Origin of the sequence: Methyloversatilis sp. NSM2 (assembly GCF_038066675.1) — a bacterium.
GTDB lineage: Bacteria > Pseudomonadota > Gammaproteobacteria > Burkholderiales > Rhodocyclaceae > Methyloversatilis > Methyloversatilis discipulorum_A.
The window spans coordinates 1032951-1145373 of sequence record NZ_JBBUKV010000001.1; the positions used below are offsets into that span (position 1 = coordinate 1032951).

Annotated in this window: 115 protein-coding genes (2 of these 115 only partly in view); 64 read left to right on the top strand and 51 right to left on the bottom strand. The window is 65.7% G+C overall.

The genetic code is table 11. From position 1 onward, the window contains the following. Nucleotides 1–746, top strand: the 3' portion of a protein-coding gene (locus WJU27_RS04615) for an NAD-dependent epimerase (RefSeq protein ID WP_341421279.1). It extends 262 nt beyond the left edge of the window; only the last 746 of its 1008 coding nucleotides appear in the window; the start codon falls outside the window, past its left edge; it ends in the stop codon at nt 744–746. A gap of 42 nt (nt 747–788) precedes the next feature. Here the strand turns inward: WJU27_RS04615 and WJU27_RS04620 are convergent, their stop codons facing one another. From WJU27_RS04620 to WJU27_RS21005, 6 genes are all read right to left on the bottom strand, one after another. Next, the gene (locus WJU27_RS04620; protein WP_020164789.1) at nt 789–1565 is read right to left on the bottom strand and encodes an energy transducer TonB; all 777 of its coding nucleotides are present in this window, start codon (nt 1563–1565) and stop codon (nt 789–791) included. 130 nt (nt 1566–1695) lie between these two features. Then, nucleotides 1696–3075: an MATE family efflux transporter gene (locus tag WJU27_RS04625; RefSeq protein ID WP_341421280.1), complete on the bottom strand. Its 1380-nt coding sequence runs from the start codon at nt 3073–3075 to the stop codon at nt 1696–1698. Further along, complete coding sequence (locus WJU27_RS04630; protein ID WP_341421281.1) at nt 3072–4088, bottom strand: quinone-dependent dihydroorotate dehydrogenase; 1017 nt, start codon at nt 4086–4088, stop codon at nt 3072–3074. The genes WJU27_RS04625 and WJU27_RS04630 overlap by 4 nt, the downstream gene beginning before the upstream one ends. 671 nt (nt 4089–4759) lie before the next feature. Next, nucleotides 4760–5512, bottom strand: coding sequence for an arginyltransferase (locus WJU27_RS04635; RefSeq protein WP_341421282.1), 753 nt, complete (start codon nt 5510–5512; stop codon nt 4760–4762). Between the two features lie 25 nt (nt 5513–5537). Next, complete coding sequence (gene aat / locus WJU27_RS04640) at nt 5538–6242, bottom strand: leucyl/phenylalanyl-tRNA--protein transferase (RefSeq protein ID WP_341421283.1); 705 nt, start codon at nt 6240–6242, stop codon at nt 5538–5540. Beyond that, nucleotides 6239–7336 carry an ABC transporter ATP-binding protein gene (locus tag WJU27_RS21005; RefSeq protein ID WP_425761950.1) on the bottom strand — a complete coding sequence of 366 codons (1098 nt, stop codon included), beginning with the start codon at nt 7334–7336 and terminating at the stop codon, nt 6239–6241. Before WJU27_RS21005 ends, aat begins: the two co-directional genes overlap by 4 nt. Before the next feature lie 132 nt (nt 7337–7468). Between WJU27_RS21005 and WJU27_RS04655 the strand changes: the two genes are divergently transcribed. Next, nucleotides 7469–9115 carry an ABC transporter permease gene (locus WJU27_RS04655; RefSeq protein ID WP_341421284.1) on the top strand — a complete coding sequence of 549 codons (1647 nt, stop codon included), beginning with the start codon at nt 7469–7471 and terminating at the stop codon, nt 9113–9115. 256 nt (nt 9116–9371) lie between these two features. On the opposite strand, the gene WJU27_RS04660 is transcribed toward WJU27_RS04655, so the two are convergent. Genes WJU27_RS04660 through dapC form a run of 7 tightly spaced genes read right to left on the bottom strand, consistent with a single transcriptional unit; the run spans nt 9372 to nt 18181 of the window. Further along, on the bottom strand, nt 9372–9821 hold the full coding sequence (locus tag WJU27_RS04660; protein ID WP_019918178.1) for a response regulator: 450 nt from the start codon (nt 9819–9821) through the stop codon (nt 9372–9374). A 27-nt stretch (nt 9822–9848) separates the two neighbouring features. Continuing rightward, entirely contained in the window at nt 9849–12773 is a 2925-nt protein-coding gene (locus tag WJU27_RS04665; RefSeq protein WP_341421285.1) for a PAS domain-containing sensor histidine kinase, read from the bottom strand. Next, nucleotides 12770–13699 (bottom strand): 50S ribosomal protein L3 N(5)-glutamine methyltransferase, encoded by a 930-nt coding sequence (gene prmB / locus WJU27_RS04670; RefSeq protein ID WP_341421286.1) that lies wholly within the window; start codon nt 13697–13699, stop codon nt 12770–12772. Before prmB ends, WJU27_RS04665 begins: the two co-directional genes overlap by 4 nt. Further along, nucleotides 13696–14841: a succinyl-diaminopimelate desuccinylase gene (dapE, locus tag WJU27_RS04675; protein WP_341421287.1), complete on the bottom strand. Its 1146-nt coding sequence runs from the start codon at nt 14839–14841 to the stop codon at nt 13696–13698. The genes prmB and dapE overlap by 4 nt, the downstream gene beginning before the upstream one ends. Before the next feature lie 32 nt (nt 14842–14873). Then, nucleotides 14874–16055 carry a PilT/PilU family type 4a pilus ATPase gene (locus tag WJU27_RS04680; protein ID WP_020164779.1) on the bottom strand — a complete coding sequence of 394 codons (1182 nt, stop codon included), beginning with the start codon at nt 16053–16055 and terminating at the stop codon, nt 14874–14876. Between the two features lie 43 nt (nt 16056–16098). Beyond that, on the bottom strand, nt 16099–16917 hold the full coding sequence (gene dapD / locus WJU27_RS04685; RefSeq protein ID WP_019918184.1) for a 2,3,4,5-tetrahydropyridine-2,6-dicarboxylate N-succinyltransferase: 819 nt from the start codon (nt 16915–16917) through the stop codon (nt 16099–16101). Between the two features lie 49 nt (nt 16918–16966). After that, nucleotides 16967–18181 carry a succinyldiaminopimelate transaminase gene (dapC, locus tag WJU27_RS04690; RefSeq protein WP_341421288.1) on the bottom strand — a complete coding sequence of 405 codons (1215 nt, stop codon included), beginning with the start codon at nt 18179–18181 and terminating at the stop codon, nt 16967–16969. 75 nt (nt 18182–18256) lie between these two features. Between dapC and WJU27_RS04695 the strand changes: the two genes are divergently transcribed. Beyond that, on the top strand, nt 18257–19186 hold the full coding sequence (locus tag WJU27_RS04695; protein WP_341421289.1) for a DMT family transporter: 930 nt from the start codon (nt 18257–18259) through the stop codon (nt 19184–19186). Nucleotides 19187–19349: 163 nt separating this feature from the next. Here the strand turns inward: WJU27_RS04695 and WJU27_RS04700 are convergent, their stop codons facing one another. Further along, nucleotides 19350–20261 (bottom strand): bifunctional GNAT family N-acetyltransferase/nucleoside diphosphate kinase regulator, encoded by a 912-nt coding sequence (locus tag WJU27_RS04700; RefSeq protein ID WP_341421290.1) that lies wholly within the window; start codon nt 20259–20261, stop codon nt 19350–19352. Between the two features lie 309 nt (nt 20262–20570). Here WJU27_RS04700 and WJU27_RS04705 point away from each other — a divergent pair, with 309 nt between their 5' ends. The 7 genes from WJU27_RS04705 (at nt 20571) to WJU27_RS04735 (ending at nt 30508) form a co-directional block, all read left to right on the top strand. Continuing rightward, nucleotides 20571–21485 carry a hypothetical protein gene (locus tag WJU27_RS04705; protein WP_341421291.1) on the top strand — a complete coding sequence of 305 codons (915 nt, stop codon included), beginning with the start codon at nt 20571–20573 and terminating at the stop codon, nt 21483–21485. A 284-nt stretch (nt 21486–21769) separates the two neighbouring features. Further along, entirely contained in the window at nt 21770–25276 is a 3507-nt protein-coding gene (gene smc, locus WJU27_RS04710; protein ID WP_020164774.1) for a chromosome segregation protein SMC, read from the top strand. A gap of 22 nt (nt 25277–25298) precedes the next feature. Continuing rightward, nucleotides 25299–26462: a cell division protein ZipA C-terminal FtsZ-binding domain-containing protein gene (locus tag WJU27_RS04715; protein ID WP_341421292.1), complete on the top strand. Its 1164-nt coding sequence runs from the start codon at nt 25299–25301 to the stop codon at nt 26460–26462. Then, nucleotides 26462–28531, top strand: coding sequence for an NAD-dependent DNA ligase LigA (gene ligA / locus WJU27_RS04720; RefSeq protein ID WP_341421293.1), 2070 nt, complete (start codon nt 26462–26464; stop codon nt 28529–28531). Before WJU27_RS04715 ends, ligA begins: the two co-directional genes overlap by 1 nt. 4 nt (nt 28532–28535) lie before the next feature. Beyond that, nucleotides 28536–29438: a UTP--glucose-1-phosphate uridylyltransferase GalU gene (galU, locus tag WJU27_RS04725; RefSeq protein WP_020164771.1), complete on the top strand. Its 903-nt coding sequence runs from the start codon at nt 28536–28538 to the stop codon at nt 29436–29438. Then, a complete protein-coding gene (locus WJU27_RS04730) occupies nt 29435–29980 on the top strand; it encodes a hypoxanthine-guanine phosphoribosyltransferase (protein WP_020164770.1) in 546 nt (181 codons plus the stop codon). The genes galU and WJU27_RS04730 overlap by 4 nt, the downstream gene beginning before the upstream one ends. Before the next feature lie 3 nt (nt 29981–29983). Next, complete coding sequence (locus WJU27_RS04735; RefSeq protein ID WP_020164769.1) at nt 29984–30508, top strand: 3'-5' exonuclease; 525 nt, start codon at nt 29984–29986, stop codon at nt 30506–30508. A gap of 78 nt (nt 30509–30586) precedes the next feature. Here WJU27_RS04735 and typA read toward each other — a convergent pair whose 3' ends face one another. Next, nucleotides 30587–32401, bottom strand: a complete 1815-nt coding sequence (gene typA / locus WJU27_RS04740; RefSeq protein ID WP_020164768.1) for a translational GTPase TypA — start codon at nt 32399–32401, stop codon at nt 30587–30589. Between the two features lie 129 nt (nt 32402–32530). On the opposite strand from typA, the gene WJU27_RS04745 reads away from it, so the two are divergent. After that, the gene (locus tag WJU27_RS04745; protein ID WP_020164767.1) at nt 32531–33280 is read left to right on the top strand and encodes an S-methyl-5'-thioinosine phosphorylase; all 750 of its coding nucleotides are present in this window, start codon (nt 32531–32533) and stop codon (nt 33278–33280) included. Further along, on the top strand, nt 33277–33807 hold the full coding sequence (gene def / locus WJU27_RS04750; RefSeq protein ID WP_445928426.1) for a peptide deformylase: 531 nt from the start codon (nt 33277–33279) through the stop codon (nt 33805–33807). The genes WJU27_RS04745 and def overlap by 4 nt, the downstream gene beginning before the upstream one ends. A gap of 380 nt (nt 33808–34187) precedes the next feature. On the opposite strand, the gene WJU27_RS04755 is transcribed toward def, so the two are convergent. From WJU27_RS04755 to map, 3 genes are all read right to left on the bottom strand, one after another. Further along, nucleotides 34188–36794 carry a bifunctional diguanylate cyclase/phosphodiesterase gene (locus tag WJU27_RS04755; protein ID WP_341421295.1) on the bottom strand — a complete coding sequence of 869 codons (2607 nt, stop codon included), beginning with the start codon at nt 36792–36794 and terminating at the stop codon, nt 34188–34190. A 107-nt stretch (nt 36795–36901) separates the two neighbouring features. Next, on the bottom strand, nt 36902–39484 hold the full coding sequence (locus WJU27_RS04760) for a [protein-PII] uridylyltransferase (RefSeq protein WP_341421296.1): 2583 nt from the start codon (nt 39482–39484) through the stop codon (nt 36902–36904). A 3-nt stretch (nt 39485–39487) separates the two neighbouring features. After that, entirely contained in the window at nt 39488–40306 is an 819-nt protein-coding gene (map, locus tag WJU27_RS04765; RefSeq protein WP_019918202.1) for a type I methionyl aminopeptidase, read from the bottom strand. 279 nt (nt 40307–40585) lie between these two features. Here map and rpsB point away from each other — a divergent pair, with 279 nt between their 5' ends. The 17 genes from rpsB (at nt 40586) to WJU27_RS04850 (ending at nt 56017) form a co-directional block, all read left to right on the top strand. Beyond that, nucleotides 40586–41344 carry a 30S ribosomal protein S2 gene (gene rpsB, locus WJU27_RS04770; RefSeq protein WP_020164763.1) on the top strand — a complete coding sequence of 253 codons (759 nt, stop codon included), beginning with the start codon at nt 40586–40588 and terminating at the stop codon, nt 41342–41344. A gap of 68 nt (nt 41345–41412) precedes the next feature. Continuing rightward, nucleotides 41413–42315, top strand: a complete 903-nt coding sequence (tsf, locus tag WJU27_RS04775; protein ID WP_020164762.1) for a translation elongation factor Ts — start codon at nt 41413–41415, stop codon at nt 42313–42315. A gap of 14 nt (nt 42316–42329) precedes the next feature. After that, nucleotides 42330–43043 carry a UMP kinase gene (gene pyrH / locus WJU27_RS04780; protein WP_020164761.1) on the top strand — a complete coding sequence of 238 codons (714 nt, stop codon included), beginning with the start codon at nt 42330–42332 and terminating at the stop codon, nt 43041–43043. A gap of 76 nt (nt 43044–43119) precedes the next feature. After that, entirely contained in the window at nt 43120–43677 is a 558-nt protein-coding gene (gene frr, locus WJU27_RS04785) for a ribosome recycling factor (protein ID WP_019918207.1), read from the top strand. Nucleotides 43678–43693: 16 nt separating this feature from the next. Continuing rightward, on the top strand, nt 43694–44446 hold the full coding sequence (gene uppS / locus WJU27_RS04790) for a polyprenyl diphosphate synthase (protein WP_020164759.1): 753 nt from the start codon (nt 43694–43696) through the stop codon (nt 44444–44446). After that, nucleotides 44439–45275: a phosphatidate cytidylyltransferase gene (locus WJU27_RS04795; RefSeq protein WP_341421297.1), complete on the top strand. Its 837-nt coding sequence runs from the start codon at nt 44439–44441 to the stop codon at nt 45273–45275. The genes uppS and WJU27_RS04795 overlap by 8 nt, the downstream gene beginning before the upstream one ends. Further along, on the top strand, nt 45275–46435 hold the full coding sequence (ispC, locus tag WJU27_RS04800; protein WP_341421298.1) for a 1-deoxy-D-xylulose-5-phosphate reductoisomerase: 1161 nt from the start codon (nt 45275–45277) through the stop codon (nt 46433–46435). Before WJU27_RS04795 ends, ispC begins: the two co-directional genes overlap by 1 nt. Continuing rightward, nucleotides 46432–47790, top strand: a complete 1359-nt coding sequence (gene rseP, locus WJU27_RS04805; protein ID WP_020164756.1) for an RIP metalloprotease RseP — start codon at nt 46432–46434, stop codon at nt 47788–47790. The genes ispC and rseP overlap by 4 nt, the downstream gene beginning before the upstream one ends. Before the next feature lie 28 nt (nt 47791–47818). Next, nucleotides 47819–50113: an outer membrane protein assembly factor BamA gene (gene bamA, locus WJU27_RS04810; protein WP_020164755.1), complete on the top strand. Its 2295-nt coding sequence runs from the start codon at nt 47819–47821 to the stop codon at nt 50111–50113. A 31-nt stretch (nt 50114–50144) separates the two neighbouring features. Beyond that, nucleotides 50145–50666, top strand: a complete 522-nt coding sequence (locus WJU27_RS04815; RefSeq protein WP_020164754.1) for an OmpH family outer membrane protein — start codon at nt 50145–50147, stop codon at nt 50664–50666. A 4-nt stretch (nt 50667–50670) separates the two neighbouring features. Further along, complete coding sequence (gene lpxD / locus WJU27_RS04820) at nt 50671–51711, top strand: UDP-3-O-(3-hydroxymyristoyl)glucosamine N-acyltransferase (RefSeq protein WP_341421299.1); 1041 nt, start codon at nt 50671–50673, stop codon at nt 51709–51711. A 10-nt stretch (nt 51712–51721) separates the two neighbouring features. Then, a complete protein-coding gene (fabZ, locus tag WJU27_RS04825; RefSeq protein WP_020164752.1) occupies nt 51722–52156 on the top strand; it encodes a 3-hydroxyacyl-ACP dehydratase FabZ in 435 nt (144 codons plus the stop codon). Then, nucleotides 52156–52935, top strand: a complete 780-nt coding sequence (gene lpxA / locus WJU27_RS04830; RefSeq protein WP_019918216.1) for an acyl-ACP--UDP-N-acetylglucosamine O-acyltransferase — start codon at nt 52156–52158, stop codon at nt 52933–52935. The genes fabZ and lpxA overlap by 1 nt, the downstream gene beginning before the upstream one ends. Further along, nucleotides 52935–54086 carry a lipid-A-disaccharide synthase gene (gene lpxB, locus WJU27_RS04835; RefSeq protein ID WP_341421300.1) on the top strand — a complete coding sequence of 384 codons (1152 nt, stop codon included), beginning with the start codon at nt 52935–52937 and terminating at the stop codon, nt 54084–54086. Before lpxA ends, lpxB begins: the two co-directional genes overlap by 1 nt. Continuing rightward, on the top strand, nt 54083–54664 hold the full coding sequence (gene rnhB / locus WJU27_RS04840; protein ID WP_341421301.1) for a ribonuclease HII: 582 nt from the start codon (nt 54083–54085) through the stop codon (nt 54662–54664). The genes lpxB and rnhB overlap by 4 nt, the downstream gene beginning before the upstream one ends. Before the next feature lie 87 nt (nt 54665–54751). Then, the gene (locus tag WJU27_RS04845; protein ID WP_341421302.1) at nt 54752–55756 is read left to right on the top strand and encodes a permease; all 1005 of its coding nucleotides are present in this window, start codon (nt 54752–54754) and stop codon (nt 55754–55756) included. Between the two features lie 21 nt (nt 55757–55777). Further along, nucleotides 55778–56017, top strand: a complete 240-nt coding sequence (locus WJU27_RS04850) for a thioredoxin family protein (protein ID WP_341421304.1) — start codon at nt 55778–55780, stop codon at nt 56015–56017. Between the two features lie 5 nt (nt 56018–56022). Here WJU27_RS04850 and WJU27_RS04855 read toward each other — a convergent pair whose 3' ends face one another. Together WJU27_RS04855 and WJU27_RS04860 are read right to left on the bottom strand one after the other, a co-directional pair. Next, the gene (locus WJU27_RS04855) at nt 56023–56355 is read right to left on the bottom strand and encodes a cupin (protein ID WP_341421305.1); all 333 of its coding nucleotides are present in this window, start codon (nt 56353–56355) and stop codon (nt 56023–56025) included. Continuing rightward, on the bottom strand, nt 56352–56723 hold the full coding sequence (locus WJU27_RS04860) for a cupin domain-containing protein (protein WP_296811510.1): 372 nt from the start codon (nt 56721–56723) through the stop codon (nt 56352–56354). Before WJU27_RS04860 ends, WJU27_RS04855 begins: the two co-directional genes overlap by 4 nt. 94 nt (nt 56724–56817) lie before the next feature. Here WJU27_RS04860 and WJU27_RS04865 point away from each other — a divergent pair, with 94 nt between their 5' ends. The 8 genes from WJU27_RS04865 to WJU27_RS04900 all read left to right on the top strand — a co-directional run bounded on the left by WJU27_RS04865 (nt 56818) and on the right by WJU27_RS04900 (nt 62851). Continuing rightward, on the top strand, nt 56818–57141 hold the full coding sequence (locus WJU27_RS04865; RefSeq protein ID WP_020164744.1) for an ArsR/SmtB family transcription factor: 324 nt from the start codon (nt 56818–56820) through the stop codon (nt 57139–57141). A gap of 13 nt (nt 57142–57154) precedes the next feature. Next, the gene (locus WJU27_RS04870) at nt 57155–57631 is read left to right on the top strand and encodes an ArsI/CadI family heavy metal resistance metalloenzyme (RefSeq protein ID WP_341421306.1); all 477 of its coding nucleotides are present in this window, start codon (nt 57155–57157) and stop codon (nt 57629–57631) included. 1 nt (nt 57632) lies between these two features. Further along, nucleotides 57633–58124: an arsenate reductase ArsC gene (locus tag WJU27_RS04875; protein ID WP_020164742.1), complete on the top strand. Its 492-nt coding sequence runs from the start codon at nt 57633–57635 to the stop codon at nt 58122–58124. Nucleotides 58125–58133: 9 nt separating this feature from the next. Continuing rightward, complete coding sequence (arsB, locus tag WJU27_RS04880) at nt 58134–59159, top strand: ACR3 family arsenite efflux transporter (RefSeq protein ID WP_341421307.1); 1026 nt, start codon at nt 58134–58136, stop codon at nt 59157–59159. Nucleotides 59160–59233: 74 nt separating this feature from the next. Beyond that, on the top strand, nt 59234–59797 hold the full coding sequence (gene ahpC / locus WJU27_RS04885; RefSeq protein WP_019918226.1) for an alkyl hydroperoxide reductase subunit C: 564 nt from the start codon (nt 59234–59236) through the stop codon (nt 59795–59797). A 135-nt stretch (nt 59798–59932) separates the two neighbouring features. Beyond that, nucleotides 59933–61507, top strand: coding sequence for an alkyl hydroperoxide reductase subunit F (gene ahpF / locus WJU27_RS04890; protein ID WP_341421308.1), 1575 nt, complete (start codon nt 59933–59935; stop codon nt 61505–61507). Between the two features lie 103 nt (nt 61508–61610). After that, nucleotides 61611–62078, top strand: a complete 468-nt coding sequence (locus tag WJU27_RS04895) for a CopD family protein (protein ID WP_341421309.1) — start codon at nt 61611–61613, stop codon at nt 62076–62078. Next, nucleotides 62075–62851, top strand: a complete 777-nt coding sequence (locus WJU27_RS04900) for a TrmH family RNA methyltransferase (protein ID WP_341421310.1) — start codon at nt 62075–62077, stop codon at nt 62849–62851. The genes WJU27_RS04895 and WJU27_RS04900 overlap by 4 nt, the downstream gene beginning before the upstream one ends. On the opposite strand, the gene WJU27_RS04905 is transcribed toward WJU27_RS04900, so the two are convergent. After that, nucleotides 62852–63538 carry a response regulator gene (locus tag WJU27_RS04905; protein WP_304001058.1) on the bottom strand — a complete coding sequence of 229 codons (687 nt, stop codon included), beginning with the start codon at nt 63536–63538 and terminating at the stop codon, nt 62852–62854. Between the two features lies 1 nt (nt 63539). Next, complete coding sequence (locus WJU27_RS04910) at nt 63540–64892, bottom strand: sensor histidine kinase (protein ID WP_341421311.1); 1353 nt, start codon at nt 64890–64892, stop codon at nt 63540–63542. A gap of 203 nt (nt 64893–65095) precedes the next feature. Between WJU27_RS04910 and WJU27_RS04915 the strand changes: the two genes are divergently transcribed. The 6 genes from WJU27_RS04915 (at nt 65096) to WJU27_RS04940 (ending at nt 69849) form a co-directional block, all read left to right on the top strand. After that, nucleotides 65096–65290 (top strand): hypothetical protein, encoded by a 195-nt coding sequence (locus WJU27_RS04915; protein WP_019918237.1) that lies wholly within the window; start codon nt 65096–65098, stop codon nt 65288–65290. Nucleotides 65291–65476: 186 nt separating this feature from the next. Next, entirely contained in the window at nt 65477–65665 is a 189-nt protein-coding gene (locus WJU27_RS04920) for a hypothetical protein (RefSeq protein ID WP_020164732.1), read from the top strand. A 118-nt stretch (nt 65666–65783) separates the two neighbouring features. Then, on the top strand, nt 65784–66710 hold the full coding sequence (locus WJU27_RS04925) for a histone deacetylase family protein (RefSeq protein ID WP_020164731.1): 927 nt from the start codon (nt 65784–65786) through the stop codon (nt 66708–66710). A gap of 31 nt (nt 66711–66741) precedes the next feature. Then, complete coding sequence (locus WJU27_RS04930; RefSeq protein WP_341421312.1) at nt 66742–67200, top strand: NfeD family protein; 459 nt, start codon at nt 66742–66744, stop codon at nt 67198–67200. A 13-nt stretch (nt 67201–67213) separates the two neighbouring features. Continuing rightward, on the top strand, nt 67214–68077 hold the full coding sequence (locus WJU27_RS04935) for an SPFH domain-containing protein (RefSeq protein ID WP_020164729.1): 864 nt from the start codon (nt 67214–67216) through the stop codon (nt 68075–68077). A gap of 128 nt (nt 68078–68205) precedes the next feature. Continuing rightward, a complete protein-coding gene (locus WJU27_RS04940; RefSeq protein WP_341421313.1) occupies nt 68206–69849 on the top strand; it encodes an electron transfer flavoprotein-ubiquinone oxidoreductase in 1644 nt (547 codons plus the stop codon). Between the two features lie 400 nt (nt 69850–70249). On the opposite strand, the gene WJU27_RS04945 is transcribed toward WJU27_RS04940, so the two are convergent. The 7 genes from WJU27_RS04945 to WJU27_RS04975 form a co-directional block, all read right to left on the bottom strand. Further along, a complete protein-coding gene (locus WJU27_RS04945; RefSeq protein WP_029143694.1) occupies nt 70250–70462 on the bottom strand; it encodes a hypothetical protein in 213 nt (70 codons plus the stop codon). Nucleotides 70463–70525: 63 nt separating this feature from the next. Further along, nucleotides 70526–71011: a VOC family protein gene (locus tag WJU27_RS04950; RefSeq protein WP_341421314.1), complete on the bottom strand. Its 486-nt coding sequence runs from the start codon at nt 71009–71011 to the stop codon at nt 70526–70528. Between the two features lie 39 nt (nt 71012–71050). After that, nucleotides 71051–71518, bottom strand: a complete 468-nt coding sequence (locus WJU27_RS04955) for a YciI family protein (RefSeq protein ID WP_341421315.1) — start codon at nt 71516–71518, stop codon at nt 71051–71053. Between the two features lie 209 nt (nt 71519–71727). Further along, nucleotides 71728–72228 carry a hypothetical protein gene (locus WJU27_RS04960; RefSeq protein ID WP_341421316.1) on the bottom strand — a complete coding sequence of 167 codons (501 nt, stop codon included), beginning with the start codon at nt 72226–72228 and terminating at the stop codon, nt 71728–71730. Nucleotides 72229–72280: 52 nt separating this feature from the next. Beyond that, nucleotides 72281–72709 carry a VOC family protein gene (locus WJU27_RS04965; RefSeq protein ID WP_341421317.1) on the bottom strand — a complete coding sequence of 143 codons (429 nt, stop codon included), beginning with the start codon at nt 72707–72709 and terminating at the stop codon, nt 72281–72283. A gap of 175 nt (nt 72710–72884) precedes the next feature. Further along, nucleotides 72885–73583, bottom strand: a complete 699-nt coding sequence (locus tag WJU27_RS04970; protein ID WP_341421318.1) for a PEP-CTERM sorting domain-containing protein — start codon at nt 73581–73583, stop codon at nt 72885–72887. Between the two features lie 285 nt (nt 73584–73868). After that, nucleotides 73869–75020 carry a formylglycine-generating enzyme family protein gene (locus tag WJU27_RS04975; RefSeq protein ID WP_341421319.1) on the bottom strand — a complete coding sequence of 384 codons (1152 nt, stop codon included), beginning with the start codon at nt 75018–75020 and terminating at the stop codon, nt 73869–73871. 1100 nt (nt 75021–76120) lie between these two features. On the opposite strand from WJU27_RS04975, the gene WJU27_RS04980 reads away from it, so the two are divergent. Next, a complete protein-coding gene (locus WJU27_RS04980; RefSeq protein ID WP_341421320.1) occupies nt 76121–77086 on the top strand; it encodes an NAD(P)H-dependent flavin oxidoreductase in 966 nt (321 codons plus the stop codon). 1 nt (nt 77087) lies between these two features. On the opposite strand, the gene WJU27_RS04985 is transcribed toward WJU27_RS04980, so the two are convergent. The 4 genes from WJU27_RS04985 to WJU27_RS05000 all read right to left on the bottom strand — a co-directional run bounded on the left by WJU27_RS04985 (nt 77088) and on the right by WJU27_RS05000 (nt 80405). Then, the gene (locus WJU27_RS04985) at nt 77088–77849 is read right to left on the bottom strand and encodes a DNA-binding domain-containing protein (RefSeq protein WP_341421321.1); all 762 of its coding nucleotides are present in this window, start codon (nt 77847–77849) and stop codon (nt 77088–77090) included. After that, nucleotides 77846–78700 carry an MNIO family bufferin maturase gene (gene bufB / locus WJU27_RS04990; RefSeq protein WP_341421322.1) on the bottom strand — a complete coding sequence of 285 codons (855 nt, stop codon included), beginning with the start codon at nt 78698–78700 and terminating at the stop codon, nt 77846–77848. The genes WJU27_RS04985 and bufB overlap by 4 nt, the downstream gene beginning before the upstream one ends. A gap of 62 nt (nt 78701–78762) precedes the next feature. Further along, nucleotides 78763–79053, bottom strand: a complete 291-nt coding sequence (gene bufA2 / locus WJU27_RS04995) for a BufA2 family periplasmic bufferin-type metallophore (RefSeq protein ID WP_020164652.1) — start codon at nt 79051–79053, stop codon at nt 78763–78765. Between the two features lie 128 nt (nt 79054–79181). Then, nucleotides 79182–80405, bottom strand: coding sequence for a tyrosine-type recombinase/integrase (locus tag WJU27_RS05000; protein ID WP_020164651.1), 1224 nt, complete (start codon nt 80403–80405; stop codon nt 79182–79184). A 174-nt stretch (nt 80406–80579) separates the two neighbouring features. Between WJU27_RS05000 and WJU27_RS05005 the strand changes: the two genes are divergently transcribed. The 6 genes from WJU27_RS05005 to WJU27_RS05030 are packed head-to-tail and all read left to right on the top strand — an operon-like array spanning nt 80580 to nt 86476. Continuing rightward, nucleotides 80580–83396, top strand: a complete 2817-nt coding sequence (locus WJU27_RS05005; RefSeq protein WP_029143692.1) for a monovalent cation/H+ antiporter subunit A — start codon at nt 80580–80582, stop codon at nt 83394–83396. After that, nucleotides 83393–83746 (top strand): Na+/H+ antiporter subunit C, encoded by a 354-nt coding sequence (locus tag WJU27_RS05010; protein WP_019918257.1) that lies wholly within the window; start codon nt 83393–83395, stop codon nt 83744–83746. Before WJU27_RS05005 ends, WJU27_RS05010 begins: the two co-directional genes overlap by 4 nt. Continuing rightward, on the top strand, nt 83743–85359 hold the full coding sequence (locus tag WJU27_RS05015; RefSeq protein WP_341421323.1) for a monovalent cation/H+ antiporter subunit D: 1617 nt from the start codon (nt 83743–83745) through the stop codon (nt 85357–85359). Before WJU27_RS05010 ends, WJU27_RS05015 begins: the two co-directional genes overlap by 4 nt. Continuing rightward, nucleotides 85359–85868 (top strand): Na+/H+ antiporter subunit E, encoded by a 510-nt coding sequence (locus WJU27_RS05020; RefSeq protein ID WP_341421324.1) that lies wholly within the window; start codon nt 85359–85361, stop codon nt 85866–85868. Before WJU27_RS05015 ends, WJU27_RS05020 begins: the two co-directional genes overlap by 1 nt. Then, on the top strand, nt 85865–86134 hold the full coding sequence (locus WJU27_RS05025) for a K+/H+ antiporter subunit F (RefSeq protein WP_029143691.1): 270 nt from the start codon (nt 85865–85867) through the stop codon (nt 86132–86134). Before WJU27_RS05020 ends, WJU27_RS05025 begins: the two co-directional genes overlap by 4 nt. Before the next feature lie 9 nt (nt 86135–86143). Continuing rightward, nucleotides 86144–86476 (top strand): Na+/H+ antiporter subunit G, encoded by a 333-nt coding sequence (locus WJU27_RS05030; protein WP_020164646.1) that lies wholly within the window; start codon nt 86144–86146, stop codon nt 86474–86476. Nucleotides 86477–86637: 161 nt separating this feature from the next. On the opposite strand, the gene WJU27_RS05035 is transcribed toward WJU27_RS05030, so the two are convergent. From WJU27_RS05035 to WJU27_RS05060, 6 genes are all read right to left on the bottom strand, one after another. Further along, complete coding sequence (locus tag WJU27_RS05035) at nt 86638–87516, bottom strand: IS110 family transposase (RefSeq protein WP_051091679.1); 879 nt, start codon at nt 87514–87516, stop codon at nt 86638–86640. Between the two features lie 33 nt (nt 87517–87549). Continuing rightward, nucleotides 87550–87885: a YnfA family protein gene (locus tag WJU27_RS05040; protein ID WP_349255540.1), complete on the bottom strand. Its 336-nt coding sequence runs from the start codon at nt 87883–87885 to the stop codon at nt 87550–87552. A 24-nt stretch (nt 87886–87909) separates the two neighbouring features. Next, nucleotides 87910–90897 carry a Tn3 family transposase gene (locus WJU27_RS05045; RefSeq protein WP_008063270.1) on the bottom strand — a complete coding sequence of 996 codons (2988 nt, stop codon included), beginning with the start codon at nt 90895–90897 and terminating at the stop codon, nt 87910–87912. Between the two features lie 2 nt (nt 90898–90899). After that, nucleotides 90900–91460 carry a recombinase family protein gene (locus tag WJU27_RS05050; protein ID WP_341421325.1) on the bottom strand — a complete coding sequence of 187 codons (561 nt, stop codon included), beginning with the start codon at nt 91458–91460 and terminating at the stop codon, nt 90900–90902. Nucleotides 91461–91590: 130 nt separating this feature from the next. After that, on the bottom strand, nt 91591–92670 hold the full coding sequence (lspA, locus tag WJU27_RS05055; RefSeq protein ID WP_008063278.1) for a signal peptidase II: 1080 nt from the start codon (nt 92668–92670) through the stop codon (nt 91591–91593). After that, on the bottom strand, nt 92667–94976 hold the full coding sequence (locus tag WJU27_RS05060; protein ID WP_020164644.1) for a heavy metal translocating P-type ATPase: 2310 nt from the start codon (nt 94974–94976) through the stop codon (nt 92667–92669). The genes lspA and WJU27_RS05060 overlap by 4 nt, the downstream gene beginning before the upstream one ends. A 179-nt stretch (nt 94977–95155) precedes the next feature. On the opposite strand from WJU27_RS05060, the gene cadR reads away from it, so the two are divergent. Continuing rightward, nucleotides 95156–95596 (top strand): Cd(II)/Pb(II)-responsive transcriptional regulator, encoded by a 441-nt coding sequence (gene cadR / locus WJU27_RS05065; protein ID WP_008063281.1) that lies wholly within the window; start codon nt 95156–95158, stop codon nt 95594–95596. A gap of 18 nt (nt 95597–95614) precedes the next feature. Here cadR and WJU27_RS05070 read toward each other — a convergent pair whose 3' ends face one another. From WJU27_RS05070 to merT, 7 genes are read right to left on the bottom strand one after another with little or no spacing between them, the layout of a single operon-like run. Beyond that, nucleotides 95615–95944, bottom strand: a complete 330-nt coding sequence (locus WJU27_RS05070; RefSeq protein WP_008063282.1) for an EAL domain-containing protein — start codon at nt 95942–95944, stop codon at nt 95615–95617. Further along, nucleotides 95941–96177: a broad-spectrum mercury transporter MerE gene (merE, locus tag WJU27_RS05075; protein WP_008063283.1), complete on the bottom strand. Its 237-nt coding sequence runs from the start codon at nt 96175–96177 to the stop codon at nt 95941–95943. Before merE ends, WJU27_RS05070 begins: the two co-directional genes overlap by 4 nt. Next, entirely contained in the window at nt 96174–96530 is a 357-nt protein-coding gene (gene merD, locus WJU27_RS05080; protein ID WP_008063284.1) for a mercury resistance co-regulator MerD, read from the bottom strand. The genes merE and merD overlap by 4 nt, the downstream gene beginning before the upstream one ends. A gap of 17 nt (nt 96531–96547) precedes the next feature. After that, complete coding sequence (gene merA / locus WJU27_RS05085; protein ID WP_008063285.1) at nt 96548–98239, bottom strand: mercury(II) reductase; 1692 nt, start codon at nt 98237–98239, stop codon at nt 96548–96550. A gap of 1 nt (nt 98240) precedes the next feature. Next, nucleotides 98241–98477, bottom strand: coding sequence for a mercury resistance system transport protein MerF (gene merF, locus WJU27_RS05090; protein ID WP_008063286.1), 237 nt, complete (start codon nt 98475–98477; stop codon nt 98241–98243). Nucleotides 98478–98495: 18 nt separating this feature from the next. Further along, on the bottom strand, nt 98496–98771 hold the full coding sequence (gene merP / locus WJU27_RS05095) for a mercury resistance system periplasmic binding protein MerP (RefSeq protein WP_008063288.1): 276 nt from the start codon (nt 98769–98771) through the stop codon (nt 98496–98498). A gap of 13 nt (nt 98772–98784) precedes the next feature. Next, on the bottom strand, nt 98785–99135 hold the full coding sequence (merT, locus tag WJU27_RS05100; protein ID WP_008063289.1) for a mercuric ion transporter MerT: 351 nt from the start codon (nt 99133–99135) through the stop codon (nt 98785–98787). Nucleotides 99136–99207: 72 nt separating this feature from the next. Between merT and merR the strand changes: the two genes are divergently transcribed. Then, complete coding sequence (merR, locus tag WJU27_RS05105) at nt 99208–99663, top strand: Hg(II)-responsive transcriptional regulator (protein WP_008063290.1); 456 nt, start codon at nt 99208–99210, stop codon at nt 99661–99663. Between the two features lie 533 nt (nt 99664–100196). Here merR and WJU27_RS05110 read toward each other — a convergent pair. The 3 genes from WJU27_RS05110 to WJU27_RS05120 all read right to left on the bottom strand — a co-directional run bounded on the left by WJU27_RS05110 (nt 100197) and on the right by WJU27_RS05120 (nt 104160). After that, nucleotides 100197–101798: a peptide chain release factor 3 gene (locus WJU27_RS05110; protein WP_341421326.1), complete on the bottom strand. Its 1602-nt coding sequence runs from the start codon at nt 101796–101798 to the stop codon at nt 100197–100199. A 62-nt stretch (nt 101799–101860) separates the two neighbouring features. Then, a complete protein-coding gene (locus tag WJU27_RS05115; RefSeq protein WP_020164640.1) occupies nt 101861–103033 on the bottom strand; it encodes a DUF2863 family protein in 1173 nt (390 codons plus the stop codon). A gap of 59 nt (nt 103034–103092) precedes the next feature. Further along, nucleotides 103093–104160: a substrate-binding domain-containing protein gene (locus WJU27_RS05120; RefSeq protein ID WP_341421327.1), complete on the bottom strand. Its 1068-nt coding sequence runs from the start codon at nt 104158–104160 to the stop codon at nt 103093–103095. Between the two features lie 193 nt (nt 104161–104353). Between WJU27_RS05120 and WJU27_RS05125 the strand changes: the two genes are divergently transcribed. The 5 genes from WJU27_RS05125 to WJU27_RS05145 are packed head-to-tail and all read left to right on the top strand — an operon-like array spanning nt 104354 to nt 107900. Then, nucleotides 104354–104890, top strand: coding sequence for a hypothetical protein (locus tag WJU27_RS05125; protein WP_043364154.1), 537 nt, complete (start codon nt 104354–104356; stop codon nt 104888–104890). Further along, nucleotides 104887–105591 carry an ABC transporter permease gene (locus WJU27_RS05130; RefSeq protein ID WP_020164637.1) on the top strand — a complete coding sequence of 235 codons (705 nt, stop codon included), beginning with the start codon at nt 104887–104889 and terminating at the stop codon, nt 105589–105591. Before WJU27_RS05125 ends, WJU27_RS05130 begins: the two co-directional genes overlap by 4 nt. Next, nucleotides 105584–106291 carry an energy-coupling factor ABC transporter ATP-binding protein gene (locus WJU27_RS05135; RefSeq protein ID WP_020164636.1) on the top strand — a complete coding sequence of 236 codons (708 nt, stop codon included), beginning with the start codon at nt 105584–105586 and terminating at the stop codon, nt 106289–106291. Before WJU27_RS05130 ends, WJU27_RS05135 begins: the two co-directional genes overlap by 8 nt. Next, nucleotides 106282–107112, top strand: a complete 831-nt coding sequence (locus WJU27_RS05140; RefSeq protein WP_020164635.1) for an extracellular solute-binding protein — start codon at nt 106282–106284, stop codon at nt 107110–107112. The genes WJU27_RS05135 and WJU27_RS05140 overlap by 10 nt, the downstream gene beginning before the upstream one ends. A gap of 2 nt (nt 107113–107114) precedes the next feature. Continuing rightward, nucleotides 107115–107900, top strand: coding sequence for a molybdate ABC transporter substrate-binding protein (locus WJU27_RS05145; protein ID WP_341421328.1), 786 nt, complete (start codon nt 107115–107117; stop codon nt 107898–107900). A 3-nt stretch (nt 107901–107903) separates the two neighbouring features. Here WJU27_RS05145 and hyi read toward each other — a convergent pair whose 3' ends face one another. Further along, nucleotides 107904–108674 carry a hydroxypyruvate isomerase gene (gene hyi / locus WJU27_RS05150; protein WP_341421329.1) on the bottom strand — a complete coding sequence of 257 codons (771 nt, stop codon included), beginning with the start codon at nt 108672–108674 and terminating at the stop codon, nt 107904–107906. 109 nt (nt 108675–108783) lie between these two features. Between hyi and WJU27_RS05155 the strand changes: the two genes are divergently transcribed. Continuing rightward, complete coding sequence (locus tag WJU27_RS05155; RefSeq protein ID WP_341421330.1) at nt 108784–109542, top strand: 2OG-Fe dioxygenase family protein; 759 nt, start codon at nt 108784–108786, stop codon at nt 109540–109542. A gap of 2 nt (nt 109543–109544) precedes the next feature. Then, nucleotides 109545–109916, top strand: a complete 372-nt coding sequence (locus tag WJU27_RS05160; protein ID WP_341421331.1) for a YidH family protein — start codon at nt 109545–109547, stop codon at nt 109914–109916. A gap of 47 nt (nt 109917–109963) precedes the next feature. Here WJU27_RS05160 and WJU27_RS05165 read toward each other — a convergent pair whose 3' ends face one another. Then, complete coding sequence (locus WJU27_RS05165) at nt 109964–110353, bottom strand: DUF3693 domain-containing protein (RefSeq protein ID WP_341421332.1); 390 nt, start codon at nt 110351–110353, stop codon at nt 109964–109966. A gap of 158 nt (nt 110354–110511) precedes the next feature. Between WJU27_RS05165 and WJU27_RS05170 the strand changes: the two genes are divergently transcribed. The 5 genes from WJU27_RS05170 to WJU27_RS05190 all read left to right on the top strand — a co-directional run. Continuing rightward, nucleotides 110512–110703 (top strand): hypothetical protein, encoded by a 192-nt coding sequence (locus tag WJU27_RS05170; RefSeq protein ID WP_341421333.1) that lies wholly within the window; start codon nt 110512–110514, stop codon nt 110701–110703. Beyond that, complete coding sequence (locus WJU27_RS05175; protein ID WP_341421334.1) at nt 110700–111644, top strand: replication initiation factor domain-containing protein; 945 nt, start codon at nt 110700–110702, stop codon at nt 111642–111644. The genes WJU27_RS05170 and WJU27_RS05175 overlap by 4 nt, the downstream gene beginning before the upstream one ends. A gap of 7 nt (nt 111645–111651) precedes the next feature. Then, nucleotides 111652–111927 carry a hypothetical protein gene (locus WJU27_RS05180; RefSeq protein WP_341421335.1) on the top strand — a complete coding sequence of 92 codons (276 nt, stop codon included), beginning with the start codon at nt 111652–111654 and terminating at the stop codon, nt 111925–111927. Nucleotides 111928–112036: 109 nt separating this feature from the next. Further along, on the top strand, nt 112037–112324 hold the full coding sequence (locus WJU27_RS05185; RefSeq protein WP_341421336.1) for a major capsid protein: 288 nt from the start codon (nt 112037–112039) through the stop codon (nt 112322–112324). Nucleotides 112325–112388: 64 nt separating this feature from the next. Next, nucleotides 112389–112423, top strand: partial view of a hypothetical protein gene (locus WJU27_RS05190; protein WP_341421337.1) — the start only. 145 nt of this gene lie beyond the right edge of the window; the window shows 35 of its 180 coding nt (coding positions 1–35); its start codon is at nt 112389–112391; its stop codon lies beyond the right edge, outside the window.

The window sequence follows — 112423 nt, forward strand, 5'->3', positions numbered from 1 at the left end:
GCGTACGCTATTCGCTGCAGAATCCGAACGCCTACATCGACGCCAATATCGTCGGCTTCATGAACGTGCTCGAAGGCTGCCGGCATTCGGCGGTGAAGCATCTGGTGTACGCCAGCAGCTCCAGCGTCTATGGCGGCAACACGAAGATGCCGTTCAGCGAGGCCGACAGCGTCGATCACCCGGTCAGCCTGTACGCCGCGACCAAGAAGGCCAACGAGCTGATGGCGCATACCTACAGCCATCTGTACGACCTGCCGACCACCGGTCTGCGCTTCTTCACGGTCTATGGCCCGTGGGGCCGCCCGGACATGGCGCTCTTCCTGTTCACCAAGGCGATGATCGAAGGGCGGCCGATCGACGTGTTCAACCACGGCGACATGCAGCGCGACTTCACCTATATCGACGACATCGTCGAAGGCGTCATCCGCACGCTGGACCGGGTGGCTGAGCCGGATGCAGCCTTCGACGGCGACCATCCGCACCCCGGGCATTCGAAGGCGCCATTCAGGGTGTTCAACATCGGCAACCAGGGGCCGGTGCAACTGATGGAGTTCATCCAGGCGATCGAGAAGGCGCTGGGCATCACCGCACAGAAGAACCTGCTGCCGATGCAGCCGGGCGACGTGCCGGCGACCTATGCCGACGTGTCGGAACTGACGGCCTGGACCGGCTTCTCGCCAAGCACCGCGATCGACGACGGCGTTGCGCGCTTCGTCGCCTGGTATCGCGACTACTACCGGGTCTGAACGACCCGCGTCACTTAGACAAGGGCGCCGCTGGCGCCCTTGTCACTTCTTCAGCTTGTAGTCGATCGGCAGCAGGAATTCGAGCCGCTGGCCGGCCAGTGCCGCTGGCACCGGCGGCAGCTTCGTCTTCTTCACCAGCGCCAGCGCTGCTTCGTCCAGCACCGACTGGCCGGATTCGTCGACCAGGGTGGCTGATACGAGTTGGCCGTTCTCGATGACGATGAGCACCTTGGGCGTACCTTCCAGCCCGCGCATCGCGGCCAGTCGCGGATAGGTCTGCCCCTTCTTGATCTCTGCCGACAGCGCCTGACCGTAACCTGCCTTCAGCGACTGGAAATCGACGCTGGGCGCGGCAGGCGCCGGCGCGGGCGCAGGGACCGGCGCCGGTGCGGGCGGCGGAGGCGGCGCATCGATCGGTGGCAGCGGAGCCGGCGGCGGCTGCACCGGCACCACGCGTTCCTCGGGTGCAGGCGACGGCGCTGCCGGCGCGGCCAGCACTGGCAGCGGTGCCTGTTGCGGCACCGGCTTCGGCGGCTTGGGCACCGGTTTGGGCGGCGGTGGAGGCGGGGGCGGCTCGACCGGCTTCGGCGGTGGGGGAGGCGGTGGCGGGGGCGGCGGAGGTTCTTCCTTGATCATCCGCACGTCGACGCGAATCTCGGTCGGCGGCACGCGCGGCACGTATACCGACGCACGCCAGACGACGAAGCTGTGCACCAGAATGGACGCGACGAAGGCGGCAGCCCAGAGCCAGGAGCGGAATCGCGTGAAGTCGCTGAAGTAGGCGACGTAAGGCGGACGGAGGACGGAAGTCGGATTCATCGGCGAGGCGGTGGCAAGCCCGGATGAATGGTTTGTTCTGTTCCGGGCGGGGCAGCCGCGGACTTTACTTCAATTGCCGCGTCCGGTGCACCGTCGGGAAAACGTCCCGATTGCTGTTGCCGCGCAGCAATCATGCGATGGCGCGCGGATGTCGCCGTATTACCCGCAGCAGGATGACGCCGATCATCACGCCCGCCAGCACGGTCGACAGCAGCGTCGCCAGCCAGAAACCGGCCGCACCCATGGGCTGCGCGATCAGCGCGATGCCAGCCCCAGGCAGGCCGTGAAAGGCGAGTACGTAGCCGCTGCCCAGCCCGACACCCCAGAAGCAGACGGTGTGCACGATCATCGGTGCCACCGTCACCTTGTAGCCGCGCAGCGCGAACGAAGCCAGCGTGTGCGCGGCATCGATCAGCACGAACAGCGCGACATAGGGCAGCAGACTGCGGGCGACGCCCAGCACCGCCGGGTCCTTGCTGTAGAAGGCCAGCACCGACTCGCGCGACAGCCACAGCAGCAGGCCGACGAATACCGCGAGCACGCTGGCCATCGCCAGGCCGGTCAGTGCGGTGTGGCGGGCGCGCAGCCAGTCGTGTGCGCCGGCTGCCTGACCGACCAGCACCAGCGTGCCGCTGCCCAGCGCCAGCGGCAGCATGAAGCAGACGCCGTTGATGTTGGCGATCACGCGGTGTCCGGCGACCACGTCGGCGCCGAGCCGGGCGACGAACAGCGCGATCAGCGTGAAGCTGGTGATCTCGACGAAATTCGATACGCCCATCGGTCCGCCCAGCCGCAGCATTTCGCGCTGCGCCCAGGCCCTGGGCGCCTGCCAGTCGTGAAAGGGGCGCAGCGCGCGCAGCTGCGGCGAGTGCTTGAGCCACAGCAGTGCGCAGACCACCGACAGCCAGTTCACCACCAGCGTGGACAGCCCGCAGCCGAGGGCACCCAGCGGCGGGCCGAACGCGCCGGTGGTGAGTGCCCACGCCAGCGGCACATGCACCGCGAGGCAGGCCAGCATGATCAGCATCACCGGCCGCGGCTGGCCGATACCGTTCATCAGCGCCTGGAAGGCGCGGAACAGCAGTGCGCCAGGCACGGCAAAGGCGAGGGCGAGCAGGTAGTCGCGCGTTTTTGCCTCGACCACCGGATCGAGCTGCGACAGCGCGAGCAGCGGGTCGGGCAGGGCGAGCAGCAAGGCACCGGGAACGGACAGGAACAGCGCCATCCACACCGCCTGCTGGAAGGCAGGTGCGATGTCCTCGCGCCGGCCGGCGCCGACGTGGTGCGCGATGATGGGCGCTGCGGCATACAGGATGCCGATCAGCGCGATCACCACCGAAATGAACAGGCCGCCACCGACCGCGACGGCGGCCAGATCGGCGGTCGCGTGATGGCCGGCGATCAGCGTGTCGGCGACATTGGTGCCTATGCTCGCCAGCTGCGACACCAGCATCGGTGCGGCCAGCGCGAAGATGCCCGCAGCGGTGCCGCGGCGGGCGTCGGCGGTCACGATTCCGCCAGAGCGCGCGCAGCGTCGGCGACCAGCGCCGGGCCACGGTAGATCAGGCCGCTGTACAGCTGCACCAGCTGCGCGCCGGCGTCGATCTTGTCCTTCGCGTGACGACCTTCGGTGATGCCGCCAACGCCGATCAGCGCGACCTTGCCGTCGAGCTTCTGCGCCAGTGAGCGCAGCACGGCGGTCGATTTCTCGCGCACCGGCGCGCCCGACAGACCGCCGGCTTCGCCGCCGTGCGGCAGGTTCTCGACACCGGTGCGCGACAGCGTCGTATTGGTCGCGATCAGCGCATCGATGTGGTGGCGCACCGTCGCCTCGGCGATCGCGTCGATCTGCTCGGCGTCCAGGTCGGGCGCGATCTTCAGTGCGATCGGCACGGTGCGGCCGGCGGCGGCGTCCAGCTTCTGCCGCTCGGCGTCGAGTGCGCCCAGCAGCTGGTTCAGTTCATCCGCACCTTGCAGCTGGCGCAGGTTCTTCGTGTTCGGGCTGGAAATGTTGACCGTGATGTAGCGCGCGTAGGGGTGGGCGCCACGCAGTCCGATCAGGTAGTCGTCGGTCGCGCGTTCGATCGGCGTGTCGGCGTTCTTGCCGATATTGATGCCGAGAATGCCGCCCTCGCGCACCCAGCGCGAGCGCTTCACGTTGTCGATCAGCGCATCCAGGCCCAGGTTGTTGAAACCCATGCGGTTGATGATGCCCTGCGCTGCCGGCAGCCGGAACATGCGCGGCTTCGGATTGCCCGGCTGCGGGCGCGGCGTGATGGTGCCGATTTCGATGAAACCGAAACCGAGTCGCGCCAGCCCGTCGATCGCGGCGCCGTTCTTGTCGAGACCGGCGGCAAGGCCGACCCGGTTCGGAAAGTCCAGACCCATGCAGCGCACCGGATCGGCTGCGATGCGTTGCAATGGCACCAGCCCCGGATGTTTTGCCAGCGTGCCCAGCGTCAGGTCATGGGCACGTTCGGCGTCGAGCGAAAACAGCAGCGGGCGCAGCAGCGGGTAGAGCATGGGTGGAATCCGGGTTGCAGGTCGCAGCGGTGCGACGCAAAGGCGCGGATTATCGGCCCGGCGGCGGGGGCAGGCAACCAGCGGGGGCGGTGGCAAGAGCCAGGGTTGCGTGGAAAGGGCTTCTGACATCGACGGCGGTCTGCTGAAGCCGCATCGCGACCAGAGGTCGCTCCCACGAAAGCACTCCCTGACGTCGGCCGGAGCCGGGGTCTTGTGGGAGCGAGCTTGCTCGCGATTGTGACCTCGATCGAAGCCGGCGGCCTGCTGAAGCCGCATCGCGACCAGAGGTCGCTCCCACGAAAGCACTCCCTGACGTCGGCCGGAGCTGGGGTCTTGTGGGAGCGAGCTTGCTCGAGATTGTGGCCTCAATCGAAGCTGACGGTCTGCTGAAGCCGCATCGCGACCAGAGGTCGCTCCCACAAAAGCACTCCCTGACGTCGGCCGGAGCCGGGGTCTTGTTGGAGCGAGCTTGCTCGCGATTGCGGCCTCAATCGAAGCTGACGGTCTGCCGAAGCCGCATCGCGACCAGAGGTCGCTCCCACGAAAGCACTCCCTGACGTTGGCCGGAGCCGGGGGCTTGTGGGAGCGAGCTTGCTCGCGATTGCGGCCTCAATCGAAGCTGACGGTCTGCCGAAGCCGCATCGCGACCGCAGGTCGCCACAAGGGAGGCGCTAAAGCCCCAGGTCGCCGTCGTTCAGTTCGCGCCAGACGCTGTCGATGCGGCCTTCGAGTGGGCGGAAGCGGGCCTTGTAGGCCATCTTGGCGCTGTCGCGTATCCAGTAGCCCAGGTAGACGTATGGCAGGCCGAGCAGGCGCGCCAGGCTGACCTGCCACAGGATGTTGTAGGTGCCATAGCTGGCGCCTTCGACGTCGGGGTCGTAATAGGTGTAGACCGACGACAGGCCGTCGTCGAGGATGTCGATGATGCTGACGATGCGCAGCGGAGCGTCCGGCTCGCTGCCTTCGCGGAATTCGATCAGCCGCGTATCGACATGGCTCTGCAGCAGGAAGTGCGAATACTGTTCGCGCGAGTCCTGGTCCATGCCACCGCCGCTGTGACGGCTCGACTGGTAGCGCTGGTACAGCGCGTAATGCTCCTCGCGGAAGGACAGCGGCGCCTCGCGGGCGACCAGGTTCTCGTGTCTTTTTTCAGAGCGACGCTGCGTGCGCGAGGCGGTGAAACGGTTGACCGGCAGGCGGACCGGCGTGCAGGCGCGGCAGGCGTCGCAATAGGGGCGGTAGGTGAACACGCCGCTGCGACGAAAACCGGCGCGCACCAGATCGCTGTAGAGCCGGGCGTCGATCAGGTTGGACGGCGTGGCGACCTGCGAGCGCGCAGTGCGGCCCTGCAGGTAGGAGCAGGCATAGGGTGCCGTTGCATAGAACTGCAGCGTGGTGAAAGGCAGGTCCTTGAGCAGCGCCATCGCGTCAGCGGAATCGGTGTCCGTTTCAGGGTCTGAAATAAGCCGGTATTTCGTCGGGCCGCCAGCGCCGCGGATGGGCCGACTGCACCGACTGTGACAGCACGCGGCAGAATTCGCTGCGTGCAATTTCACGTCCGCCCATGGACGCCAGGTGCGCGGTGTTCATCTGGCAGTCGATCAGCGCATAGCCCTGCGATTCAAGATAGCGTGCGAGATGCACCAGCGCAATCTTCGAGGTGTCGCGGGCGCGCGAGAACATCGATTCGCCGTAGAACATCTTCCCCAGCGCCAGACCGTAGAGGCCGCCCGCAAGTTCGCCATCGACCCAGGTTTCCACGCTGTGCGCCCAGCCCTGCATGTGCAGGGCGCCGTAGGCGGCGATCATGTGGTCGCTGATCCAGGTGCCGGCCTGGCCCTCGCGCGGTTCGGCACAGGCGCGCATGACCGCTTCGAAGGCGGTGTCGCAGCGGACTTCGTAAGGCCGGTTGCGCAGTACCTTGCGCATCGACGGCGTGACGCGGATCTCGGACGGTACCAGCACCATGCGCGGGTCCGGGCTCCACCACAGCACCGGCTGACCCTCGGAGAACCACGGGAAGATGCCTTGCCGGTAGGCGTCGAGGATGCGCTGCGGCGTCAGTTCGAGACCGGCCGCCAGCAACCCGTCCGGGTCACGCAGCGCCATATCGACCGGCGGAAACGGGTCGCCGGGTTCCAGCCAGGGAATCACGCCGCGCTGGACAGCGGTTCGGCTGCGGTCTCGGGGTGGCGGAAGGCCACCACGTGGTCGGCATCGAGACGGATGCCGATGAATTCGCCGATCGCGTGGTTGTGGTGCGACGGCACCAGCGACAGCACGCGGCGGCCAGAGCCGAGCCGCAGCGTGTACAGGAACTCGGCGCCGCGGAAGGACTTGCACAGCACTTCGGCGCGCAGCGGCGCGGCGTCGTCGTGCACCACGTCGTCCGGACGCAGCAGCACGTCGACCCGGTTGTCGGCGGCGCAGTGCGGACAGCCGTCGTCGCAGCGGAAGGGAAACTCGCTGCGCAGCACGCCCAGTTCCATTTCCACCTCGTGGTCGCCACGCAGCGTGCCGGGCAGAAACACGCCCTGACCGACGAAATCGGCGACGAAGCGGCTTTCCGGTTTGTGATAGAGGTTGTACGCGCTGTCCCACTGCAGCAGCCGGCCGCCCTGCATGACGCCGATCTCGTCGGCGATGGCGAAGGCTTCCTGCTGGTCGTGCGTGACCAGGATGGCGGTGATGCCGCGCGCCTTCAGGATGTCGCGCAGTTCGGTGGCCAGCCGGGTGCGCAGTTCGACGTCGAGGCTGGAGAAGGGCTCGTCGAGCAGCAGCAGTTCAGGGTCCGGTGCCAGCGCGCGGGCCAGCGCCACGCGCTGCTGCTGGCCGCCCGACAGCTGGTGCGGGTATTTGTCGGCGTGATCGGTCAGCCCGACCACTGCCAGCATTTCGTTGGCGCGCCCCCGCTTTTCGTCACGCGAACCGCTGCGCAGGCCGAAGGCGACGTTGTCGGCGACGCTCAGATGCGGGAACAGTGCGAAGTCCTGGAATACCATGCCGACGCGCCGCTGTTCCGGCGCCAGGTGCTGGCGGCTGGACGACACCGTGACACCGTTGATGTCGATGTGTCCCTCGCGCAGCCGCTCGAAGCCGGCGATGGCACGCAGCACCGTCGTCTTGCCGCAGCCCGAAGGGCCGAGCAGGCAGCCGATCTGGCCGCGTTCGAGACGCAGCGACAGGTCGCGGACCACTTCGGTGGTGCCGTACGCGATGCGCACGGATTCAAGCAGCAACTGTGACATGGACCGAAGTGTGGCGGAGGAGGCGGTACAAAAAGGTGATCCGGATCAAGATCGATAATCGCTCTCAATTATAATGCGCTTGCCGCTGCGTGAGCGTAACGGCCACCGATAACTCAAGCCGGGACAGCCGGCATGCCCCACTTGTCTGCCCGCCGTCTTCATCCCCTGTCGCTGATCGCTCTGCTGCTGGCGCTGCTGGTGGCTGCGCCGGTGCTGTCGGTGCTGTTCAACCTGTTCAGTGGCGGCACCGCAGACACCTGGGCGCACCTGGCGTCGACCGTGCTGCCGGACTACGTCGCCAGCACGCTGTGGCTGTGCCTTTGGGTCGGGCTGGGCACCGCAGTGATCGGCGTATCGACGGCCTGGGCCACCGTGATGTGGGAGTTCCCCGGCCGCCGCGTGCTGGAATGGGCCATGGTGTTGCCGCTGGCGACGCCGGCCTACGTGATGGCCTATACCTACACCGACCTGCTGCAGTTCGTCGGCCCGGTGCAGACGGCCTTGCGCGACACCTTCGGCTGGGAGCGCGGCGACTACTGGTTTCCGGACGTGCGCACCGTCGGCGGCGCCGCCTGCATGTTCATCGCCGTGCTCTATCCCTATGTGTATCTGCTGACGCGGCAGTCGCTGATCGAACGCGCCGCCGGGCTGAACGAGGCGGCGCGCATGCTGGGGCAGGGCGCATGGGAAGCCTTCTTCCGCGTCACGCTGCCGCTGGCGCGGCCGGCGATTGCCGCCGGCGTGTCGCTGGCGCTGATGGAAACGCTGGCCGATTACGGTGCGGTGAGCTATTTCGGCGTGCAGACCTTCACCACCGGCATCTACCGCGCCTGGTTCTCGCTCGGCGACCGCGTTGCCGCCGCCCAGCTGGCCGCACTGCTGCTCGGTTTCGTCGCCATGTTGCTGCTGGCCGAACGGCTGAGCCGTGGCGGCGCACGCTTTCATGACAGCGGTCGGGCCGGCGGCAGTGCGCGCCGTCATACGCTGCCACCCGCCGCCGGCTGGGGCGTTACCGTCGCCTGCGTACTGCCGCTGGCCGCGGGTTTCATCGTGCCGGGCGCCGTGTTGCTGAAATGGGCGTTTTCCGAGGGCGATGCGCAGTTCGGCGAGCGTTTCGTCGGGCTGGCGATCAACAGCTTCACGCTGGCCGCCGTCGCCAGCGTCTGTGCGGTGGCGCTTGCGTTGTTGCTCGCCTACGCGGTGCGTTCCAGCCGCTCGCGCCTGGTGGCGCTGGCACGCTCGGCCGTCGGTCTGGGCTACGCGGTACCGGGCGCGGTGATCGCGGTCGGCATCCTGATTCCGGTCACCCGCCTCGATCACCTGCTGTCCGGGCTGTGGCAGCAATGGACCGGCAGCAACCCCGGGCTGGTGCTGACCGGCGGCATCGCCGCGCTGGTGTATGCGTATCTGGCGCGCTTCCTGACGGTGTCGCTGCAGTCGGTCGAGTCGGGCCTGGCGCGCATTACGCCCAGCATGGACGAAGCGGCGCGCAGTCTCGGCCTCGGCGTCGGTGCAACCCTGCGCCGCGTGCACTGGCCGATGCTGCGTGGCAGCCTGCTGACCGCATCGCTGCTGGTATTCGTCGACGTGATGAAGGAGTTGCCGGCGACGCTGGTGATGCGGCCCTTCAACTTCGACACGCTGGCCACTCAGGCCTACACGCTGGCCAGCGACGAAAGATTGCAGGAAGCATCGACCGCCGCGCTCGCCATCGTCGCGGTTGGCCTGCTGCCGCTGATCGCGCTGTCTAGACAGATCGCACGATCGCGGCGGAATTGAGCAGGCGTAACACCCCTGTGGGAGCGCTCTTCTGACCGCGACGCGACCGCTGCTGCCCGCAGGCTTCGATACAGGTTGCTGTCGGGGTCAGAACACCCCTCCCACAGAACCCCGGCTCAGGTACAAGTCGTGGATCTAGCGCATCGTTCCTGTGGGAGCGGCCTTGGCCGCGACACGGCCTGTGCATGTCGCACGCTTTGATCACTCACGGCCGCTGTCGGGGTCAGAAGACCCCTCCCACAGAATCCTGGCGCGCTCAGTTCGTGGGCGGATCGACCGGTTCGTTCAGCACCAGCCAGTACAGACCGAGCTGACCAACCGCGTAGATGAACTTCTCGAAATCCACCGGCTTGCGGATATAGCTGTTGGCGCCGAGCTGGTAGGCCTCGTAGATGTCCTGCTGTTCACGCGAGGTCGTCAGGATGACGACCGGCAGCAGATTGGTACGCGCGTCGGCACGGACGCGGCGCAGCACTTCCAGGCCGTCTACGCGCGGCAGCTTCAGGTCGAGCAGGATGACCGCCGGCGCGACGGAAAGATCGCGGCCAGCGTGGTGGCCGGTGCCGAAGAGATAGTCGAGCGCTTCAACGCCGTCGCGGGCCACGACGACTTCGTTGGCGATGCGGTTCTTGTGAAAGGCTCGAAGCGTCAGCGCCTCGTCGTCGGGATTGTCTTCAACCAGCAGTATCGGGCGTTCGCTTGCCATAAAACCAGCCTGTCCAGGTCACCCGCATCACTGCGATGCGGGTTCCAGCGTGAAGAAGAAACTTGCTCCGCGTTCCACCTCGGCCTCGGCCCAGATCCGCCCGCCGTGCCTCTGCACGATGCGGTGAACGATGGCCAGACCGATGCCGCTGCCTGAAAACTCACCGACCGAGTGGAGTCGCTGGAAGGGGCCGAAGAGCTTTGTTGCGTATCGCATGTCAAAGCCCGCGCCGTCGTCCTTCACAAAATACACGAGCTCTCGACCATGCTGCAAGCAGCCGATTTCGATGCGGGCGGCGTCGTGGCGGCTGGTGAACTTCCATGCATTGCGCAACAGATTGTCGATCGCGATGCGCAAGAGGTTGGCGTCAGCATACACGCGCATCGACGGCTGGATGAGGAATTCTGCCCTGCGCTCGGGCTCGGTCCGGGCCAGGTCGGCGACCAGTTCCGAGGCCATCGCGCTGAGATCCACAACCTGCCGGTTCATTTCGTTGCGCGTGATGCGGGCGAGGCCGAGCAGGTCGTCGATCAGCCGGTGCATGCGCTGCGTGCCGGCGCGGATGCGCTGCAGGTAGTCGCGGCCGCGTTCGTCGAGTCGGTCGGCGTAATCCTCCTCGATCATTCGCGAGAAACCGTCGATGCCGCGCAGCGGTGCCGCCAGATCGTGCGATACCGAGTAACTGAAGCTTTCCAGTTCGCGCATCGCGGTGACCAGTTCGGCCGTGCGCTCGCGCACGCGCGTTTCCAGCTGCTGGTTCAGCGCCAGGACGCTGCGTTCGGCGTCCTTCTGCGCACGGATGTCCAGACCGGTGCCGAGCAGGTGCGGCAGACCATCCAGGTCGATGCGATACAGGCTGAAGGCGTGCGCCAGATGTTCGCCGCTCGCCGACAGCAGGTCGGCTTCGAAGGTGGCTTCGCGGTGTGTCAGGGCGCGCCGGGCCTGACGCCGCAGCAGCGGGTGGAATTCGGGCGGGAAGAGGTCGAGCGCCGGCTTGCCGATCAGATCAAGGGCGCGGTGACCGGTGACCGCCTGCAGGTTCTCGTTCCAGCGACGCAGCGCGCCGCGTGCGTCGAGCAGGAAGAAGGCGCCGGGCATGCTGCGCACCAGCGCTGCCGAGAAGTTCTCCTCGCGGCGTGCGGTGTCGAGCGCACGGCGACGGGCGGTGTCGTCGGAGAAGATCCAGATCGTTTCGCCCGCTTCGCCGGCGTCGCTGGCCAGCTGACGCACCGAAACGTAGGCGTGCAGCGGACTGCCGTCGCGCCGCTGCAGTGTCGTCTCCTGGGCGTAAGGCTGCGGCTTCACGCGCGCAGCGCCTTCGAGCAGGCGCGACAGCTCCATCTCGTCGCGGAAGAAGGGTTCCATCGTCTGCCCGATCAGCGCCCGGCGGTCGTGGCCGAAGATTTCCTGACAGCGCCGGTTGCAGTCGGCGATGCGGTCGTCGCGCACATAGACGATGGCTACCGGCACGTCGTCGAGCAGCGCCTGCTTTTCGGTTACCAGCGTGCGCACCGCCTGTTCGGCCAGCTTGCGCTCGGTGATGTCGGTGATCGAACCGGAGAAACGCAGCACCTTGCCCACCGTGTTGCGCGTCGCCAGACCGCGGTCGCGCACCCAAAGGTAGTGACCGTCCTCGTGCCGCATGCGGTACTCGATGTCGAACGATTCTCGCCGCAGGAAGTGCTCGTCGATCGCGTGCTGAAGCCGCGACAGGTCGTCCGGGTGCACGCGTTCGAGCAACTGCTCGTGCGTCTGCGGTTGCATGGACTGCGGCAGGCCGAGGATTTCGCTCAGTCGCGGCGACAGGAAGTAGCGGCCGGCGCCGATGTCCCAGTCCCAGGCGCCGTCGAAGGAACCGCGCACCGCGTGGAACAGCCGCGCCTCGCTTTCGCGCAGCGCGTCCAGCGTCATCCGCTCGCGTGTCACGTCCTCTATCGTGCCGGACACGTAGAGCGGCTTGCCGACGGCATCGTGATGGGCGCTCGCGCGCAGCCGGAACCAGCGGTAGGTGCCGTCGCGCACGCGCAGCCGGATCTGGTCGTCGCTGTGCGTCATTTCGCGCCCGAACAGCCGTTCGCGCGCGCGCCGGACGGTGCCGGCATCGTCCGGGTGGGTGGCAGCGCCCCAGTTGAACTGCTGCGCGAACGAGGCGTCGCCGCCGTAGCCGAGCAGGTCGGGGAAGCGATCGCTGTACCAGATCTGACCGGTCTGCAGATTCCATTCCCACTGCGCTTCGTCGTGCGCGCTGGCCACCCGCGCCAGACGTTCGGCTTCGGCGACGGCGTCGCGACGGCGCTGTTCGAGCGCCGAGCAGGCCGCCTCCAGCGCCTGCGCGAGCTTGCTGAGCGGATGCCCGGCTGGCAGTGCGACACGCCCCACCGGTTCGCCGCGCACCAGCGCCGTCGCCGCCGTCTCGACCGGACCGATGGCAGCGGCGACGCGTCGCCGCTCGGCGGTCCGGGCGCCCCACGCGACCAGCACGCAGAAGACGGCCAGCGCGCAGGCCGGCAGCAGTGTGGTCAGCAGCACCGGCAGCCCGGTGTCGCGCGCGGCGGCGATCGTCAGCGTACCGACGAGCACGTCGTCGACGCGCAGACTGCCCTCGGCGCGCAGCATGAGCGCGCTGTCGTCGGTGACTGAGGGCGGCAGATCGACCAGCAGTTCGCCCTTCGCGTCGCGCAGGCTGGCTTCCGTCAGCAGGCCGCGGTCGTGCGCCTCCGAAAGGATGCGGCGCAGTTCGGGCGTCTGCCGCGCCTGCAGTGGCGCCATCAGCGTGTGCGTAAGTTCCGCGTGAACGGCCCGCAGATCGCCGCGTGCCGACAGGCTGGCCAGGCCGAGCGAAATCATCAGCACGAAAAAGCCAAGCGCGATCGCCTGCCAGCTCGTAGCGGACAGGCGGTGCGAACGGCGATGCGGTGTGGCGTCGGCCGGAGGCGCTTCGATGCCGCTCATTGCTCCAGATCTTCTGCCCGCAGCAGGAATACGGGAGCAGTGGCCGAGTCGGTGTCGAGCCAGACCAGCGGCAGGTCGGGCAGCGCGGCTTCGGTTTCGGCCTGGTTGCGACCGACCTCGACCAGCAGCAGACCGCCCGGGTTCAGGTGGCGGCCCGCTTCGGCGACGATGCGGCGCACGATGTCCATGCCGTCGGCACCGGCGCCGAGCGCCATCTCCGGTTCGCGACGGAATTCGTCCGGCAGCGCGGCCATGGCCGCTTCGGTTACGTAGGGCGGATTGGAAATGATGAGGTCGTAGCGACGGTCGGCCACCGGTTCGAACAGGTCGCCGTGCAGCACTTCGACGCGGTCGCGCAGCGCGTGGTCGTGGATGTTGAGCTGGGCCACCTTGAGCGCGTCGGCCGACAGATCGACGGCATCGACCCGCGCGTCCTGGAAGAAGTGCGCGGCAGCGATCGCCAGGCAGCCGGAACCGGTGCACAGGTCGAGAATGCGCTCCGGTTCGCCCATATCGTCCAGCCACGGCGCGAAGCCGTCCTGCATCAGTTCGAAGATGTGCGAGCGCGGAATGATGACGCGCGGATCGACGCGGAAGCGGAAGGGGCCGAGCCAGGCCTCGCCGGTGATGTAGGCGGCCGGCTCGCGTTCTTCGCAGCGGCGTTCGGTCACGCGCATCAGGCGCTCGCATTCGTCCACCGTCAGCGCGGCGTCGAGGAAGGGCTCCAGACGGTCCAGCGGCAGGTGCAGCGTGTGCAGCACCAGATAGACGGCTTCGTCCCAGGCATCGACGAAACCCTGGCCGAAGGCGACTTCGGCAGCGCCCATGCGGCTCACCATGTAGCGCACCCAGTCGCGCACCGACATCAGTTCTTCCGGCGGCACCGTTTTCTTCGCGGGTGCCTTGTCGCTGGTCTTGAGCTTCATGCTGTGTTTCCTTGACCGAGCAGCCGGTCGAGCAGGTTTTCGTAGATGCGCGACAGCGGCTCGATATCGGCTACCGCCACGCATTCATTCAGTTTGTGGATGGTGGCGTTGCTCGGGCCGATCTCGACCACCTGGGCGCAGATGTCGGCGATGAAGCGACCGTCGGAAGTGCCACCGGTGGTCGACAGTTCGGTGGTCAGCCCGGTGACGTCGCGGATGGCAGCTTCTGCCGCATCGACCAGCGTGCCGCGCGGCGTGAGGTAGGGCTTGCCGCCCAGTGTCCAGACGATGTCGTGCTCGACGCCGTGCCGGTCGAGTACGTCAATCAGCCGCGCTTTCAGCGATTCCGGCGTGCTGGCGGTCGAGAAGCGGAAGTTGAACAGCACTTCCAGCGTGCCCGGAATGACGTTGGTCGCGCCGGTGCCGCCCTTGATGTTGGAAATCTGCCAGCTGGTCGGCGGGAAGTATTCGTTGCCCTCGTCCCAGCAGATGGCAGCGAGTTCAGCCAGCGCCGGGCCGAACATGTGGATCGGGTTCTTCGCCAGATGCGGATAGGCGATATGTCCCTGCACGCCCTTGACCGTGAGCTTGCCCGACAGCGAACCGCGGCGGCCGTTCTTGATCATGTCGCCGAGTTTCGTCACCGAAGTGGGTTCGCCGACCACGCAGTAATCGAGCTTCTCGCCGCGCGCGGCAAGCCGCTCGACCACACGGACGGTACCGTCGATGGCGTCGCCTTCTTCATCGGAGGTGAGCAGGAAGGCGATCGAGCCAGCGTGATCGGGCACGCGGGCGACGAAGCGTTCGGTGGACGTGACGAAGGCCGCCAGCGAGGCCTTCATGTCGGCTGCACCGCGTCCGTACAGCATGCCGTCGCGCACGACTGGTTCGAACGGGTCGCTGTTCCACTGATCGAGCGGACCGGTCGGCACCACGTCGGTGTGACCGGCGAAGCAGAACAGCGGGCCGGCGGTGCCGCGGCGGGCCCAAAGATTCGATACGCCGCCGGCGTCGATGCGTTCAAGCGTGAATCCGGCTGCGGCAAGCCGGGTACCTATTGTTTCGAGACAGCCGCCGTCGACCGGCGTGACCGAACGGGTGGAAATGAGCTGCCGGGTGAGCTCAAGGGTTGCTTCTGACATCGGGGAAAATCCGGGTAGATCGGACAGGGCGGTCAGCGGCCGCCCTCGTCGAGGTTGAGCGAGAACTCGGCGAATGAAGCGCCGCTCGGCTCTGTCGATTCGAGGTCGCGCAGTTCCGGGTCGGGCGCATCGACCTTGGGTGCTTCGGTCACGCCGAACTGCGAATTGTTGATCAGCCAGGACAGATTGGTCGGCGAGTCGGAATTCGACAGCGCTTCGTCGAGCGTGATTTCGCCCTCGCGATAAAGGCGGAACAGGTCCTGCTCGAAGGTTTGCGAACCGGGCGCCATGCTGCGCTCCATCGCTTCCTTGACGCTGTTGACCTCGCCGCGCTCGACCAGCTCGGAAATGTAGCGGGTGTTCAGCAGCACTTCGACCGCCGGCATGCGCCGACCGTCCGGCTTGCGCACCAGGCGCTGCGAAATGATGCCCTTCAGCGTGACCGACAGGTCGAGGAAGAGCAGCGGGCGGCTGTCCAGCGGGAAGAAATTGACGATGCGGTTCAGCGCGTGGTGCGCGTTATTGGCGTGCAGCGTGGCCAGGCAGAGGTGGCCGGTCTGCGCGTAGGCGAGGGCGGCCTGCATCGTTTCGACGTCGCGGATTTCGCCGATCAGGATGCAGTCCGGCGCCTGGCGCATCGCGTTCTTCAGCGCCGGCGCCCAGCCCTCGGTGTCCATGCCGATCTCGCGCTGGTTCACGATCGATTTCTTGTGCTTGAACAGGTACTCGATCGGATCCTCGACCGTCAGGATGTGGCCCGACTTGTTGGCATTGCGATGGTCGATCATCGCCGCCATCGTCGTCGACTTGCCGGAACCGGTGGCGCCGACGACCAGGATGAGCCCGCGCTTCTCCATGATCAGCTCGGTCAGCACCGGCGGCAGGCCCAGCGTGTCGAGCGGCGGAATGTCGCCGAGGATGTAGCGCACCACCATGGCGATGCTGCCGCGCTGCCAGAACATGTTGACCCGGAAATTGCCGAGGTCGCGCCGGCCAAAGGACAGATTCAGTTCGCGCGTCTTCTCGAACTTCTGCTGCTGCTCGTCGCTGAGCATTTCGTAGGCCATGCGCTGGATCGTTTCCGGATCCATCACGCGCTGGTTGATCGGCACCGTGGTGCCCTGGATCTTGATCGCGATCGGCGCGCCGGCCGAAATGAAGATGTCGGAGGCGTTCTTGTCCGCCATGACCTGGAACAGCTTGTCGAGAATCACGGCGGGCCTCCGACGGCAGCGACTTCAGTGGATCAGTAAGGGCTCAGGCGCGCAGCAGTTCGTTGATGCTGGTCTTGGCGCGCGTCTGCGCGTCGACCCGCTTCACGATGACCGCGCAGTACAGGCTGTACTTGCCGTCGGCCGACGGCAGGTTGCCGGACACGACGACCGAACCTTCGGGCACCCGGCCGTACATCACCTCACCGGTGGCGCGGTCATAGATCTTGGTGCTCTGGCCGATGTACACGCCCATCGAGATGACGCAGTTGTCCTCGACGATGACGCCTTCGACCACTTCGGAACGGGCGCCGATGAAGCAGTTGTCGCCGATGATGGTCGGGTTGGCCTGCACCGGCTCCAGCACGCCGCCGATGCCGACGCCGCCCGACAGGTGCACGTTCTTGCCGATCTGCGCGCAGGAACCGACGGTGGCCCAGGTGTCGACCATGGTGCCCTCACCGACGTAGGCGCCGATGTTCACGTAGGACGGCATCAGCACCGCGTTCTTCGCGATGAAGGCGCCGCGGCGCACGGTGGCCGGCGGCACGACGCGGAAGCCGCCGGCACGGAAGGCCGCTTCGTCGTAGCCGGCGAACTTCATCGGCACCTTGTCGTAATAGCGCGTTTCGGCGCCGTCCATGACGACATTGTCCTGCATGCGGAAGGACAGCAGCACCGCCTTCTTGATCCACTGGTGGGTGACCCACTCGCCGTCGATGCGCTCGGCGACGCGCAGTGCGCCGCTGTCCAGCTGCGAGAGGACGAAGTCGATAGCTTCGCGCACCTCGGCCGGCGCATTGGTCGGCGAGTACTGGGTGCGGTTTTCGAAGGCGGTTTCGATGATCTGCTGTGCGGCCTGCATGGAGGGTGTCCCGTAAGTTTTATGGTGTGGAGGGTAGTGGCGCCGCGGCTCAGAGCGCGCGGCAGAACTGCACGATGCGTTCGGCGGCCTCGATGCACTCGCCGGCGGGTGCCACCAGCGCGATGCGGACGAAGCCAGCCCCCGGGTTGATGCCGTGGGCGTTGCGGGCAAGGTAGCTGCCCGGCAAAACCGCAACATTATATTCGGCGAGCAGCCGGCGGGCGAATTCGGCGTCGTCGATCGGCGTGCGCACCCACAGGTAGAAGCTGGCGTCCGGCAGCGGCGAATCCATGACCGAGGCGATCAGCGGCTGCACCGCGTCGAACTTGGCGCGGTACTGGTCGCGGTTGTCGCGCACGTGCGCTTCGTCCTGCCAGGCCGCGATGCTGGCGCGCTGCACCGCCAGCCCCATCGCGCTGCCGTGGTAGGTGCGGTAGAGCAGGAAGCGCTTGAGCAGGCGGGCGTCGCCGGCGACGAAGCCGGAGCGCAGGCCCGGCACGTTGGAGCGCTTTGACAGGCTGGAAAACACCACCAGCCGCTCGAATGCGCTGCGGCCCAGCTCCTGTGCGGCCTGCAGGCCGCCGAGCGGCGGGGCTGCCTCGTCGAAATAGATTTCCGAATAGCACTCGTCGGAGGCGATGACGAAGCCGTGGCGGTCGGCCAGTTCGAACAGCGTGCGCCACTCGTCCAGCGTCATCACCTTGCCGCAGGGATTGGCCGGCGAGCACACGTAGACGAGTTGTACGCCAGCCCAGTCCGCCTCCGGGATGCGGTCGAAATTGCAGGCGAAGCGGTCGTCCGGCAGCTGGTTGTAGAAGGCGATCCGGGCGCCGGCCAGCAGGGCCGCGCCTTCGTAGATCTGATAGAAGGGATTGGGCGCCAGCACCTTGGCGTCCGGCCGGCTGGCGTCGATCACGCACTGCGCGAACGAGAACAGCGCCTCACGCGAACCATTCACCGGCAGCACCTGGGTCGCCGCATTCACGGCAGGCAGACCGTAGCGGCGCTGCAGCCAGGCCGCGATACACTCGCGCAGCGCGTCGATGCCGGCCGTGGTCGGATAGACCGCGAGGCCGTCCAGCGCACCGGTCAGCGCGTCCTTGATCAGCTGAGGCGTGGCATGCTGCGGCTCGCCGATCGACAGGCGCACCAGCGGCAGATCGGCCGGACCGGTCACGCCGGCGGTCAGTTCCTTCAGTCTTTCAAAGGGATAGGGTTGGAGCAGAGACAGATGGGGCGTGACGGGCAGGGTGTCGTTCAGCATGAAAGTCAGCAGTTTCGGTCCTTGAAGCCGGTGACGCCGACCGCGGCGCCCGGAAACGCATAAGTATACGTCCCGATGCTCACTTCCCGCCGGCCGTCTTCACGGCTGCTGCCCTCGGTCGCGCTGCTCGCCGGCGCCGTCATCTGGGGCCTCATCTGGTACCCCTACCGCGTCATAGAAGCCGCCGGCATGGGCGGCGTCACCGCCACCTTCATCACCTACGGTCTCGCCTTCCTGTTCGGCCTGATCCCGTTGTGGCCGGTACTGCGCCGCACCCGGCCCAGCTTCTGGCTGGTCGCGCTGGCGCTGGCGGCGGCCGGCACCAATCTGGGCTATGTGCTGGGCACCCTGGACGGCGTGGTGATGCGCGTGCTGCTGCTGTTCTACCTGTCGCCGCTGTGGACCGTGCTGCTGTCGCGCCTGCTGCTGGGCGAACGGCTGAGCCGGGCAGGCGCCGGTGTGATCGCGCTGTCGCTGGCCGGCGCCTTCGTCATGCTGTGGCGGCCGGAACTGGGCCTGCCCTGGCCGCAGGGCTCGGCCGAGTGGATGGGCCTGGGCGCCGGCGTCTGCTTCGCGCTCGCCAACGTGCTCATCCGCCGCACCGTCCACATCGAGATCGAGCAAAAAGTGATGGCCGTCTTCCTCGGCGTCATCGCCGTCGCGCCCGTCGCCGCCTGGCTGCGCGGCGAAGCCCCGCTGCAGCAGTTCGCCGCCATCGGCGCCGACACCTGGCTGCTGCTGGCGCTGATCGGCGGCGTGCTGCTGCTGGTCAACCTGGTGGTGCAGTACGGCATCACCTTCCTCAGCGCCAACGCCGCGATCGCGCTCTTCCTGTTCGAACTGGTGGTCGCCGCGATTTCGTCCTGGTGGCTGGCCGGTGAGGTGATGGGGCTGAAGGAGTGGATAGGCGGCGCGATGATCATCGCGGCCAGCCTGTTTTCGGGGCATCTGGAGGCGCCGGGTGAGCAGACGGCTCCGGGCGGCGAACCGGTCAGCCTGCGCTGATTACCGGCAGCGGGTGCGAGTCAGCCGGGCCAGTTATCGCTGGCAAGCGCATCCTGAGGGTGTCGGGCGCCTGATGGGCCCGGTCCGGCACGCGCGCTAAGTCGCCGATCGCGTGGCGGCCCCGGCGGCGGCTCGATCCGCCGCTGCCAGGCAGCCCGCGCTCCTAGAGGTGAAAATCGCCCGCCGCCTCCGGCTGGTAAAGCACGCGCTCTATCTGGATGCGCCGGGTGCGGTGCGGCGTTCGCCAGTCGATGGCATCGCCCTCGCGATAACCCAGGATGGCGGTGCCGATGCTTGAGCACACCGACAGCTTGCCGTCGCTGCCGTCCGCGTCCTCCGGATAGACCAGGGCCACTTCCATTTCCTCGTCGTCCAGATTCAGCACGGCACGGGAGTTCATCGTGACCACGTCCCGTTTCACCTGTTGCGGCTCGACCACGATGGCGCGTTCGATCTCGTGTTCCAGATCGACCACGTCTGCCTCGTCTTCCAGCGCGATCAGGGTGCGCAGCCGGCTCTGGTCGATCTCGGTGATGTAGATGCCGGACGGATCGTTGGCCGTGTCCTCGCGCAGGCGCTGCAGATAGCGCTCCCAGCTCATGGCGAATGACTTCAGCATCGGTGTCTCGCTTTCGAGCACGAAGCCGCAGCGCAGGAAGGCCTTCAGCGAGCGCGTGTTGTCCGCGTGAATCCTTGCGATCAGCTTCTCGGCGCGCATGTCGAAGAAGGCGAGCTTCATGCCTTCGCGCAGCGCACTGGCGCCCAGCCTGCGGCCCCAGTTTTCGCGGTCTCCGATGACCAGCACGATTTCGCAGTCCGCGCCGTTCTTGACGAGGCGGACGAAGCCCACCGGCCGGTCGTCCCGGTCGCAGGCCATGAAGAAGCGGCCGCCCTGGTTGAACAGATGGGTCAGGACGGGCAGTTGCACCCGGCTGACGACCTGTTCGATGTGGCGGGAGACATGACGCGAATCGCTCAGGTAGCGGATGACGTTTTCGTCCTCCAGCCAGTCCATCAGATTCAGCGCATTTGCCCGGGTGATCTCCGGGCACAGAGAAATGAAAGGCTTGCTCATTTTCACCCCATTCGATTTCAAGGATGAAAGCCTTCCATGGTCAGTGCCATGACGGTTCTTTCGACTGAGGCGTCATCTTAAGGCAGTGGGCACGAACGGGCCAGTTCGCGCGCCGCGGCGGGCACAGCTTGCCTCAGGCAGAAGGACCGATGTCCGTGCTGTCGCGTCATGCGCGGCGAGGGAGCCGTAAGGTCGCTTTTCACGCGTTCGCAAGAATGCGTGAATTGGTACGGATGTAACAGGTGTTGCACTGCACAAGATACGACTTTTGGCCTAGCATGAAATCGTTACCTTCGTGTGGATCGAGCGATGCAACGCGATACCGAAGAAATCTACCCACTCGGCTGCAAGCGCAAGGTGGCGGGCGAGTACCGGGTGCATTACTACGGCTACTGGATCAAGATCTATGAGCCGCCCGCTGACTCGCTGTCGGCGAAGAAGAAGCTGATCGAGGCCTTGACCCGGCGCCTGTTCAACCATGTCGAGCACGGCATCAACATTCCGGGCTCCCGGCTGACCGAAGCACGCGCCGCCTACGATGCCGAACAGGATCCGGCGCTCAAGCGGGTCAAGGGCGGCATGCTCGCCGGGGCGCTGTTCAACCGTGCGACGGACATTTTCACGAGGCTGGTCGAACTGCAGGCGGCGGGCGTCGAGATCGACAGCGACAACGGCCTGATGCGCGAGTGCGGCCGCTGTCTTCAGGAAGCGCTGGAGCTCGGGCGCTCGGTGCGGCATCGCAGCGGCGAAGAAGGCATCGACGAAATGTGGGGCGAGCCGTTCAAGGCATTTTCGGTGCCGGTCGAGTCGTTCTACGAAAGCCGCTACATCAAGATCGCACTCACCATGCGCGATATCGACCTGATCGCTGGCGAGCTGTGCGACACCTTCGGCAATCGCCCGCGCTTCAAGGGGATTTTCGACCTTGTCGTGAGCTTCGCCGATGCAGCCAAGATCAAGACGGAAACCTTGCGCACGGACAAGTCCATCTTCGATGTCTGGGCCAGCTTCGCGGTGTCGGCTGAACAACTGCTCGCCTTCGTGCCGGACGATGCGGACTGTACGGATGCCGAACGGCGCGATCTTGATCTGGGTGTGCGCCTGATCCGTCAGGGCACGGAACTGCTGAGCGACATCACGCGGGCACGGGTGCCGATGCCCAAGAGCACGCGCGACTTCGTCGCGCGTTGTGCCGACTACCGCTTGCGCGCGCCGTCCTGTTGATGTGATCGCCAAGGCAGGCGCGGACGTGATCGCCGGAGCACCGCCGCGAAACCGCCGTCGTGCCCGGTGTGGTGCCCGATCATGCAATGAGCCACAACGGACGCGCTGAAACCGGCCGGCTGCTGCAGGACTGACCGACCGTATCGATGTGCGCGGCATGGCGTTTGCCGCCCGGCCGTGCCCACCCGGTCAAAGCCGGAGAGCGGGGGGCGATGCTATCATTCGCGCCAATCCGGCCATTCCCGGCCTCATCTGCCCGACTCTGCCCCGCCCGCCGCCGACCCGTGCGACTGTCCAAGCTCAAACTCGCCGGTTTCAAGACCTTCGTCGATCCGACCACCATACAGATGCCCGGCCAGCTGGTCGGCGTGGTGGGGCCGAACGGCTGTGGCAAATCCAACATCATCGACGCGGTGCGCTGGGTGCTCGGCGAGTCGCGCGCGTCCGCCTTGCGCGGCGACGCGATGACCGACGTCATTTTCAACGGCTCGGGTACGCGCAAGCCGGTGGGCCGGGCCAGCGTCGAACTGGTGTTCGATAACGCGCAGGGCAGGGCGGCCGGGCAGTGGTCGCAGTACGCCGAGATCGCGGTCAAGCGGGTGCTGGAACGCGACGGCCAGTCGGATTACTTCATCAACAACACCCGCGTGCGCCGGCGCGACGTGATCGACGTGTTCCTCGGTACCGGCCTGGGCCCGCGCGCCTACGCCATCATCGAGCAGGGCATGATCACCCGCATCATCGAGGCGCGGCCGGAAGAGCTGCGCGCCTTCCTCGAAGAGGCGGCGGGCATTACCAAGTACCGCGAGCGGCGCAAGGAAACCCAGGGCCGGCTCGACGACGCGCGCGACAACCTGGTGCGGCTGGACGATATCGTCGGCGAACTGGGCACGCGTATCGAACGACTGCAGAAGCAGGCCGAGATCGCCGCCCGCTATACCGACATGAACCGCCGCCTGTCCGAGCGGCAGGCGCTGCTGTGGGCGATGAAGCAGCGTTCGGCAGCGGCCGAGGCCGACGCGCTGACGCTGGAAGCCGGCCGCATCGAGAACGACATCGAGCGTGAGACCGCGGCCCTGCGCCACCACGAGGCGGCGCTGGAGCGCATCCGCACCGAACATTTCGCCAGTTCCGAGGCGGTGCACGCGGCCCAGGCCGAACTGCTGACCGCCAATGCCGAAGCCAGTCGACTCGAAGACGACCTGAAGCGCGCCGCCGAGAACCGGCACAAGCTTGAAGCGCGCATCGCCCAGCTCGAAGCCGAGGTCGCGAACTGGCGCGCGCGCATCGAGGCGATCGAAACCGACACCGGCCGCTGGACCGAACTGGCTGAGCACGCGGCGCACCGCATCGAACAGGCGGAAGCGCGTCACGAAACGACCAGCGCGCTGCTGCCCGAAGCGGAAGCCGCCTTCCAGGAAGCCGAGCAGCAGGCCAATCTTGCGCGGCGCGAACTGGCCGCGGTCGAGCAGCAGCTCAAGGTCGAGGAAACCCACCGTGCCAACGCCGGCCGCACGCTCAATTCGCTGGCTGGCCGGCGCGAGCGCATCGCGCACGACGAGGCGCAGCTGATCGAGCCAGACCGCGAGGCGCTGGCGCAGGCACAGGACAAGCTCGAATCGCTGCAGATGGCGCAGGAGGCGGCGCAGCAGCGTCTGCAGGCGGCGCAGAACGCGGTGCCGCAACTACAGGCGCAGGTGCGTAACGCGCAGGACGCCGAACGTGCAGCCACGCGGACGCTGACCGAAACGCGCGCCCGTCGCGACGCGCTGGTCGAGCTGCAGCGCAAGACGCAGACCGACGGCAAGCTCGCCCCCTGGCTGACCGCCCTCGGCCTGCAGGACGCGAAGCCGCTTTGGCAGTCGCTGCAGGTCGATGCCGGCTGGGAACTGGCGGTCGAAGCGGTGCTGCGCGAGCGGCTGGGCGCGCTCGAGGCGGCGTCGGCGGATACGCTGGCCTCTGCCTGCGCGGCCGGTGCGGCACCGCAGAACCTGACGCTCGCCCTCCCCGGCAGCGATGCCCGTGCGGACGTCGGCGCCGACAGCCTGCGCCATCGCGTGCGCGCCCACGACGCGCGCTGGGACGCACTGCTCGATCTGTGGCTGGGCCCGGTCGCCGCCGTCGAGTCGCTCGATTTCAGTGTTGGCGGCCTGCGCGTGGACCGGGAAGGCCGTGTCGCGCAGGGCGCCTCGCTGACGCTGTACGCGCCGGACGCACGTACGCACGGCGTGCTCGAACGCGCGCGCGACATCGACCGTCTCGCCGAGGAGATCGAACTCGCCGACGCCCAGCTCGCCGAATCGCGCGAGGCGCTGCGCGAAGCCGAGGCGGCGCTGGCCGGCGCACACGAGGAACAGGCCGCGGCGCGGCGCGAACAGCAGTCGCTGACGCAGGCCGCGCACAGCGCCCAGGTCGAGCAGATCAAGCTGGCGCAGGCGGTGTCGCGCTTCGACGAACAGAAAGCGGCGCTGGCGCGCGATCGCGCCGAAGTCGATCAGGCCGAGCAGACCGAGCGCGCGCACCTGGAACGTGCCGACGCCGAGATCGAGCGCGCGCGCGAACTGATCGAGGTGCAGCGCATGCGGCTCGACGCCGCGACCGAGGCGCAGAAGAACGCCGACAGCCAGTTGCGCGAGGCGCGTTTCGCCGATCAGGCGGCGGCGCGCGAACTGCAGGAGGCGAATTTCTCGCAGCGCGAATGCACGAGCCGCCTGACCGATCTGGCGAACAACCTCGCGGTGGCCCGGACCCAGCTCGAAAATGCCGAACTGGAGCGCGCGCTGCGCAGCGACGAATTCGCGCAGATCGACGAAGGCAGCATAGACAGCCGGCTGCAGCAGGTGCTGGACAACCGCCGGGCGCGCGAACAGGTGCTGGCCACCTGCCGCGACGCGCAGGAAGTGCTGGCCGCCCAGCTGCGCGAGCTCGAATCGCAGCGCGCCAACACCGAACACCTGCTGGCGCCGGCGCGCGAGCGGCTGGCCGAACTGAAGCTGAAGCAGCAGGCGGCCGCGCTGAATGCCGAACAGTACGCGCAGCGCCTGGGCGAGATCGAATTGCCGGAAGGCCGGCTCGATGCGCTGCTGGCCGAGGGCGAGGCAGAGAAGGTGCGCGAGGGCGCACTGACGGCCGAAATCAGCCGCCTGACGCGGGAAATCGCAGCACTCGGCGCGGTGAACCTCGCCGCGCTGGAAGAGCTGGCGCAGGCGAATGAGCGCAAGGGTTATCTCGATGCGCAGTCGACCGATCTGCGCGATGCCATCGCCACGCTGGAAGACGCCATCCGCCGCATGGACCGCGACACGCGCGCCCTGCTCAAGGAGACGTATGATCGCGTCAATACCGAGTTCGGCCGCATCTTCCCGGAACTGTTCGGTGGCGGTGAGGCCCGACTGGTCATGACCGGCGACGAGATTCTGGATGCTGGCCTGCAGGTGTTCGCGCAGCCGCCGGGCAAGCGCAATGCGTCGATCCAGCTGCTGTCCGGTGGCGAGAAGGCGCTGACCGCGACGGCGCTGGTGTTTGCCTTCTTCCAGCTCAATCCGGCGCCGTTCTGCATGCTGGACGAGGTCGATGCACCGCTGGACGACACGAATACCGAACGCTTCTGCGAAATGGTGAAGCGCATGTCCGCTTCGACGCAGTTCGTGTTCATCAGTCACAACAAGATCACGATGGAAATGGCGCAACAGCTGGTCGGCGTCACCATGCAGGAGCGCGGCTGTTCGCGCGTGGTCGAGGTCGATATGGAAGCGGCGCTGAAGCTGCGCGACGAAGCGCTCAGCGTCTGAACGGATAAAGGGATACGGATTCATGCAACTGACTGAACTGCAGATGGGGCTGATCGCGCTCGGCGTGGTCGGTGTCGGCGCCGTGATCGGCTACAACCTGTGGCAGGAAAGACGCCACCGCCGCACCGCCGAGCGCGCACTCGGCGACGCCCAGCCCGACGTGCTGATCGATCCGCTGCACCAGCCGTCGCGCCGCGTCGAACCGACGCTGGATTTCGACCTGGGCAGCGACCTCGCAAGCGACACGCCGGTCGAGCCGGCGATCGATCTGCCGACCGACGAGCCGCTGAGCGCCGCGGCTGACGACACCGTGCAGCTTGCCCCGCAGCGCGAGCCGGTGCTCAAGGCGGCGCCGGCAGACGACGCGCCGGCGTGGGCCGATGCCAAGGTCGAAGAAGTCATCGTCGTCGAACTGGAAGCGCCGATTGCGGCGACCGAATTCCAGCGCGCCTGGAGCGAGCTGACGCGTCAGGTCGACACCGGCCTGCGCCTGCGCGGCCGCGACGACCAGGCGGGCCGCTGGCTTGAATTGACGCCGGACACCGCCGGCAATCTGTCGCGCATCGAAATGGCGGTGCAGCTCGCCGATCGCCGCGGCCCGCTCGGCGAGGCGTCGCTGTCGGCGTTGGCGCACGCGCTGCAGGCCGTCGCCGACCGCTTCCTCGCCGTCGTGCATTTCCCCGACGCGCGCGATCTGCTGGCCCGTGCGCGTGAGCTCGACAGTTTCGCCGCGTCCGTCGACGTGCAGATCGGCCTCAACCTGGTGGCCGGTGAGCACCCGATTTCCGGCACCAAGCTGCGCGGTCTGGCCGAAGCGCAGGGCTTCGCGCTCGATAACGGCCTGTTCCGCGCGCGCGACGATGCCGGCGCGACGATCTACACGCTGGGCAACCTCGATGCCGCCGAGTTCATTGCCGAAACGATGAAGAACCTGCAGACGCCGGGCGTGACGCTGCTGCTCGACGTGCCCACGGTTGCCGACGGCGCACGCAACTTCGACCGCATGGTCACCCTGGCCGAACAGTTCGCGCACGCGCTCGGCGCCCGCGTGGTCGATGACAACCGGCAGCCGCTGTCGCCGGCTTCGCTCGGCGTGATCCGCGGCAAGATCGCCGAATTCCAGACCCGCATGACGCAGTTCGGCGTTGCGCCGGGCAGCGCGTCGGCGCGCCGCCTGTTCAGCTGATGGACGCGGTTGTCCTTGCGCGCGCAGCCGAGCTGCGCGCGCAGATCACCCGTCACGACCGCCTCTACTACGAACTCGACGCTCCGGAAATTCCGGACGCGGAATACGACCGCCTGTTTCGTGAACTGCAGGCGCTGGAAGCCGAGTACCCGGCGCTGCGCACCGCGGATTCGCCGACGCAGCGCGTCGGCGGCAAGCCGCTCGACAGCTTCGCGCCGGTGCGACACGTCGTGCCCATGCTGTCCATACGCACCGAAACCGATACCGAGGCGAGCGGCGCGCTGAACTTCGATGCCCGCGTAAGGCGCGAACTTGGACTGACCGAGGAGGCGCCGCTGGTCGACTATGCCGCCGAACTGAAGTTCGACGGCCTGGCCATCAATCTGCGCTATGAGAATGGCGTACTGGTGCTCGCAGCCACCCGGGGTGACGGCGAGACCGGCGAGGACGTGACGCAGAACGTGCGCACCATCCGCGATGTGCCCCTGGCGCTGACACCGCTTCCGACCACAGGCCAGCCCTCGCTGTTCGACTCACCCGGCCTGCCCGAGGTGCTGGAAGTGCGCGGCGAGGTCTATATGCGGCGCGACGACTTCGACGCCTTCAATGCACGCGCCATCGAGGCGGGCGAAAAGACGCTGGTGAATCCGCGCAACGGCGCGGCCGGCAGCATCCGCCAGCTCGACCCGGCGATTGCCGCGAAGAGGCCTTTGTCCTTCTACGCCTACGGCCTCGGCGAAGTGCGTGGCTGGGCGCTGCCCGACACCCACGCGGGTGTGCTCGACGCGCTGGCCGCCTTCGGCCTGCCGGTCAGCGAACACCGCGCGGTGTGCAGCGGCGGCGAGGCGCTGGCCGTGTTCCACGCGCGCATTGCGGAGGCGCGGCCGACGTTGCCTTTCGACATCGACGGCGTGGTCTACAAGGTGAACAGCCTGGCCTTGCAGCAGCGCATGGGTTTCGTCACCCGCGAGCCGCGCTGGGCGGTGGCGCACAAGTACCCGGCACAGGAAGCGCTGACCACGGTGCAGGACATCGAGGTGCAGGTCGGCCGCACCGGCAAGCTCACGCCGGTGGCGCGGCTGGCGCCGGTGTTCGTCGGTGGCGTCACGGTGACCAATGCGACGCTGCACAACGAATCGGAAATCCGGCGCAAGGACGTGCACGTGGGCGACACCGTCATCGTGCGCCGTGCCGGCGACGTGATTCCGGAAGTCGTGTCGGTGCTGTCGGACAGACGGCCGGCGGATGCGCGGGCATTCTCAATGCCCAGCCACTGTCCGGTCTGCGGTTCGGACGTGGTGCGTGAAGAAGGCGAGGTCGATCATCGCTGCACCGGGGGCTTGTACTGTTCGGCGCAGCGCAAGCAGGCGCTGCTGCATTTCGCGCAGCGTCGCGCGATGGACATCGAAGGGCTGGGTGACAAGCTGGTCGAGCAACTGGTGGATGGCGGACTGATCCGCAGCCTGCCTGACCTCTACCGGCTGGGCGTGCTCAAGCTGGCCGAACTGGACCGCATGGCGGTCAAGTCGGCGGAAAACCTGGTGACCGCACTGGAACAGTCCAAGCGCACCACGCTGGGGCGCTTCCTGTTCGGTCTGGGCATCCGCCACGTCGGCGAGGCGACCGCCAAGGATCTGGCGCGCCACCTCGGCAGCATGGATCGCATCATGGACGCTTCCGTCGAGGAACTGGCACAGGTGCCTGACGTCGGTCCGGTGGTCGCGGCCAGCATCCACACCTTCTTCGCGCAGCCGCACAACCGCGAGGTGGTCGAGCAGCTGCGCGCCTGCGGCATCGTCTGGGAAGAGGGCGAAGCACAGGTGGCGAGCGGTCCGCTGGTCGGCAAGACCGTGGTGCTCACCGGCACGCTGCCCACGCTTTCGCGCGATCAGGCCAAGGACTTGCTTGAGGCTGCTGGCGCGAAAGTGGCCGGCAGCGTGTCGAAAAAGACCGATTTCGTGGTGGCTGGCACGGACGCCGGTTCCAAGCTCACAAAAGCGCAAGAACTGGGCATTAATATTCTCGATGAATCCGGGCTCATGTCGATGCTCGAGAAAAGGGAGCCTTAGAACGATGAAATCCGTACGCAAAGCTGTATTTCCCGTCGCCGGCCTGGGCAGCCGATTCCTGCCCGCCACCAAGGCCAACCCGAAGGAAATGCTGCCGGTGGTCGACAAGCCGCTGATCCAGTACGCCGTCGAAGAAGCCGTGGCCGCCGGCTGCACCGACCTCATCTTCATCACCGGTCGCACCAAGCGCTCGATCGCCGACCATTTCGACAAGGCCTACGAGCTCGAACACGAACTCGAGATGAAGAAGAAGCATGACCTGCTGGCGCTGTGCAACACGGTGCCCAAGCATGTGAACTGCATCTACATCCGCCAGTCGGAACCGCTTGGCCTGGGCCACGCCGTGCTGTGCGCGGCGCCGGTCGTCGGTGACGAGCCGTTCGCCGTGCTGCTGGCCGACGACCTGATCGACGGCGAGCCGCCCATCCTGAAGCAGATGACGGACATCTTCGACCGTTTCGGCCGCTCCATCCTCGGCGTGCAGCAGGTGCCGCGCAGCCAGACCGGCAGCTACGGCATCGTTAGTACCGACGCCGACGTCGGCGGACTGTACGGCGTGACCGGCATCGTCGAGAAGCCGAAGCCCGAAGTGGCGCCGTCCACGCTGGCGGTGGTCGGCCGCTACGTGCTGACGCCGCGCATTTTCGATCACCTGCGCGCGATCACGCCGGGCGCCGGCGGCGAACTGCAGCTGACTGACGCCATCGCCGCGCTGCTGAAGGAAGAGGCGGTGCTGGCCTATCCGTTCAAGGGCACCCGCTACGACTGCGGCTCCAAGCTGGGCTATCTGCAGGCCACCGTCGCACTGGCGCGCAAGCATCCGGAAGTCGGCGCAGCATTCACCGCCTGGATGGACGCGCAGGAAGTGTCGCGCGAAGAGATTTCGCGCGAAGCCGACGCAGCGTGAGTCGCCTGGCCGACACGCAGGCACTGCTTGAAGGTGCCGACCTGATCTGTTCTGCTGCCGAAGTCGAGGCGGCGGTCGATCGGGTCGCGCAGGAGATCACGGCGGCGGTCGGCGACAGCTATCCGCTGCTGCTGTCGGTGATGGGCGGCGCGGTGGTATTTACCGGCAACCTGCTGCCCAAGCTCGCCTTTCCGCTCGACTTCGACTATCTGCATGTCACCCGCTACGGCGACGAGACCTCGGGCGGCGAACTGCGCTGGATCAACGAGCCGCGCACGCCGCTGGTCGGCCGCACCGTGCTCGTGCTCGACGACATCCTCGACGAGGGCATCACGCTGGCGGCGATCCGCCAGCACATCCTGTCCAAGGGCGCGACGCGTTGCCTGACCGCCGTGTTCTCGGACAAGCAGATCGGTCGCGCCAAGCCGATCACCGCCGACTTCACCGGGCTGCAGCTGCCCAACCGCTACGTGTTCGGCTACGGCATGGACGTGCGCGGTGCGTGGCGCAATCTGCCGGCCATCTACGCACTGAAGGACTAGGGCGTGACGGACGCCGGAACCGATGCGCTGCCGGTCTTCCTCGACATCGAGGCGTCCGGCTTCGGTGCCGGCAGCTATCCAATAGAAGTGGGCTGCGTGCTGCCGGACGGGCGCACGCTGTGCTGCCTGGTGCGTCCGCCGGAGCAGTGGCGGCACTGGGATGCCAGCGCGGAATCCATCCATCACATCACGCGTGACGTGCTGATGCAGCACGGTCTGCCGGTCGAGGAAGTCGTATGCCGGCTGGACGAGGCGCTGCGCGGACGCGAGGTCTACAGCGACGCCTGGGGCAACGACTACGCCTGGCTGTCGCGCCTCTACGACGAGGCGGATCGCGTGCCGCGCTTTCATCTTCGCAGCCTGCGCGAACTGCTGAACGAAGACCAGGCGGCGCGCTGGCATGGGGTCAAGCAGGCGGTGGCGGAAGAGCTGCACACCACGCGCCATCGCGCCAGCAACGACGCGCGCGTGCTGCAGACCACCTACGCCAGGCTGCGCGCGCAGGCGGCGATCGAGCGCCGCACCTGAAGCCGCTCGCTGATCGATGCACAAATGAAAAGAGCGCCCATGGGCGCTCTTTTCATTTCATTCGACGCTGCCCCGAGATCAGGCTTCGTCGCGCGAGGCACGCTTGCGCTCGTGTTCCTTCAGGTGACGCTTGCGCAGGCGGATGTTCTTCGGCGTGATTTCGACCAGCTCATCGTCGGCGATGAATTCGATCGCCGATTCCAGCGTCAGCGCGATCGGCGGAATCAGGCGCACGGCTTCGTCGGTGCCCGAGGCGCGCACGTTCGTGAGCTGCTTGCCCTTGATCGGGTTCACCACCAGATCGTTGTCGCGCGAGTGGATGCCGATGATCATGCCTTCGTACAGCACATCGCCCGGATTGACGAACATGCGGCCGCGGTCCTGAAGGTTCCACAGCGCGTAGGCGACTGCTTCGCCGTCGTTCTGCGAAATCAGCACGCCGTTGCGACGTTCCGACATCGCGCCGGCCATCGGGCCGTAGTCGTCGAACACGTGGCTGGCCAGACCGGTGCCGCGGGTCAGCGTCAGGAATTCGCCCTGGAAGCCGATCAGGCCGCGCGCCGGAATGCGGTACTCGATACGCACGCGGCCCTTGCCATCCGGCTGCATGTCCTGCATTTCACCGCGGCGACGGCCCAGTTCTTCCATCACGCCGCCCTGGTGGGTTTCCTCGACGTCGACGGTGAGCATTTCGTACGGCTCGCACTTCACGCCGTCGATTTCCTTGAACACGACGCGCGGACGGCCGACCGCCAGCTCGTAGCCTTCGCGGCGCATATTTTCCAGCAGGATGGTCAGGTGCAGTTCGCCGCGGCCCGATACCAGGAACACGTCGGAGTCGTCGGTGTACTCGACGCGCAGAGCCACGTTCTTCAGCAGTTCCTTCTCCAGGCGCTCGCGGATCTGGCGGCTGGTGACGAACTTGCCCTCACGACCGGCCAGCGGCGAGGCGTTCACCATGAAGTTCATCGTCAGCGTCGGCTCGTCGACCGCGATCGGCTTCATCGGCTCGGGCGATTCCGGGTCACAGATGGTGACGCCGATGCCGACCTGTTCGATGCCGGACACCAGCACGATGTCGCCGGCGCTGGCCGATTCGGCCTGCGTACGGTCGAGACCCTTGAAGGTGAGCACCTGGCCGACCTTGGCCTTGCCGCGGCTTTCGTCGCCGTAATAGACGACCACTTCCTGGTTCGGCTTGATGCGGCCACGCTTGATTCGGCCGATGCCGAGCTGACCGATGTAGGTCGAGTAGTCGAGCGAACAGATCTGCAGCTGCAGCGGCGCGTCTTCATCGACTTCCGGCTGCGGCACGTGCTTCAGGATGGTTTCGAACAGCGGGCGCATGTCGGTGCCCGGCTTGTCGGCGTCCAGCATGGCGAAGCCGTTCAGCGCCGAGGCGAACACGACCGGGAAGTCGAGCTGTTCGTCGGTGGCACCCAGCTTGTCGAACAGATCGAAGGTGTGGTTGATCACCCAGTCCGGACGGGCGCCCGGGCGGTCGATCTTGTTCACCACGACGATGGGTTTCAGGCCGAGAGCCAGCGCCTTGCGGGTGACGAAGCGGGTCTGCGGCATCGGGCCTTCGACGGCGTCGACCAGCAGCAGCACGGAATCGACCATCGACAGCACGCGCTCGACCTCGCCGCCGAAGTCGGCGTGGCCCGGGGTGTCGACGATGTTGATGTGTGTGCCTTCGTACTCGATCGCGCAGTTCTTCGCGAGAATCGTGATGCCGCGTTCTTTTTCGATATCGCCGGAATCCATGACCCGCTCGGACACCTGCTGGTGCGATGCGAAGGTGCCGGATTGGCGCAGCAGCTGGTCAACCAGCGTGGTCTTGCCATGATCGACGTGCGCGATGATGGCGATGTTGCGTATGGAGCGGGACATGGGAATGGTGCGGCGCAAAAGATAAACACGCGAGTTTAGCACGCCAAGGTCGCAAGACGTCAGGTGCCCGGGACGGAGGGCGTCCCGGCTGCTAGACTCGCCGGTCATCCAATCAGGAGTTCCGGAACGATGCTGGCCATCATTGGCGGAAGCGGGCTGACCCAGCTTGCCAACCTCGACGTCACGCGGCGCGAGGTCGTGCGTACACCTTACGGCGAACCGTCCGGTCCGCTCACCTTCGGCCGCCTTGGTGGCCACGAGCTGGTGTTCATCGCGCGCCACGGCTACGGCCATACGATTCCGCCGCACCGCGTCAATTACCGCGCGAACATCTCCGCACTGAAGAGCGTCGGCGTGGACAAGGTCGTATCGGTGGCCTCGGTGGGCGGCATCCGCGCCGACCTTGCACCGGGCAGCCTGGTCGTGCCGGATCAGATCATCGACTACACCTGGGGGCGCCACTCCACCTTCTTTGACGGCCACGACGGACAGGTGAAGCATGTCGACTTCACCGAACCGTACGACAGTGCCTTGCGTGCCCGTCTGCTCGCTGCCGCGGCGCTGGCCGGCGAGGCGGTGATCGACGGCGCCGTCTATGCGGCCACCCAGGGACCGCGTCTGGAAACCGCGGCCGAGATCAACCGCTTCGAGCGCGACGGCGCCGACGTCGTCGGCATGACCGGCATGCCGGAAGCGGTGCTGGCGCGCGAAGCCGGTCTGGCCTATGCGGCGCTCAATGTGGTGGTGAATCACGCGGCCGGTCGTGGCGATTCCGCGCACGGCATCCAGATGTCGGCCATCGAAGCCATGCTGCAGGAGGCGATGATGCGCGTGCGTCACCTGCTCGAACGTTTGTGCCAGGAAGGGGTGTGCCCGTGATCCGCGACATCCTGCGCATGGGCGACCCGCGCCTGCTGCGCGTTTCGCGGCCGGTCGAGCGTTTCGACACGGCCGAGCTCGACGCGCTGGTGACCGACCTGATGGACACCATGCAGGCCGCCAACGGCGCCGGTCTCGCGGCGCCGCAGATCGGCGTTGACCTGCGCGTCGTCATCTTCGGCGGCTCGCCGTCCGTGCGCTATCCGGACGCGCCGGTCGTGCCCTTCACCGTGCTGGTCAATCCGGTGCTGACGCCGCTCGGCCACGACATGGAGGAGGGCTGGGAGGGCTGTCTGTCGGTGCCCGGTCTGCGCGGCATCGTGCCGCGCTACAGCCGGCTGCACTACAGCGGCTTCGATCCGGAGGGCAAGCCCATCTCCCGCGAGGCGGAAGGCTTTCACGCACGCGTCGTGCAGCACGAATGCGACCACCTGGACGGCATCCTCTACCCGATGCGGGTGCGTGACTTCAGCCGCTTCGGCTACACCGACGTGCTGTTCCCGGGCGTCGAGGATGGTGACGACTGACGGGGACTGAGCGCGCGCCGCGGTTGAGAACCGAGAAGGCTTCTAGCCCCGGCATGAGCCGATATCTAGGTCTGCAGACGGCCGCCGCTGCGTCGCGGCCAAGGCCGCTCCCACAGGGGATGCGCCCGACCCACGGTCCGAGCCCGGGCCGGGGTTCTGCGGGAGGGGTCTTGACCTCGACGGCAGCCTGCATCGAGCCAGCGGACGGCGGCGGCGGCCGCGTCGCGGTCAAGGCCGCTCCGACAGGAAGTGCGCTCGATTCGCCGTCGGAGCCAGGATCCGGCTTTCTGTGGGAGGGGTCTTCTGACCCCGACCGGGCCGTCGATGAGCAACCATCGCTCATTCGACGGCGGAGAGGAGAGCGGTCGGGCGGCCTTTGCCTAAATGCTGCTCGAGGCTGAGACCCCGGCTGCGCGCGCTGCGACCCAGGCTTCCAGTTCGGCCGCCGGCAGCGGTTTGCTGAACAGGAAGCCCTGCACGCATTCACAGCCCAGGTTGCCGAGGAAGGCGTACTGCGCGTCGGTTTCCACGCCTTCGGCGATCACCGTCAGGCCGAGGTTGTGCGCCAGGCTGATGGTGGCTGCACAGATGGCGGCGTCGTCCGGATCGTTCTCGATGTCCTTGACGAAGGAGCGGTCGATCTTCAGCCGCTGCAAGGGCATGAGCTTCAGGTGGCTCAGCGAGGAATAGCCAGTGCCGAAGTCGTCGATCGCCAGTTCGAGGCCCAGTTCGCGCAGCTGCGCCAGCATGCGCAGCGTGTTGTCGGCATCCTCCATGGCGACGCTTTCGGTGATTTCCAGTTCGAGGTCGCCCGGCTTCAGGTCGTACTTCAGCACGACGTCCTTCACCTGCCGCAGCAGATTCTTCGAGCGCAGCTGCCGCGCCGACAGGTTGACGGCGATCCGCATCTGCAGGCCCATCGCGCGCCAGACGCTGAGCTGGCGACAGGCTTCCTGCAGTATCCATTCGCCGAGGCGGATGATGAGGTCGCTCTCCTCGGCAATCGGAATGAACTTGTTCGGCGGCACCAGACCGCGCTCCGGGTGCTCCCAGCGCACCAGCACTTCGACTCCCATCAGCCGACCGCTGCCGGTTTCGATCTGCGGCTGGTAGTGCAGCACGAACTGCCGCTTGGCGATCGCCTGGTGCAGGCTGCTCTGCAACGTCAGCCGCTCGCTGGCGTTGGCCGACATGCTGTCGTTGAAGAACTGGTAATTGTTCCGGCCGGCGGCCTTGGCGTGATACATCGCGCTGTCGACGTTGCGCAGCAGGTCATCCACCGTTTCGCCGTCGTTCGGAAACACGCCGATGCCGACGCTGGGCGTCGAATGCAGCTGGTAAGCCTCGACTGCGTAGGGCGCAGACAGGGCGGCGACGATCTTCTCGGCCACGGCGGCCGCGGTCAGCGTGGTCACCATATCGGTCACCAGGACGACGAATTCGTCCCCACCGAGGCGCGCGACGACGTCGCTCTGCCGCACGCAGCGCAGCAGACGCTTGCCCACCTCGACCAGCAGCGCATCGCCGACGTGATGGCCCAGCGTGTCGTTGATGTCCTTGAAGTGGTCCATGTCTATCATCAGCACCGCAAACAGCGTGCTGTGCCGGCGCGCATGCGCCATCACCTGTTCCATGCGCAGCTGCAGCGACAGACGGTTGGGCAGGCCGGTCAGCATGTCGTGGTGCGCGAGGTGGTGGATCTTTCTTTCCGCCTCCCTGCGCTCGCTGATGTCGGAAAAGGAATGCACGTAGTGAGCGATGCGTCCCCCGGGTTCGCGGACCGGATAGATGCTGAGCGACTTCGGATAGCTTTCGCCGCTGGCGCGCCGGTCGTCGAGTTCGCCCCGCCAGTAGCCGTCGCGTTCGAGTTGATCGGCGAATTCGTTGCGCGATTCCTCGCTGTACGGACAGCTCACCACCGCCGACGCCGGACGTCCGCTGGCCGCGTGTTCGTCGATGCCGGTCAGCGCGCTGAATGCCGGATTCACGGTGACGACGCGTCCGCGCGCATCGGTGACCATGATGGCTTCGTTCAGACTGTCGATCACGCTGGCTGCGAGCGACAGTTCGGCGTCGCGCATCTGCAAGCGCCGCAATTGCAGCTGTCGCAGATAGAGCAGGGCGGCAATGGCCAGCGACACGGCGGCGCCGGCCCCCCAGATGCCGAGCACGCGCGCGCTGCCGTAGCGGTTCTGCCAGCCGCCTGCCGGGACGGCGGCCAGTTGCCAGCGCGCGTTGTCCGGCAGTACGACGTCGACCAGCACCGGCGTCTGGTCGAACAGGGCGGCGTCGCCATGAAAGACCTCGCCTGCCGCACCCAGCCCGTCGCGACCGCGCAGCGCGTAATGCAGGTCGCCGCGCTCAGGTACGAGACCGCTGGCTTCGAGCAGTGAGTCGAAGCGCAGCACGACGGCAACCAGGCCCCAGTAACGTTCCGGCTGTCCGTTACGTGCCGGAAGGTAGACCGGGAAGCGGTTGATCAGCCCGATGCCGCCCTGCACCAGTTCGAGCGGACCGGCGAGTACGAAGCGACGGGAGTTCATCATCTGCACGACCGCGTCACGTTGCGACGGCGTATCGAGATAGCTCAGACCGATTGCGCGCTCGTTACCGGCGAGCGGATAGACGTCGCGCACCACGTTGTCCGGCGCCACCGAAATGTTCCGCAGATGGCGGCCGTAGGCCAGCATGCGCTCGGCGACGCGATCGAAGGACGCGCGGTCGAAGTCCGGATTGGCGGCGATGAAACTGACCAGGCCGAGCGACAGGTAGGCGGCGCTGTTGACCTCGCTCTCCAGCCGCGCCCGCACCTGTCCGGCCTGCGCCGTCACGGCGCTGCGCTCGCGCTGATGCAGTTCCGCCGCCTCGTTACCTGCGATGTAGGCGGTGAGTGCCAGACCTGCCAGCAGCGCCACCAGCGCAACGATCAGTGGTCGCGCGCGGTCGGTCATCGTGATGTGTGCGGGTTCGTCGCGGGTCAGGCTCAAGGCAGGGTTCCGTCCTCGTCGGGGATGCCCGGGTGCGTCGGCATCGACAGTATGTCCGGAAACCTGCGCGGCGCAGCGAGCACTGCGTCGCGTCCGTCATACCGTACTCAGGAAACGGCCAGTTCCCCCAGCAGTTCCTGCTCCAGCCGGATCAGGGTCGTGCTGTTGTCCAGCTCCTCGCCCGAGATCAGGAACACGTCCTCGGCGCGCTCACCGAGCGTCGTGATCTTGGCGGTGTGCAGGCGGATCGCGTGCGCTGCCAGCACGCGCGCCACCGAGTAGAGCAGGCCGGGACGGTCGGCTGCGGTGACGTGCATGATGTGGTGCTGCTTGCGTTCGTCCGGCTTGATGACGATTTCCGGCGTGATCGGGAAATGCTTCACCTCGCGTGACAGGCGTCCGGCGATCGGCTGCTCGGCCGGAAGCTGCGCCTGCAGGCGCTCGACCAGTCCGGTCTCGATCAGCGCAATCATGTCGCGCGAATTGAGGTGGCCGTTCGGGTCGAGCAGCACGAAGCTGTCGAGCGCATGGCCGTCGGTCGTGGTGTGGATCTTGGCGTCGGCGATGCTGTAGCCCAGGCGGCCGAAGAAGCCGCACAGCCGCACGAACAGGTCGAGCTGGTCGGGCGCGTACACCATCACCTGCAGGCCGTCGCCGACCTGGTTCGGCCGCGCCTTGACGACCGGCACCGTCGCCTCGACCTGGAAATACAGCATGCGCGTGTGCCAGGCGATTTCGTCCGGGTCGTGGCGCATGAAGTAGACGGTGTCGAGGCGCGACCAGAAAGCCTGTTCGACGCCCTCGCGCAGTCCGAAGTAGCGCAGCAGACTGCGCGCTTCCTCCTGCCGGTCACCGCTGCCGGGTACGTGGGCACCGTCACCCTGCAGCACGCGCAGGGTCGAGAAATAGAGGTCTTCCAGCAGCTTGCCGCGCCAGGCGTTCCACACCTTGGGACTGGTGCCGCGGAGGTCGGCGTGGGTCAGGATGTAGAGCGCGGTCAGGCGACGCTCGCTCTTCACCACGCGCGCGAAGTCGCGGATCACGTCCGGATCCGACAGGTCCTGCTTCTGCGCCACCGAGGACATCGACAGGTGGTGCTCGACGAGGAAGACGACCAGATCGGTGTCGACGGGACTCAGATCGTGCTGGCGGCAGAACAGGCGAGCGTCGCGCATGCCGAGCTGCGAGTGATCGCCGCCGCGGCCCTTGGCGATGTCGTGGAACAGTGCCGAAAGGTAGAGCAGCCAGCGCCGCTCGAAGCCGGTGATCAGGCGCGACAGCAGCGGGTATTCGTGCGCGTGCTCGGACATGGTGAAGCGGCGTACGTTGCGCATCACCTGCAGGATGTGCTGATCGACCGTATAGACATGAAACAGGTCGTGCTGCATCTGGCCGACGATGCGGCCGAAGGCGGGCAGGTAGCGGCCGAGAATGCCGTACTGGTTCATCCGGCGGATTTCGTGCACCAGGCCGCGCGTCTGCTGGAACAGAGACAGGAAGAGGGCGCGGTTCTTCGGGTCGCGGCGGAACTTCGCGTCGATCATCCGGCGCGCGCGCCAAAGCCCGCGCAGCGTGCGGGCGGTCATGCCCTTCAGTTCGCTGTGCCGCTGCAGCAGCGTGAAGCATTCGAGCAGCGCGCTTGGCTCGCGCTCGAACACCTGTTCATCGACCACGTCCAGCAGTTCGCGGCTGGACTGGAAGCGCGCATTGATCGGCAGCACTGCCGCATCGTCGGCCGGGAACAGCGCAGCCGAAATGTTCTGCAGCAGGATGGTGTTCAGCTGGGTGATGGTCTTCGCGCTGCGGTAATAGCGCTGCATGAACACTTCGGAGGCGCGCCGCGTCGGCGTGGCGGCAAGGCCGAAGGCGGCGGCCATCGCCTCCTGGTGATCGAAGATCAGTCGGTCTTCGCGCCGGCGCGCGATCAGGTGCAGCCGTACCCGGGTGTCACGCATGAAGCGCTCGACGCGTGCGAGCTGACGTGCTTCCTCGGCAGTGATCAGGCCGCGCGCGGCCAGTTCGGCCCAGCTGCCGCCCAGCTTGCTCGCGCGTGCGATCCACTGGATCACCTGCAGGTCGCGCAGGCCGCCCGGGCTTTCCTTGCAGTTGGGTTCGAGGCTGTAGGGCGTTTCCTGGTAGCGCTGATGGCGTTCGTCCTGCTCCAGTCGCTTGGCCTTGAAGAAGGCGCCGGGGTCGCGCTGCGCCTCCAGCGTGCTGCTTAGTTCGCGGAACAGCTTGCGCGAGCCGGCGAGCAGGCGCGCTTCGAGCAGCGTGGTTTCGACCGTGATATCGCGCGCCGCCTCATCGACGCACTGTCCGACCGAGCGCACGCTGTGACCGATGTCCAGACCGATGTCCCACAGCAGTCCGACCAGATGCTCGAGCTTGGCCTCGATGTCAGCCGACACCTCGCTCGGCGTCAGGAAGAGCACATCGACGTCGGACGCCGGGTACAGCTCGCCGCGCCCGTATCCGCCGACCGCGATCAGCGCCGCGCTGCGCGGCAGTCCGACCGCTGTCCACAGCCGCCGCAGCGCGTTGTCGACGGCGCGGGCGCGCGCCGCGAGCATGCGGCTGCTGTTGCCGTCGTGTTCGAAACGGGTGCGGAACTCGAGCTGGCTGGCTGCCAGTTCGCTGCGCAGCGCGCTGGCGAGCTGGCGCAGCGCGTCGGAATCGGACGGGCCGTTCACCGCTCAGGCGGCCCGCGCGGTGTCGCCGCTCAGCGCCGGCGGCGGGCTGCCGGCCGACACGGTCAGCACCTCGTAACCGTCGGCGGTAACCAGCACCGTGTGCTCCCATTGCGCAGACAGGCTGCGGTCGCGGGTGACGATGGTCCAGCCGTCCGGCAGTTCCGACACGGCGGCGCGGCCGGCGTTGATCATCGGCTCGATGGTGAAGATCATGCCTTCCTTCAGCTCCATGCCGGTGCCGGGCTTGCCGTAGTGCAGCACCTGCGGCTCCTCGTGGAACTTGCGGCCGATGCCGTGACCGCAGAACTCGCGCACTACGGAAAAACCGTTGTTTTCCGCGTGGCGCTGGATGGCGTGGCCGATGTCGCCCAGTCGGGCGCCCGGCTTCACCTTGGAAATGCCGAGCCACAGGCATTCGTAGGTGATCAGGCACAGACGTGCCGCCTGCTTGGTGGTTTCGCCGCCGACGATGAACATGCGGCTGGTGTCGCCGTGGAAACCGTCCTTGATGACGGTGATGTCCAGATTGACGATGTCGCCCTTCTTCAGGGCCCGGTCCGCCGGCACACCGTGGCACACGACGTGGTTGACCGAGGTGCAGATCGACTTCGGGTAGGGGCTGTAGCCGGGCGGCGCGTAATTGAGCGGCGCCGGGATGGTCTGCTGCACGTTCACCATGTATTCATGGCACAGGCGGTCGAGCTCGGCCGTCGTGACGCCCGGCTGCACGTGGGGCTCGATGTAGTCGAGCACTTCCGACGCCAGTCTGCACGCGACGCGCATGCTCTCGATTTCTTCCGCTGTCTTGATGGTGACGCTCATGAAAAGGCTCTGTAAGGGTGTTCCGAGGGACAGCAGGTTAGCGGAAGCGGTTCCGGGCGGCAAACTGCTGTCATCCGGCCGACTTGAGTTTGTTGCATTGCGGCTGCTAGAATCGCAGGCTGTCTGATTTCAGTGCCCGATGGCGGGTGCGTCAGACAAATCCACACGCCCGGTGTCGCCGCATATGTATACGGTGACTGAACCGATAGGGTGCGCAGCCGGAACACCGGCTGTGAACACGGCCGGGCGGAGGTCAAACCCTGTTCGGAGTAATCTCGAATGTCCGTATCCATGCGCGAAATGCTGGAAGCGGGTGTCCATTTCGGACACCAGACCCGCTTCTGGAACCCCAAGATGGCCCCCTTTATTTTCGGCCATCGCAACAAGATCCACATCATCAACCTGGAAAAGACCGTCGCCAAGTACAACGACGCGATGGCCTTCATCCGCCGCATGTCTGCCAACAAGGGCACCATCCTGATGGTCGGCACCAAGCGCCAGGCCCGCGAAATCGTGGCCGAAGAGGCGCAGCGCGCCGGCGTGCCCTATGTCGATGAGCGCTGGCTCGGCGGCATGCTGACCAACTTCAAGACGCTGAAGCTGTCGGTCAAGCGCCTGAAGGACCTGGAAGCCATGGTCGAAGACGGCTCGATGGAACGCATGCCGAAGAAGGAAGCCCTGGTGCTGCAGCGCGAGCTGGTCAAGCTGCAGAAGAGCATCGGCGGCATCAAGGACATGGGCGGCCTGCCGGACGCGCTGTTCGTGATCGACGTCGGCTACCACAAGATCGCCATCACCGAAGCCAACAAGCTGGGTATTCCGGTCGTGGCCGTGGTCGATACCAACCATTCGCCGCTGGGCGTCGATTACGTCATTCCGGGCAATGACGACTCGAGCCGCGCCATCCGTCTGTACGCCTCCGGCGTGGCCGACGCGATCCTGGAAGGCCGCAACAGTGCCGCCCAGGACCTGGTGGCACAGCTGAAGTCCGACGACGAGTTCGTCGAGGTCGAAGGCGAAGGCGAAGCCCAGGCCTGATCGATTGATGCGGGCGCCCAGGCGCCCGCGATTGTTTTACCGATTCGTATTTATAGGCAGGAATGAGCATGGCGGAAATCACCGCAGGTATGGTCAAGGAGCTGCGCGAAAAGACCGACGCTCCGATGATGGAATGCAAGAAGGCGCTGACCGAAGCGGGCGGCGACCTGGCGAAGGCCGAAGAAATCCTTCGCGTGAAGCTGGGCAACAAGGCAAGCAAGGCTGCCGCCCGCGTGACCGCCGAGGGCGTGGTGGGTCTGTTCCTGTCGGCCGACGGCAAGACTGCCGCAATGGTCGAAGTGAACTGCGAAACCGACTTCGTGGCCAAGAACGACGACTTCCTGGCGCTGGTCAACGGCGCAGCCAAGCTGGTCGCCGACAACAACCCGGCCGACGTGGCCGCGCTGTCGGCACTGCCGTTCGGCGAAGGTACGGTCGAATCGACTCGCGCTGCACTGGTCGGCAAGATCGGCGAGAACATGTCGATCCGCCGCTTCGTGCGCGTGCAGGCTGAAGGCAAGGTCGCCAGCTACGTGCATGGCGGTTCGAAGATCGGCGTGCTGGTCGATGTCGTCGGCGGTGACGAAGCGATGGCCAAGGACCTGGCGATGCACATCGCCGCGTCGAAGCCGAAGTCGCTCGATTCGACCGGCGTGTCGGCCGACCTGATCGAAGCCGAACGTCGCGTTGCGATCGAGAAGGCGCGCGAAGCCGGCAAGCCGGAAGAGATGATCGCCAAGATCGCCGAAGGCTCGGTGCAGAAGTACCTGAAGGAAGTCACCCTGCTGGGTCAGGTCTTCGTCAAGGCCGAAGACGGCAAGCAGACCATCGAACAGCTGCTGAAGGCGAAGTCGGCGAAGATCGCCTCCTTCACGCTGTACGTGGTCGGCGAAGGCATCGAGAAGAAGACCACCGACTTCGCTGCCGAAGTCGCCGCCCAGGCTGCCGCCGCAGCGGCCGCCAAGGCCTGAGCCCGGGAGCCTGCATGACTGTTGCCTATCGCCGCATCCTTCTGAAGCTGTCGGGCGAAGCCCTCATGGGCGACGACGACTACGGCATCAGCCGTGACATGCTTGCACGCATCGTCGCTGAAGTTGCCGAAATCCGCGCCCTCGGCGTGGAAGTGGGCGTCGTGATCGGCGGAGGCAACATCTTCCGCGGCGTGGCGGGCGGTGCGGCCGGTATGGACCGCGCCACCGCCGACTACATGGGCATGCTGGCAACCGTGATGAACGCGCTGGCGCTGGGCGACGCGATGCGTCAGGCCGGCGTCGCGGCGCGCGTACAGTCGGCGCTCAGCATTGAACCCGTGGTCGAGTTCTATATCCGCGGCAAGGCGATCCGCTACCTCGAAGAGGGCAAGGTCGTCATTTTCGCCGCCGGTACCGGCAATCCCTTCTTCACCACCGACACCGCCGCTGCGCTGCGCGGTCGCGAGATCGAAGCCGAAATCGTGCTGAAGGCGACCAAGGTCGATGGCGTCTACAGCGCCGATCCGATGAAGGACAAGAGCGCCACGCGCTACGACCGCATCAGCTTCGACGAGGCGATCAGCCGCGATCTGAAGGTGATGGACGCCACCGCGCTCGCGCTGTGCCGCGACCAGCAACTGCCGATCAAGGTGTTCAGCATCTTCAAGGCGGGCGCGCTCAAGCGTGTCGTGATGGGCGAAGACGAAGGTACGCTGGTCCATATATAGTGGTGCAGGGGCCGTCGGCCCCTTTGCTTCAGCGGCCGCCCCGGTGCGGCCGTCCCTTCCAACAAGAGGCGACGTCATGATCCCCGAGTTGAAGAAAACCACCGAACAGAAGATGCAGAAGACGCTGGAGTCGCTCAAGACCGACTTCGGCAAGGTACGCACCGGTCGTGCGCACACCGGCATCCTCGATCACATCCAGGTCGATTACTACGGCTCGCTGGTGCCGCTGTCGCAGGTCGCCAACGTGACCTTGATCGACGCGCGCGCAATCGGCGTGCAGCCGTGGGAAAAGAAGATGCTGTCGGTCGTCGAGAAGGCGATCCGCGATTCCGACCTCGGCCTGAATCCGTCTGCCATGGGCGACATCGTGCGCGTGCCGATGCCGCCGCTGACCGAAGAGCGCCGCAAGGAGCTGATCAAGGTCGTTCGTGGCGAAGCCGAGAACGCGCGCGTGGCCGTGCGCAATCTGCGCCGTGACGCGAACAATGCGCTGAAGGAAGCCGTCAAGGAAAAGGAAATTTCCGAGGACGACGAGCGCCGCGCGCAGGACGACGTGCAGAAGCTGACCGACCGCTACATCGCCGAGGTCGACAAGCAACTGGCGCAAAAAGAGCAAGACCTGATGGCTGTCTGAAGCCAGGCACCGGATCTTGTCTTCCAGCACCGGCACGTCCGCAGTCCCGCGACACATCGCCATCATCATGGATGGCAATGGCCGCTGGGCGCGTCGCCGTTTCATGCCGCGCGTTGCCGGGCACCGCAAGGGTGTCGAAGCGGTGCGCGCGGTGGTCAAACGCTGCGCCGAGCGCGGCGTCGGCTATCTGACGCTGTTCGCCTTCAGTTCCGAGAACTGGCGGCGGCCGGCCGAGGAAGTCAATTTCCTGATGCAGCTGTTCGTGCGCGCGCTGGAGGACGAAGTCGTCCGCCTGCACGAGAACGGCATCCGCCTGCGCGTGGTCGGCGATCTGGGCCGTTTCGAGCCGCGTCTGGTCGAACTGATCCGCAATGCCGAGGCGCTGACCGAAGGCAATACCGGACTCAACCTGACCATAGCCGCCAACTACGGCGGCCGCTGGGACATCCTGCAGGCGGTCGAGCGCATGCTGAAGGCGCACCCGGAGCGGCGTGAAGGCTTTACCGAACAGGAGCTGGCGCCGCATCTGTCGATGGCCTACGCGCCCGAGCCCGATCTGTTCATTCGCACCGGTGGCGAACAGCGCATCAGCAATTTCCTGCTCTGGCAACTGGCCTACACCGAACTCTATTTCACCGACAGCCTGTGGCCCGAATTCAATGGTGCGGCCATAGACGAGGCCATCACGTCCTACCAGCAGCGGGAACGTCGCTTCGGCCGAACCAGCGAACAGGTCCAGTCAGCGGCCGCAGCCGGCCAGCATGCTTAAGCAGCGTGTACTGACGGCCATCGTCCTGCTGGCGGGACTGTCGGCGGCACTGTGGGGCATGGATCTGGCCGCTTGGGGCTGGCTGGTCGCCGCGATTCTGGGGTTCGCCGGCTGGGAGTGGGCGCGCCTGATCGGTTTCGCGCCGCTTGGCGCCCGCGTCGCGGGCGTGCTCACCTTCGCCCTGGTCGGGTTCTGCGCACAACGCGCTTTCGACGCGCAGGGCGTTGTCAGCGATGCGGCGCCCGCGCTGTCCGCGCTGCATGCGCTGGCCATCCTGTTCTGGCTGCTGATCGTACCGTTCTGGATGTCGCGCGGCGCGCGCCCGGCGCAGCCCTGGCTTGTTCTGACTGGCGTGCTCGTGCTGCTGCCGCCGGCGCTGGCGCTGATACAGCTGCGCGCCATCGGCGTGCTGCCGCTGCTGTTGCTGATGGCCGTAGTCTGGATCGCCGACATCGCCGCCTATTTCACCGGCAAGGCCTTCGGTCGACACAAGCTGGCGCCGTCGATCAGCCCTGGCAAGACCTGGGAGGGCGCAGCCGGTGCCGTGGTCGCCGTCCAGCTGTACGGCCTCGCCATCAAGCCGGCGCTGTTCGACGCTGCGCAGATGCCCTCGGCACCGTTCTGGGCGGCGATGCTGCTGTTGCTGACGGCGGTCAGCATCGTTGGCGACCTGTTCGAATCGATGATGAAGCGGCAGGCCGGCATGAAGGACAGCAGCCAGCTGCTGCCCGGCCATGGCGGCGTGCTCGACCGCGTCGACAGCCTGACGGCCACCTTGCCGCTGATAGGCTTCTACCTGCTCAACCTGATACCCGGAGCGTCGAACTGATGCGCAGACTGACCGTACTGGGCGCGACCGGCTCGATCGGCGTCAGCACGCTGGACGTCGTCGCGCGCCACCCGGACCGTTTCGAGATCGTTGCGCTGTCCGGTCATCGCCAGATCGACCGCCTGGCCGAACAGTGCATCGCCTTCGCGCCGCGCATCGCCGTGGTGGCCGACGCGGACGCTGCCGTCGCGTTGCGTGAACGCCTGGCCGGACGGGTGCCGACCGAGGTCATGCACGGCGTCGAGGCGCTCGAAATGGTCGCTGCGCTGCCCGAGGTGGATACCGTGATGGCGGCCATCGTTGGCGCCGCCGGCCTGCGCTCGGCGCTGGCGGCAGCGCGCGCCGGCAAGCGCATCCTGCTCGCGAACAAGGAAAGCCTTGTGATGAGCGGCGACCTGTTCATGCGCGAGGTGTCGGCCCACGGCGCGACGCTGCTGCCCATAGACAGCGAACACAACGCCGTCTTCCAGTGCATGCCGGCCAAGGGGCGCGAGGGCGTGCGCCGCATCCTGCTCACCGCGTCGGGCGGTCCGTTCCGCCGCACGCCGATCGCCGATCTGGCGAACGTGACGCCGGAACAGGCCTGCGCTCACCCGAACTGGGACATGGGCCGCAAGATTTCGGTCGATTCGGCCACCATGATGAACAAGGGCCTCGAAGTGATCGAGGCGCGCTGGCTGTTCGACACGCCGGCCGATCGTATCGACGTGGTGATCCATCCACAGAGCATCGTGCATTCGATGGTCGAGTACGTTGACGGCTCGGTGCTGGCGCAGATGGGTAACCCGGACATGCGTACGCCGATCGCGCACGCGCTGGCCTGGCCGGAGCGGATCGAATCCGGCGTCGGCGTGCTCGACCTGGCGGCGGCGGCCGATCTGGTGTTCGAGCGCCCGGATCTGGACCGTTTCCCCTGCCTCAAGCTGGCTTTCGACGCACTGCGCGCCGGCGCCGGCACGCCGGCCGTGCTCAATGCGGCGAACGAAGTCGCGGTTGCCGCCTTCCTGGAACATCGGCTCGGTTTCCGTGCCATAGCCGATGTGATTGCCGCCACCCTCGACACCCTTCCCGATCAGCCGTCGAGCACGCTCGACGAAGTGTTCGCCGCCGATGCTGCGGCGCGCGAGGTCGCACGGCGCCAGATCGGGGCACGCGCTTGAATCCGCTGTTCTACCTGGGGGCCTTCGCGCTGGCGCTGGGCATCCTGATCACCGTGCACGAACTCGGCCACTACAGCGTGGCGCGGCTGTGCGGTGTCAAGGTGCTGCGTTTTTCCGTCGGCTTCGGCCGCCCGCTGTGGATGCGTCGTTACGGCCCGGACCAGACTGAATGGGCCTTGTCGGTGTTTCCGCTCGGCGGCTACGTCAAGATGCTCGACGAGCGCGAGGGCGAAGTGGCCGAGCACGAACGCCACCGTGCCTTCAACCGGCAGACCGTCGGGCGCCGCTTCGCCATCGTGTCGGCCGGGCCGATCGCGAATTTCCTGCTCGCCATCGTCGTCTATTGGGGCCTGTTCATCTACGGCATGGAAGAGCCGCGCGCACTGCTGGCGGCGCCCGCGGCGGGCACCCCGGCGGCGGTGGCCGGTGTCACCGACGGCGAGCAGGTGCGTGCGGTCGATGGCAAACCGATCGCGTCGGCGCAGGACCTGCGCTGGCACGTCGCGCGTGCCGCGGTCGAGGGGCGTTCGCTGCTGCTGGAAACGATCAATGATCGCGCCGAAATCAACAACCGCCGCATCGACCTGTCGGGCATAGGCAGCGACGTCGACGCCACGCTGATGGAGCGGGTCGGCCTGCTGCCGTTCCGGCCGCGCGTCGCGACTGTCGTTGGCAGCGTGGGCGAGGGCAGCGCGGCGGACAAGGCCGGCATGCGCGAGGGCGACCGCGTGCTGTCCATCAACGGACAGGCGGTCGACGACTGGGCGGCCATGGTGCAGCAGGTGCGCGAACTGGGCGGGCGGACCGTAGATGTGGTGGTGCTGCGCGACGGCGCCGAGGCTGTGCTGCGCGCCGAAGTCGCCACGGTGGAGGAGGGCGGACAGCGATTCGGCCGCCTGGGCATCGGCCCCGAACCCGATCCGACACTGCGCGAGCGGCTGTTCGTCGAAGTAAGGCACGGCGTAGGCGAATCGCTGCTGCTGGCGGTCGGCCAGACCTGGGACACGGCCCTGTTCAGCCTCAAGGCCTTCGGCCGCATGATCACCGGCGAACTGTCGTGGAAGAACCTGAGCGGGCCGGTCACCATCGCCGACTACGCGGGCCAGTCGGCGGCCATGGGGCTGACCCATTACATCAAGTTCATCGCGCTGATCAGCATCAGTCTGGGCGTGCTCAACCTGCTGCCCATCCCGCTGCTGGACGGTGGGCACTTGATGTACTATACGATCGAATTTTTCAAGGGCGGTCCGGTTCCGGAGCGGGTCATGGAGATCGGGCAGCAGATCGGCCTCGCCATCCTGCTGATGCTCATGGCGTTCGCCTTCTACAACGATATCAATCGCCTTTTCGGTTGACTACCGACTGAATTCCCCACTTCCCCCAATGCGCAAGTTTCTCCTGCCCGCCCTGATCGCGGGACTGCTGTCGGCTCATGCCCACGCCTTCGCACCCTTCGTCGTCCGCGACATCCGCGTCGAGGGAATTCAGCGGACCGAAGCCGGCACGGTGTTCAACTATCTGCCGGTGCGCGTCGGCGAGAGTTTCACCGAGGACAAGGCGGCCGAGGCGATCAAGGCACTGTTCGCGACCGGCTTCTTCAAGGACGTGCGCATCGAGGTCGAGGGCGACGTGCTGGTGGTGGTAATCGAGGAGCGCCCGGCCATCGCGTCGCTCGACTTCACCGGCATGAAGGAATTCGACAAGGAAGCGATCAAGAAGGGCCTGCGTGACGTGGGCCTGGCCGAGTCGCGCATCTTCGATCGCGCCGTGCTGGAGCGCGCCGAGCAGGAACTGAAGCGACAGTACCTGTCGCGCGGCCGTTATTCGGTCGAGGTCAAGACCACCGTGACGCCGCTCGAGCGCAACCGCGTGGCCATCAACTTCCAGGTCGACGAAGGCGAGGTCGCCAAGATCCGTCAGATCAACATCGTCGGTGCCAGTGCCTTCAAGGAGAAGGACCTGCTGAAGATGATCACGCTGACGACGCCGAACTGGCTCACCTGGTACACGAAGAACGACCAGTATTCGCGCCAGAAACTCAGCGCCGACGTCGAAACGCTGCGCAGCTGGTACCTCGATCGCGGCTATCTCGAATTCAACGTCGATTCGACCCAGGTGTCGATCACGCCGGACAAGCAGGACATCTACATCACCGTCTCGATCACCGAGGGCAAGAAATACACGGTGTCCGGTGTCAAGCTGTCGGGCGATCTGCTGCTGCCGGAAGAGGAACTGCGCAAGCTGGTGAAGCTGAAGCCGGGCGACGAATTTTCGCGCAAGAACCTGACCGACACCACGAAGGCGATCAACGACCGTCTTGGCAACGAAGGCTATGCCTTCGCCAACGTCAACGCGGTGCCGGAACCGGACAAGGAAAAGCAGACTGTCTCGTTCACCGTGTTCGTCGATCCGGGCCGCCGCGTCTATGTGCGCCGCGTGAACGTGCTGGGCAACAGCAAGACCGCCGACCAGGTCATCCGCCGCGAATTCCGCCAGATGGAAGGCGCCTGGTACGACGGCGAGAAGATCAACCGTTCGCGTACCCGCGTTGACCGCCTCGGCTATTTCGACGCGGCCACGGTGGAGACGCCTGCCGTGCCCGGCACCACCGATCAGGTCGACGTGAACCTGACGGTGAAGGAAAAGCCGACCGGCAACCTGATGTTCGGTGCCGGCTTCTCCAGCTCGGAAAGTCTGATCCTGTCGACCTCGATTTCGCAGCAGAACCTGTTCGGCAGCGGCAAGTCGATGTCGCTGAGCCTGAACAGCGGCAGCATCAACAAGACCTACGCGCTGTCCTTCACCGATCCGTACTACACGCCGGACGGCATTTCGCGCGGCTTCGACGTCTATCTGCGCAACGTCGACCCGACCCGTCTGCGCATCGGCAACTACCGTACATCGTCGGTCGGCGCCGGCCTGCGCTGGGGTTTCCCGATCCGCGAGGACGACCGCATCAACTTCGGTCTGGCGGTCGATCAGACCTCGATCGACACCTTCTCCGACAGTCCGCAGCGCTACAAGAACTTCGTCAATGAATTCGGCGACACCAACAACTCGCTGGTGAGCACCATCGGCTGGGCACGCGACACGCGCGACAGCTTCATCTACCCGACGAAGGGCTCGATCCAGCGCGTGAACGGCGAAATCGCGATTCCGCCCGGCGGCCTGCGCTACATGAAGGCCTCCTACCAGCACCAGACCTATTTCCCGCTGTGGGGCAACTTCGTGCTGATGCTCAATGGCGAACTGGGGTATGGTCGCGGCTATGGCGACAAGCCGCTGCCGTTCTACAAGAACTTCTACGTCGGCGGCATCGGCTCGGTACGGGGCTTCGAAACGGCGTCGATCGGTCAGCGCGACCGCGATGGCAACGGCAACCTGCTGCGCACGACCATCGGCGGTGATCGTCGCCTCGTGATGAATGCCGAGGTGCTGTTCCCCTTCCCCGGCATGGGGCAGGACAAGTCGCTGCGTCTGGGCACCTTCGTCGATGCCGGTAACGTCTGGGCCGACGGCCAGAGCCTGAGTCTGGGCGATATGCGTTATAGTGCCGGCCTTTCCGTGGCGTGGAGTTCGCCCATGGGACCGCTGAAGTTCAGCATTGCACAGCCCCTGAACAAGGATCCGCTCGATCGTCTGCAGCGCTTCCAGTTCCAGATGGGTAATGTGTTCTGATCAAGAAGAGCTCCGTATGAACAGGTCGAGTATGTCCGCACGCTCCATATTCATTGCATTGCTGTCTTCGCTCGCCTTGCTGACGGCCGCACCGGTGCGCGCAGAAAGCGACGTCAAGATCGGCTTCGTCGACACCGAACGCATCCTGCGCGAGGCGGCACCGGCGGTGCGTGCGCAGAAGAAGCTCGAGAAGGAATTCGAGAAGCGCAGCCAGGAGCTGGAAAAGCTGGCCAAGCAGTTGCAGGGCATGCAGCAGAACATGGAAAAGAATGCGGTCACGCTGTCCGACAGCGACCGCCGCGCCAAGGAGCGCGAATTCAGCGAACTCACCCGCGACATGCAGCGTCGCGAGCGCGAGTACCGCGAAGACCTGAACCAGCGCCGCAACGAAGAACTGGCCGGTGTGCTCGACAAGGCCAACAAGGCGATCAAGGTGATCGCCGAGGCCGAGAAGTACGACATCATCTTCCAGGAGGTGGTGTATCGCAGCCAGCGCATCGACATCACCGAGAAGGTGCTGAAGGCGCTGGCCGACCCGCCGGCAAGCAAGTAAGAACATGGCAGCCCGTCTTGGCGACATCGTCGCCCGGTTGGGCGGCGAACTGCATGGCGACGCCGACCTGCTGGTCGAGCAGGTGGCGCCGCTCGACAGCGCCGGCCCGGCTCACATCTCCTTTCTGTCGAACCCGAAGTACCGCAGCGTTCTCGCCAGCAGCGGTGCGGGTGTGGTCATCGTGCCGCCGGCCGACGGCGAAAATCTCGCCCGCACGCACATCCGCGTGCGTAATCCCTATCTGTACTTCGCCCGCGTCGCCCAGCTGCTGAATCCCGATCTGCGCCCGGCAGGTGGCATCGATCCGGCTGCAAGCGTGCATCCGGGTGCGCGGATCGACGCGTCCGCCCATGTCGCCGCCGGTGCGGTGGTGGACGAGGGGGCGGATATCGGCGCCAACGTGCTGATCGGCGCCGGTTGCGTGGTGGGCGAGGGCGTGCGCATCGGCGCTGGCACGCGGCTGCACCCGCGCGTGGTCGTATACGCGCACTGCGTGATCGGCGAGCGCTGCATCCTGCATTCGGGCGCCGTGATCGGTGCCGACGGCTTCGGCTTCGCCCGAGAGACGGATGGCAGCTGGGTCAAGATTCCGCAGATCGGTCGCGTGCTGATCGGCAACGACGTCGAAATCGGCGCCAACACGACGGTGGACCGCGGCGCGCTCGAAGACACCGTGATCGGTGATGGCGTAAAGCTCGACAACCTGATCCAGATCGCCCACAACGTGCGTATCGGCGACCATACTGCGATGGCGGCGTGTTCCGGCGTGGCCGGCAGCACGACGATAGGCAAGCGCTGCATGATCGGCGGTTCGGCCAACATCATGGGCCACATCGACATCGTGGACGACGTGGTGGTATCGGCGGTGTCGTTCGCGACCAAGTCGATTCCGGAGAAGGGCGTGTACACCGGTTCGGTGCCGTCGATGGAGCACAAGGAATGGACGCGCAACTACTCGCGCCTGCGCCACCTCGACTCGATGGCCGATCGCATCAAGGCGCTCGAGCAACAACTTGCAACGCTGCAAGGCAACAAGGAAGACTGAATTGAAATCGATGGACATCCACGCGGTGCTGAAGTCGCTGCCGCACCGCTTTCCTTTCCTGCTGGTCGATCGCGTGCTCGAAGTCGAGGCGGGCAAGTACATCAAGGCGCTGAAGAACGTCACGATCAACGAGCCCTTCTTCCCCGGCCACTTCCCGAACCACCCGGTCATGCCGGGCGTGCTCATCGTCGAGGCGCTGGCGCAGACTGCGGCCATCCTGTCCTTCGAAACGCTGGGCACGACGCCCGACGCCGATTCGGTCTACTACCTCTGCGGCGTAGACAACACCCGCTTCAAGAAGCCGGTCATGGCCGGCGACCAGCTCATCCTCGAAGTCGATCTGCTCAAGCACTCGCGCGGCATCTGGAAGTACCAGGCGCGCGCGCGTGTCGACGGCGGCGTGGTGGCCGAATCCGAACTGCTCTGTGCGGTGCGTCCGACCTGATGGCAACGCTCATCCATCCGACCGCCATCGTCGATCCGGCGGCGCAGATTGCCGATGGTGTCGAGATCGGTGCCTACAGCATCATCGGGCCGAACGTCGAGATCGGCGCCGGCACCAAGGTGCATGCGCACGTGGTGATCCAGGGCCACACTCGCATCGGGCGCGACAACGCGTTCCACCCCTTCTGTTCGATCGGCGGCGCACCGCAGGACAAGAAGTACGCCAATGAACCGACCCGTCTGGAGATCGGCGACCGCAACACCGTGCGCGAATACGCGACGATGAACTGCGGCACCGTGCAGGACGGCGGCGTCACGCGTCTCGGTGACGACAACTGGATCATGGCCTACGTGCACGTGGCGCACGACTGCCAGGTCGGCAGCCACACCATCATGGCCAACAACACCGCGCTGGCCGGTCACGTGCATGTCGGCGACTGGGCCATCCTCGGCGGCTTCACCGGCGTGCACCAGTTCGTGCGCGTCGGTGCGCACAGCTTCTGCGGCGTGCATTCGAGCGTGCTGCAGGACGTGCCGCCCTTCGTGCTGGCCAACGGCGTGCCGGCCAGCCCGCACGGCATCAACAGCGAAGGCCTGCGCCGTCGCGGCTACAGCAGCGAAGCCATCATGGCGATCAAGCGCGCCTACAAAACGCTGTACCGCGAGGGGCTGACGCTGGACGACGCCAAGGCCGCCATCGCCGAAGCGGCGAAGGCGACGCCCGAAGTTGCGCTGCTGTCCGATTTCCTCGCATCCGGCGGACGCGGCATCATCCGATAATGGCCTCCCGCATCACGGTGGCCATGGTCGCCGGCGAAGCGTCGGGCGACCAGCTGGCTGCGCACCTGATCAAGGCGCTGCGCGATGCGCGGCCCGATATCGACTTCGTCGGCATCGGCGGGCCGCGCATGCAGTCGGCCGGATTCGACGCCTGGTGGCCGTCGGAAAAGCTGGCCGTGCGTGGCTATTTCGAGGTGCTCAAGCACTATCGCGAACTGGCCGGCATCCGTCGCAGCCTGCTCGACCGCCTGCTCAAGGACAAGCCGGCGGCCTTCATCGGCGTCGATGCGCCCGATTTCAACCTGTGGCTGGAGCGCAAGCTGCGCGACGCCGGCGTGCCCGCCATCCATTACGTGAGCCCGTCGATCTGGGCCTGGCGCGGTGGCCGCATCAAGGGCATCGCGCGCAGCGTGTCGCGCGTGCTCTGCCTGTTCCCGTTCGAGCCGGCGATCTACGAAAAGGCCGGCGTGCCGGTGAGCTATGTCGGCCACCCCTTCGCCGACGAGATTTCGCCCGAACCACAGCGCTTCGCCGCCCGCGAACGGCTGGCGATTCCGGTCGATGCGCGCATCGTGGCCTTGCTGCCGGGCAGCCGCCAATCGGAACTTCAGTACAACGCACACGCGTGGATCGGTGCAGCCAAGCTGCTGCACGAGCGCCATCCGGATCTCCGATTCCTGGTGCCGCTGACCACGCGCGAAACGCGCACCCAGTTCGAACAGGCGCTGTGGGACTGCCAGGCAACCGAACTGCCGGTGTCCATCCTGTTCGGCCACGCGCGCGACGCGCTGATGGCGTGCGACGTGGCGCTGGTGGCCAGCGGTACAGCGACTCTCGAAGCGGCGCTGTGCCGCGCGCCGCACGTCGTGGCCTACCGCATCCACGCGCTGAGCTACCGCATCATGAAGCGCATGGCCTACCAGCCCTGGGTCGGCCTGCCCAATATCCTGGCCGGACGCAGCATCGTGCCGGAACTGCTGCAGCACGACGCCACGCCTGAAAAGCTGGCCGACGCGCTCGACGCGCTGCTCGGCGACGCGGTGGCGCGGGCGGCGCAGATCGACGAATTCGAGCGCATCCACTTCACGCTGCGCCAGGGCACGGCAGCGCGCGCTGCCGCCGCCATCCTGCCGCACCTGCCACGCGCATGAAGATCGCCGGTGTCGACGAGGCCGGCCGCGGTCCGCTGTGCGGGCCGGTCTATGCGGCGGCGGTCATCCTCGATCCGGCACGCCCGATCGACGGTCTGAACGATTCGAAGAAGCTGTCGGAGAAGAAGCGCGAGGCGCTGGCGCCCTTGATCCGCGAGCGCGCGCTGGCCTGGGCGGTCGGCATCGCGACGGTGGAGGAAATCGACCGTCTGAACATCCTGCACGCGACCATGCTGGCGATGCGGCGCGCGGTCGAAGGCCTCGCCGCACCACCCGATCAGGTGCTTGTCGACGGCAACCGCATACCGCCCGGCCTCACCGTTCCGGCACGCGCCATCGTCGGCGGCGACGCGTCGGAAGCGGCGATCTCGGCCGCCTCCATCCTGGCCAAGACCGGTCGCGATCACGAAATGATGGCGCTGGCGGCGCTCTATCCACAGTACGGCATCGCCAAGCACAAAGGCTATCCGACCGCCGAACACCTGGCCGCATTGCGCATCCACGGCCCGTCGCCGATACACCGGCGCAGCTTCGCGCCGGTCGCACAGAGCGCGCTGGATTTCGGCGTGCCCGACTGAGGCCGTTCGCCTTCGCTTGAGCCAGTTCAAGCCGCCCGTGCAGCGAGGGTCTAGCATGGGCAGCATGTCCTGCTGCACACATCCGCAATGAATCCGTTTGGCTGGCTCAACGACCAGTTGCTGCGCATGCAGTGGCTGTCAGACCTGGTGCGCACCCTGGTCGAGCAGGGCATGGGCTTGCCGATGAGCGGACGGGTCGGTGCAAGCGTGCATTTCTTCATCTATGACACGGCGAAGATATTCATCCTGCTGTCGCTGCTGATCTTCGGCATTTCATACGTGCAGAGCCATTTCCCGCCGGAGCGCACGCGTCGCATCCTGGGACGCTTTTCCGGGGTGCGCGGAAATGTGCTGGCAGCCCTGCTCGGTACCGTCACGCCCTTCTGTTCCTGTTCGTCGATTCCGCTGTTCATCGGCTTCACCAGTGCCGGCCTGCCGACAGGCGTCACCTTTTCCTTCCTGATTTCGTCGCCGCTGGTCGATCTGGCGTCCGTCATCCTGCTGGCGAGCATTTTCAACTGGCCCATCGCCATTGCCTACGTGACGGTAGGCGTCGTGCTGGCGGTGGTCGGCGGCAGCTTGATCGGCCGTGCGCGGATGGAGCGCCACATCGAGCCCTTCGTATTCACCAGCCCGGTCATGAACGGTGATGAAAGCGTACCCGACGTGCGCGAGCGCCTGCGCTTCGCCCGTGATCAGGTGCGCGACATCGTTCGCCGCGTCTGGCTCTACATCCTGATCGGTGTCGCCATCGGGGCAGCCATCCACAACTGGATACCGGCAAGCCTGATCAACGGGCTGCTCGGTCAGGACAAGCCATGGTCGGTACCCCTGGCCACGCTGGTCGGCATGCCGATGTACGCCGACATCTTCGGCACGCTGCCGATCGCCGAGGCGCTGGTTGCGCGCGGCGTGGGGCTGGGAACGGCGCTGGCGTTCATGATGTCGGTCACTGCGCTGTCGCTGCCGTCCATCGTCATGCTCAAGCGCGTCGTCCGCACGCCGCTGCTGGCGACATTCGTCGGCATCGTGGCGGGTGGCATCGTGCTGATCGGTTACATGTTCAACGCGCTGGCGAGCGCATTCACCTGACGCGACAGACGGGGAGACGACATGATCATCAAGGTACTGGGCAGCGGTTGCCGCAAGTGCATCGAACTGGCGGACAACACGCGCAAGGCGCTGGCCGCACGCGGCCAGCAGGCGGATATCGTCAAGGTGACCGATTTCGTCGACATCGCCGCCTATGGCGTCATGTCGACGCCGGCGCTGGTGATCGACGAGAAGCTGGTGTCCGCGGGCAAGGTGCTGAGCGAACAGGAAATCGGCGAACTGCTCGGCAAGGCCCGCTGAAGCGCTCAGTCCGGCGGGTCCAGATGCACGGCCAGCCAGACCGATGGCGTGGCGGCATCGGTGCGGTCGACGCGGTGGCGCCGATGCGCCGCGATGAACACCCAGTCGCCGGGGCGCAGTTCGCGACCGGTCGCTTCATCCTCGAATCGCAGCGTGGCGGAACCGCTCAGCAGTGCCACCCATTCGTCGCCCGGCTGGTCGTACCAGAAGCCGGGCGGGCTGCACTGACCGGTCGACACGATGCGCTCGATGCGCACGCCAGGCCGCGCGCACAGCGTTTCGAACAGCTCTTCCGGCTGCGATGCCGACGGCAGGCCGTCGAACAGGTTGGCGCTCACGCTGCGGCCTCGTCCAGCAGTTCGGTGTCGTCGTGCGCATAGGCCGGGCTGCAGCAGCAGAGGATGATCAGCGCCCCGCTGCCGGTCGCCTCGATGCAGTGCCTCGTGCCAGGCGGAATCAGCACGGTGTCGCCGACCGTCACGTCGAAGCTGTGCTCGCCCAACGTCATGCGCCCCTGGCCGGCGGTCACGTGGTACAGCTCTTCGGTCACGTGATGCCGGTGCAGCGCGGTGCGCGTGCCGGCCGGTACGGTCGCTTCGGCCAGGCTCTGCGCCCGCCCGCCGTGCTGCGCCGGATGCATCAGTTCGCGGATCAGCGATCCGTCCTTGGTCACGTAGGCGGCGATGTCGTCGTAGCGGGTCTTCATCGGGTGTGCGGAACAGGCGAACCGGGTGGAGCGCCAGCGTAGTCGAAAGCACGAGAAGCTTGCATTGATTCGATAATTCAAATAATGTTGAATTATGGAAGAACAGGACATCATCCGCGCGCTGGCCGCACTGGCCCACGAAATCCGTCTGCGCGTGTTCCGCGCACTGGTGGTTGCCGGCCCCGACGGCATGACGCCCGGCGCGCTCGGCGAGGCGCTGGCGGTGGCGCCGACCACGCTGTCCTTTCATCTGAAGGAACTGACCCAGGCCGGCCTGCTGCTGCAGTCGCGCGACGGCCGTCACCTTATCTACCGCGCCGACTACGCCCGCATGGGTGCACTGATGGCCTATCTGACCGAAAACTGCTGCCGCGGCACGCCCTGTGTCGAGGCTGCACCTTCCTGCACGAACTGCTGACCGGAGAACCGCAATGAAGCGCTTTCACGTCCATCTGCACGTCGACGACCTGGCGAAGAGCATCGCCTTCTACAACAAGCTGTTCGACGTCCAGCCGGCGCGCACCGAAGCCGACTACGCGAAGTGGATGCTGGAGGATCCGCCGGTCAATTTCGCGATCTCGACCCGTGGCAGCAAAGCAGGCATCGACCACCTCGGCATACAGACCGACGACCCGGCCGAACTGGCGGCGATGAAGGCGCGCGCCGAGTCGGCCGACATGGCACTGCTCGACGAAGGCGAAACCACCTGCTGTTACGCGCGCAGCGAAAAGCACTGGGTGACCGACCCGCAGGGCATCGCCTGGGAGCACTTCCACACGCTGGGCAACATTCCGGTGTTCAACGAAGCGGCCAGCGGCGGTGCTGCCTGCTGTGCGCCGCAGGCGCCGGTGACGCGCGGCAAGCCGCTGAACATCGGCGTGAAGACCTCCGGTTCGGGCTGCTGCTGACATGGTTCGCCCGCTCAACGTGCTGTTCTTGTGCACCCACAACTCGGCGCGCAGCGTGCTCGCCGAGTGCCTGCTCAACCACCTCGGCGGCGCGCGTTTCCGCGCCTTTTCGGCTGGCAGCCAGCCGAGCGGGCGGGTGAATCCGTTTGCGCTGCAGGCGCTGGCGGAGCAGGGCATCGATACGACGGGCGTGCGCAGCAAGGCCTGGGACGAATTCGCAGCGCCCGACGCACCGGCGATGGATCTGATCATCACCGTGTGCGACAGCGCAGCCGGCGAAACCTGCCCGGTGTGGCCGGGCCATCCGGCGACCGCGCACTGGGGCTACGCCGATCCGTCAGCCACGCCCGGCAGCGATGCGGCGAAGCTGACCGCCTTCCGCGACACGCTGGCGCTGATCCGCCGTCGTCTCGAAATCCTGGTCGCGATGCCGGACGAACGTCTGCACGCGCTGGCGCTGCAGCAGACCGCGCGCGATCTGGCCGCACACTGAGGTCTTTCCATGGGCATGTTCGAACGCTGGCTCACCCTGTGGGTGGGCCTGGCCATCGTCGCGGGTGTTGCGCTGGGTCTGGTCGCACCGTCGGCCTTTGCTTCCGTTGCTGCGCTGGAACTGGCACACGTCAATCTGGTGGTGGCCGTGCTCATCTGGGTGATGATCTACCCGATGATGATCCAGATCGACTTCGCCGCCGTGCGCGACGTCGGTCGCCGGCCGCAGGGCCTGGTGCTGACGCTCGTCGTGAACTGGCTGATCAAGCCCTTCACGATGGCCGCACTGGGCGTGCTGTTCTTCCAGCATCTGTTCGCGCCCTGGGTCGATCCGCAATCGGCGTCGGAATACATTGCCGGCATGATCCTGCTCGGCGTCGCACCGTGCACCGCGATGGTGTTCGTCTGGAGTCAGCTCACCCGCGGGGACCCCAATTACACGCTGGTGCAGGTGTCGGTGAACGACCTGGTCATGGTGTTCGCTTTCGCGCCGATCGCCGCCTTCCTGCTCGGCGTGACCGACGTGGCGGTGCCGTGGGAGACGCTGCTGCTGTCCACTGCGCTCTACGTGGTGCTGCCGCTGCTCGCCGGCGTGCTGACACGACGTGCGCTCGGCAATGGCACCGCACTGGCCCGCTTCGTCGCGCGGCTCAAGCCCTGGTCCATCGTCGGTCTGCTGGCGACCGTGGTGCTGCTGTTCGGTTTTCAGGCGGAAACCATCGTCGCCCAGCCCTTCGTGATCGCACTGATCGCCGTGCCGCTGGTGCTGCAGACCTACGGCATCTTCGCCATCGCCTTCGTCGCCGCGCGGATGATGAAGCTGCCGTATCCGGTGGCGGCACCGGCCTGCCTGATCGGCACGTCGAATTTCTTCGAACTTGCGGTCGCCGTCGCGATCTCCCTGTTCGGTCTGCACTCGGGCGCGGCGCTGGCGACCGTGGTCGGCGTGCTGGTCGAAGTGCCGGTCATGCTGTCGCTGGTCGCCTTCACGCGGCGCAGCGCGCATCTTTTTCCGGATTCCGCTGAACTTTTTTAGAACAAGTCTAAACAAAGAGGCAGTTTCGCAATATCATTGCGACTTTCACCCCACCCACAAAAGAGGATCTCGACATGAGCATCATCAACAGCACCGTCCAGCCCTTCAAGGCAAACGCTTTCCACAACGGCAAGTTCATCACCGTGACCGACGAGAGCCTGAAGGGCAAGTGGTCGGTGATCGTGTTCATGCCGGCTGCCTTCACCTTCAACTGCCCGACCGAAGTCGAAGACGCGGCCAACAACTACGCCGAATTCCAGAAGGCTGGTGCCGAAGTGTATATCGTCACCACCGACACCCATTTCTCGCACAAGGTGTGGCACGAAACCTCGCCGGCCGTCGGCAAGGCCCAGTTCCCGCTGGTCGGCGACCCGACCCACCAACTGACCCGCGCGTTCGACGTGCACATCGATGAAGAAGGTCTGGCGCTGCGCGGCACCTTCATCATCAACCCGGAAGGTCAGATCAAGACCGCCGAAATCCACGACAACGCGATCGCCCGCGACATGAACGAAACGCTGCGCAAGCTCAAGGCTGCCCAGTTCGTCGCCAGCCATCCCGGCCAGGTCTGCCCGGCCAAGTGGAAGGAAGGCGCTGAAACCCTGACCCCGTCGCTCGACCTGGTCGGCAAGATCTAAGCGCACAACGCTTCGCAGAGGCGCCCGGGTCAGGTGCCAGGGTGTGTTCTCAAGCGGTTTTGAGAACATGCCCTGACGGCGCCCGGCCCGGGCGTATTGTTTTTCGCATCATCCGTTTCGAAAGCCGAGCACACCATGCTGGACGCCACTCTCAAGGGCCAGTTGAAGGCCTATCTCGAAAAGCTGCAGCATCCGATCGAACTGACGGCTGCGCTGGACAACAGTGCCGCTGCAGGCGAACTGCGGGGCCTGCTGTCCGACATCGCCGAACTGTCGGACAAGATCACGGTGAGCGAGGAGCAGGGCAGCGCCGCCCGCAAGCCGTCGTTCGCGATCAACCGGAAGGGCGGCAACATGTCGCTGCGCTTCGCAGCCATTCCGCTCGGCCATGAATTCACCTCGCTGGTGCTCGCGCTGCTGCAGGCCGGCGGTCATCCGCCGCGCGTGTCGGACGAGATGATCGAACAGATCAAGTCGCTCGACGGCGACTACAGCTTCGAAGTGTTCATGTCGCTGTCCTGCCACAACTGCCCGGACGTGGTGCAGGCGCTGAACCTGATGGCGGTGCTGAACCCGCGCGTCAAGGTGGTCACCATCGATGGCGCGCTGTTCCAGAAGGAAGTCGAGGACCGTCAGGTGATGGCGGTACCGATGGTGTTCCTGAACGGTGAACTGTTCGGCGCCGGTCGCATGACGCTCGAAGAGATCGTCGGCAAGGTCGACACCGGTGCTGCAAAGCGCGACGCCGACAAGATGAGCGCCAAGGCGCCGTTCGACGTGCTGGTGGTCGGCGGTGGACCTGCCGGCTCGGCGGCGGCGATCTACGCCGCGCGCAAGGGCATCCGCACGGGTGTCGTGGCGGAGCGCTTCGGCGGCCAGCTGATGGACACGCTGGGCATCGAGAACTTCATCTCGGTCAAGGAGACCGAAGGCCCCAAGCTCGCCGCCGCGCTCGAAGAGCACGTGAAGAGCTACGAGATCGACGTGATGGCGCTGCAGCGCGTCGACAAGCTGATTCCGGCCGCTGAGTCGGGCGACGGCCTGATCACGCTGCAACTGTCCAATGGCGGCCAGCTGAAGTCACGTTCGGTCATCCTCGCCACCGGCGCGCGCTGGCGCGAAATGAACGTGCCGGGTGAACGCGAGTACCGCAACAAGGGCGTGGCCTACTGCCCGCACTGCGACGGCCCGCTGTTCAAGGGCAAGCGCGTGGCGGTGATCGGCGGCGGCAATTCGGGCGTCGAGGCGGCGATCGACCTGGCTGGCATCGTCGGTCACGTGACGCTGCTGGAATTCGACAAGCAGATGCGCGCCGACGCGGTGCTGCAGCGCAAGCTGCTGAGCCTGCCCAACGTGAAGGTGATCCTGCAGGCGCAGACCACCGAAGTCACGGGTGGGGCCGACGGCAAGGTCAATGCGCTGAAGTACACCGACCGCGCCACCGGCGAATCGCATACGGTCGAGCTCGAAGGCATCTTCGTGCAGATCGGTCTGGTGCCGAACACCGAGTGGCTGAAGGGTTCGATCGAGCTGACGAAGTACGGCGAAATCCCGGTCGATGCGCGCTGCGAAACCAGCACGCCGGGCGTGTTCGCTGCCGGCGACGTGACCACCGTACCGTACAAGCAGATCATCATCGCGATGGGCGAGGGCTCGAAGGCGGCGATTTCGGCTTTCGACCATCTGATCCGCACGTCGGCACCGGCCTGATCACCGGGACGCGTTAACATCGGAGCCCGCGCATCGCAGGATGTGCGGGCTTTTTCTTGGCTGCGCGACTGCCCGTGCGCCATTCACCGAGGGTCTTCACACCATGAGCCACGTTCCGTTGCTGCTGTTCCTGCACGTCGCCGCAGTCACGATCTGGGTCGGCGGCATGTTCTTCGCCTATGTCTGTCTGCGCCCGGTGGCCGCCGTGCAGCTCGAACCGCCGGCGCGGCTGCGCCTGTGGCGCGGTGTTTTCGGCGGCTTCTTCCCGCTGGTGTGGGCGTCGGTCGTCGTCATCCTCGTCAGCGGGCTGGGCATGATGCTGGCGGTCGGCATGAAGGCGGCGCCCATCCACTGGCACCTGATGTTCGGCGTCGGCCTGATCATGATGTTCATCTTCATGCACGTGTTCTTCGCGCCGTACAAGCGGCTGCTGCGTGCGGTCGATGCGTCCGACTGGCCGGCCGGCGGCGCGGCGCTGGCGCAGATCCGCAAGCTGGTCGGGCTGAACACCGTGCTCGGCTTCGTCACCATCGCGCTGGCCACGCTGGGGCGCGCACTGGTGGCCGGATGAAGCACGTACAGTCGCGCGACAACGCGCAGTTCAAGCAGCTGCGCAAGCTCGCGACCTCGTCGCGCGCGCGGCGCGAAGCGGCGGAGACGCTGATCGACGGCATCCATCTGGTCCGCAGCGCGCTCGACGCCGGCGTGCGTCCGAAGCTCGCCATCGTCGCCGAGCGCGCGCTGGATCAGAGCGAGGTGAAGGACATACTGGCGGAGCAGGGCGACGCCGTGCTGCTGCTCACCGACGCGCTGTTCGACGAACTGAGCCCGACCGACACGCCGACCGGTCTGCTCGGGCTGATCGACATACCGGCCGAGGAGGAGGAGCCGATCACCGGCGACTGTCTGGTGCTCGACGCGGTGCAGGACAGCGGCAACCTCGGCACGCTGCTGCGCGCCGCCTGGGCCACAGGCGTGCGCGACGTGCTGCTGACCACCGGCTGCGCCCAGGCCTGGAGCCCCAAGGTGCTGCGCGCCGGCCAGGGCGCGCATTTCGGTCTGCGCATCCGCGAGCACTGCGACGTGGCGGCGGCGCTCAAGACTTACCCGGGCCGCATCGTCGCCACCCGGCTCGACGCGCGCACCTCGCTGTATGCGCTGGACCTGCGCGGCCCGGTTGCCTGGCTGTTCGGCAACGAAGGCGCCGGCCTGTCGCCGGCCGTCAGCGCGCTGGCGACTGATCCTGCCATCATCCCGATGCCCGGTGCGGCCGAGTCGCTGAATGTCGCAATGGCGGCCACCGTCTGTCTGTTCGAGCAGGTAAGGCAGCGCCTCAAGGCCTGATCAGGCGGCCGGCGCTTCGCCCGCTACGTCCGGCCGTGCCGCCCAGGGCACCAGGCCGGCGGCGGTGGCGAGGCGCACCAGTTCGACGTCGCTGCGCACGTCGAGCTTCTGGCGGATTTCGCTCATCCGGTTCGAAATGGTCTTCGGGCTCAGCTTCAGCGCGTCGGCGATTTCGTCCACCGTCATGCCGGCCAGCAGCAGGCGGCAGATCTCGAACTCGCGCGGCGTCAGCACGTCCAGCCGCTTCTCGTCCGGCATCACGTTGTCCAGCGCCAGCTGTTCGGCCACGCGCGGGCTCAGCGTGCGCCGGCCCTGGGCGGCGGCGATGACGGCCTGCACCAGCGCTTCCGGTTCGGTGTCCTTGGTCAGGAAGCCGATGGCACCGGCCTCCAGCGCCTGGCGGGCGAAAGCCGGCTGGGCGTGCATCGAGAACATGAGCACGCGCGCCCGGCCGTCGAGTGCCAGCATGCGGCGCGCTGCCTCGATGCCGCTGGCGCCGGGCAGCGAAATGTCCATCACCACGACGTCCGGCTTCATCAGCCTGAACAGCTGGTAGGCCTCGTCGGAACTGCCCGCTTCGCCGACCACCTCCATCATGCGGTTGTGTTCGAGGAAGCGGCGGTAGCCAGCGCGCACAACGGCGTGGTCGTCGACGAGCAGAACGCGGATGGGAGTGTTCGGAGCCATGTCAGTGTTCCTGTACCGAGGTTTTCAGGGGCAGCCAGGCGGTGACTTCCCAGCCGCCGCGCGAACGCGGACCGGCCTGGCAGTCACCACCCAGTGCGAGCGCGCGTTCGCGCATGCCGACCAGACCGAAGCCGCTTTCGGGTGCGACGTAGGGCGTCGGTTCGCCGTCGTCGGTCACCCGCAGCGATACGCGGCCGAGCCTTGTGTCGATGTCCAGGTGGACATCGATGCGGGTGCACCGTGCGTGCTTGGCCGTATTGGTGAGGCACTCCTGCACGATGCGGTAGAGCGTGATGTCGTGCATGGCCGACAGCTGACCGAGATCCTCGTCGAGATGGAACACCACCTCGACCTTGTCGGCGCCACGGCTGCGCTGGGTGCCCAGTTCGGCCAGCGCGTGGCGCAGGCCCAGTTCTTCGATGTCCGGCGGGCGCAGGTGTTCGAGCAGGTTGCGCACCAGGCGCAGAAGGTGGCCGACCTGTTCCGACATCCAGCGCGCCGCCTCGCGGTGCTCGGCCAGTTCGGGCCGGCCCTCGCAGGCGTCGGCCAGCAGACGGGCGTGCGGGTGGATGGCCACCAGATAGGGGCTCAGTTCGTCGTGCAGATCGCGCGCCAGCGACTGGCGGATTTCCTCTTCGTGCGTGATCAGCTTGCGCAGCAGGCGAGCGCGCTCGTTCACCGCCGCCTCCAGCGTGGCCGCCATGCTGTTGAAGGAATCGGACAGCGGCGCCAGGTCGCCCGGGCCGACGTTGTCCAGCCGGGCGTCGAGACGGCCTTCGCCGATTGCCGACAGCGCCCGCATGACGCTGCCCAGCGGCTGCAGCGCACGGCCGACCGCCCAATACACCATGAAGCAGGCGATCAGCCCGATCGCCAGCACCATGCTGGTCTGCTTGATGTAATCGTCCCAGATCTCGCGCAGCTCGTCGTCGGCGTTCGGCACCAGCAGGTAGTAGCCAACCACGCGCTCGCCGACGCGGATGTCCTTGCGCAACGGCGGCAGGTTGCGCAGTCGCTCGCCCATCCAGTTCAGCGCGGCCGGCGCCTCGATCGGCGGCGCGTCGCGCGAACTCAGTATGGTGCTGCCATCCAGCGCGTGCACCTCGACGGTGAGGTGGCGCAGCGTGCGCAGCTCATGCGTGAGATCGATGTGCGCGAGCAGCGACTCGGTAGACATGCCGGGCGGCGCCGGCGTCAGCACACTGGGCAGCAGCGCGTGCGCAAGACGCGCCACGGAATCGATCTCGGTCACTGCATCGTCGTGGGCGTCGTAGAGCCTGCGCCCGCTGTCGGCGATCACCAGCAGGGTCATCAGCGAGGCGATGATGAGGGTGAGTCTGAAACGCAGACTCATGCAGGCATTCCGGAAGTTGGGTGACCGGGCATCGTAATGCGAAGGCTGTCGGGAAATCCTCCCGCGCATCGCGCGCCGCCGTCCGTGGCGCGGGACCGCATCCCGCCCGGTGCGATTGGATTTCCCTGCCACGAGCGGGCGTGACTCACCGATATTGAACGGCGCTGTCGCCGTTCGAGCGGCACGTCACCGAGGAGAAAGCCATGAAGAAAACTGCCCTGATCTGCACGCTGGCCCTGCTTGCCGCACCGGTCTTCGCCGCCGACGCGAAGAAGCCGTCGTCGGACAAGCCCGAACTGGCCCGCGACTGGGTCGAGATGGACGCCAACAAGGATGGCTACATCACGCCGGACGAAATGGTCGCCTGGGAAAAGAAGCGCGCCGACGCCAAGAAGTGAGCGGACGGTGCCGGCTGCAGTCCGGCACCTCCCCATTTTTCAAAACTTTTCCAAGCGCAAAAACACGTAAGAGCCTGTCGTCGGACGGAACTGCGGGGCGTGCTTCCGCCTCTATGCGGGGCATTCGATTTGCGCGCTAAGTATTGCCGCAACGATGCACCCCATAACCGACGACAGGAGATGGCAATGAAGAAGTTCAGTCTTGTTTTTGCAGCCTGCGCCGTGATGAGCGCCGGCGCCCACGCTGCCGACGCGAAGGCCGACAAACCCGAGCTGGCGCGCGACTGGGTGGCGATGGACGTCGACCGTGACGGCCACATCACGCCGGACGAAATGGTCAATTACGAAAAGAAGAAGGCCGCGCAGAAGAAGTGAGGTCCGGGGCTGGATGAGCCCCGGATCCTTCGTACCGACGGGGGCCGCACTGCGGCTCCCGTTTTTTTGTGCGTGCCCGGCGCGCCACGCCGACGCCGAGGCCGCCTACACTGCGGCCATGGACTGCGTACTGATTTCCCATCCCGACTGTCTGGACCACCGTCCGGGCGACCGTCACCCCGAATCGCCGGCCCGGCTGCAGACCGTGCTCGCCGAACTCGAGCGCACCGGCGTCACGCGCAAGTGGCAGCGCGTCGAGGCGCCTCTGGTCACCCGCGCCCAGCTTGAACGCGTGCACAACGCCGCCTATCTCGACGAAGTCGAGCGAGTGGCGCCCAAGACCGGCACCTACAAGCTGGAGAGCGACACCGTGATGTCGCCCGGCTCGCTCGCCGCCGCGTCGCGCGCCGCCGGCGCCGTCGTGCAGGGCGTCGATCTGGTCATGAGCGGGCGAGCGAAGGCGGTCTTCTGCGCGACACGCCCGCCCGGCCACCACGCGAAGCCGGGGGACGCGATGGGCTTCTGCATCTACGGCAACGTCGCGGTCGGCGCCGCGCACGCGCTGGCGACGCACGGCATCGAGCGCGTCGCCATCGCAGATTTCGACGTGCACCGCGGCAACGGCACCGAACTGATGTTCAGGCGCGAGCCGCGCGTGCTGATGGCCGACAGCTTCCAGCACCCGTATTACCCGCGCGGCGAGTTTCCCGAGCGAGCGGGCTACATTCCGCTGCGCATGGCGGCGGGCGAGGGCTCGGACGCCTTCCGCCGGCACTGGAAAGAGGTCGCGCTGCCGAAGCTGCGCGCCTTCCGGCCGCAGCTGGTGCTGATTTCCGCCGGCTTCGACGCGCTGCGCGACGACCCGTTGGCCAATATCGAACTCGAAGCCGCCGACTATCGCTGGATCACGCACGAACTGCGCGACATCGCCGAGGCGTCGGCGCAGGGGCGCATCGTGTCGACGCTGGAAGGCGGCTACGGTCTGCCGGCCATCGGCCCGGCGGTGGCCGCTCACCTGATGGCGCTCGGCGACTGCAGCGTCTAGACTGCGCCGGCATTCACTGCGGACTTTCAATATGGATATTCAATGGTGGCACTGGCTGGTCGCCGGTCTTGCACTGCTGGTGATCGAGCTGGCCGTGCCCGGCATGGTGGTGCTGTGGTTCGGCGTTGCCGCGATCGGCATCGGTCTGCTGCTGTGGGCGGTGCCCACACTGTCGCTGACGCTGCAGCTCGCGTTGTGGGCGGTGCTGTCCTGCGTGCTGGTTTTTGCGTGGTTCCGCGTCTTCCGCGCCGACCAGCACCGCACGCACTCCGGCATGTCGGCCGGTGACGTGCTCGGCGAGGTGGGTCTGGTGGTGCACGAGATCACCCCCTTCGGTCGCGGCCAGGTGCGCTTCCAGAAGCCGCTGCTCGGCGCCGACGTATGGGACTGCATCGCCGACGACACGCTGCCGGTCGGCGAGCGGGTGAAGGTACTGTCGGTCGAGGGCTCGCTGCTCAAGGTCGGGCGCACGAACATCAACAAAACCTGAGGGAGGATTGCCCATGAGTTCCGGACTGATCGTCGTCATTGCATTGGTAGTATTCGTCGCCGTCACGCTGGCCAAGGGCCTGCGCGTGGTGCCGCAGGGCGAGGAGTGGGTGGTGCAGCGCATGGGCAAGTACCTGCGCACGCTGCTGCCCGGCCTCAACATCATCATTCCCTATCTCGACGACGTCGCCTACAAGGTGGTGACCAAGGACATCATCCTCGACGTGCAGGAGCAGGAGGTGATCACCCGCGACAACGCGGTCATCCGCACCAATGCGGTCGCCTTCATCAAGGTGACCGACCCGGTCAAGGCGGTCTATGGCGTGACCGACTTTTCCGAGGCGATCCGCAACCTGATCATGACCACGCTGCGTTCCATCGTCGGCGAGATGGACCTCGATCAGGCGCTTTCCAGCCGCGACAAGATCAAGGTGCGGTTGCGCGAGAGCATCGCCGACGAGGCGATCGACTGGGGCCTGACCGTGAAGTCGGTCGAGATCCAGGACATCAATCCATCCGACTCGATGCAGCGTGCGATGGAACAGCAGGCCAGCGCCGAGCGCGAGCGCAAGGCCATGGTGACGCGCTCCGAAGGTCAGAAGCAGTCGATGATTCTCGAAGCCGAAGCGCGGCTGGAGTCGGCCAAGCGCGATGCCGCCGCCCAGGTCACGCTGGCCGAGGCGAGCGCGGAATCGATCCGTCGCGTCACCGCATCGCTGGGCGAGCAGCAGCTGCCGATGATGTATCTGCTCGGCGAGAAGTACATCGCCGCGCTGAACAAGCTGGGCGAATCGCCGAACGCCAAGGTGGTCGTGCTGCCGGCCGACCTGCAGGACGCCGTGGCCGGCATCTTCGCGCGCGCCGGCGGCAAGGGCTGAGTTCGCGCGGGCCATCCAGAACCTGCAGGAATCCTGACATGCCCGGCCCGCACGCGCGGGCCGGCACCTGATCGGCGAGAATCGGCCTGTAGGCGGCCTTGTCCGCTCCCGCACCCGAGACAATACGAATGAGCGACATCGAACGCGAGTCCATGGAATTCGACCTGCTGGTCGTCGGTGCCGGCCCGGCCGGGCTGGCGGCGGCGATCCGCGCGAAACAGCAGGCGGCACAGGCCGGCATCGAACTGTCGGTGTGCGTGATCGAGAAGGCGGCCGAGGTCGGCGCCCACATCCTGTCCGGCGCGGTGATGGACCCGCGCGCGCTGACCGAATTGCTGCCCGACTGGGCCTCTCAGGGCGCGCCGCTCGACACGCCGGTCACCGAAGACCGCATGCTCTTCCTGTCGGAAACCGGTGCGCGCCCGGTGCCGCACGCGCTGCTGCCGCAGAGCTTCCACAACGACGGCAACTACATCGTGCGCCTGGGCCACGTCGTCAAATGGCTGGGCGAGCAGGCGGAAGCGCTGGGCGTCGATGTGTTCGCCGGCTTCACCGGCGCCCAGCTGCTGATCGAGGACGGCAAGGTCGCCGGCGTCATCACCGGCGACATGGGCCTCACGCGCGACGGTGAGCAGGGGCCGAACTTCCAGCCGGGCATGGCGCTGCGCGCGAAATACACGCTGTTCGCCGAAGGCTGCCGCGGCCACTTGGGCAAGGAGCTCGAACAGCGCTTCAATCTGCGCGACGGCGTCGACCCGCAGACCTACGGCCTCGGTCTGAAGGAACTGTGGGAGGTACCGGCGGCACAGAGCCAGCCGGGCCTGGTCGTGCACACCGCCGGCTGGCCGCTGGACAATGCCACCTACGGCGGCGGCTTCATCTATCACCTGAAGGGCAATCTGGTCGCCATCGGCTACGTGGTCGGGCTCAACTACAGCAACCCGCACCTGTCGCCGTTCGAGGAATTCCAGCGCTACAAGACCCACCCGGCCATCCGCACTCACATCGAAGGCGGGCAGCGCCTGTCGTACGGTGCGCGGGCGATCACCGCCGGCGGCCTGCAGAGCCTGCCCAAGCTGGTGTTCCCGGGCGGTGCGCTGATCGGCGATGACGCCGGCTTCCTCAATGCCGCGCGCATCAAGGGCAGCCACGCCGCGATCAAGAGCGGCATGCTGGCCGCCGACGCCGCGGTCGAGGCGATTGCCGCCGGGCGCGCGCAGGACGCGCTCGCCGCCTACCCGGAGAAATTCCGCATCAGCTGGCTGCGCGACGAGCTCTACCGCACCCGCAACTTCAAGCCCTACATGAAGAAAGGCCTGTGGCTGGGCGCCTTCCTGTACGGCGCCGAACAGCTGCTGTTCAAGGGCGCCGTGCCGTGGACGCTGCGCAACACCGCCGACCACACCTCACTGCAGCCGGCCGCCAGCTGTACGCCGATCGAATACCCGAAACCGGACGGCGTGCTCACCTTCGACCGCCTGTCATCGGTCTTCCTGTCGAGCACCAACCACGAAGAGGACCAGCCCTGTCACCTGCGGCTGGCCGACGCCGGCGTACCGATCACCGTCAACCTCGCCGCCTACGACGCGCCCGAGCAGCGCTACTGCCCGGCCGGCGTCTACGAAATCGTCCGCGAGCAGACCGGCCCACGTCTGCAGATCAACGCGCAGAACTGCGTGCATTGCAAGACCTGCGACATCAAGGACCCGACGCAGAACATCACCTGGGTCACGCCGCAGGGCGGGGAAGGGCCGATCTACAACGGCATGTAGGTCAGTTTCCTGTGGGAGCGGCCTCGGCCGCGGGTCGGACGCGATCCCCCTTGTGGGAGCGGCCTTGGCCGCGACACGGCCGTCGCCGTCCGCTGGCTTCGACGCAGGCCGCAGTCGGGGTCAGAAGACCCCTCCCAGAAAACCTCGACTCAGACCGTGGGTCGGGCGCGATCCCCGTGGGAGCGGCCTTGGCCGCGATTGGGCCGGGACCCGGCGCCGCCACTCTGCTCACCGCCGCTGTCGGGGTCAGAATACCCCTTCCACAGAACCCCAGCTCAGGCTCTGGTCGTGGATCAGGCGCACCGCCCCTGTGGGAGGGGTCTTCTGACCCCGACACGGCCGCAAAAAACCTCAACATCACCAACTCGCCGCGCCGCCGTCCAGCAACCCGCAACACCCCTCACTTCGCCGGAATGCAGGTCCCCTTGGTCACCTGCGAACTCAGCAGCCCCAGGGTTTCAGCTGCAGCACCGGCCTTCTTCGCCTGCCCGTAATGATCGGCCCACTCCTGCCGCATCTGCGCTTCCGCCGACAGACACTCCGCAAGGCTGCCGAAGACCAGATCGGTCTTGACCGGCGAGTTCATCACGATGATCACCAGCATCCACTTCATGGTCGTTCTCTCCCTGTCTGCTTATCCCGCCTACCTCACCGCACTTGAACCGCCGCCGGCCGCTTACCCCCGCACCGCTGCCTCGATCGCCGCGATATCAATCTTAGTCATGCCCATCATCGCCTCGAACGCCCGCTTCGCCGTTGCCGGGTCGGGGTGGGCGATGGCGTTCATCAGCGCCACCGGCGTGATCTGCCACGACAGGCCCCAGCGGTCCCGGCACCAGCCGCAGGCGCTCTCCTGGCCGCCGTTGCTGACGATGGCATGCCACAGCCTGTCGGTTTCCGCTTGATCCGCCGTCGCCACCTGAAACGAGAACGCCTCGGTCTGCGGGAAGGCCGGCCCGCCGTTCAGCCCGAGGCAGGGGATGCCCATGACCGTGAATTCCACCGTCAGCACATCGCCTTCCTTGCCGGACGGATAGTCTGCCGGCGCGCGATACACATTACCAACGAGGGAATCGGGAAAGGTGGCGGCGTAGAACCGTGCCGCCTCCTCGGCGCCGCCGTTGAACCACAGACAGACGGTGTTCTTTGCAGGTGTGACCATGGTCGTTCTCCTTCAAAGGTGTCCGGAATCCGGGGCGCTTCAGCGCGCATCGCCAGGCTTCGTCGTCCCGCTGCTTTGCGACTGCCAGGTATCCGCACTCCAGGTCGGCGCCGCTTCCTCAATGAGCTGCAGAAGGTCAGCGGGCAGATCATCCGAGCCGGTCAGCTGCCGGATCTCCAGAATGTCGTCCGTGCCGAGGCCCGACGGCGCGCGCAGCGCCCACTGTATGGCGTCGTCGAGCGAGGGGACTTCGATGATGTAGAAGCCACCCACCAGCTCCTTGGACTCCGCGAACGGACCATCGACGAGATAGCGTTTGCCGTCCGCAACAGCAATCCGCGCGCCTTGCGCCGCCGGATTCAGACCCTCGGACGCGATCAGCACACCCGCCGTGTGCATCTCTTCGTTGAAGCGCATGTAGGCCTTGAACAGCTCGGCATCGAACTCCGCCGATGCGTCGGATGGCGTGCTCGCTGCATCGGACTGCGCCGTGATGATGAATCGCATCGCCTGATCTCCATTCAGAGTGGGGTAGGGATGGGTACGACGAACGATGGGCTGGCGGATCGACAGGGCAGCCTGCCAGAGGGCTGAGTGCCAACTCGCAACGGACTTTCAACGCATGACAGACGACGAACCGTTAGCCCCGGATTCGGATTCGCTTTCCTCAGCGGGAAAATGTGGTCTGTCCCTTATTGGTACTTATTGGAATTTGGCTAGCCGTGGCGTTCCCGGTTGGAATCAGTTCCGGTCGTAAAATACTTTATGGCAACCAGAACGCAAAGGGCTGAATAAAGGAAAGGAAACTTCCAGTTGATGGCTTCTGTTAATGAAAAAACAACGCCACCCGTTTCGATTCTCTTCCACACAATGTGACCGTGCGGAATGAATCCTTTCGCGGAAAGCCATGCGACAACTGAAAGCAGGATCAGATAAGGACGGAGCGATAGAATGGATAATGTGATCGCTGCATAGTAGATGCCTTTTATGGCGAATACCCAGAGCGGCGTCAGGAAAACCATAAGCATGGCGAGAACACCAGGATTCCAAAGAGCAAAAGTGTCACTGGGCGACAATTTGTGCAGCTTGAAAAGGCCAATGGCGGTGCTCCAATAGAGGTTTGATGCAGGCCAATACAGAAGAAAAAAAGAAAGACCAGCAAAGCCCAAATACCAACTGATCGATTTCGCGGTACTGACAAGTCTGGCGATAGTCATGAATATCTCCTAGACGTTGCAGCTCCCACGATGGCAGCCAAGGCGCGTTCCACTAAAACGTGATGCGGACGGAAGCGCATGATCGTGTCGCTTCGCCGTGATAGACCGCTTCGATGTTGTTGCCATCCGGATCGAGCACAAAGGCCGCGTAGTAGCCGGGGTGATAGGGCCGCTCTCCCGGTGCCCCGTTGTCCTTGCCGCCACGCGCCAGCGCGGCCGCGTAGAACGCATCCACCATCGCCCGATCCTGTGCCTGGAACGCCAGGTGACAGCGACCGGTGACCTTGCCTTGCGCCGCAACGCTTGTTGCCGTCGAGATGAACAGCTCGTCCGCCCAGAAGTAGTCATCCGCCGAGCCGCCGAGGGGAATGTTCAGGGCGCCGAGAACAGCCTCATAGAAGGCCTTGCTGGCCGCCAGATCGCTGACGACGAGCTGGATGTGATCGATCAGGCGGCCGCGGTGTAGTTCCTGCGTTTCCATCGATGGGCTCCGGGTTGCGGCGCTGAATGACGAAACTCGGCGCCTGTTGCGTCGTTCGCAATGATCTGGAATGTCGAGGATGAAACCGATGTCTGCGAACTGATAACGTTCTCGGCCCCCAATTATTGCCCCTATGACACCATTCGCGGTGCTCCAGCGGGGAGCTACTCGTTGGTCATTTGACCGCCTCTTGGTTGCGGCGCACTGCCAACAAGGCCAGAAGTGCCAAGCCTGACAGCGCGAGGGTTTTCGGCTCGGGTACGGGAGTGATTACAGACTCTCGAACAAGGAAGCTACCGAGCTCTCCATACTGGCCCGAGCGCTGCACCTGTGTCGAACTTCCGTCCCGTGCCCATGCGTACGTTGTCCATCCCAATTGATAGAAGCCTATGTCCGCATAACGACCAAAACCCGCATAGTCCGGGTTGTCGCTGTAATCGTCTGCAACGAAGCCCATGACACTTCGCCGCTGCAGAGGAGAACCTTCATCCTCGTGGATAAAAGTCGGGCCCAAAAGACGCGTCAGGTCAATGATCCGATCTACATAGGTGACATCGCTGGGGGGCGAATACGTGTCGTAGGAAAAGTTTGGCGTCACACCGGCAGAAACAAAAAGCCCTCGCAATTCAGCCATGGTCGCATAGCGAAATCCTGACGACGTGGTCCATCCGCCCCAGCCGGCTTTTACTTCGGTGAAGGAGCGACCGTCGGTAATCGTAGTGTCGAGCCATTCCAAACCGGTATCGGAATCATAGGTGAGCAGAGCATCACCTGAGCCCGCAGCGAAGTCCCGTGTTATGAGGGCCGCGTTAGTCGAGGCTGCAAAAGAGATGCCCAAGAGCGATAGGGCGAGCGTGGCGGAAAGCTTTCTCAAAACAATCCTCAATAAAAAGTTAAAAAGAGGGGGTGCAATTTTGCCGATCTTTTAGGAATTCAGATCACTGAAATCGTGGTCTATCCCCTATTGTTCTCTTGGTAAAGGGTGTACGTACCGTGATATCTGAAGAATAGAGGCAAGGGCGTAAAATCACAGGTTTCTATTCATCGAAAAACGGGATCTGCCCCCTATTTTCTTGGCATCGTCTTAAATCGGTGTTCCCCTAACGCGCTATACACGGTCTGCATACTTGCGCCAGACATCGAGAGGGGCGCTTATGGTTCAAGGAATCTCGCGAGCCAGCCGAAGGCCAACGGCGAAATTTCGGCTATTAATGTTGCCGAAGCCTCGATGAGACACGCGAAGTGCATTTGTACAGTCGTATAACTCATATCTGGAAACGCCAATTACCCACCAGCTTCCCCCCCGCATCGAACTCAAACATTCGTTCGGTTTATCTGTTCCCGTCAATCGGCCGACTAACCCCCCAGCTGGTTTCCCTGATGTGACTGCACGGCCGTCAGATGGCAAGACCGTATAGTCCTCTGTGTAGCAATCCGCCACGAAAGTCATCGGCCCACCGACCATGTCGTAGAGACCGAACCCGTTGGGCTCATACGACCCAACGGGTTTAACGCCCTCGGTGCCACGCACAGAGCAATTCGCTTTACCATTTTCAAATTCATCGCCCCATGGATATACACTGTCACGCCCGCCGCTAGCGGCCCACTCATACTCGGACTCCGTTAGCAATCGATAGGCCTGCTTCGTCTTCTCGCTAAGCCATGCAGCATATGCGGTGGCGTCATGCTTGTTAATGCACACCGCCGGATAGTCGAAAGATTGAGCGTAACCAGGATATGCCCACCCATGTTCCGCGCCAATCTGCCACATGAAGTAGTTGTATAAACAGCCCTTTATTCCGGTTTCGGATTTGTACCCCGTTTCTCGAGCGAAGTATGCGAATTCGCCGACGGTGATGGGGTATTTCGAAACAAAGAATGGCCGAGATAACTTGATTTTTCGACGAGGTGCTTCGCGGTCAAAGGCCAATTTGTCAGTGCCTCCGATCGAAAATTCTCCACCAGGGACGGCGATCATCAACGGCGCATACGACCCATCCCAAATTTCAATTCTCGACAGATTAGAGTAGACGACGCTCTCTTCGGATGTAGGCGAATTCTCCGAAATAGAGCCTTCTCTAGTTTCTAACTCTAAGCTACGGATCAATGATTCACTATTCTCGTGAGATAATTTCCAGGTGTCGAATTTTTTGGCTCGCTCTGGAGCCCATTCGGATATAACGGCCTCAAGCAATTTATTCTTTTCCTCAATGGCTTCCGCCATGATTTTGGGGTCGGAACCAGGGTAAAGCGTTCCGCAAGCAGATAGCGTTGATGCAAATGCGACAATTATAACTCGTTTTAGATTCATGATCTGTCGTGGAGGGTTAGGGGCAAGTGAGCGAATTGGTTGCTTGAAGATGTGGCGGTTTATTGTATGAGCGAAGCAGCCTGCGTGATTTCCGAAGCCGAGCCCCCTCTCGTCGTGAACACCCAGCAAGCCGGATCGGACGAATTTTGTTAATCGGCCCTCGCACTTGCCCGCTTATTGGCTGATCCGGGCGACTGCGGACGGGGTGATGTAAGTGGACACAGGGGTCAAGTAGAAACGGTGGCAGACCACGATTATATCGACCCAGTAGAGATTCAGATTTCTAGAAACGTGGTCTGTCCCCATTTTACAAGTTACTATGGCGCCGTTCGCAGAAAACTCCTTGCACGCGCCACGTTAGGTGTCGCGGCCATTCACCAGACCTCGACATCTCTGAGCCACTTCACAGGGCCTGTTGTTTGGGCCACTTGAGGTTTGCAAGGAGATACACCCCAATGAGAGTTCCGATGGGAAAACCAAGCAACATCAAACAGCCAACGACCATTCAAGAAATCCGTGCCCAGGGAGCTGATCGTGCCGCTCCGAATGCAATTGCTCCATGTACGAAGCCGATAGCTAGAAGCAGAAGGGCCGGTCCAACAATAGACATTCCTTTCGATTCGCTCCCAAAGAGCACGATGAACGCGAAGCCAAGCAAGCTGTAGAAAACGCATAGCCCTCGATGGGCGCTCATGCTTCGAACGTTGTCCGCCTTGCTGGTTGCAACGGTCTTGCGTGGTTCAATTCTACTCACTCTTCCTCCTCGAAATATTGTTCATCAAGTGCCTAAAGTGATGAATACGCCAGGACTGCGTGATATATCAGAACGCTGCGTGATATTCCAGCGAACCACGCAATCGATTCATTCGTACATTCAGGATGTTGCAGCGGGCTTTCGTTTATCTGAGCCTCTCATCTGCGGTGTTACACGGCAATCGACCTTTCGGCGGATGCATCGGCACCCAGGCCAACTCCATGTCCCCCTCAGGCAACTCCGGCGCAAGTGCCCGGTGAGCACCCGTTCACGCCGTTTGAAACGCCCTGTCTCCACCCCGCTGGCGCATCATCACACCCCTGTTCCCCGTCACCGGATACACGGCATGAAAACGCGCATCACCGAACTTCTGGGCATCCGCTACCCCATCGTTCAGGGCGGGATGATGTGGGTGGGGCGGGCGGAGCTGGCTTCTGCGGTGTCGAATGCCGGCGGACTGGGCATTCTTACCGCGCTGACGCAGCCGACGCCTGAGGCGCTGACGGCGGAGATTGCGCGCTGTCGCGACATGACGGACCAGCCTTTCGGCGTGAATCTGACCATCCTGCCGGCGATCAAGCCGCCGCCTTACGAGGCCTATCTCGACGCGATGCTGGATGCGGGCATCCGCATCATCGAAACGGCGGGCAACAATCCGGAGGCCTTCATCGCCAAGGCGAAGGCGCGCGGGGCGACGATCATCCACAAGTGCGTGGCGGTGCGGCATGCGCTGTCGGCGCAGAAGAAGGGCGTGGATATCGTGAGCATCGACGGTTTCGAGTGCGCCGGTCACCCGGGTGAGGACGACGTGCCGGGCCTGGTGCTGATTCCGATCGCGGCGCAGGCGCTGGACATTCCGGTGATTGCGTCCGGCGGCATCGGCGACGGCCGTGGCATGGCGGCAGCGCTGGCGCTGGGCGCCGAGGGCGTGAACATGGGCACGCGCTTCTGCGTGACGAAGGAGGCGCCGATTCACGACAGCATCAAGCAGACGCTGGTGAATGCGAGCGAGCGCGACACGCGGCTCATCCTGCGCAGCCTGCACAACACGGCGCGCGTGTTCCGCAACGCGGTGTCGGACGCGGTGGTCGAGGCGGAAAGCCGCGGCTGCACCTTCGACGACATCCGGCCGCTGGTCAGCGGCGCGCGCGGTGCGGCGGCGCTGGCGCAGGGTGAGGTGGATGGCGGCGTGATCACCGCCGGTCAGGTGATCGGGCTGATCCGCGACATTCCGAGCTGCGCCGAGCTGATCGCGCGCATGGTGGATGAGTGCCGCGCCGCGCTGAAGAGCGCGGCAGAGAAGGCGAGCTGATTCAGCGCGGGTCGGCGCAGAGCAGGCCGTCTTCCAGCCAGCGCGCGAGCCAGCCACCGATCAGGGCCTGCGCGTCGTCCGACTCGACGGTTTCGCATGCGGCGGCGAAAGGCGTGCCGCACAGCAGGGCGTTCAGCATGCCGGCCTCTGCCGCGTCGATCGAGCGGAAATGCGGCTGCACACCCTTGCGCCAGACCAGCACCGTCACCGGCTGCGCCAGGTCGACGACGGCCGGCGGCGTGTCGCCGCGGTCCATCGCGTGCCACAGATCCAGCGTATTGCGCTGCACGCGCAGCATCTGTGCGGTCGGGTGCAGGCTGAACACGACAGTCGTCCAGTCCTCGTCGCTCAAGCCCGCGAGTGCGGCGCCATCGAGCGGCTGTGCGTCGGCGCCGTCGAAGGCGTTGCGCATCGCCCAGTCCAGCCGCGCCAGTTCGGCCACTTCCGGGTCGGCGGGCCAGGCGCCGTGCAGCCAGTCGGCGTAGCGGTCACCAAAGGGGCGCAGGCTGAACTGCGTCGGCGGATGGTCGGCGATGTAGCGCAGCCCGGCGTCCTCGAAGGCGTCGTCGCCGAGCCAGGCCCAGGTCTTGTCGAAGCTGTCCTTCAGCGTGTCGAGCAGCCGCACGCGGTAGGCATTGCGATAGATGTGGGCACGGGCGGCCGGCGCCAGGCCCTCGCTCGCGGCCAGCGTGTCGACGAAGGCGTTCGGCGCCTCGTGCAGATAGCGCATGAATTCGTGCTGCAGGGCGGCCAGAGCGTTCATGCCGCCTCCCGCGTGATCGTTTCGGCGCGCACCGCGATGCGGCGGGCGCGCGCCAGTTCGTTCAGCAGTTCGTGCAGCGCCGGAATGTTGTCGTCGCGCTCGATCATGGTGGCCACCTCGCCGAACATGCCGCAGGCGATGTCGTACAGCGCCCACACTTCCTCGCACACCGGCTGGTCGTGCGTGTCGACCAGGTGGTCATCGTGCGTCGAGTGGCCGGCCAGATGGATCTGCTGCACGCGCGCGGCCGGCAGACCGGCCAGATAGTGAACCGGATCGAAGCCGTGATTGACGCTGCTGACATAGACGTTGTTCACGTCGAGCAGCAGCAGGCAGTCGGCTTCGTCGGCGACGGCGCGGATGAAATCCCACTCCGTCATGTCGGACACCGCATAGCCCAGATAGCTGGACACGTTCTCCAGCACCAGCCGGCGTCCGAGTTCGTTCTGCACCTGGGTGATCTTGCGCACCAGCAGGCGTACCGCTTCTTCGGTGTAGGGCAGCGGCAGCAGGTCATGCGCGTTCTGCCCCCCGATGCCGGTCCAGCAGAAGTGGTCGGAAATCCACAGCGGCTGGACACGGTCGGCCAGCGCTTTCAGCTTTTTCAGATAGGTGCGATCCAGCGCGTCGGTCGAGCCGATCGACAGGGCCACGCCGTGCATGGCCATCGGATAGTCGGCGCGCAGACGATCGAGCATGGCCATCGGCTTGCCGCCGTCGACCATGAAGTTTTCGGAAATGATTTCCAGCCAGTCCAGCGGCGCGCGTGCGTCGAGCAGCGTGGCGTAGTGGGCCGGGCGCAGACCCAGGCCGAAGCCGGGCGATGGGGCGGTGAGGGCGGTCGTGGTCATGGGCGCGCTGCGCGGCACGGCGCCCGAAGGCCCCGTGCCACGCCAGTCGGTCGCTGGAAGAATTACTTGGCGGCCAGATCGCCGATGGTGCCGCCCTGGCCCAGACACTCCTTGGCCGACGTGGCCTTGAAGCCGTGGCCCTTGCAGGCGTTCTGACCCTTGCAGCTGTGCTCGGTGGTGGCGCAGTCGCTGTTGCCCTTGCAGGCGTGCAGGCCGTAGCAGTGGACCTTGTCGCCGGCGGCGACGGCAGCGCCCTTGCTGCCGGCCGGTGCGTCAGCGGCGAAAACGGCGCCCGACAGGGCAAAGGCGGCAGCGGCGGCGGCGATCGAGGCGCCGAAACGGGACGTGGACATGAATGTTCTCCTAAAGATAGTGTGCGGCCGGGGACCTCCCCGGCGTCGGATTCGCGAGAACAGCCGCCGGTGTCCGGACACTGCGCACTACGCTCTCCCGCCACTAGACCCGGGCAGGGGGCGCACCCTTACTTCGACGGAGAAATTTTTTCCTGCGACGACCACGGAAGCTGCTGCTTCTGTGCCTCGTCGTGCCAGCGCTCTTCCTCTTCGTGGATGTAGCGCTGCGTGGTGCGCGCGTCGGTGTGGCGCGCGTCCTTCTGCACGTAGCGCTCGTTCATGCCGCTGTCGAGCTTGGCGGTGATGCCGGTGTGGCGGCCCCAGTGGGCGGAGGCGGCACGCAGCTTTTCGCGCTTGTGCTCCGATATTTCCGGCAGCAGTTCGGCCGCCGCGTAGAAGATCTTCTTCAGGATCTGGTTCAGCCGGCGCGCAGTGATCGGGCTGCGGTCCTTGATCGACACCAGCAGCGGCGTGAGGTCGGTCCGCTTGGGCATGGCGCTCAGGCCGAGGTGTTTGCGGTAGCGCACCAGCGCGTGGACCATGTCGTCGGCCACTGGCACCTTGGCCTGCTTGCCGCCCTTGCCGACGACATGCCACCACCAGCGACCGCGCTCTTCGCGGAAGCTGTTCATGCGGTGCGATTCGAGCTCGCCGGCGCGCGGCGCCAGCATGTAGAGCAGGGCGGCGATGAAGCGCGCGCGCTCGTATTCGTCGCGTTCGCTGTCCAGTTCGCGCGGCATCGCCTCGATGGCCTGCGTCACCGCCTGCCACATTTCGGCGTCGAGAAAGCGTTCGACCTTCTGCATTTCCTCGGTCTGGGCGATCACGTGCGCCGGCCCGTTCTTTTCCAGCGACAGCTTGCGCCGGCGCTGGCGGATCAGGCCCAGCGGGTTGCCGGCGAGATAGCCGGCGTCGACCAGATAGCTCATCAGCGAATTGATGGCGGCGATCGCCGTCAGTACGGCGGACTCCGACAGCGGCCCGACGAAGGGGCGCCACTCCGCGCGCACGCGCTGCACCTTGGGGCCGCACCACTGCGCGGCCGGCTGCGGGTCGGCGAGGAAGTGCAGATAGCCTTCGAAGTCCTGCCGGTTCAGGCTGGACAGCGGCTTGCCGCACTCGACCAGCGACCACAGCAGCAGCCGTTCGCACTCGCGCTGGTAGATGCGGTGCGTGCCGGGCGAGCGGTCGTATTCGGCGAGAAAGCAGCGGATCGCCTCGATGTCGGTCTGCGCGCCGATCTGCAGTCGCGCGCGGTCGGCGCGGTTCACGCCGTCGTGCCCGTCGAGCGCTTCGGGCACGCTGATCTCGTCGAGCGGGCGCAGTGGAATCGGGAGCGGAGCAGTCGTCATGGTGGGCGATCTTACCTGCGCCGGGGAACCTGGAGACAGCACGCACGGTCAGGTCGGCGTCAGCAAATGCTGCGATGCTTGCGCGCCTGATGCGCACGCCGCCGGGTCGATCCGGCGGCGGCAAACAATGTATCCTTCGGCCGGTTTCAGCCAGCCACAAGTCCGGCAGCCTCCATGAATCCACTCGCAACGATAGTGCTGTTGCCCCTTGTGGCCGGCACGCTGCTCTGTTTTGCCTTCGGTCGCGACAACTCGCCCGCGCGTCGTCTGCTGACCGCGCTGGTCGCCGGCGCCGTCACGCTGACCGCGTTCGGCATGCTGCTGTCGCTGGCGCCACAGGTGTTCGCCGGCCAGACACTGCTGGCGCACACCGACTGGGTGCCGTCGCTCGGTCTGTCGATAGGCTGGCGCCTCGACGGTCTGGCGCTGATGTTCGCGCTGCTGATCACCGGCATCGGCGCGCTGATCGTGCTGTACGCGCACTTCTATCTGGCCGAGTCCGACCCCGCCGGCAAGTTCTACACCCTGCTCATGCTGTTCATGGCGGCCATGCTGGGCATCGTGATGTCGGACAACATCATGCTGCTGGTCGTGTTCTGGGAGCTGACCAGCATTTCGTCCTTCCTGCTGGTCGGCTACTGGGGCCACAAGGAAGAGGCGAGGGCTGGCGCGCGGATGGCGCTGGCGGTGACCGGCGGCGGCGGCCTGGTGATGCTGGCCGGTTTCGTGCTGCTCGGCCAGATCGCCGGCAGTTATGAGCTGAGCGACATTCTGCTGAGCGGCGACGTGATCAAGGCGGACCCGCTGTATCCGCTCATGCTGGTGCTGATCCTGGTCGGCTGTTTCACCAAGAGCGCGCAGGTGCCGTTCCACTTCTGGCTGCCGGAAGCGATGGCCGCCCCGACGCCGGTGTCGGCCTACCTGCACTCGGCCACCATGGTGAAGGCCGGCATCTTCCTGCTGGCACGTCTGTACCCGGCGGTCGGCGGCACCGACCTGTTCGAGGGCATCGTTGCCAGCTTCGGTCTGGCCACGGTGGCTTTCGCGGCCTGGGTAGCCATCTTCAAGCACGACCTGAAGGGCCTGCTGGCCTATTCGACGGTGAGCCACCTCGGCTTCATCACCTTCCTGATCGGGCTGAATTCGCCGCTGTCGGCGGTGGCGGCGGTGTTTCACATCCTGAACCACGCCACCTTCAAGGCGGCGCTGTTCATGAGCGCGGGCATCGTCGATCACGAGTGCGGCACGCGCGACATGCGCCGCCTGGGCGGTCTGCTCAGGCTGATGCCCTGGACCGCCACCTTCGCCATGACGGCGGCGGCAGCGATGGCCGGCATTCCGCTGTTCAACGGTTTCCTGTCGAAGGAAATGTTTTTCCACGAGGCGGTCGAGGCGACCATGTTCTGGGGCGCGGCGGTGCCGGTGGTCGCGACCTTCGCCGGCGTCTGCTCGATGGCCTACTCGCTGCGCCTGGTGCATGACACCTTCTTCAACGGCGCGCCCAAGGATCTGCCGGCCGACGCGCACCCGCACGATCCACCGTTCGGCATGCTCGCGCCGGTGGCGCTGCTGGCGGTGCTGTGCGTCGTGGTCGGCGTCATTCCGGCGCTCACCTACGGCCCGCTGGTCGAGGTCGCGGCGCGCGCGCTGCTCGGTGGCGACACGCCCGACTATCACCTCGCGCTGTGGCACGGCTTCAACCTGCCGCTGCTGATGAGCGGCATCGCGGTGGTCGTCGGCGCCGCGCTGTATCTCGCACTGCAGCGCGTGTTCCGGCTGCACGGCTACACGCCGCAAACCTTCTCCGGCAAGGCCACCTTCACCTGCCTGATCGACCGCCTGTTCGGCTTTGCCGGCCGCCTCACGGCGCGCTTCGAGAACGGCTCGCTGCAGCGTTCGCTGGCGCTGATGGTCGCCTTCGCAATCCTGCTGGCGGCGACACCGTTCTGGGCGGCCGACACGCTGCCCGCGGCGGGATCGCGCGAACTGATGCCGGCCTCGCCGCTGGCGCTCGCCGTGTGGCTGCTGCTGCTGGCGGCTGCCACCGCGCTGGTGCTGACGCACCACAACCGCTTCCAGGCGCTGGTGCTGACCGGCGTCGTCGGCCTGGTCACCGCCTTCACCTTCGTCGGGCTGTCGGCGCCCGACCTCGCGCTGACGCAGCTGTCGGTCGAGGTGGTATCGACGGTGCTGCTGCTGATGGGTCTGGCCCTGCTGCCGCAGCGCACGCCCTTCGAATCGGGCGCGCTGCGCCGCGGCCGCGACGCGCTGCTCGCCGTGTTCGCCGGCGGCGGCGTGGCCGGGCTGACCTGGCTGATGCTGACGCGCCCGCACGATTCGATCTCGTGGTTCTTCCTCGACAAGTCGCTGAGCGAGGGCGGCGGCACCAATGTGGTGAACGTCATCCTGGTCGACTTCCGCGGCTACGACACCTTCGGTGAGATCACCGTGCTCGGCATCGCCGGCATCGGCGTGCTGGCGCTGCTCGACGGCTTCCGCACTCGCCGGCCCGACGCCGACCCGGACGGCCGTCGCTGGGCCTTCGAGGAACAGCCGCTGCTGCTGCGCGTCGCCGCGCGCGTCGTGCTGCCGCTGGCGCTGCTGGTGTCGGCCTACATCTTCTGGCGCGGCCACAACGTGCCGGGCGGGGGCTTCATCGCCGGCCTGATCACCGCGGTGGCGCTGGTGATGCAGTACATGGCGCTCGGTCAGGCACGCGCCGAGGCCTTGCTGCACGGCGCGGCCGGCCGTCGCTTCTCGCGCTGGATAGGCAGCGGCCTGGCGATCGCCGGGCTGACCGGCATCGGCGCCTTCTGGTTCGGTCGCCCCTTCCTGACCAGCGCGCACGGTCACCCGGCGCTGCCGCTGCTGGGCGAACTGCCGCTGGCCAGTGCGGCGGCCTTCGACCTCGGGGTCTACATCACCGTCGTTGGCGCCACCATGCTGACGCTGTCGGTACTGGGTGCAGCGAGCAAGGAGCAGCACGGATGAGTCTTTTCGCGAACATCAGCATGGAATTCCTGGTGGCCAGCGGCATCGGCTGGGTCACCGCCTGCGGTGTCTACCTGATGCTGCGCGGACGCAGCTTCCCGGTTGTGCTGGGCCTGACGCTGCTCGGTTACGCGGTGAACATTTTCATCTTCGTGATGGGCCGGCTGTGGAGCGCGGCGCCGCCGATCCTGGGGCAGGGCGATGTGCAGGCCGACCCGCTGCCGCAGGCGCTGGTGCTCACCGCCATCGTGATCGGCTTCGCCACCACCGGCTTCGTGATCGAACTGGCGCTGCGTAGCCGCGCCGAATCGGGCACCGACCACGTCGACGGCCGGGAGCCCGGAGCATGAATATGAGTTTTGCCGATGTGATGATGCAGCTGTTCCGCCAGCACCTCGCGGTGCTACCGGTGCTGCTGCCCAGTTTCACCGCCATGCTGATGCTGCTGATCGGCGACCGCCCAGCGGAACTGAGGCTGCCGCGGCTGCGTCGCATCGCGCTGGTGTCGGTGACGCTGGGGCTGATGTTCGCGCTGAAGCTGGCGATGGAAGCGGACGACGGCGTGCTGCGCGTGTATCGCGTCGGCGACTGGCCGGCGCCGTTCGGCATCGTGCTGGTGATCGACCGGCTGTCGGCGCTGATGCTGGTGCTGACGCAGGCGGTGGCGCTGCCGGTGCTGTTCTACGCGAGCGGCGGCTGGGACAGCCACGGCCGGCATTTCCACGCGCTGTTCCAGTTCCAGCTGATGGGCCTGAACGGCGCCTTCGTGACCGGTGACCTGTTCAATCTGTTCGTGTTCTTCGAGGTGCTGCTGATCGCCTCCTACGTGCTGCTGCTGCACGGCCAGGGGCGCGAGCGCTTCCGTGTCGGCGTGCAGTACGTGGCGATCAATCTGGCGGCCTCCGCCCTGTTCCTGATCGGCGTGGCGTTGATCTACGCCACCGTCGGCACGCTGAACATGGCCGACCTCGCGCAGCGCGTGCCGATGGTGAGCGGTGACGACGCGGTGGTACTGAAGGCGGCGGCGCTCATCCTGCTGGTCGTGTTCGGCGTCAAGGCGGCCATCCTGCCGCTGCATCTGTGGCTGCCCTCGACCTATGCGGCGGCGAGCGCGCCAGTCGCCGCGCTGTTCGCCATCATGACCAAGGTCGGTGTCTACAGCATCCTGCGCGTGCATGGCGTGATCTTCGGCGCCGACGCCGGCGCGTCGGCACTGACGGTCGAGCCCTGGCTGCTGCCGCTGGCACTGGGCACCAGCGTGCTGGCGGTGTTCGGCATGCTGGCCGCACACACGCTGCCGCGCATGGTGGCCTACATGACGGTCGCCTCGGTCGGCACCATACTGGCCGCCCTGGGCCTGTTCAGCGAGGCCGCCTGGTCGGCGGCGCTGTACTACATGGCACACAGCACGCTCATCATCGCGGCGCTTTTCCTGCTGGTCGAACTGGTGGCGGCACAGCGTGGCGACGCGGCCGACCGGCTCGAAGCGGGGCCGGCGGTGGCGCAGCCGGCGCTGCTCGGTCTGCTGATGCTGCTCGGCGCCGCGTCGGCCGCCGGTTTGCCTCCGCTGCCCGGTTTCATCGGCAAGCTGATGGTGCTGCAGGCGTCGAGCGGACACGAAGCGCAGGCCTGGGTGTGGACCGTCGTGCTGCTGGTCGGCTTCCTGACGCTGATCGGTCTGGCGCGCGCCGGCAGCGTGCTGTTCTGGAGCGTGCGTCCGGAGCTGGAGGGCAGCGGCACCACGTCGGGCGCCAGCCCGCGACTGGTGCTCGCCACCGTGTCGCTGATCGGCGCCGGCGTGCTGATGAGCGTGCTGGCCGGGCCGCTCAAACGCTACACCGATGCGGCCGCGGTGCAGTTGGTAGATCGCCGTGCCTACCAGGAGGCGGTACTTGGCGCCGCCGGCGCGCAGACCACGCAGCCCTATGTGTTTCCGCGTCCGGCAAGCGAAGGAGCTCAATGATGGCGACCACTGAAGCCGTGCACGGCAAGCGCTGGTTCGGGCATCCGATCATGTCGGCCATGGTGGCCGCGGGCTGGCTCACGCTGCAGCAGGCGATCGATCCGGGCAATGTGCTGACCGCGATCGTGCTCGGGCTGGTGATTCCGCGGCTGGTCAGCGGCTTCATCGGGCCCGGCGTCACGCTGAAGTCCTTCGGGACCGTGCTGCGGCTGAGCGGCATCGTCGTGTGGGACATCATCATTTCCAACATCACGGTCGCCAAGCTCGCACTGAGTCCGACGCGGGTGCCGCAGCCAGCCTGGGTGCCGGTTCCGCTGGACATCCAGCACCCGAATGGCGTCGCGCTGTTCGCCTCCATCATCACGATGACGCCGGGCACGGTGTCGTGCATCGTCGACGAGCATCGGCGCGAAATCCTCGTTCATGCACTCGACTGCAGCGATCCGGTCGCCGCCGCGCGTGACATGAAGGCGCGTTACGAAGCACCGCTGCGGGAGATTTTCGAATGATAGATATGGCTCTGGACATCACCGTCGGTGCCATCGTGATCGCCATGCTCATCTGCGGCTGGCGGGTACTGCGCGGGCCGGAGATCGTGGACCGCATCCTCGCGCTCGACACCCTGTATGTGAACGTGGTGGCGCTGGTCATCGTGCTGGGCATGCGCCAGCACACCGATCTGCTGTTCGAGGCCGCGCTCATCGTCGCCATGCTCGGCTTCGTCGGCACCGTCGGCCTGTCGCGCTACCTGACGCGCGGCGACGTGATCGAGTAAGGAGCAATGATGGACACGCTGAATCCGGTGGTCGAAATCGTCGTCACCGTCATGCTGCTGATCGGCGCCTTCTTCGCGCTGGTCGGTGCCATCGGCATGCTGCGCTTCAGGGACTTCTTCCAGCGCCTGCACGCACCGACCAAGGCCACAACGCTGGGCGTAGGCGGTGTGCTGATCGCCAGCATCATCTACAGCGCCGCCAACGGACGCTTCGGTATCCACGAACTGCTGATCACGCTCTTCCTGTTCATCACGGCGCCGGTTTCGGCCAATCTGATGGCCAAGGCGGCGCTGCACCTGAAGCTGCCGTCGAAGGCGGGGCATCCGCAGAAGAAGGACTGAGCGTTGGAGCTGGGGGTTCTGTGGGAGGGGTCTTGACCCCGACAGCGGCCGGTATCGAAGCTTGCGGCGTGCACAGGCCCTGTCGCGGCCAAGGCCGCTCCCACAGGGATCGCGCCCAATCCGTGGTCGGAGCCGGGATTTTGTAGATACTGTTATCCGAGTCAAACCCCGTGAGCGGTTGGGTCGAAAGGTTTGCCGGATCGGAGAACGCCAAAGGCGACGTGGATGAGCTTGCGCATCATTGCGCCGATGATGAGTTTCGGCGGCTTGCCAGCAGCGGACAGACGCTGTCGGAAGAGTTTCCCCCAGGCGGTGCGATAGAGCGCGACCATGGCCGGCATGTAGAGTGACTTGCGCAGGAAAGAGTGGCCGACCTTGGACATGCGTGGTTTGGCGCAGACGCTGCTGCCGGATTGGTGCTGCCGAGGGTCAAGGCCAGCGAATGCAGTGGCCTGACGAGCGTTGTCGAAGCGAGAAACCCGTGCGTAGAAGGCCAGCAGAATGGCGATGGTGCGTTCGCCCAGGCCGGGGATGCTATCGAGCAGACGACGCTTGCCGTCCAGATCGTCATCCTGGTCGAGCAGATCCCGGATCGCGCGGGCGAGCCGCTCGATCTCGGCGTCCAGCCATTCGATGTGCTGAGTAATCCCCTGCTGTACCGCGCTTTGCGCAACGAGCAGACGATTCGATTCCTGGGTGCGCATGCTTTGCACGCTGTCCAGACGCAGCACGAGCGCGCGCAAAGTGCGTTCGGCCTCGGACGGCGGCTGCCAGGGCTCGGGTGAGCGTTCATGGCAGAACAGCGCGATGAGTGCGGCATCGACCTTGTCGGTCTTGGTGCGCACCATGCGCGAGGCGGCAAAGGCCTTGATCTGCGCCGGGTTGATGACACTGACGGTGACGTGGGGCAGAGCGGCGAGGAACTCAGCCACAGGCTCCCAATAGACGCCTGTGGCTTCCATGCATACGTGCAGTGTCAAAGCGTGTTGCCGGGACAGGAAAGCCTGCAGTTGGTCGAAGCCGGCTGCGTCGTTGGTGATGGGGTCAGCTCACGAAACGGAAAAAATCGTACGCTATGCCTTGTCGTGCCAGCCCAGCACAATGATTGACATGCCCAGTAGCGCGACTCCAGCCCCCGTCCAATCCAGCGCGGACAGCTTCACGCCATCCACGACCCGAAGCCAAACCAGCGCGGTAGCCACATAAACGCCGCCATAGGCGGCGTAAACGCGGCCACTGGCGGCTGGGTGTAACGTGAGCAGCCAAACGAAGAGCGCCAAGCTCATCGCTGCCGGAATCAGCAGCCACATTGGCCCCCCTTTGCGCAGCCACAGGTAAGGCAGAAAGCAGCCGACGATCTCGGCAAGCGCTGTTGCGATGAACAGTCCGGTCGTTTTCAGAATCAAGATCAGTAGCTCCACAGTTGATAGACCTTACGAAGACGTTGCTAGCGGTGCCTGCTCGATCAATCGCAGCGGCCGGAACTTGCCCTGCTCGACGTGTTTGTTCTGCCGCCAGATGTAGTCGCCGGTCAGGTTGATGTGCTCCCAGCCCAGCGGCGAGAGATGTGGCAGCAGTCTCTCGTCGATGTCCTTGCCCGAGTCCCGCAGCCCCTGGATGGCCCGCTCCAGGTAGACGGTGTTCCACAGGACGATCGCCGCCACCACCAGGTTGAGGCCGCTGGCGCGGTAGCGCTGGTTCTCGAAACTGCGGTCGCGGATTTCGCCGAGCCGGTTCAGGAACACGGCGCGGGCCAGCGCGTTCTTGGCCTCCCCCTTGTTCAAACCGATCTGCACGCGGCGGCGCAGCTCGACGTTCTGCATCCAGTCGAGCGCGAACAGCGTGCGCTCGATTCGCCCAAGCTCGCGCAAGGCCACGGCCAAGCCGTTCTGTCGCGGGTAGCTGCCGAGCTTCCTGAGCATCAGCGAGGCCGTCACCGTGCCCTGCTTGATCGAGGCGGCCAGGCGCAGGATTTCGTCCCAATGGGCGCGAATGTGCTTCACGTTGACGCTGCCGCCGATCAGGCCGGCGAGCGTCGGGTACTGCTTGGCGTCGCCGTGGATGTACAGGCGCTTGTCGGTCAGGTCGCGGATGCGCGGCGCAAAGCGGAAGCCCAGCAGGTGCATCAGCGCGAACAGGTGATCGGTGAAGCCGGCCGTGTCGGTGTAATGCTCCTCGATGCGCAGGTCGGATTCGTGGTACAGCAGTCCGTCCAGGACGTGGGTGGCGTCGCGCACCGTGGCGTTGATGACCTTGGTGTGGAACGGCGCGTACTGGTCCGAAATGTGGGTGTAGAACTGCACGCCCGGTTCCTGGCCGTACTTCAGGTTCACCTGGCCGGCGGCGTGGCCCCGACCGCCGGCCTTGAAGTTCTGGCCGTCCGACGACGACGTGGTGCCATCGCCCCAATAGGCGGCGAACGGCTGACGGAACTGCGCGTTGACCAGCTCGGCCAGCCCGGCCGAATAGGTCTCGTCGCGGATGTGCCACGCCTGCAACCAGGTCAGCTTGGCATAGGTCACGCCCGGGCAGGATTCGGCCATCTTGGAGAGCCCCAGGTTGATGGCGTCGGCCAGGATGGTCGTCAGCAGCAGGTGTTGATCTTCGGCCGCCGCGTCGCTCTTGAGGTGCTTGAAGTGGCGGCTGAACCCCGTCCAGCCATCGACTTCCAGCAGCAGCTCGGTGATCTTCAGGTGCGGCAGCGGGCTGTACGCCTGTTGCATCAGCGCCTCGGCCTCGTCGGGCACGCCGTTGTCCAGCGGCGAAATCCTGAGCCGGCCGGTACTGGTGATGGCGGCGTCGGGCAGCTCGTTGGCGGCGGCCAGCCGCTCCACCGTCGCCAGTTGCTCTTGCAGCACCGTGAGGCGCGCCTCCAGGAAGCGCTCGCAGTCGGTTTCGACGGCCAGGCCCAATTCCCGCTGATCGCGCTGCGCGGCGAAACGCGGTGGCGGCAACAGGTAGTCCTCGAAGTCCTTGAACTGGCGCGAGCCCTGCACCCAGATGTCGCCGGAGCGCAGCGAGTTTTTCAGCTCGGACAGCACGCACAGCTCGTAGAAGCGCCGATCCAACCCGTCTTCGTTGCGCACCAGGCTTTCCCAGCGCTTGCGCACGAACGACGTGGGCGCATCGTCCGGCACTTTGCGCGCCTGGCGCTCGTTCATCCCTTTGAGCACATCGACGGCGGCGAGCAGCTCGCGTGCCGCCGGCGCGGCCTTCATGGTCAGCGCTTCCAGCAGGGCCGGCGTGTAGCGCCGGAGCTGGTTGAAGCCGTCGCCGACCAGCGCGAGGAAGTCGAAACCTTCCGGCTGGGCCAGCAGCTCGGCCTCGGTGATGCTCTCGGTGAACACCTCCCACGGGATGATGGCCTCGATGGCGGCGAACGGATCGCCGCCCGACTGCTTGGCTTCCAGCAGGGCGCGGCCGATGCGCGAGTAGAGCCGCACCTTGTCGTTGATCGCCTTGCCGGACTGCTGGAAGCGGTCGGCGTGGTTGCGCTTGGCCTTGCTGAACAGCGCGCCCATGAAACGGTCGTGCAGGTCGATGATCTCGTCGATCAGGGTGGCGCGGGTATCGAGGATCACCGCGGACAGGGTCGCATAGCGGCGGCTCGGCTCCAGGTCGCGCAGGTGCTGGGCCGTCATCTGTCCTCCTTCGCGGGCGAGCTTCAGCAGGCGGTTTTGGTGGACGGTGTGCTCCAGCCCATCCGGCAACGCCAGGTCACGGAGGGTCTTCAGCCGCTCCAGGTGGGCCAGCACATGCTTGGGCTTGGGCGGGCCGGGCGGCTGGCGCAGCCAGATTAGCCCGCTGCCCTTGGTGCCCTCGCGGATCGCCAGCAGACCGTCGAGCGCACGGCGATGGTGATCGGCCAGCGGCGCGGTCAGCGCCGCGTACACCTGGCGCGTACCGCGCGTGAGCGCCTCGCTACATACACGCTCGATGACATCGATGGCCGGCAGGATGATACGTTGCTGCCGCAGCAGCTCGACCAGCGCCTCGGCCAGCACGATACCCCGGTCGGTCTGCTGGGCCAGCTCGGCGAGCTGGTGGACGAAGCGCCGGTAGTCGGCGGCCGCGAACGGCGTCAGCTTCAGCCACGCCTGCAATTCCAGCAGGTGCTCGCGCCGGGTTTCCGGCCGCTGCGCGTACTGCGGCCAGATGTCCGGCGCGATGCGCAACTGGCGGCCGACGATATTCAGCAGGGATGCGGGCGGTTCCGCGTCGGTCGGCAGGGCGAAGCCGGGATAGCGCAGGTAGCACAACTGCACCGCGAAACCGAGCCGGTTGTGGTTGCCGCGCCGTTGGCGGATCACTGACAGGTCGGGTTCGGAGAAGGTGTAATGCCGGATGAGGTCGTCGTCAGTGGTCGGAAAGGCAAGCAGGCCGGTGCGCTCGGCGGGCGTCAGCAAGCTGCGGCGCGGCATGGTCAGTCATCCGTTCTCAGGTATTGGTACAGGGTTTCGCGGCTGATGCCGAATTCGCGGGCGAGCTTGGCTTTCTGCTCGCCGGCGGCGGCCCGCCGGCGCAGCTCGGCCACCCGCTCCGGCGACAGCGCCTTCTTGCGGCCCCGGTAGGCCCCGCGCTGCTTGGCGAGCGCGATGCCTTCGCGCTGCCGCTCGCAGATAAGGGCGCGCTCGAACTCGGCGAACGCGCCCATCACCGACAGCATCAGGTTCGCCATCGGCGAGTCCTCGCCGGTGAAGGTCAGGCTTTCCTTGACGAATTCGATGCGCACGCCGCGCTGGGTGAGCTTCTGCACTAGACGGCGCAGGTCGTCGAGGTTGCGCGCCAGGCGGTCCATGCTGTGCACCACCACCGTGTCGCCCTCGCGCACGAAGGCGAGCAACCGTTCTAGCTCGGGGCGCTGGGTGTCCTTGCCCGATGCCTTGTCGGTGAACAGCCTGTCCACCGGCACATGCTCAAGCTGGCGTTCCGGGTTCTGGTCGAAGCTGCTGACGCGGACGTAGCCGATGCGCTGACCGTGCAAAGGGTCCTCCTGAGGGGAATGTGTCAGGAAGAAATCTATGACTCTTGACGGTGCGTGTCAATCAATTCTGAAGGCGACTCTATTCTGACGCTTTCGCGCCGGATGGTCTGACGCCATGTTAGGGTATAGCTTAACCGGACACATCGGCCTCTGTGCCTCTACTGCTTTTCGGTACAACCGTCAAGAACAGGCAGAGCGCTCCGATAGTTATCGCCACATCAGCGAGGTTGAAGGCGGGCCAGTGCACAAGCTGCCAATGGAAGTCGAGGAAATCGACAACCGATCCACGCAGCACACGATCCACGACATTGCCGAGCGCACCACCAAGGATCAGGCTGTAGCCCACCGCTTCAAGGCGTGGCCGCTGCTGGCACAGCATGCGGCCCAGCCAAGCAGAAACGACCAGACCCAGCGCCATGAGAAAGTAACGTTGCCAGCCGCCAGCGTTCGCCAGAAAGCTGAATGCCGCGCCGGGATTCAGGACATGGACAATGTTGAAGAAGGTGCTGACTTCGACCTGTTCACCGTAGGCAAACGTGCGGGTGATGGCGAACTTTGCGAGCTGATCTGTCATGACAGAACTGGCGGCCACTGCGAACCAGACCCAAGTCGATGTGCGGCGAGCCGATTGCCACACAGGGGCGGCCAGCGGCATCAGCCACCCGGCGAGCGCCGTGCAGCTCAATCCAAGTACCCACCCCGCCAGCACATCGGCAGGAAAGTGCATTCCGGCTGCGATGCGTGACCAACCGACCAATGCGGCGTACAACACCAAGCCGATGCGGCCACGACGGCCTATCAAAGGCCAGAGCGCGCCGACCACCAGCGCGGCATAGGTGGCATGCCCGCTGGGCAGGCTGTAGTGTCGTTCGATGCCCCCGATAACGCGCACCATGTCGCCAAAAACGGCAGGCGGGCGTGGAAAGTCGATCCATAGCTTCAAGATGGTGGCGACGAGAAATGCCAACGCAAAGGCCACGCTAAAGACTCTGAGTCTGTACCGGATGGCATCGGCCCGCGTTGGGTCAGGTGCCGACTTTGACCATCCCCACATCGCCAAGAGCATCAGTGGTGCAGTCCAGTAGTTGCCTATCACAAGGTTGAAGAACGATACCGGCGGTTCCAGCGCTGCAGGTGTGCTCATGTTGATGGCTTGGAACAACGCGATGTTTAGACCACCCCAGTCGTAGAGAAAGAATTTCCAGCTCATTTGCGCAACAGCCTCAAGCCATTGCCAACGACGAGCAAGCTGGCCCCCATATCAGCAAACACCGCCATCCACATGGTCGCTTGACCCGTGAAGGTCAGCACCAGAAATACTGCCTTGATGCCAAGGGCCAGCACAATGTTTTGCATCAGCACCTGCGCCGTCGCACGCGACAGGCGCACGAAGGTCGGAATCTTGCCCAGGTTGTCGTCCATCAGGGCCACGTCAGCGGTCTCGATGGCGGTATCGGTGCCAGCCGCTCCCATGGCAAAGCCGATGTCCGCACGCGCCAAGGCCGGGGCATCGTTGATGCCATCACCGACCATGCCGACCTTGCCCTTTATGGCCAGTAGCTCAACTTCGCGCAGTTTGTCGTCTGGGAGCAGATTGCCTTGCGCACTGTCGATCCCGGCTTGTGCGGCAATGGCCTGTGCCGTGTGGGGGTTGTCGCCGGTCAGCATCATGGTGTTGATGCCCAGTGCATGAAGCTCGGCAATGGCGCTCCTGCTGCTTTCCTTGATGGTGTCCGCTACGGCAAATAAGGCATGAACCCCTTTTGCGCTGACCAACATCACGACAGTTTTACCCATGGTTTCCAGCGCCGCGATGCGCTGTTCCAGTTCTGGTGTGCATTGCCCCAGCGCTTCGAGCATCCGCTGGTTGCCAAGATGGTAGGTCTCACCGTTGATTTGGCCTTGCACGCCCCGACCGGGCAGCGCGCTGAACTCGGCTACGTCGAGTAAGGCAACCCCATCCGTCTGCGCGGCTTGTGCCACCGCTTTGGATACAGGGTGGTCGGAACGAGCCGCCAGACTGGCAGCGATGCTGCGGCTGTTTGCGGCGAGTGCATTGCCCCAAGTGACAAAATCGGTCTGTGCGGGCTTGCCGTGCGTGATCGTGCCGGTCTTGTCCAGAGCCAGCCAGCGCAGCTTGCGGCCTTCTTCCAGATAGACGCCGCCCTTGATGAGAATGCCGTGGCGGGCGGCAGCGGCCAGGCCGCTGACGATGCTGACCGGCGTAGAGATCACCAGTGCGCACGGGCAGGCGACCACCAGCAGAACCAATGCACGGTAAATCCAGTCGAGCCATGCCGCACCCATGAACAGCGGTGGCAACAACGCGACGGCGATGGCAACACCGAAAACAATGGGCGTGTACCAGCGGGCGAACTGATCGACAAAGCGCTGAGTCGGCGCACGGCTTCCTTGGGCAGCCTCTACCGCGTGAATGATGCGGGCCAATGTGGAGTTGCTGGCCACGGCGGTGACGCGGTACTCGAATGAACCGGATTCGTTGATCGTGCCCGCAAACACCGGATCACCGGGGGATTTCTCGACCGGAAGGCTTTCACCCGTGATCGGGGCTTGGTTGACGGCAGAGCGGCCTTCCAGCACCTCACCATCCAGGGCGATGCGCTCACCTGGCTTGACCCGGACGCGGCTACCGATGGCAATTTGCTTTGCACCCACCTCGCGCCATGTGCCGTCAGCCTGCTGCACCGTGGCCTGTTCCGGGGTCAGGTCGAGCAGGCCACGGATGGCATTGCGGGCGCGATCCAGCGACTTGGCTTCGATCACCTCGGCCAGCGCGAAAAGCACCATCACCATTGCCGCCTCGGGCCAGTGCCCGATCAACATGGCACCCGTGACGGCAATCGACATCAGGGCGTTCATGTTGAGATTACGGTTCTTGAGCGCAATCCAACCTTTCTTGTAGGTGGACAGACCGCCGGTGAAGACCGCGACGAGCGCCAGAACGACGACCGACCAATGATTGCCGTTGTGGAGCCAGTAGACCGCCTCGGCCGCCGATGCAGTTACAAAGGAGATGCCCAGCGGCCACCAGTTGGTCGGCGTGGTCACAAGGGATGCGGATGGCGATGCGGCCTCTGCGGTGTCCAACACCTGCGCCTCGAATCCAAGCGCTTGCAGTGCCGCGAGCACGTCCGGCAGAACCTGGTCCGCATGGCGTACCGACAGCGTGCGCTGCATCAGGTTGAAATCGAGATCGGCAACTCCGGCCATGGTACCGAGCTTGTTGCGGATCAACGTCTCTTCGGTCGGGCAATCCATTTTGGTAATGGACAGCTTGGTCGTTTGCCCGGTCGATGCCTGATCCATGCGCACGGCTTGCATGCCGATGGCGGTTAGCGCCTGCTCAACGGGAAACAACGAAGGCAGTTCGTGCCGAACGGCCAAAGTACGCTGCATCAGGTTGAACTCAAGACCAACCACCCCCGCCAGCCCGACCAGCTTGCCTCGGATCAGCGCCTCTTCCGTGGGGCAGTCCATGTTCTCGATGCGATACACCGCTTGAGCCGATCCGGTTGTCGCTGGGGCTTGTGTCGTGGGTTGGATGATCGGCCCAGCCGAGCAGCCACACGCCGTGGAAGCGCATTCGCTCATAAATAACTCCTTCAAATCTATACAACTTCCATTACAAACCCTATAGTTACTATAGAGTCAAGTGAAATAAAGGAGATTGATGCATGGAAATCAGAATTGGCGACCTCGCCAAGCGCTCTGGATGCGAGGTTGTGACCATCCGCTACTACGAGAAGGAAGGGCTACTGCCGAAGCCAGCGCGAAGCGGTGGCAACTTCCGGCTGTACGGTGAGGCGCACATTGAGCGCTTGCAATTCATCCGTCATTGCCGTTCGCTCGACATGACGTTGAGCGAGATTCGCGCATTGCTGGGTCTGCGAGACAACCCGATGCAGGACTGTGGGGAGGTCAACACGCTGCTGGAGGCCCATATTCAACAGGTGGAAATGCGTGTGTCCGCGCTGTTGCAGTTAAAGCGGCACTTGGTTGATTTGCGCGAGAAGTGTTCTGGCTCTCGATCTGTAGAGGCGTGCGGCATTTTGCAAGGGTTGGGCAATTGCAATTGCCATGGTGAAAGTGCCACGAAAAGTCAAACATCTGGGTAAGTAAGGGCTTAGCGTGCTTTATTTTCCGTTTTCTGAGGCGACCCCATTAACGGCCAATCGAAACGGCCGCCAATTCAACGCCAGCCAGCGCTGCATCTGACGGCAGGCTTCACCCAGCACCCACGCGCCGATTTTGGGCATCAGCCCGGACGATTCGGCCAGTGGCAGGAACGCGCCCGGCGGCAGCAGGCCAAGGCTCGGGTGCCGCCAGCGCAGCAGCGCTTCCGCGCTGGCAATTCGGCCGCGGCGCAGATCGACGATGGGCTGGTAGTGCAGCTCAAGCTGCCGATGCTCGGCCGCCTGGGCCAGTTGCGCCGCCGTCCAGCCATCCGGCTCGGTAGCGCTCATGATCTTCCCTTGAACGCCCGCATCGCCCGCGCCAGGGACAGGACGAACAAGCCGGTCAGGCCGAACGCCGCAATGCCCCAATACTTGCCGAGGAACGCACCGGCGGTGGTGCCGGCAAGAACGATGGCGAGCACCGGCAGGTGGCAGGGACAGGTCAGCGCGGCGAGCAGGCCCCACAGGTAGCCGGCGACCGGCTTGCGCGCCTCGGGGGAAACGCGCTCCGGGCTGTTCATGCCGAGATCTCCGACGTGCTGTGCGCCAATTCGGTCAACTGCGTTTCCAGGTTCGTCAGCGCTTGGCGTCGGCGCTCGACGAGGTGGCACAGGTCGGCAAGATGCGCCGACGCTTCATCGCCGTCTGCGGTGTCCAGCGCCCGGCACAGCCGCGTCAGCAGGTCGAGGCCGATGCCGGCCTCCAGGGCGGCTCGCACGAAGCACAGCCGCTGCAAGGCGGCCGCGTCGAACACCCCGTAGCCGCCGGCGGTGCGCGCCACCGGCCGCAGCAGCCCACGCACCTTGTAATCGCGCACGACATGTACGCTCACACCGGCCTCATGGGCCAGACGCGATACCGTGTAGGCGTTCATCGACCACCTCCTGTTCCTCACCCGGCGCAGCAGGACAGCTGCTTCACGTCCTTGTTGAACGTCTGCGCCGCGAGCTTCAACCCTTCGACCATCGTCAGGTACGGGAACAACTGGTCGGCCAGTTCCTGCACCGTCATGCGATTGCGGATCGCGAGCACTGCGGTCTGGATCAGTTCGCCCGCTTCGGGCGCCACCGCCTGTACACCGATGAGCCGTCCGCTACCTTCCTCGATGACCAGCTTGATGAAGCCGCGCGTGTCGAAGTTGGCGAGCGCGCGCGGTACGTTGTCGAGCGTGAGCGTACGGCTGTCAGTCTCGATGCCGTCGTGGTGCGCTTTCGCCTCGCTGTAGCCCACCGTCGCCACTTGCGGATCGGTGAACACCACGGCTGGCATCGCGCTCAGATCCAGCGCCGCGTCACCGCCGGTCATGTTGATCGCGGCACGGGTGCCCGCCGCGGCCGCCACATAGACGAACTGCGGCTGGTCGGTGCAGTCGCCGGCGGCGTAAATGTGCGGGTTACTCGTGCGCATGCCCTTGTCGATGACGATGGCGCCCTGCGCGTTGATCGTGACGCCCGCCGCTTCGAGGTTCAGGCCGCGTGTGTTCGGTGTGCGGCCGGTGGCGACCAGCAGCTTGTCGGCGGCAACGATGCCGTGCCCAGTGGTCAGCACGAATTCCCCGGCGGCATAAGCGACGTGGCTCGCCTGGGTATGCTCCTGCACCTCGATGCCCTCGGCACGGAAGGCGGCGGTGACGGCCTCGCCGATCGCCGGGTCCTCGCGAAAGAACAGCGTGCTGCGCGCCAGGATCGTCACCCGGCTCCCGAGCCGGGCGAAGGCTTGCGCCAGTTCGACGGCTACCACCGACGAGCCGATGACGGCGAGCCGCTGCGGGATCGTGTCGCTTTCCAGCGCCTCGGTGGACGTCCAGTAGGGCGTGTCCTTCAGTCCGGGGATCGGCGGCACGGCCGCACTGGCGCCGGTGGCGATCAGGCAGCGGTCAAAGGCCACCTCGCGCTCGCCACCGTCGGTCAGGCGCACCGTGAGGTGGTGGCCGTCCCTGAAGCGCGCTTCGCCGCGCAGCATGGTAATGGCGGTGTTGCCGTCCAGGATGTTTTCGTATTTGGCGTGGCGCAGCTCATCGACCCGCGCCTGCTGCTGGGCCAGCAGCCGCTCGCGCAGGATCGCCGGCGGTGCCGCGGCGATCCCGCCGTCAAACGGGCTTTCTCGCCGCAGGTGGGCAATGTGCGCGGCGCGGATCATGATCTTGGACGGCACGCAGCCCACATTGACACAGGTGCCGCCGAGGGTGCCGCGCTCGATCAACGTGACCCGCGCGCCTTGCTCGACGGCCTTCAGCGCCGCCGCCATCGCGGCACCGCCGCTGCCGATGACAGCGATATGCAAACCACCCCCATCGCCGCCCGCCTTGTCGCCACTGCCCAGCCACTCGCGCATCTTGCCGAGCAACCCGCTTCCCATCGCGGCGGGCGGCGCATCGGCGAGCGCGGCCCGGTAGCCAGCTGCTGCGACTGCCGAGACGAGCATCGTCGGATCAAGCGCCGGCTCCCCGCTCACACGGGCCAAGGCGTCAGGGTAGGACACCTCCGCCTTATGAACACCGGGCACGGTGAGAAGCGCCTTCTCGACGTGGTTTGCGCAGGAATCGCAAGTCATCCCGGTAACATGCAGAACACGGCTATTCATTTCATATCCCCTTCTTCTGGTTTTCTCCGACTCCAACAGCGCAGCAAGCGGCTTCCGCCCGCCGGCGACGCAGCGCGTAGATCGTGATGCCGACAAAAACGACGAGGGCCGGGATCAGCACGTAATCGAGCCACCCGACCCAGGCGGACAGACCCAGGACGCCGAGCGCAATCACGAGCACGGGGGTCGCGCAGCATATGGCGGCGATCACCGAACCGGTGATGCCGGTCTTGAGCAAGGTCCGGTTATCCAGGGATCACCTCTTGAGCTCGGACGGATAGCCGGCATCGGCGGTGGCCTTGGTCAGGGCCTGCACGCTGGTCTTGGCATCGTCGAAGGTGACGACGGCCTCGAGCTTCTCGAAGCTCACCGCAGTCTTGCTCACGCCTTCGACCTTGGAGAGCGCCTTCTTGACCGTGATCGGGCAGGCGGCGCAAGTCATGCCGGGCACCGACAGCGTGACAGTCTGCGTGGCGGCCCACACCGGGGCAGCAACGGCGACGAGGACGAGGGAGGCAAACAGCTTTTTCATGGCGAACTCCTGATCAGTAGAAAAATGGCACGACGAAGGGAAAGGCGAGCGCGACCAGAACCAGCGCGGCCACGATCCAGAAAATGAGCTTGTAGCTGCCGCGCACCTGTGGAACTGCGCAGACCTCCCCCGGCTTGCAGGCTTGCACCGGGTGGAAGATGCGCCGGTAAGCAAAGAACAGCGCCACCAGCGCCGTGCCGATGAAGATCGGGCGGTATGGCTCCAGCACCGTCAGGTTGCCGATCCAGGCGCCGGAAAAGCCAAGCGCGACCAACACGAGGGGGCCGAGGCAGCAGGTCGAGGCGAGGATGGCCGCGACACCTCCGGTGGCCAGCGCGCCACGACCGGTCTTGGGTTCTGACATAAAGCTTCTCCTTCTGGGTCTTCGCTTGATGTTGTAACGTTACTGCCGTAGTCAACTACGGAGTCAAGCGGGATGGAGAACGGTCTGAAGAACCTGACCATCGGCGCCTTCGGTAAGGCGGCCGGGGTCAATGTGGAGACGATCCGGTTCTATCAGCACAAGGGCTTGCTGCCCGAACCGGCGCGGCCCTATGGCAGCATCCGCCGCTACGGCAAGGCGGATGTAGCCCGGGTGAAGTTCGTGAAATCGGCCCAGCGCTTGGGCTTCAGCCTGGATGAGATCGCCGAGCTGCTGCGGCTGGAGGATGGCACCCACTGCGACGAAGCCAGCCGCCTGGCCGAGCACAAGCTCCAGGACGTGCGCGCCAAGCTGGCCGACCTGGCGCGCATGGAGGTCGTGCTGTCCCAACTCGTGTGCGCCTGCCATGCACGCCAGGGAAATGTTTCGTGTCCGCTGATTGCGTCGTTGCAAGGCGAAACGAGCCTCGCCACGTCGGCAGGGGACCGGCTTGGGCGAGCTATGCCTTAGCGTACGATTTGTTCCGTTTCGTGAGCTGCCCCCGTGATGACCTTGTGGCGAATCTTGCCCTCGGGTGAGCGCAGCGCACAGTCGAGCTTGGCCTTGGCTACGTCGATACCCAGATGAAACAACTCCATGCAAAACCTCGTGAGATCAACCTTGTGAATGCGGGCTGCCGGCCAAGCCGGGCCAAAGATACTGTTCGATCGGAACGTGAGGGTGAGCAGGTGCTGCAAAATCTACAGAACGGGCGATAAGCCCAAGGAGGGATGCGGCATCCACCTGCTCGTCCCGAGGTGCCCCTCGGAAGACAAAGACAATACAAGGAGGGGTCTTCTGACCCCGACAGCAGCGTGGATCGAAGCCGGCGGCCCGCATCGGCCCTGTCGCGGCCAAGGCCGCTCCCACAGGGATCGTGCCCAATCCGTGGTCGGAGCCGGGATTTTGTAGGAGGGGTCCTCTGACCCCGACAGCGGCCGGTATTCAAGCCTGCGGACCGCATCAGCCCCGTCGCGGCCAAGGCCGCGCCTGCAAAACGCGCTTCAGTGGTTGGCGAACATCAGACCCGCATGTTCGCGCATGGCGTGGAACTTGATCTTTTCCCACTTCTCTTCGGCCACCTTGAGCTCGGCGCGCATGGTGGCGAGGAAGGCCGGTGCGTTCACCGCGTCATAGGCGATGCGGTGGGCGTTGGCGTCGATGAAGCGCTTCAGTTCACGCTCGTCGTCGCAGGTGACCCAGCGTGCCATCGTGTAGCGCGTGCCTTCGAGGCGGGCGTCGCAGCCGTACTCGGTCTTCAGGCGGTGGATCACCACCTCGAACTGCAGCTGACCGACCGCGCCCAGCAGCAGCGTACCGCCCGCCAGCGGGCGGAAAACCTGGATGGCACCTTCTTCACCCAGTTGCTCAAGACCTGCACGCAACTGCTTGGTTTTCAATGGATCCTTGACTTCAACGCCTTGGAACAATTCCGGTGCGAAGAAGGGCAGGCCGGTGAATTGCAGCGTTTCGCCCTCGGTCAGCGTGTCGCCGAGCTGCAGCGTGCCGTGGTTCGGGATGCCGATGATGTCGCCGGCGTAGGCCTCTTCCAGCAGTTCGCGCCGCTGCGACAGGAAGGTGACCACGTTGTTCGGCCGGATGTCCTTGCCGTTGCGGCTCACCTTCATGCGCATGCCGCGCTCGAAGTGGCCGGAGCAGACGCGCAGGAAGGCGACGCGGTCGCGGTGCGACGGGTCCATATTCGCCTGGATCTTGAACACGACGCCGGTGAACTTCTCTTCGGTCGGCTCGACCCGGCGCTGGATGGCCGGACGGCCGCCCGGCGGTGGCGCGAGGTCGACCAAGGCGTCCAGCACTTCCTTGACGCCGAAGTTGTTGATCGCCGAACCGAAGAACACCGGTGTCTGCCGGCCGGCCAGGAATTCGGCTTCGTCGAAGGGCGGTGCGGCTTCGCGCACGAGGTCGATCTCGGCGTGCGCGGTGTCGAACTGCATCGGGTAGCGACCGACGATCTCGGGGTTGTCGAGACCGAGCAGCACTTCCTCGTCGCCGGAAATGCGGTCCTCGCCAGCGCGGAACACGCGCATGCGGTCTTCGCGCATTTCATACACGCCGGCGAAATCCTTGCCCATGCCCAGCGGCCAGGTGAAGGGCGCGACGTCCATGCCCAGCGTGCGCTCGAGTTCGTCGATCAGGTCGAGCGGCGCGCGCACCTCGCGGTCCATCTTGTTGATGAAGGTGATGATGGGCGTGTTGCGCGCGCGGCAGACCTCGAGCAGGCGCAATGTCTGCGCTTCGACACCGTTGGCGGCGTCGATCACCATCAGCGCGGCATCGACCGCGGTCAGCACGCGGTAGGTGTCTTCCGAGAAGTCCTTGTGGCCCGGCGTGTCGAGCAGGTTCACGACGCAGTCGCGGTACTCCATCTGCATCACCGAGCTGGCGACCGAAATGCCGCGCTGCTTCTCGATTTCCATCCAGTCGGAGGTGGCGTGACGGGCGGCCTTGCGCGCCTTCACGCTGCCGGCGATCTGGATCGCGCCTGCGAACAGCAGCAGCTTTTCGGTCAGCGTGGTCTTGCCCGCGTCCGGGTGGGAAATGATGGCAAAGGTGCGCCGGCGGGCGACTTCTTTTTCAAGCGACATGAGCGTTCTTCAGCAAATGAAAACGGCCGCGCGAGGCGCGGCCGCGAAAACAGGATGACGTGTCAGTGCAGGTGAGCGGGCGGCTGGTCCGACGATTCGGGCAGTTCGGCGTGTACCGGCTGGCCGTCGGGGTCCGGATACATCGGCGCGCCGCAGTCGTCGCAGTACTCCATGGGCATCCGGTGGTCGAGCACCAGCGTGTCGGTCAGACCGCATTCGCGCAGCACGCCTTCGATCTCGCCAACGGTGTCGGTTTCCTCGTCCTCGGCACCGAGCAGCGCCCACACGACGCCGTGCACCACGTCGCTGGAGTCGGAGGTGGTGAAGGCGACGCGGTACTCCTCGAGCTGCTTGTCGTAGAAGGGCGCGATGATGGCGCGCAGGCCGCTCGCCGGCACCGCCAGCGTCTGTTCGAGGAAGGCGACCGAGGCGCGCAGCGAGTACGCGCGCGACGCGCGATCGGCTTCACGGCAGGCCGAGTGGTAGGCGTTGGGCGGCAGCAGTTCGAAGGCACAGCCCTGCATCAGCGTGCCGATGACGGCGCCACCCTGGGCCTGCCACTGTTTCACCACGTGTTCGCGCTGGCCGTCGTCCTCCTGCCAGCGGAACAGCGCCTGACCGCGCGGCACGATGGCGATGCCGATCAGGTAGCGGGTGTCCGACAGGAAGGTGGTGGTCTGCGCCATCGCTTCCGCCTCCAGCTTCAGATCATTCCCGGCGAGCACGGCTTCGCCGAGGTCGTCGGCCAGGTCGCGCGTTTCGACATAGCCGCGCGGCAGCTGGTCCGGGCTGAACAGATAGTCGGCCAGCGCAACCTTGGTGTGGGTGCCGAAAGCGTGCGCGCACAGCTGAACCTTGAGGCTGGCCAGCAGCGGCGCGGCAATCGGCCCGGCCGGGATCGAGAAGCGCGACCAGGCGAGCAGGGGGGCTGCGAACACGACGGCGTCCCAGTCCTTGTTGGCGTCGCCCGGCAGACCGCATTCGCTGCCCGCTTCGATGAAATCGGCCAGTTCGTCATAGGCCGGCGCGTCCTCGCGCCACAGGTGGTCGAGCGCGGCGTTCAGCGCGTCTTCGTTGCGGTCGGCCAGCAGCCGGCTCACCTGTTCGGTCAGCCGCACTTCCCAGTAGCGGTCTTCGATGCGGCTGGCGGACAGCGCCAGGCCGGTGGCCAGCCGGGTGAGCAGGGCGGCGTCCTGGGTGAGGCCGCCGCGGCGGGCGAATCGGGTGCGTTTCATGTAAAGGTCCGGTGACTGAGGCGCGATTCTACCAAGGGCCGGCGCAGGCGCCGCGGATATCAGCCGCCGAACAGCAGGCGCTCGGCAGCCGCGAGGTCGTACTCGACCCCGGCTTCGACCAGCGAGTAGCCGCTCAGCCCATCGGCGCGCGCGCGCCAGTCCGGCTGCCGCAGCAGCGTGGACAGCGACTGCACGGTGTCGCGCGAGGCGGGCGCGTCGCGCATCGCCAGGAAGTACATCTCTTCGAACAGCGGGATGAAGTCCAGTCCGAGGCGATGGGCGAAGGCTTCCAGCCCGAGTCCGGCATCGGCTTCGTCGCTGGCGATCAGCGCCGCCACCGCGGCGTGCGTGTGTTCTTCATCGCCCTCGTTCAGCGCGCGCGTGTCCAGCCCGGCGCGGCGCGCCAGCAGATCGAAGGCGAGTCGCGTGCCGGCGCCCGGCTGGCGATGCACGAAGCGCAGGTCGGTGCGTGACAGGTCGGCCAGCCCGCTCACCTTCTTCGGATTGCCGCGCGCCAGGATGAGGCCTTGCCGACGGCGGGCGAAACCGATCAGGCGCAGCCGCGGCAGACCGTGCTGTGCGCGGTAGAGCGCCCAGATGTCGCGTCCCAGTTCGCCGACCGGGCAATGGAAGCCGGCGATCTCGCAGCGGCGGGCGGCCAGCGCGAGCAGCGATTCGAGGCTGCCGTGCGTGGCCAGCGTCACTGTGGCGGCATCGGTCCGTTCGCTGCGCAACTGACGGATGAGGTCGTTCAGCAGCGGTTCGTGACTGGCGGCGAAACGCAGTGCCGCGCCGCCGTGTTCAGCCGGCTGCAGCGACAGCGCGCGCATCGGCTGGCTGGCGCCGTCGAGCGCACGCGCCAGCGACTGACGGGCACCGCGATCGACCTCCAGCAACTGGCGGGCGAAGGCTTCGAGCGTCGAACCATGCGCCCGCGCGGTGGTGATCAGGGGTTGGCCAAAGTAGGCCTGCCAGGCATTGATGAGCCCCCAGGCGTTGCGATACGACAGGCCGGTCGCGCGCGCCGCACCGGCGATCGAACCGCTGACTTCGATGGCCGTCAGCAGCGCCAGCAGGCGACCAATGCCCACCGGTGCGTCGGGGCCGAAATCCCACTCGACCCGCAAGCTTGGATTGCTTTTTGCAAATTCAGACATATAGGACGCGCGGCTTCAGTGCGATAGCTTCCCGCATCTTATGTGTTTTCCGATGCCGATTGATGCCATTCCCTTCTGCGACGCCCTTTCGTTGCGTCGCAGCGCGCCCGTCCGGAGCCGCGCAGACATCCGTACCGGACGAGGCCGTCGCGTGACGAACTGGATGTCCACTTCCGGACTGCGCCCGCGTGCTGGTGTGGTCGTCGCAGCCCTGTGTTCGCTGTCGTCGCTTGCCGCGGTGGCGCAGGACGAGGCCTGTGCCGACGCGCCGCGCGTGGTCGCTGACCTGAAATTGGCCTGGACCGCAGCCGGCCTGTCGGTCGACGCGGGCCACAACGTCGCTTCGGCGCCGGTAATCACGCCCGCCCGGCGCGTGGCTGCGCGCCTGCGGCCGGAGAGCGAGGTCGCGCTGCGGGCACCGGGTCGGCGCCCCGCTGGCCACGCCGGCATCCTCGATTTCACCGTACCGTCGGCCGGCATCTATCGCGTCATGAGCAGCGAGCGCGCCTGGATCGAGGTGCTGTCGCCGGATGGACTGCCGCTGCCTGTCTACATGCGCCCGCTGCGCTGCCTGCGCGGCGAAGGGGTACAGAAGGAACTGATCTACCGGCTTGAAGCCGGCCTGCGCTACACGCTCGAAGTCAGCGCCGTGGCCGGGCCGGCGCTCGACCTGCTGATCATCGCGGAGCCGACGCGATGAGCACGATGAGCGAAAGCTTCGCCACCGCAGGTCGCCTGATCGTCGCCGCCGACCCCAATCTGCTGCACATCGTCGCGCTGAGCCTGCAGGTCAGCCTGACCGCCGTCTTCCTCGCCGCCTGTCTGGGACTGCCGATAGGTGCTGCGGTGGCGGTCGGCCGCTTCCCGGGGCGCAAGCCGCTGACCGTCATCCTGAACGGCCTGATGGGTCTGCCGCCGGTGGTGATCGGTCTGCTGGTCTATCTGCTGCTGTCGCGCGCCGGCCCGCTGGGCTCCCTCGGCCTGCTGTTCACGCCGACGGCGATGGTGATCGCTCAGGTCGTCCTGATCACGCCCATCATCGCCGCGCTGTCGCGGCAGATCGTCGCCGACGCCTGGCGCGACTACGAAGAACAGCTGCGCTCGCTCGGCGCATCGACCCCGCGCGCCGCGCTGACGCTGCTGGTCGATACACGCTTCTCGCTGTCCACCGCGGTGCTGGCCGGCCTCGGCCGCGCGGTGGCGGAGGTCGGCGCGGTGATGATCGTCGGCGGCAATATCGACGGCGTCACCCGCGTCATGACCACCAGCATCGCGCTCGAAACCAGCAAGGGCGACCTGCCGCTGGCGCTGGCGCTGGGTTTCATCCTCATTTCCATCGTGCTGATACTGAATGCGCTGGCGCACGCGGTACGCGAATGGGCGGTGCGACGCCATGGCTGACGTACTGCTCACGCTGGACGCGCTGCGCTACGAGGCGGGCGACCGCGCGCTCATCCGCGACGTGTCGCTGCGCATCGAAGCAGGGCGCCGCACGCTGATACTCGGTCCGAACGGCGCGGGAAAGAGCGTGCTGATGCGCCTGATGCACGGCCTGATCGAACCGACCGCCGGCCGCATCCTGTGGAACGGCGGCAGCGGCACGCCGGTGCAGGCCATGGTGTTCCAGCGCCCGGTCATGCTCCGTCGCAGCGTGCTCGACAACGTGACTTACGCGCTCTACCTCGCTGGCGTGCCGGCGGCGGAACGCCGCACGCGCGCGCTTGACGTGCTGGAACGCGTCGGCCTCGCCGCACTGGCCGACCGCCCGGCGCGCGTGCTGTCCGGCGGCGAGCAGCAGCGCGTGGCGCTCGCCCGCGCGTGGGCACTGCGACCGCGCGTGCTCTTCCTCGACGAGCCGACCGCCAGCCTCGACCCGGGCGCCGCGGCCGAAGTGGAACGCATCATCCGCGTCATCGCCGACGACGGCTGTTCCATCGTCATGGTCACCCACCACCTCGGCCAGGCCCGTCGCCTGGCCGACGACATCGTATTCGTCGACACCGGCCGCATCACCGAACACACGCCGGTGGCCGACTTCTTCGCCGCACCGCGCTCGGCCGAGGCCGGGCAATACCTCAGAGGAGAGCTTTCATGGACCTGATCCGCCGTTCCTTCATCGCCACCGCCGCGGCGGCCGCGATTACGCTGGCCGCGCCCTTTGTGCACGCCGCCGACCGTTTCATCACGGTGTCGTCCACCACCTCGACCGAGCAGTCGGGTCTGTTCAAGCACCTGCTGCCCATCTTCCAGGCGAAGACAGGCATCGAGGTGCGCGTCGTCGCGCTCGGCACCGGCCAGGCGCTGGACATGGCGCGCCGCGGCGACGCCGACGTGGTGTTCGTGCATGACAAGGTGGCGGAGGAGAAATTCATCGCCGAGGGCTACGGCGTGAAGCGCCAGGAGGTCATGTACAACGACTTCATCCTGGTCGGCCCGAAGTCGGACCCGGCCAAGGTGGCGGGCGGCAAGGACATCACCGAAGCGCTGAAGGCCATCCAGGCCGCACAGGCGCCCTTCGTGTCGCGTGGCGACAAGAGCGGCACGCACGCCGCCGAACTGCGTCTTTGGAAAGCGGCCGGCGTCGATCTCGACGCGAGCAAGGGCGCCTGGTACCGCGACACCGGCTCCGGCATGGGTCCGGCGCTGAACACCGCGGCGTCGATGAACGCCTACATCCTGGCCGACCGCGGCACCTGGCTGTCGTTCAAGAACCGCGCCGACCTGACCATTTCGGTCGAAGGTGACAAGCGCCTGTTCAACCAGTACGGCGTCATCCTGGTCAATCCGGACAAGCACCCGCACGTGAAGAAGGCCGACGGCCAGGCCTTCATCGACTGGGTGGTGTCGGCCGACGGTCAGAAGGCGATCGCCGACTACAAGATCGACGGTCAGCAACTGTTCTTCCCGAACGCGGCCAAGTGAACATGCGTACGCTCATCGTGGCGACCTGCACCGCGCTGCTGGCCGGTGCGGCGCAGGCCGACGGGGCGTCGGTGCATGCCGCCGGCAGCCTGAAGGCGGTATTCACGCAGCTCGGCAAGCTGTATGCGGAGCAGGGCGGGGCGGCGCCCCGCTTCGAATTCGGCCCGAGCGGCGTGCTGCGCGAGAAGATCGCCGCCGGGGCCACTGCCGACGTGTTCGCTTCGGCCAACATGACGCATCCGCAGACCTTCGTCGATGCCGGCAAGGCAGCCAAGGTCGAGCGCTTCGCGCGCAACGAACTGTGCCTGCTGGTGCGGCCGGGCCTGACGGTGACGCCGGCGAACGCGCTCGACGCGATGGTCAGCCGCGATCTGAAGCTGGGCGCGTCGACGCCCAAGGCCGATCCGGCCGGTGACTATGCAGTCCAGATGTTCCAGCGCGCCGATGCGCTGCGACCGGGCATCGGTCGCGCGCTGGCAGCGCGTGGGCGACAGCTTACCGGCGCGGCCAATTCGGCGAAGCCGCCGGAAGGTCGCAACGTCTATGCGTGGGTGGTCGAAAGCGGGCAGGCGGATCTGTTCGTCACCTACTGCACCAACTCGCGACTGGCTCGCCGCGAGGTGCCGGCGCTGCAGGAGGTCGCGCTGCCGTCCGATCTCGCGGTCGGCGCCGACTACGGTCTGGTCGTGCTGTCGGCGCCCGGCAGCGAAGGCGAGCGCTTCGCTCAATTTCTGCTGTCGGAACCGGCACGCAAGGTCCTCGCGGCCGACGGCTTCGCGCTGCCCTGAGGTTCAGCGTGGCATCCAGCCCAGGCCGGCGACTGTATCGCCGGCCGGGATGTATTCCGCGCTGACCCAGCCGGTGTAGCCGATGCGGTCCAGCCAGTCGAACAGGAAGCGGTAGTTGATCTCGCCGCTGCCCGGTTCGTGACGCCCCGGGTTGTCGGCGATCTGTACGTGGCCGATACGCGGCAGCTCGCGCTGCAAGCTGCGGGCGAGGTCGCCCTCCATGATCTGCATGTGATAGACGTCGTACTGCAGCTTCACATTGGGCTCGCCGACGCGTTCGATCAACGCCAGCGTGTCGGCCGAGCGGTTCAGCAGAAAGCCCGGCATGTCGCGGTCGTTGATCGGCTCGACCAGCAGTTCGATGTTTTCCCGCGCCAGTGCACGCGCCGCGAAACGCAGATTCCGTTCCATCACCGCCAGCAGTTCGGCGCGCTCGACACCGGCCGGCGCAATGCCGGCCAGGCAGTTGATGCGCCGGCAGCCGAGTGTACGGGCGTAGTCGATGGCGCGACCGACGCCATCCTCGAATTCAGCAACGCGGTCGGGCAGGCAGGCGATGCCGCGTTCACCCGCGGCCCAGTCACCGGGCGGCAGATTGAACAGCACCTGCTCCAGCCCGTGACGACGCACTTCCTCGGCCAGCACGGCAGCCGGTTCGGCGTACGGGAAATGGCATTCGACGCCGCGAAAGCCGGCGCGCGCCGCGGCGGCCCAGCGCTCGACAAAGGGGTGTTCGGTGAACAGCAGTGACAGGTTGGCGCAGAAGCGGGGCATGTGACGGGATCTCCGGCGGGGCACCGATTCTAAATCGGGTCGGTGCGTGCGTTGCCGGGAGCAGGGGAGTATCGTCCCTGCTTTCGCGGTTTTCGTCGTTCTGTCACAGATGTCCCCCTCCCTGAATACCGGCACTTTCGCCCGCGCGCTCGCCGAGAACGTCGCGGCCCACGATTTCTGTTTCCTGCCGTCGGCGCAGGTACGCGACGCACTGTCCAGCCTGCGTTCCGGCTGGCGCGCCGACTGGGACGTGTTTGCCGCCAGCTGGGGCGATCTGGAAACCGATACCTATATGGCGGACGGTGGCCGCTACCGTCGTCGCCGTTACGCGGTACTCAGTGCGCCGGCCGACGGGCTGCGCATCCAGTTCGAACCGCATCAGCCGCATTACCAGAGCCTGGACTACAACACGCTGAATGGTGGCGTCGAGCGCCACTTCGAGCCGATACGGCCGCAGGTGCTCGGCGGCTCGACCATGCAGACGGTGGCGCAGTTCGGGCTGGCGGTGTTCCAGCGCCTGCACCCCGGTCACGACGCGCACATCGAGGTGCATCAGTTCCGCATCGAGGCGCGCGCCGAGGGCGAGGGCAAGCCGACACCGGAAGGCGTGCATCGTGATGGCGTCGATTTCGTGCTGGTCATGATGGTGCGGCGGGAGAACGTCGAGAGCGGCACCACGGAAATCTTCTCGCCGGAAGGCAAGCGCCTCGACAGCTTCACGCTGACGGCGCCCTGCGATGCAGCGCTGGTGAATGACCAGCGCGCACTGCACGGCGTGACGCCCATCCATCCGCTCGATCCGTCGAAGCCGGCTTGGCGCGATGTGCTGGTCGTGACCTACCGCCGGCGTCCGCCGGCGCAAGGCTGAGTGTGTCGGACCTGAACGATCCACGCGTCTTTTTCGCCGCCGAGCGCACCTTGCTCGCGTGGTCGCGCACCGCGCTGGCGCTGATGGCCTTCGGATTCGCGATCGAGCGCTTTGCGCTGTTCGTCGCGATGCTGGGCAATCAGAAGACGCTTGCCGGCGCGCCGCACGGCCTGTCGTTCTGGATAGGCGTGGCGCTGATCGCACTGGGCTCGATTTCAGTGACGCTGGCGGTCGTGCAGTACCGGCGCGTGCTGGCGACCTTGAAACCGGTGGAAATTCCCGACGGCTACATGAGCGGTCTGGCGTCGTGGACTTCGCTTGCGGTCGCGGCAATCGGCGTTGCGCTGATCGCACACCTGTTCACTTCAGCTTGAATTTTTGCTTTTCGGCGTCAGAAGAGCGGGTAGCGAATCGTTTCTGTTCAAGATGTTGAGAGCGAAGTCTTATGCCTCGATGTAAGTTCTGAAAACAGTAATCCCTTGTATGCACACTGCATCTTGACAGCGGCATAGCTTTCGTGCGGGGTCACCGCGGCCACCACCACGGCCGCCGCCGCGATCCTCGCCAGCCGTTCCCACATGCGCCGCCCTTCGGGCGTCTTGGCCCGCGCTGCCGCGCACTCTGCCATGACTTCCGGCTTCCCGAGCATTTCCGCAAGCCGCGCGGCCGTGTCCTCTGCCGGCGCGTCGTCGCCCTTCCGCCATTTGCTGACCGCCTGCGGCGTTACTTCCAGCTTCCTTGCGATGTCGCTGTCATTCTTGGCGATTCCGCGCTCTTTCGCCTCGTCCAGATATATGCGAATGGGTTTCATGCTCTCGGCTCCGTGAACCTGTTAACGCCCCGAGGATAAATGTTCAACCGCTGCTTGACAAAACATTCAACCGCTGCTTGAATACAAAACATCAACCGGCGGTTGAAACCCCCGCCTAGTAACTACGGGGGTAATTCAGAGTGACCAAGGGGAAACAGATGCGGACCGTTCAGGAACTTCTTGAAGTGCAGCTTCAGCAGGCGCGCAGGAATGCTCAGGTTGCCCGCGCGGCTCTTGCGGACCCGGCCCTTCGTTCTGGCCGTAGCAAGTTCCGCAAGATGCTGAACGATAACGTCCAGCTTGAAAACGCCACCGCCGCCGAACTCTCGAAGTTCGTCAATCTGAAATGAGCGCCATCGTCGATTACCTGTCGGTGACCTTCCGCCCGACAGGCGACCCCCGCGCCTTCCTGCAATCCATTCTCGGGCTTTTCCTTGGTGACGCGCTCGCCGGCTCCGTACAGGACACCGGCCACGGCCGTTTCGGTTATGCGCACTGCCTTGAGATTCCCGGCCTCGGGCTGTGCATGTACGGCGGCAACGCCGGCACCGTCCATATTTCGCTGACTGGCACCGGCTGCGCTGCCGTCCGCGATTGGGACCTGATCGCGGACACCATCGAAGATCAGGCCGCGAAGATTACGCGGATAGACCTCGCGCACGATGATTTCGAGGGCACGCACCCGGTTCAGTGGTGCCGCGACCAGTATCACGATGGCGGCTTCAATCCTGCACGCGGACCGGCGCCGAAGCCGCGGTACATCAGCGACGAAGGCACAGGCGACGGCTCGACTTTCTACGTCGGCACCCGCGCCGGCTTCCAGCTTCGCGCCTATGAGAAAGGCAAGCAACTGGGCGACCCGTCGTCACCATGGGTCCGCTATGAAGGCGAATGGCACGCGGACAACCACCGCGAACTGACTGCCGACATGATCCGCCATCCCGGTGAATACCTCGCCGGCAAGTATCCGTGTCTGGCTTGGATCAACCCCGCCGAGCAGTCCGCCGTCCGCACGGTGATCGCCATCGGCAAAGCCACCGTCGAAAAGACCCTCGACCACGCCCGCAAGCAAGCGGGCAGGGCGCTGCACATGGCGTTGCGCCTTACCGGTGGCGACCTTGGCGCCGTCTTCGAATGGCTGCACGTGCCCGAACTTCCCAAACGATGCCGCGCGCTACTCGCCGCCGTCGATCTTTCTGACACAGACAGACCGCCAGCCTTCTGGCGTCACGCACATCCGTCCGACAGGGCGGCTTTCCACGAGGCGCTACGCGCGCCGCTACTCGCATAGGTGATTCATGAAAAGCCCGTTCCAAATCCCGTTTCAGCTTATCAACGTCCGTCATCTCAACGGCAAAAAGGATACGACAAAGACGTATTCCATCATCGGCGGAATCGTCACGCTTCCCGATGGCACCCAGGGTTTCGCCGAACTGTTCGCCGAAGGCAAGCACGTCTATCAACCCGGCGTCTATCAGGTCGAGCTGAAAGTTTCCATTGACATGAACCGGCGTCTGGAACTGCGCTTTGACGCGCTCCATCCCGCGAACGTGAAACCCGCCGCAGCCGCCTGACCATGGAACACCTCGGTCTTTTCCTCGGCTTTGTCTCCGGTCTGTCGGTTGGCCTCGGCCTCGGCTTCTGGCTTCGTGGCCGTCCGCTTCCGCCATACACCGAGGTGTCTTGATTTCTCCGGCGTCGATCTGGCCCAGCGTCGCCGGTCTTTCAACGGGCCATGGAGAAACAGAGATGAAAAAGCACCTGCAATCCCAGCTGGATCGCATCAACGCCGCTCGCGCCGCCGTCGGTACCGCGCTCATGGTCGGCGCCGGTTCGGTTCTCGCCGCCGTGCCCGAAACTGTCACCACCGAACTGACCGCAGCTTCCGTTGACACGAAGACGATTGCCGGTATGGCGTTTGCCATCGCGCTCGGCATCGTCGTTTTCAAGTACTTCCGCCGCGCGCTGTAACCGGCTTGCGCCGTGTCCGTGATGCCGTTCGGATGCGGCGCGTTTTCTTTCTGAGGAGCTCGATATGCGCACCGTTTTGCTTGTGTGTTCGTTGATCGT

Coding starts and splice junctions, on each gene's coding strand:
- WJU27_RS04620 (WP_020164789.1), bottom strand. CDS start 1,565: ATGAATCCGACTTCCGTCCTCCGTCCGCCTTACGTCGCCTACTTCAGC.
- WJU27_RS04630 (WP_341421281.1), bottom strand. CDS start 4,088: ATGCTCTACCCGCTGCTGCGCCCGCTGCTGTTTTCGCTCGACGCCGAA.
- WJU27_RS04635 (WP_341421282.1), bottom strand. CDS start 5,512: ATGGCGCTGCTCAAGGACCTGCCTTTCACCACGCTGCAGTTCTATGCA.
- WJU27_RS21005 (WP_425761950.1), bottom strand. CDS start 7,336: ATGTCACAGTTGCTGCTTGAATCCGTGCGCATCGCGTACGGCACCACC.
- WJU27_RS04655 (WP_341421284.1), top strand. CDS start 7,469: ATGCCCCACTTGTCTGCCCGCCGTCTTCATCCCCTGTCGCTGATCGCT.
- WJU27_RS04660 (WP_019918178.1), bottom strand. CDS start 9,821: ATGGCAAGCGAACGCCCGATACTGCTGGTTGAAGACAATCCCGACGAC.
- WJU27_RS04665 (WP_341421285.1), bottom strand. CDS start 12,773: ATGAGCGGCATCGAAGCGCCTCCGGCCGACGCCACACCGCATCGCCGT.
- prmB (WP_341421286.1), bottom strand. CDS start 13,699: ATGAAGCTCAAGACCAGCGACAAGGCACCCGCGAAGAAAACGGTGCCG.
- dapE (WP_341421287.1), bottom strand. CDS start 14,841: ATGTCAGAAGCAACCCTTGAGCTCACCCGGCAGCTCATTTCCACCCGT.
- dapD (WP_019918184.1), bottom strand. CDS start 16,917: ATGCAGGCCGCACAGCAGATCATCGAAACCGCCTTCGAAAACCGCACC.
- dapC (WP_341421288.1), bottom strand. CDS start 18,181: ATGCTGAACGACACCCTGCCCGTCACGCCCCATCTGTCTCTGCTCCAA.
- WJU27_RS04695 (WP_341421289.1), top strand. CDS start 18,257: ATGCTCACTTCCCGCCGGCCGTCTTCACGGCTGCTGCCCTCGGTCGCG.
- WJU27_RS04700 (WP_341421290.1), bottom strand. CDS start 20,261: ATGAGCAAGCCTTTCATTTCTCTGTGCCCGGAGATCACCCGGGCAAAT.
- WJU27_RS04705 (WP_341421291.1), top strand. CDS start 20,571: ATGCAACGCGATACCGAAGAAATCTACCCACTCGGCTGCAAGCGCAAG.
- WJU27_RS04715 (WP_341421292.1), top strand. CDS start 25,299: ATGCAACTGACTGAACTGCAGATGGGGCTGATCGCGCTCGGCGTGGTC.
- ligA (WP_341421293.1), top strand. CDS start 26,462: ATGGACGCGGTTGTCCTTGCGCGCGCAGCCGAGCTGCGCGCGCAGATC.
- galU (WP_020164771.1), top strand. CDS start 28,536: ATGAAATCCGTACGCAAAGCTGTATTTCCCGTCGCCGGCCTGGGCAGC.
- typA (WP_020164768.1), bottom strand. CDS start 32,401: ATGTCCCGCTCCATACGCAACATCGCCATCATCGCGCACGTCGATCAT.
- WJU27_RS04745 (WP_020164767.1), top strand. CDS start 32,531: ATGCTGGCCATCATTGGCGGAAGCGGGCTGACCCAGCTTGCCAACCTC.
- map (WP_019918202.1), bottom strand. CDS start 40,306: ATGAGCGTCACCATCAAGACAGCGGAAGAAATCGAGAGCATGCGCGTC.
- rpsB (WP_020164763.1), top strand. CDS start 40,586: ATGTCCGTATCCATGCGCGAAATGCTGGAAGCGGGTGTCCATTTCGGA.
- tsf (WP_020164762.1), top strand. CDS start 41,413: ATGGCGGAAATCACCGCAGGTATGGTCAAGGAGCTGCGCGAAAAGACC.
- pyrH (WP_020164761.1), top strand. CDS start 42,330: ATGACTGTTGCCTATCGCCGCATCCTTCTGAAGCTGTCGGGCGAAGCC.
- frr (WP_019918207.1), top strand. CDS start 43,120: ATGATCCCCGAGTTGAAGAAAACCACCGAACAGAAGATGCAGAAGACG.
- WJU27_RS04795 (WP_341421297.1), top strand. CDS start 44,439: ATGCTTAAGCAGCGTGTACTGACGGCCATCGTCCTGCTGGCGGGACTG.
- ispC (WP_341421298.1), top strand. CDS start 45,275: ATGCGCAGACTGACCGTACTGGGCGCGACCGGCTCGATCGGCGTCAGC.
- bamA (WP_020164755.1), top strand. CDS start 47,819: ATGCGCAAGTTTCTCCTGCCCGCCCTGATCGCGGGACTGCTGTCGGCT.
- WJU27_RS04815 (WP_020164754.1), top strand. CDS start 50,145: ATGTCCGCACGCTCCATATTCATTGCATTGCTGTCTTCGCTCGCCTTG.
- lpxD (WP_341421299.1), top strand. CDS start 50,671: ATGGCAGCCCGTCTTGGCGACATCGTCGCCCGGTTGGGCGGCGAACTG.
- fabZ (WP_020164752.1), top strand. CDS start 51,722: ATGGACATCCACGCGGTGCTGAAGTCGCTGCCGCACCGCTTTCCTTTC.
- lpxA (WP_019918216.1), top strand. CDS start 52,156: ATGGCAACGCTCATCCATCCGACCGCCATCGTCGATCCGGCGGCGCAG.
- lpxB (WP_341421300.1), top strand. CDS start 52,935: ATGGCCTCCCGCATCACGGTGGCCATGGTCGCCGGCGAAGCGTCGGGC.
- rnhB (WP_341421301.1), top strand. CDS start 54,083: ATGAAGATCGCCGGTGTCGACGAGGCCGGCCGCGGTCCGCTGTGCGGG.
- WJU27_RS04845 (WP_341421302.1), top strand. CDS start 54,752: ATGAATCCGTTTGGCTGGCTCAACGACCAGTTGCTGCGCATGCAGTGG.
- WJU27_RS04850 (WP_341421304.1), top strand. CDS start 55,778: ATGATCATCAAGGTACTGGGCAGCGGTTGCCGCAAGTGCATCGAACTG.
- WJU27_RS04860 (WP_296811510.1), bottom strand. CDS start 56,723: ATGAAGACCCGCTACGACGACATCGCCGCCTACGTGACCAAGGACGGA.
- WJU27_RS04865 (WP_020164744.1), top strand. CDS start 56,818: ATGGAAGAACAGGACATCATCCGCGCGCTGGCCGCACTGGCCCACGAA.
- WJU27_RS04870 (WP_341421306.1), top strand. CDS start 57,155: ATGAAGCGCTTTCACGTCCATCTGCACGTCGACGACCTGGCGAAGAGC.
- WJU27_RS04875 (WP_020164742.1), top strand. CDS start 57,633: ATGGTTCGCCCGCTCAACGTGCTGTTCTTGTGCACCCACAACTCGGCG.
- arsB (WP_341421307.1), top strand. CDS start 58,134: ATGGGCATGTTCGAACGCTGGCTCACCCTGTGGGTGGGCCTGGCCATC.
- ahpC (WP_019918226.1), top strand. CDS start 59,234: ATGAGCATCATCAACAGCACCGTCCAGCCCTTCAAGGCAAACGCTTTC.
- ahpF (WP_341421308.1), top strand. CDS start 59,933: ATGCTGGACGCCACTCTCAAGGGCCAGTTGAAGGCCTATCTCGAAAAG.
- WJU27_RS04895 (WP_341421309.1), top strand. CDS start 61,611: ATGAGCCACGTTCCGTTGCTGCTGTTCCTGCACGTCGCCGCAGTCACG.
- WJU27_RS04900 (WP_341421310.1), top strand. CDS start 62,075: ATGAAGCACGTACAGTCGCGCGACAACGCGCAGTTCAAGCAGCTGCGC.
- WJU27_RS04905 (WP_304001058.1), bottom strand. CDS start 63,538: ATGGCTCCGAACACTCCCATCCGCGTTCTGCTCGTCGACGACCACGCC.
- WJU27_RS04910 (WP_341421311.1), bottom strand. CDS start 64,892: ATGAGTCTGCGTTTCAGACTCACCCTCATCATCGCCTCGCTGATGACC.
- WJU27_RS04915 (WP_019918237.1), top strand. CDS start 65,096: ATGAAGAAAACTGCCCTGATCTGCACGCTGGCCCTGCTTGCCGCACCG.
- WJU27_RS04920 (WP_020164732.1), top strand. CDS start 65,477: ATGAAGAAGTTCAGTCTTGTTTTTGCAGCCTGCGCCGTGATGAGCGCC.
- WJU27_RS04925 (WP_020164731.1), top strand. CDS start 65,784: ATGGACTGCGTACTGATTTCCCATCCCGACTGTCTGGACCACCGTCCG.
- WJU27_RS04930 (WP_341421312.1), top strand. CDS start 66,742: ATGGATATTCAATGGTGGCACTGGCTGGTCGCCGGTCTTGCACTGCTG.
- WJU27_RS04935 (WP_020164729.1), top strand. CDS start 67,214: ATGAGTTCCGGACTGATCGTCGTCATTGCATTGGTAGTATTCGTCGCC.
- WJU27_RS04940 (WP_341421313.1), top strand. CDS start 68,206: ATGAGCGACATCGAACGCGAGTCCATGGAATTCGACCTGCTGGTCGTC.
- WJU27_RS04945 (WP_029143694.1), bottom strand. CDS start 70,462: ATGAAGTGGATGCTGGTGATCATCGTGATGAACTCGCCGGTCAAGACC.
- WJU27_RS04950 (WP_341421314.1), bottom strand. CDS start 71,011: ATGGTCACACCTGCAAAGAACACCGTCTGTCTGTGGTTCAACGGCGGC.
- WJU27_RS04955 (WP_341421315.1), bottom strand. CDS start 71,518: ATGCGATTCATCATCACGGCGCAGTCCGATGCAGCGAGCACGCCATCC.
- WJU27_RS04960 (WP_341421316.1), bottom strand. CDS start 72,228: ATGACTATCGCCAGACTTGTCAGTACCGCGAAATCGATCAGTTGGTAT.
- WJU27_RS04965 (WP_341421317.1), bottom strand. CDS start 72,709: ATGGAAACGCAGGAACTACACCGCGGCCGCCTGATCGATCACATCCAG.
- WJU27_RS04975 (WP_341421319.1), bottom strand. CDS start 75,020: ATGAATCTAAAACGAGTTATAATTGTCGCATTTGCATCAACGCTATCT.
- WJU27_RS04980 (WP_341421320.1), top strand. CDS start 76,121: ATGAAAACGCGCATCACCGAACTTCTGGGCATCCGCTACCCCATCGTT.
- WJU27_RS04985 (WP_341421321.1), bottom strand. CDS start 77,849: ATGAACGCTCTGGCCGCCCTGCAGCACGAATTCATGCGCTATCTGCAC.
- bufB (WP_341421322.1), bottom strand. CDS start 78,700: ATGACCACGACCGCCCTCACCGCCCCATCGCCCGGCTTCGGCCTGGGT.
- bufA2 (WP_020164652.1), bottom strand. CDS start 79,053: ATGTCCACGTCCCGTTTCGGCGCCTCGATCGCCGCCGCCGCTGCCGCC.
- WJU27_RS05000 (WP_020164651.1), bottom strand. CDS start 80,405: ATGACGACTGCTCCGCTCCCGATTCCACTGCGCCCGCTCGACGAGATC.
- WJU27_RS05005 (WP_029143692.1), top strand. CDS start 80,580: ATGAATCCACTCGCAACGATAGTGCTGTTGCCCCTTGTGGCCGGCACG.
- WJU27_RS05010 (WP_019918257.1), top strand. CDS start 83,393: ATGAGTCTTTTCGCGAACATCAGCATGGAATTCCTGGTGGCCAGCGGC.
- WJU27_RS05015 (WP_341421323.1), top strand. CDS start 83,743: ATGAATATGAGTTTTGCCGATGTGATGATGCAGCTGTTCCGCCAGCAC.
- WJU27_RS05020 (WP_341421324.1), top strand. CDS start 85,359: ATGGCGACCACTGAAGCCGTGCACGGCAAGCGCTGGTTCGGGCATCCG.
- WJU27_RS05025 (WP_029143691.1), top strand. CDS start 85,865: ATGATAGATATGGCTCTGGACATCACCGTCGGTGCCATCGTGATCGCC.
- WJU27_RS05030 (WP_020164646.1), top strand. CDS start 86,144: ATGGACACGCTGAATCCGGTGGTCGAAATCGTCGTCACCGTCATGCTG.
- WJU27_RS05045 (WP_008063270.1), bottom strand. CDS start 90,897: ATGCCGCGCCGCAGCTTGCTGACGCCCGCCGAGCGCACCGGCCTGCTT.
- lspA (WP_008063278.1), bottom strand. CDS start 92,670: ATGAGCTGGAAATTCTTTCTCTACGACTGGGGTGGTCTAAACATCGCG.
- cadR (WP_008063281.1), top strand. CDS start 95,156: ATGGAAATCAGAATTGGCGACCTCGCCAAGCGCTCTGGATGCGAGGTT.
- WJU27_RS05070 (WP_008063282.1), bottom strand. CDS start 95,944: ATGAGCGCTACCGAGCCGGATGGCTGGACGGCGGCGCAACTGGCCCAG.
- merE (WP_008063283.1), bottom strand. CDS start 96,177: ATGAACAGCCCGGAGCGCGTTTCCCCCGAGGCGCGCAAGCCGGTCGCC.
- merD (WP_008063284.1), bottom strand. CDS start 96,530: ATGAACGCCTACACGGTATCGCGTCTGGCCCATGAGGCCGGTGTGAGC.
- merA (WP_008063285.1), bottom strand. CDS start 98,239: ATGAATAGCCGTGTTCTGCATGTTACCGGGATGACTTGCGATTCCTGC.
- merP (WP_008063288.1), bottom strand. CDS start 98,771: ATGAAAAAGCTGTTTGCCTCCCTCGTCCTCGTCGCCGTTGCTGCCCCG.
- merT (WP_008063289.1), bottom strand. CDS start 99,135: ATGTCAGAACCCAAGACCGGTCGTGGCGCGCTGGCCACCGGAGGTGTC.
- merR (WP_008063290.1), top strand. CDS start 99,208: ATGGAGAACGGTCTGAAGAACCTGACCATCGGCGCCTTCGGTAAGGCG.
- WJU27_RS05110 (WP_341421326.1), bottom strand. CDS start 101,798: ATGTCGCTTGAAAAAGAAGTCGCCCGCCGGCGCACCTTTGCCATCATT.
- WJU27_RS05115 (WP_020164640.1), bottom strand. CDS start 103,033: ATGAAACGCACCCGATTCGCCCGCCGCGGCGGCCTCACCCAGGACGCC.
- WJU27_RS05125 (WP_043364154.1), top strand. CDS start 104,354: ATGTCCACTTCCGGACTGCGCCCGCGTGCTGGTGTGGTCGTCGCAGCC.
- WJU27_RS05130 (WP_020164637.1), top strand. CDS start 104,887: ATGAGCACGATGAGCGAAAGCTTCGCCACCGCAGGTCGCCTGATCGTC.
- WJU27_RS05135 (WP_020164636.1), top strand. CDS start 105,584: ATGGCTGACGTACTGCTCACGCTGGACGCGCTGCGCTACGAGGCGGGC.
- WJU27_RS05140 (WP_020164635.1), top strand. CDS start 106,282: ATGGACCTGATCCGCCGTTCCTTCATCGCCACCGCCGCGGCGGCCGCG.
- WJU27_RS05145 (WP_341421328.1), top strand. CDS start 107,115: ATGCGTACGCTCATCGTGGCGACCTGCACCGCGCTGCTGGCCGGTGCG.
- hyi (WP_341421329.1), bottom strand. CDS start 108,674: ATGCCCCGCTTCTGCGCCAACCTGTCACTGCTGTTCACCGAACACCCC.
- WJU27_RS05155 (WP_341421330.1), top strand. CDS start 108,784: ATGTCCCCCTCCCTGAATACCGGCACTTTCGCCCGCGCGCTCGCCGAG.
- WJU27_RS05165 (WP_341421332.1), bottom strand. CDS start 110,353: ATGAAACCCATTCGCATATATCTGGACGAGGCGAAAGAGCGCGGAATC.
- WJU27_RS05170 (WP_341421333.1), top strand. CDS start 110,512: ATGCGGACCGTTCAGGAACTTCTTGAAGTGCAGCTTCAGCAGGCGCGC.
- WJU27_RS05175 (WP_341421334.1), top strand. CDS start 110,700: ATGAGCGCCATCGTCGATTACCTGTCGGTGACCTTCCGCCCGACAGGC.
- WJU27_RS05180 (WP_341421335.1), top strand. CDS start 111,652: ATGAAAAGCCCGTTCCAAATCCCGTTTCAGCTTATCAACGTCCGTCAT.